This window comes from Paeniglutamicibacter quisquiliarum (genome assembly GCF_019084045.1).
In the GTDB taxonomy this organism is placed as follows: domain Bacteria; phylum Actinomycetota; class Actinomycetes; order Actinomycetales; family Micrococcaceae; genus Paeniglutamicibacter; species Paeniglutamicibacter quisquiliarum.
On record NZ_JAHRED010000002.1, the window covers coordinates 516,409 to 627,615 of the forward strand.

Annotated in this window: 124 protein-coding genes, 1 tRNA gene, 2 pseudogenes and 1 riboswitch (2 of these 128 cut by a window edge); of the genes and pseudogenes, 42 read left to right on the top strand and 85 right to left on the bottom strand. The window is 59.2% G+C overall.

Annotated elements, in window-relative coordinates:
- Positions 1-386, top strand: the 3' portion of a protein-coding gene (locus KRR55_RS05950) for an ABC transporter permease (protein ID WP_336245045.1). It extends 277 nt beyond the left edge of the window; only the last 386 of its 663 coding nucleotides appear in the window; its start codon lies off the left edge, out of view; it ends in the stop codon at positions 384-386.
- 24 nt (positions 387-410) lie between these two features.
- Here KRR55_RS05950 and KRR55_RS05955 read toward each other — a convergent pair whose 3' ends face one another.
- The gene (locus tag KRR55_RS05955) at positions 411-1,061 is read right to left on the bottom strand and encodes an ATP-binding protein (protein ID WP_254455858.1); all 651 of its coding nucleotides are present in this window, start codon (positions 1,059-1,061) and stop codon (positions 411-413) included.
- A gap of 21 nt (positions 1,062-1,082) precedes the next feature.
- Here KRR55_RS05955 and KRR55_RS05960 point away from each other — a divergent pair, with 21 nt between their 5' ends.
- Positions 1,083-2,540: a recombinase family protein gene (locus KRR55_RS05960; protein ID WP_217388112.1), complete on the top strand. Its 1,458-nt coding sequence runs from the start codon at positions 1,083-1,085 to the stop codon at positions 2,538-2,540.
- A 141-nt stretch (positions 2,541-2,681) separates the two neighbouring features.
- On the opposite strand, the gene KRR55_RS05965 is transcribed toward KRR55_RS05960, so the two are convergent.
- Complete coding sequence (locus KRR55_RS05965; protein WP_217388113.1) at positions 2,682-3,401, bottom strand: hypothetical protein; 720 nt, start codon at positions 3,399-3,401, stop codon at positions 2,682-2,684.
- A 267-nt stretch (positions 3,402-3,668) separates the two neighbouring features.
- On the opposite strand from KRR55_RS05965, the gene KRR55_RS05970 reads away from it, so the two are divergent.
- From KRR55_RS05970 to KRR55_RS05985, 4 genes are all read left to right on the top strand, one after another.
- Positions 3,669-3,950 carry a hypothetical protein gene (locus tag KRR55_RS05970; protein ID WP_217388114.1) on the top strand — a complete coding sequence of 94 codons (282 nt, stop codon included), beginning with the start codon at positions 3,669-3,671 and terminating at the stop codon, positions 3,948-3,950.
- A 2-nt stretch (positions 3,951-3,952) separates the two neighbouring features.
- Positions 3,953-4,138, top strand: a complete 186-nt coding sequence (locus KRR55_RS05975; RefSeq protein WP_217388115.1) for a hypothetical protein — start codon at positions 3,953-3,955, stop codon at positions 4,136-4,138.
- Positions 4,139-4,140: 2 nt separating this feature from the next.
- Positions 4,141-4,335, top strand: a complete 195-nt coding sequence (locus tag KRR55_RS05980) for a hypothetical protein (RefSeq protein WP_217388116.1) — start codon at positions 4,141-4,143, stop codon at positions 4,333-4,335.
- Positions 4,336-4,442: 107 nt separating this feature from the next.
- The gene (locus KRR55_RS05985) at positions 4,443-6,656 is read left to right on the top strand and encodes a type IV secretory system conjugative DNA transfer family protein (protein ID WP_217388117.1); all 2,214 of its coding nucleotides are present in this window, start codon (positions 4,443-4,445) and stop codon (positions 6,654-6,656) included.
- 66 nt (positions 6,657-6,722) lie between these two features.
- Here KRR55_RS05985 and KRR55_RS05990 read toward each other — a convergent pair whose 3' ends face one another.
- The 19 genes from KRR55_RS05990 to KRR55_RS06080 all read right to left on the bottom strand — a co-directional run bounded on the left by KRR55_RS05990 (position 6,723) and on the right by KRR55_RS06080 (position 21,360).
- Positions 6,723-7,046 (bottom strand): histone-like nucleoid-structuring protein Lsr2, encoded by a 324-nt coding sequence (locus tag KRR55_RS05990; protein ID WP_217388118.1) that lies wholly within the window; start codon positions 7,044-7,046, stop codon positions 6,723-6,725.
- A 138-nt stretch (positions 7,047-7,184) separates the two neighbouring features.
- Positions 7,185-7,349, bottom strand: coding sequence for a hypothetical protein (locus KRR55_RS05995; RefSeq protein WP_217388119.1), 165 nt, complete (start codon positions 7,347-7,349; stop codon positions 7,185-7,187).
- A gap of 3 nt (positions 7,350-7,352) precedes the next feature.
- Positions 7,353-7,565, bottom strand: a complete 213-nt coding sequence (locus KRR55_RS06000; protein ID WP_217388120.1) for a hypothetical protein — start codon at positions 7,563-7,565, stop codon at positions 7,353-7,355.
- 2 nt (positions 7,566-7,567) lie between these two features.
- Positions 7,568-8,593 (bottom strand): CHAP domain-containing protein, encoded by a 1,026-nt coding sequence (locus KRR55_RS06005; RefSeq protein ID WP_217388121.1) that lies wholly within the window; start codon positions 8,591-8,593, stop codon positions 7,568-7,570.
- 65 nt (positions 8,594-8,658) lie between these two features.
- Positions 8,659-8,868 (bottom strand): hypothetical protein, encoded by a 210-nt coding sequence (locus tag KRR55_RS06010; RefSeq protein WP_217388123.1) that lies wholly within the window; start codon positions 8,866-8,868, stop codon positions 8,659-8,661.
- Between the two features lie 535 nt (positions 8,869-9,403).
- Positions 9,404-10,348, bottom strand: coding sequence for a hypothetical protein (locus tag KRR55_RS06015; RefSeq protein ID WP_217388124.1), 945 nt, complete (start codon positions 10,346-10,348; stop codon positions 9,404-9,406).
- Positions 10,349-10,415: 67 nt separating this feature from the next.
- On the bottom strand, positions 10,416-11,330 hold the full coding sequence (locus KRR55_RS06020; protein ID WP_217388125.1) for a hypothetical protein: 915 nt from the start codon (positions 11,328-11,330) through the stop codon (positions 10,416-10,418).
- A 109-nt stretch (positions 11,331-11,439) separates the two neighbouring features.
- On the bottom strand, positions 11,440-11,850 hold the full coding sequence (locus tag KRR55_RS06025) for a hypothetical protein (protein ID WP_217388126.1): 411 nt from the start codon (positions 11,848-11,850) through the stop codon (positions 11,440-11,442).
- Positions 11,850-12,350: a hypothetical protein gene (locus tag KRR55_RS06030; protein ID WP_217388127.1), complete on the bottom strand. Its 501-nt coding sequence runs from the start codon at positions 12,348-12,350 to the stop codon at positions 11,850-11,852. Before KRR55_RS06030 ends, KRR55_RS06025 begins: the two co-directional genes overlap by 1 nt.
- The gene (locus KRR55_RS06035; RefSeq protein ID WP_217388128.1) at positions 12,350-12,874 is read right to left on the bottom strand and encodes a hypothetical protein; all 525 of its coding nucleotides are present in this window, start codon (positions 12,872-12,874) and stop codon (positions 12,350-12,352) included. The genes KRR55_RS06030 and KRR55_RS06035 overlap by 1 nt, the downstream gene beginning before the upstream one ends.
- A complete protein-coding gene (locus KRR55_RS06040) occupies positions 12,867-14,009 on the bottom strand; it encodes a hypothetical protein (RefSeq protein ID WP_217388129.1) in 1,143 nt (380 codons plus the stop codon). The genes KRR55_RS06035 and KRR55_RS06040 overlap by 8 nt, the downstream gene beginning before the upstream one ends.
- 2 nt (positions 14,010-14,011) lie before the next feature.
- The gene (locus KRR55_RS06045) at positions 14,012-14,911 is read right to left on the bottom strand and encodes a phage distal tail protein (RefSeq protein ID WP_217388130.1); all 900 of its coding nucleotides are present in this window, start codon (positions 14,909-14,911) and stop codon (positions 14,012-14,014) included.
- The gene (locus KRR55_RS06050) at positions 14,908-17,625 is read right to left on the bottom strand and encodes a hypothetical protein (RefSeq protein WP_217388131.1); all 2,718 of its coding nucleotides are present in this window, start codon (positions 17,623-17,625) and stop codon (positions 14,908-14,910) included. The genes KRR55_RS06045 and KRR55_RS06050 overlap by 4 nt, the downstream gene beginning before the upstream one ends.
- Before the next feature lie 276 nt (positions 17,626-17,901).
- The gene (locus tag KRR55_RS06055) at positions 17,902-18,234 is read right to left on the bottom strand and encodes a hypothetical protein (protein WP_217388132.1); all 333 of its coding nucleotides are present in this window, start codon (positions 18,232-18,234) and stop codon (positions 17,902-17,904) included.
- 61 nt (positions 18,235-18,295) lie between these two features.
- Positions 18,296-19,282, bottom strand: coding sequence for a phage tail tube protein (locus tag KRR55_RS06060; RefSeq protein ID WP_217388133.1), 987 nt, complete (start codon positions 19,280-19,282; stop codon positions 18,296-18,298).
- A complete protein-coding gene (locus KRR55_RS06065) occupies positions 19,266-19,448 on the bottom strand; it encodes a hypothetical protein (RefSeq protein ID WP_217388134.1) in 183 nt (60 codons plus the stop codon). The genes KRR55_RS06060 and KRR55_RS06065 overlap by 17 nt, the downstream gene beginning before the upstream one ends.
- Before the next feature lie 47 nt (positions 19,449-19,495).
- Positions 19,496-20,005 carry a hypothetical protein gene (locus KRR55_RS06070; protein ID WP_217388135.1) on the bottom strand — a complete coding sequence of 170 codons (510 nt, stop codon included), beginning with the start codon at positions 20,003-20,005 and terminating at the stop codon, positions 19,496-19,498.
- The gene (locus tag KRR55_RS06075; RefSeq protein WP_217388136.1) at positions 20,005-20,460 is read right to left on the bottom strand and encodes a hypothetical protein; all 456 of its coding nucleotides are present in this window, start codon (positions 20,458-20,460) and stop codon (positions 20,005-20,007) included. Before KRR55_RS06075 ends, KRR55_RS06070 begins: the two co-directional genes overlap by 1 nt.
- Positions 20,461-21,360: a phage protein Gp36 family protein gene (locus KRR55_RS06080; RefSeq protein WP_217388137.1), complete on the bottom strand. Its 900-nt coding sequence runs from the start codon at positions 21,358-21,360 to the stop codon at positions 20,461-20,463.
- 59 nt (positions 21,361-21,419) lie between these two features.
- Here KRR55_RS06080 and KRR55_RS06085 point away from each other — a divergent pair, with 59 nt between their 5' ends.
- The 3 genes from KRR55_RS06085 to KRR55_RS06095 all read left to right on the top strand — a co-directional run bounded on the left by KRR55_RS06085 (position 21,420) and on the right by KRR55_RS06095 (position 23,365).
- Positions 21,420-22,160, top strand: coding sequence for a TRADD-N-associated membrane domain-containing protein (locus KRR55_RS06085; protein WP_217388138.1), 741 nt, complete (start codon positions 21,420-21,422; stop codon positions 22,158-22,160).
- Positions 22,161-22,172: 12 nt separating this feature from the next.
- Positions 22,173-22,829, top strand: coding sequence for a hypothetical protein (locus KRR55_RS06090; protein ID WP_217388139.1), 657 nt, complete (start codon positions 22,173-22,175; stop codon positions 22,827-22,829).
- A 275-nt stretch (positions 22,830-23,104) separates the two neighbouring features.
- A complete protein-coding gene (locus KRR55_RS06095) occupies positions 23,105-23,365 on the top strand; it encodes a hypothetical protein (protein ID WP_217388140.1) in 261 nt (86 codons plus the stop codon).
- A gap of 86 nt (positions 23,366-23,451) precedes the next feature.
- Here KRR55_RS06095 and KRR55_RS06100 read toward each other — a convergent pair whose 3' ends face one another.
- The 10 genes from KRR55_RS06100 to KRR55_RS20630 form a co-directional block, all read right to left on the bottom strand.
- A complete protein-coding gene (locus KRR55_RS06100; RefSeq protein WP_217388141.1) occupies positions 23,452-23,928 on the bottom strand; it encodes a hypothetical protein in 477 nt (158 codons plus the stop codon).
- A 29-nt stretch (positions 23,929-23,957) separates the two neighbouring features.
- Entirely contained in the window at positions 23,958-24,224 is a 267-nt protein-coding gene (locus tag KRR55_RS06105) for a hypothetical protein (RefSeq protein ID WP_217388142.1), read from the bottom strand.
- Between the two features lie 4 nt (positions 24,225-24,228).
- Positions 24,229-25,167: a hypothetical protein gene (locus KRR55_RS06110; protein ID WP_217388143.1), complete on the bottom strand. Its 939-nt coding sequence runs from the start codon at positions 25,165-25,167 to the stop codon at positions 24,229-24,231.
- A gap of 14 nt (positions 25,168-25,181) precedes the next feature.
- Positions 25,182-25,556 (bottom strand): DUF2190 family protein, encoded by a 375-nt coding sequence (locus tag KRR55_RS06115; RefSeq protein WP_217388144.1) that lies wholly within the window; start codon positions 25,554-25,556, stop codon positions 25,182-25,184.
- Between the two features lies 1 nt (position 25,557).
- Positions 25,558-26,805 (bottom strand): phage protease, encoded by a 1,248-nt coding sequence (locus KRR55_RS06120; protein WP_217388146.1) that lies wholly within the window; start codon positions 26,803-26,805, stop codon positions 25,558-25,560.
- 47 nt (positions 26,806-26,852) lie between these two features.
- Positions 26,853-27,647, bottom strand: a complete 795-nt coding sequence (locus tag KRR55_RS06125) for a phage minor head protein (protein ID WP_217388147.1) — start codon at positions 27,645-27,647, stop codon at positions 26,853-26,855.
- Positions 27,622-29,559: a phage portal protein family protein gene (locus tag KRR55_RS06130; RefSeq protein WP_217388148.1), complete on the bottom strand. Its 1,938-nt coding sequence runs from the start codon at positions 29,557-29,559 to the stop codon at positions 27,622-27,624. Before KRR55_RS06130 ends, KRR55_RS06125 begins: the two co-directional genes overlap by 26 nt.
- Before the next feature lie 16 nt (positions 29,560-29,575).
- On the bottom strand, positions 29,576-30,889 hold the full coding sequence (locus KRR55_RS06135) for a PBSX family phage terminase large subunit (protein ID WP_217388149.1): 1,314 nt from the start codon (positions 30,887-30,889) through the stop codon (positions 29,576-29,578).
- Positions 30,861-31,403: a DNA-packaging protein gene (locus KRR55_RS06140; protein WP_217388150.1), complete on the bottom strand. Its 543-nt coding sequence runs from the start codon at positions 31,401-31,403 to the stop codon at positions 30,861-30,863. The genes KRR55_RS06135 and KRR55_RS06140 overlap by 29 nt, the downstream gene beginning before the upstream one ends.
- Positions 31,404-31,493: 90 nt before the next feature.
- Positions 31,494-34,619 carry an Eco57I restriction-modification methylase domain-containing protein gene (locus KRR55_RS20630; RefSeq protein ID WP_217388151.1) on the bottom strand — a complete coding sequence of 1,042 codons (3,126 nt, stop codon included), beginning with the start codon at positions 34,617-34,619 and terminating at the stop codon, positions 31,494-31,496.
- 381 nt (positions 34,620-35,000) lie between these two features.
- On the opposite strand from KRR55_RS20630, the gene KRR55_RS06150 reads away from it, so the two are divergent.
- Both KRR55_RS06150 and KRR55_RS06155 read left to right on the top strand, forming a co-directional pair.
- A complete protein-coding gene (locus KRR55_RS06150) occupies positions 35,001-36,725 on the top strand; it encodes a hypothetical protein (protein WP_217388152.1) in 1,725 nt (574 codons plus the stop codon).
- Positions 36,726-36,807: 82 nt separating this feature from the next.
- Positions 36,808-37,644 carry a hypothetical protein gene (locus tag KRR55_RS06155; protein ID WP_217388153.1) on the top strand — a complete coding sequence of 279 codons (837 nt, stop codon included), beginning with the start codon at positions 36,808-36,810 and terminating at the stop codon, positions 37,642-37,644.
- Between the two features lie 39 nt (positions 37,645-37,683).
- On the opposite strand, the gene KRR55_RS06160 is transcribed toward KRR55_RS06155, so the two are convergent.
- From KRR55_RS06160 to KRR55_RS06210, 11 genes are all read right to left on the bottom strand, one after another.
- Entirely contained in the window at positions 37,684-38,481 is a 798-nt protein-coding gene (locus tag KRR55_RS06160; protein ID WP_217388154.1) for an ArdC-like ssDNA-binding domain-containing protein, read from the bottom strand.
- Complete coding sequence (locus KRR55_RS06165) at positions 38,474-38,701, bottom strand: hypothetical protein (protein ID WP_217388155.1); 228 nt, start codon at positions 38,699-38,701, stop codon at positions 38,474-38,476. The genes KRR55_RS06160 and KRR55_RS06165 overlap by 8 nt, the downstream gene beginning before the upstream one ends.
- Before the next feature lie 9 nt (positions 38,702-38,710).
- Complete coding sequence (locus KRR55_RS06170; RefSeq protein WP_217388156.1) at positions 38,711-39,127, bottom strand: hypothetical protein; 417 nt, start codon at positions 39,125-39,127, stop codon at positions 38,711-38,713.
- A 124-nt stretch (positions 39,128-39,251) separates the two neighbouring features.
- The gene (locus KRR55_RS06175; protein ID WP_217388157.1) at positions 39,252-39,470 is read right to left on the bottom strand and encodes a hypothetical protein; all 219 of its coding nucleotides are present in this window, start codon (positions 39,468-39,470) and stop codon (positions 39,252-39,254) included.
- An 82-nt stretch (positions 39,471-39,552) separates the two neighbouring features.
- Positions 39,553-39,762 carry a hypothetical protein gene (locus KRR55_RS06180; RefSeq protein WP_217388158.1) on the bottom strand — a complete coding sequence of 70 codons (210 nt, stop codon included), beginning with the start codon at positions 39,760-39,762 and terminating at the stop codon, positions 39,553-39,555.
- A gap of 193 nt (positions 39,763-39,955) precedes the next feature.
- The gene (locus KRR55_RS06185; protein WP_217388159.1) at positions 39,956-40,489 is read right to left on the bottom strand and encodes a hypothetical protein; all 534 of its coding nucleotides are present in this window, start codon (positions 40,487-40,489) and stop codon (positions 39,956-39,958) included.
- Positions 40,476-40,706: a hypothetical protein gene (locus KRR55_RS06190; RefSeq protein ID WP_217388160.1), complete on the bottom strand. Its 231-nt coding sequence runs from the start codon at positions 40,704-40,706 to the stop codon at positions 40,476-40,478. Before KRR55_RS06190 ends, KRR55_RS06185 begins: the two co-directional genes overlap by 14 nt.
- 68 nt (positions 40,707-40,774) lie before the next feature.
- Complete coding sequence (locus KRR55_RS20635) at positions 40,775-41,083, bottom strand: transglycosylase SLT domain-containing protein (protein ID WP_217388162.1); 309 nt, start codon at positions 41,081-41,083, stop codon at positions 40,775-40,777.
- Positions 41,084-41,193: 110 nt separating this feature from the next.
- A complete protein-coding gene (locus KRR55_RS06200) occupies positions 41,194-41,400 on the bottom strand; it encodes a hypothetical protein (RefSeq protein WP_217388163.1) in 207 nt (68 codons plus the stop codon).
- A gap of 590 nt (positions 41,401-41,990) precedes the next feature.
- Positions 41,991-42,080: transfer RNA gene (locus tag KRR55_RS06205), tRNA-Val, on the bottom strand.
- A 496-nt stretch (positions 42,081-42,576) separates the two neighbouring features.
- On the bottom strand, positions 42,577-43,527 hold the full coding sequence (locus tag KRR55_RS06210) for a hypothetical protein (protein WP_217388165.1): 951 nt from the start codon (positions 43,525-43,527) through the stop codon (positions 42,577-42,579).
- Positions 43,528-43,667: 140 nt separating this feature from the next.
- Between KRR55_RS06210 and KRR55_RS06215 the strand changes: the two genes are divergently transcribed.
- A complete protein-coding gene (locus KRR55_RS06215; protein ID WP_217388167.1) occupies positions 43,668-44,627 on the top strand; it encodes a hypothetical protein in 960 nt (319 codons plus the stop codon).
- Positions 44,628-45,231: 604 nt separating this feature from the next.
- Here KRR55_RS06215 and KRR55_RS20740 read toward each other — a convergent pair.
- Positions 45,232-45,651 carry an HNH endonuclease signature motif containing protein gene (locus KRR55_RS20740; RefSeq protein ID WP_418888830.1) on the bottom strand — a complete coding sequence of 140 codons (420 nt, stop codon included), beginning with the start codon at positions 45,649-45,651 and terminating at the stop codon, positions 45,232-45,234.
- Positions 45,652-45,767: 116 nt separating this feature from the next.
- Between KRR55_RS20740 and KRR55_RS06220 the strand changes: the two genes are divergently transcribed.
- Positions 45,768-45,971, top strand: a complete 204-nt coding sequence (locus KRR55_RS06220; protein ID WP_217388169.1) for a hypothetical protein — start codon at positions 45,768-45,770, stop codon at positions 45,969-45,971.
- A 218-nt stretch (positions 45,972-46,189) separates the two neighbouring features.
- Here the strand turns inward: KRR55_RS06220 and KRR55_RS06225 are convergent, their stop codons facing one another.
- Entirely contained in the window at positions 46,190-46,642 is a 453-nt protein-coding gene (locus KRR55_RS06225; protein ID WP_217388171.1) for a hypothetical protein, read from the bottom strand.
- Positions 46,643-46,873: 231 nt separating this feature from the next.
- Positions 46,874-47,584, bottom strand: a complete 711-nt coding sequence (locus KRR55_RS06230) for a replication-relaxation family protein (RefSeq protein ID WP_217388173.1) — start codon at positions 47,582-47,584, stop codon at positions 46,874-46,876.
- A gap of 309 nt (positions 47,585-47,893) precedes the next feature.
- Here KRR55_RS06230 and KRR55_RS06235 point away from each other — a divergent pair, with 309 nt between their 5' ends.
- From KRR55_RS06235 to KRR55_RS06245, 3 genes are read left to right on the top strand one after another with little or no spacing between them, the layout of a single operon-like run.
- Positions 47,894-48,196 (top strand): hypothetical protein, encoded by a 303-nt coding sequence (locus KRR55_RS06235; RefSeq protein ID WP_217388174.1) that lies wholly within the window; start codon positions 47,894-47,896, stop codon positions 48,194-48,196.
- A gap of 25 nt (positions 48,197-48,221) precedes the next feature.
- The gene (locus tag KRR55_RS06240; protein WP_217388175.1) at positions 48,222-49,148 is read left to right on the top strand and encodes an ERF family protein; all 927 of its coding nucleotides are present in this window, start codon (positions 48,222-48,224) and stop codon (positions 49,146-49,148) included.
- On the top strand, positions 49,149-49,601 hold the full coding sequence (locus KRR55_RS06245; protein WP_217388176.1) for a hypothetical protein: 453 nt from the start codon (positions 49,149-49,151) through the stop codon (positions 49,599-49,601).
- Here KRR55_RS06245 and KRR55_RS06250 read toward each other — a convergent pair.
- Positions 49,598-49,927: a hypothetical protein gene (locus tag KRR55_RS06250; protein WP_217388177.1), complete on the bottom strand. Its 330-nt coding sequence runs from the start codon at positions 49,925-49,927 to the stop codon at positions 49,598-49,600. The genes KRR55_RS06245 and KRR55_RS06250 overlap by 4 nt on opposite strands.
- 592 nt (positions 49,928-50,519) lie before the next feature.
- Here KRR55_RS06250 and KRR55_RS06255 point away from each other — a divergent pair.
- The 9 genes from KRR55_RS06255 (at position 50,520) to KRR55_RS06295 (ending at position 55,717) form a co-directional block, all read left to right on the top strand.
- Positions 50,520-51,101, top strand: a complete 582-nt coding sequence (locus tag KRR55_RS06255; protein ID WP_217388178.1) for a J domain-containing protein — start codon at positions 50,520-50,522, stop codon at positions 51,099-51,101.
- Positions 51,101-51,502: a hypothetical protein gene (locus KRR55_RS06260; RefSeq protein ID WP_217388179.1), complete on the top strand. Its 402-nt coding sequence runs from the start codon at positions 51,101-51,103 to the stop codon at positions 51,500-51,502. The genes KRR55_RS06255 and KRR55_RS06260 overlap by 1 nt, the downstream gene beginning before the upstream one ends.
- Positions 51,499-51,873, top strand: a complete 375-nt coding sequence (locus KRR55_RS06265) for an HAD family hydrolase (protein WP_217388180.1) — start codon at positions 51,499-51,501, stop codon at positions 51,871-51,873. Before KRR55_RS06260 ends, KRR55_RS06265 begins: the two co-directional genes overlap by 4 nt.
- The gene (locus KRR55_RS06270) at positions 51,866-52,309 is read left to right on the top strand and encodes a hypothetical protein (protein WP_217388181.1); all 444 of its coding nucleotides are present in this window, start codon (positions 51,866-51,868) and stop codon (positions 52,307-52,309) included. The genes KRR55_RS06265 and KRR55_RS06270 overlap by 8 nt, the downstream gene beginning before the upstream one ends.
- 38 nt (positions 52,310-52,347) lie before the next feature.
- Entirely contained in the window at positions 52,348-52,908 is a 561-nt protein-coding gene (locus tag KRR55_RS06275) for a hypothetical protein (protein WP_217388182.1), read from the top strand.
- A gap of 43 nt (positions 52,909-52,951) precedes the next feature.
- Positions 52,952-53,110: a hypothetical protein gene (locus tag KRR55_RS06280; RefSeq protein WP_217388183.1), complete on the top strand. Its 159-nt coding sequence runs from the start codon at positions 52,952-52,954 to the stop codon at positions 53,108-53,110.
- Entirely contained in the window at positions 53,111-53,836 is a 726-nt protein-coding gene (locus tag KRR55_RS06285; protein ID WP_217388184.1) for an antirestriction protein ArdA, read from the top strand.
- A gap of 782 nt (positions 53,837-54,618) precedes the next feature.
- Entirely contained in the window at positions 54,619-55,158 is a 540-nt protein-coding gene (locus tag KRR55_RS06290; protein WP_217388185.1) for a putative PDDEXK endonuclease, read from the top strand.
- Positions 55,159-55,231: 73 nt separating this feature from the next.
- On the top strand, positions 55,232-55,717 hold the full coding sequence (locus KRR55_RS06295) for a DUF3846 domain-containing protein (protein ID WP_217388186.1): 486 nt from the start codon (positions 55,232-55,234) through the stop codon (positions 55,715-55,717).
- A 120-nt stretch (positions 55,718-55,837) separates the two neighbouring features.
- On the opposite strand, the gene KRR55_RS06300 is transcribed toward KRR55_RS06295, so the two are convergent.
- The 21 genes and pseudogenes from KRR55_RS06300 to rplS form a co-directional block, all read right to left on the bottom strand.
- Complete coding sequence (locus tag KRR55_RS06300) at positions 55,838-56,155, bottom strand: hypothetical protein (RefSeq protein WP_217388187.1); 318 nt, start codon at positions 56,153-56,155, stop codon at positions 55,838-55,840.
- Positions 56,156-56,237: 82 nt separating this feature from the next.
- Positions 56,238-57,191: a toll/interleukin-1 receptor domain-containing protein gene (locus KRR55_RS06305; protein ID WP_217388188.1), complete on the bottom strand. Its 954-nt coding sequence runs from the start codon at positions 57,189-57,191 to the stop codon at positions 56,238-56,240.
- A gap of 201 nt (positions 57,192-57,392) precedes the next feature.
- Positions 57,393-58,181 carry a hypothetical protein gene (locus KRR55_RS06310; protein WP_217388189.1) on the bottom strand — a complete coding sequence of 263 codons (789 nt, stop codon included), beginning with the start codon at positions 58,179-58,181 and terminating at the stop codon, positions 57,393-57,395.
- Positions 58,178-58,363, bottom strand: a complete 186-nt coding sequence (locus KRR55_RS06315) for a hypothetical protein (protein WP_217388190.1) — start codon at positions 58,361-58,363, stop codon at positions 58,178-58,180. Before KRR55_RS06315 ends, KRR55_RS06310 begins: the two co-directional genes overlap by 4 nt.
- 71 nt (positions 58,364-58,434) lie before the next feature.
- Positions 58,435-59,187: a DUF2971 domain-containing protein gene (locus tag KRR55_RS06320; protein WP_217388191.1), complete on the bottom strand. Its 753-nt coding sequence runs from the start codon at positions 59,185-59,187 to the stop codon at positions 58,435-58,437.
- Positions 59,188-59,254: 67 nt separating this feature from the next.
- A pseudogene (locus KRR55_RS06325) lies at positions 59,255-60,196 on the bottom strand (ATP-binding protein); the annotation flags it as partial.
- Positions 60,193-60,552 (bottom strand): YraN family protein, encoded by a 360-nt coding sequence (locus KRR55_RS06330; RefSeq protein WP_217388192.1) that lies wholly within the window; start codon positions 60,550-60,552, stop codon positions 60,193-60,195. The pseudogene KRR55_RS06325 and the gene KRR55_RS06330, both read right to left, overlap by 4 nt.
- Positions 60,553-60,874: 322 nt before the next feature.
- On the bottom strand, positions 60,875-61,531 hold the full coding sequence (locus KRR55_RS06335) for a hypothetical protein (protein WP_217388193.1): 657 nt from the start codon (positions 61,529-61,531) through the stop codon (positions 60,875-60,877).
- 2 nt (positions 61,532-61,533) lie between these two features.
- Complete coding sequence (locus tag KRR55_RS06340; RefSeq protein ID WP_217388194.1) at positions 61,534-62,757, bottom strand: SH3 domain-containing protein; 1,224 nt, start codon at positions 62,755-62,757, stop codon at positions 61,534-61,536.
- Positions 62,758-62,929: 172 nt separating this feature from the next.
- On the bottom strand, positions 62,930-63,586 hold the full coding sequence (locus KRR55_RS06345; protein WP_217388195.1) for a hypothetical protein: 657 nt from the start codon (positions 63,584-63,586) through the stop codon (positions 62,930-62,932).
- 2 nt (positions 63,587-63,588) lie between these two features.
- On the bottom strand, positions 63,589-64,566 hold the full coding sequence (locus KRR55_RS06350) for an SH3 domain-containing protein (RefSeq protein ID WP_336245053.1): 978 nt from the start codon (positions 64,564-64,566) through the stop codon (positions 63,589-63,591).
- A gap of 3 nt (positions 64,567-64,569) precedes the next feature.
- Positions 64,570-64,962: an SH3 domain-containing protein gene (locus KRR55_RS06355; protein WP_217388197.1), complete on the bottom strand. Its 393-nt coding sequence runs from the start codon at positions 64,960-64,962 to the stop codon at positions 64,570-64,572.
- A 339-nt stretch (positions 64,963-65,301) separates the two neighbouring features.
- Positions 65,302-66,255 carry a hypothetical protein gene (locus tag KRR55_RS06360; protein ID WP_217388198.1) on the bottom strand — a complete coding sequence of 318 codons (954 nt, stop codon included), beginning with the start codon at positions 66,253-66,255 and terminating at the stop codon, positions 65,302-65,304.
- Between the two features lie 182 nt (positions 66,256-66,437).
- A complete protein-coding gene (locus KRR55_RS06365; protein ID WP_217388199.1) occupies positions 66,438-66,758 on the bottom strand; it encodes a DUF2469 domain-containing protein in 321 nt (106 codons plus the stop codon).
- Positions 66,755-67,495 carry a ribonuclease HII gene (locus KRR55_RS06370; RefSeq protein WP_217388200.1) on the bottom strand — a complete coding sequence of 247 codons (741 nt, stop codon included), beginning with the start codon at positions 67,493-67,495 and terminating at the stop codon, positions 66,755-66,757. The genes KRR55_RS06365 and KRR55_RS06370 overlap by 4 nt, the downstream gene beginning before the upstream one ends.
- The gene (lepB, locus tag KRR55_RS06375) at positions 67,495-68,208 is read right to left on the bottom strand and encodes a signal peptidase I (RefSeq protein WP_217388201.1); all 714 of its coding nucleotides are present in this window, start codon (positions 68,206-68,208) and stop codon (positions 67,495-67,497) included. The genes KRR55_RS06370 and lepB (KRR55_RS06375) overlap by 1 nt, the downstream gene beginning before the upstream one ends.
- 193 nt (positions 68,209-68,401) lie before the next feature.
- Positions 68,402-68,959: a hypothetical protein gene (locus tag KRR55_RS06380; RefSeq protein WP_217388202.1), complete on the bottom strand. Its 558-nt coding sequence runs from the start codon at positions 68,957-68,959 to the stop codon at positions 68,402-68,404.
- A gap of 162 nt (positions 68,960-69,121) precedes the next feature.
- Positions 69,122-71,749, bottom strand: a complete 2,628-nt coding sequence (locus KRR55_RS20640) for a hypothetical protein (RefSeq protein WP_217388203.1) — start codon at positions 71,747-71,749, stop codon at positions 69,122-69,124.
- Positions 71,701-72,081, bottom strand: a complete 381-nt coding sequence (locus KRR55_RS06390) for a hypothetical protein (protein WP_217388204.1) — start codon at positions 72,079-72,081, stop codon at positions 71,701-71,703. Before KRR55_RS06390 ends, KRR55_RS20640 begins: the two co-directional genes overlap by 49 nt.
- Before the next feature lie 881 nt (positions 72,082-72,962).
- On the bottom strand, positions 72,963-73,652 hold the full coding sequence (lepB, locus tag KRR55_RS06395; RefSeq protein WP_217388205.1) for a signal peptidase I: 690 nt from the start codon (positions 73,650-73,652) through the stop codon (positions 72,963-72,965).
- 60 nt (positions 73,653-73,712) lie between these two features.
- Positions 73,713-74,072, bottom strand: coding sequence for a 50S ribosomal protein L19 (rplS, locus tag KRR55_RS06400; RefSeq protein ID WP_217388206.1), 360 nt, complete (start codon positions 74,070-74,072; stop codon positions 73,713-73,715).
- Positions 74,073-74,599: 527 nt separating this feature from the next.
- A riboswitch (TPP riboswitch) is annotated at positions 74,600-74,707 on the top strand.
- 12 nt (positions 74,708-74,719) lie between these two features.
- On the opposite strand from rplS, the gene thiC reads away from it, so the two are divergent.
- Positions 74,720-76,504, top strand: a complete 1,785-nt coding sequence (gene thiC / locus KRR55_RS06405) for a phosphomethylpyrimidine synthase ThiC (protein ID WP_254455938.1) — start codon at positions 74,720-74,722, stop codon at positions 76,502-76,504.
- A 106-nt stretch (positions 76,505-76,610) separates the two neighbouring features.
- Here the strand turns inward: thiC and trmD are convergent, their stop codons facing one another.
- The 4 genes from trmD to rpsP form a co-directional block, all read right to left on the bottom strand.
- Positions 76,611-77,423 (bottom strand): tRNA (guanosine(37)-N1)-methyltransferase TrmD, encoded by an 813-nt coding sequence (trmD, locus tag KRR55_RS06410; protein WP_217388208.1) that lies wholly within the window; start codon positions 77,421-77,423, stop codon positions 76,611-76,613.
- Positions 77,424-77,428: 5 nt separating this feature from the next.
- Positions 77,429-77,974: a ribosome maturation factor RimM gene (gene rimM, locus KRR55_RS06415; RefSeq protein ID WP_217388209.1), complete on the bottom strand. Its 546-nt coding sequence runs from the start codon at positions 77,972-77,974 to the stop codon at positions 77,429-77,431.
- 237 nt (positions 77,975-78,211) lie between these two features.
- Complete coding sequence (locus KRR55_RS06420; protein WP_217388210.1) at positions 78,212-78,451, bottom strand: RNA-binding protein; 240 nt, start codon at positions 78,449-78,451, stop codon at positions 78,212-78,214.
- Between the two features lie 3 nt (positions 78,452-78,454).
- Positions 78,455-78,868: a 30S ribosomal protein S16 gene (gene rpsP, locus KRR55_RS06425; protein WP_217388303.1), complete on the bottom strand. Its 414-nt coding sequence runs from the start codon at positions 78,866-78,868 to the stop codon at positions 78,455-78,457.
- Positions 78,869-79,235: 367 nt separating this feature from the next.
- Here rpsP and KRR55_RS06430 point away from each other — a divergent pair, with 367 nt between their 5' ends.
- Positions 79,236-79,865: a uracil-DNA glycosylase family protein gene (locus tag KRR55_RS06430; RefSeq protein WP_217388211.1), complete on the top strand. Its 630-nt coding sequence runs from the start codon at positions 79,236-79,238 to the stop codon at positions 79,863-79,865.
- 171 nt (positions 79,866-80,036) lie between these two features.
- Positions 80,037-80,921 carry a uracil-DNA glycosylase family protein gene (locus KRR55_RS06435; RefSeq protein WP_217388212.1) on the top strand — a complete coding sequence of 295 codons (885 nt, stop codon included), beginning with the start codon at positions 80,037-80,039 and terminating at the stop codon, positions 80,919-80,921.
- Between the two features lie 120 nt (positions 80,922-81,041).
- Here the strand turns inward: KRR55_RS06435 and KRR55_RS20480 are convergent, their stop codons facing one another.
- The gene (locus KRR55_RS20480) at positions 81,042-81,170 is read right to left on the bottom strand and encodes a hypothetical protein (RefSeq protein WP_256449130.1); all 129 of its coding nucleotides are present in this window, start codon (positions 81,168-81,170) and stop codon (positions 81,042-81,044) included.
- Positions 81,171-81,322: 152 nt separating this feature from the next.
- On the bottom strand, positions 81,323-82,540 hold the full coding sequence (locus KRR55_RS06440; protein WP_217388213.1) for an amidohydrolase: 1,218 nt from the start codon (positions 82,538-82,540) through the stop codon (positions 81,323-81,325).
- 288 nt (positions 82,541-82,828) lie between these two features.
- On the opposite strand from KRR55_RS06440, the pseudogene KRR55_RS06445 reads away from it, so the two are divergent.
- The 4 genes and pseudogenes from KRR55_RS06445 (at position 82,829) to KRR55_RS06460 (ending at position 87,397) form a co-directional block, all read left to right on the top strand.
- Positions 82,829-84,079, top strand: a pseudogene (locus KRR55_RS06445) (TrkH family potassium uptake protein).
- Between the two features lie 25 nt (positions 84,080-84,104).
- On the top strand, positions 84,105-84,770 hold the full coding sequence (locus KRR55_RS06450; protein WP_217388304.1) for a potassium channel family protein: 666 nt from the start codon (positions 84,105-84,107) through the stop codon (positions 84,768-84,770).
- Positions 84,771-85,019: 249 nt separating this feature from the next.
- Positions 85,020-86,360, top strand: coding sequence for a hemolysin family protein (locus tag KRR55_RS06455; protein ID WP_217388214.1), 1,341 nt, complete (start codon positions 85,020-85,022; stop codon positions 86,358-86,360).
- Complete coding sequence (locus tag KRR55_RS06460) at positions 86,357-87,397, top strand: hemolysin family protein (RefSeq protein WP_217388215.1); 1,041 nt, start codon at positions 86,357-86,359, stop codon at positions 87,395-87,397. The genes KRR55_RS06455 and KRR55_RS06460 overlap by 4 nt, the downstream gene beginning before the upstream one ends.
- 87 nt (positions 87,398-87,484) lie before the next feature.
- On the opposite strand, the gene pstS is transcribed toward KRR55_RS06460, so the two are convergent.
- The 5 genes from pstS to KRR55_RS06485 form a co-directional block, all read right to left on the bottom strand.
- Positions 87,485-88,615 (bottom strand): phosphate ABC transporter substrate-binding protein PstS, encoded by a 1,131-nt coding sequence (gene pstS / locus KRR55_RS06465; RefSeq protein ID WP_217388305.1) that lies wholly within the window; start codon positions 88,613-88,615, stop codon positions 87,485-87,487.
- Between the two features lie 252 nt (positions 88,616-88,867).
- The gene (locus tag KRR55_RS06470; protein WP_217388216.1) at positions 88,868-89,221 is read right to left on the bottom strand and encodes a hypothetical protein; all 354 of its coding nucleotides are present in this window, start codon (positions 89,219-89,221) and stop codon (positions 88,868-88,870) included.
- Entirely contained in the window at positions 89,185-89,661 is a 477-nt protein-coding gene (locus KRR55_RS06475) for a hypothetical protein (RefSeq protein WP_217388217.1), read from the bottom strand. The genes KRR55_RS06470 and KRR55_RS06475 overlap by 37 nt, the downstream gene beginning before the upstream one ends.
- On the bottom strand, positions 89,658-90,302 hold the full coding sequence (locus KRR55_RS06480) for a hypothetical protein (protein WP_217388218.1): 645 nt from the start codon (positions 90,300-90,302) through the stop codon (positions 89,658-89,660). The genes KRR55_RS06475 and KRR55_RS06480 overlap by 4 nt, the downstream gene beginning before the upstream one ends.
- A gap of 128 nt (positions 90,303-90,430) precedes the next feature.
- The gene (locus KRR55_RS06485; protein WP_217388219.1) at positions 90,431-91,876 is read right to left on the bottom strand and encodes an FAD-dependent oxidoreductase; all 1,446 of its coding nucleotides are present in this window, start codon (positions 91,874-91,876) and stop codon (positions 90,431-90,433) included.
- Between the two features lie 193 nt (positions 91,877-92,069).
- Between KRR55_RS06485 and KRR55_RS06490 the strand changes: the two genes are divergently transcribed.
- Together KRR55_RS06490 and KRR55_RS06495 are read left to right on the top strand one after the other, a co-directional pair.
- Positions 92,070-92,456: an ArsR/SmtB family transcription factor gene (locus tag KRR55_RS06490; protein WP_217388220.1), complete on the top strand. Its 387-nt coding sequence runs from the start codon at positions 92,070-92,072 to the stop codon at positions 92,454-92,456.
- A 2-nt stretch (positions 92,457-92,458) separates the two neighbouring features.
- Complete coding sequence (locus KRR55_RS06495) at positions 92,459-92,917, top strand: arsenate-mycothiol transferase ArsC (RefSeq protein ID WP_217388221.1); 459 nt, start codon at positions 92,459-92,461, stop codon at positions 92,915-92,917.
- Here the strand turns inward: KRR55_RS06495 and KRR55_RS06500 are convergent.
- A complete protein-coding gene (locus tag KRR55_RS06500; RefSeq protein WP_217388222.1) occupies positions 92,914-93,591 on the bottom strand; it encodes a TetR/AcrR family transcriptional regulator in 678 nt (225 codons plus the stop codon). The two genes, KRR55_RS06495 and KRR55_RS06500, sit on opposite strands and share 4 nt — an antisense overlap.
- A 96-nt stretch (positions 93,592-93,687) precedes the next feature.
- Here KRR55_RS06500 and KRR55_RS06505 point away from each other — a divergent pair, with 96 nt between their 5' ends.
- Together KRR55_RS06505 and KRR55_RS06510 are read left to right on the top strand one after the other, a co-directional pair.
- Entirely contained in the window at positions 93,688-94,719 is a 1,032-nt protein-coding gene (locus KRR55_RS06505) for an NAD(P)-dependent alcohol dehydrogenase (protein WP_254455860.1), read from the top strand.
- A 72-nt stretch (positions 94,720-94,791) separates the two neighbouring features.
- Complete coding sequence (locus KRR55_RS06510) at positions 94,792-95,706, top strand: DUF4389 domain-containing protein (protein WP_217388223.1); 915 nt, start codon at positions 94,792-94,794, stop codon at positions 95,704-95,706.
- A gap of 13 nt (positions 95,707-95,719) precedes the next feature.
- Here the strand turns inward: KRR55_RS06510 and KRR55_RS06515 are convergent, their stop codons facing one another.
- Entirely contained in the window at positions 95,720-98,026 is a 2,307-nt protein-coding gene (locus KRR55_RS06515; protein WP_217388307.1) for an FdhF/YdeP family oxidoreductase, read from the bottom strand.
- Positions 98,027-98,238: 212 nt separating this feature from the next.
- Between KRR55_RS06515 and KRR55_RS06520 the strand changes: the two genes are divergently transcribed.
- The 3 genes from KRR55_RS06520 (at position 98,239) to KRR55_RS06530 (ending at position 101,906) form a co-directional block, all read left to right on the top strand.
- Positions 98,239-99,468, top strand: coding sequence for an MFS transporter (locus KRR55_RS06520; protein WP_217388224.1), 1,230 nt, complete (start codon positions 98,239-98,241; stop codon positions 99,466-99,468).
- A gap of 171 nt (positions 99,469-99,639) precedes the next feature.
- Positions 99,640-101,004, top strand: coding sequence for an MFS transporter (locus KRR55_RS06525; protein WP_254455861.1), 1,365 nt, complete (start codon positions 99,640-99,642; stop codon positions 101,002-101,004).
- A gap of 281 nt (positions 101,005-101,285) precedes the next feature.
- Positions 101,286-101,906: a hypothetical protein gene (locus KRR55_RS06530; protein WP_217388226.1), complete on the top strand. Its 621-nt coding sequence runs from the start codon at positions 101,286-101,288 to the stop codon at positions 101,904-101,906.
- 112 nt (positions 101,907-102,018) lie between these two features.
- On the opposite strand, the gene KRR55_RS06535 is transcribed toward KRR55_RS06530, so the two are convergent.
- On the bottom strand, positions 102,019-102,600 hold the full coding sequence (locus tag KRR55_RS06535) for a dihydrofolate reductase family protein (protein WP_217388227.1): 582 nt from the start codon (positions 102,598-102,600) through the stop codon (positions 102,019-102,021).
- 372 nt (positions 102,601-102,972) lie between these two features.
- Between KRR55_RS06535 and KRR55_RS06540 the strand changes: the two genes are divergently transcribed.
- The 3 genes from KRR55_RS06540 to KRR55_RS06550 are packed head-to-tail and all read left to right on the top strand — an operon-like array spanning position 102,973 to position 105,916.
- The gene (locus tag KRR55_RS06540) at positions 102,973-104,097 is read left to right on the top strand and encodes a FecCD family ABC transporter permease (RefSeq protein WP_336245048.1); all 1,125 of its coding nucleotides are present in this window, start codon (positions 102,973-102,975) and stop codon (positions 104,095-104,097) included.
- Positions 104,094-104,924, top strand: coding sequence for an ABC transporter ATP-binding protein (locus KRR55_RS06545; RefSeq protein ID WP_217388228.1), 831 nt, complete (start codon positions 104,094-104,096; stop codon positions 104,922-104,924). The genes KRR55_RS06540 and KRR55_RS06545 overlap by 4 nt, the downstream gene beginning before the upstream one ends.
- On the top strand, positions 104,921-105,916 hold the full coding sequence (locus KRR55_RS06550; RefSeq protein WP_217388229.1) for an ABC transporter substrate-binding protein: 996 nt from the start codon (positions 104,921-104,923) through the stop codon (positions 105,914-105,916). The genes KRR55_RS06545 and KRR55_RS06550 overlap by 4 nt, the downstream gene beginning before the upstream one ends.
- Positions 105,917-106,062: 146 nt before the next feature.
- Here the strand turns inward: KRR55_RS06550 and KRR55_RS06555 are convergent, their stop codons facing one another.
- From KRR55_RS06555 to KRR55_RS06570, 4 genes are all read right to left on the bottom strand, one after another.
- Positions 106,063-106,563 carry a hypothetical protein gene (locus tag KRR55_RS06555; protein WP_217388309.1) on the bottom strand — a complete coding sequence of 167 codons (501 nt, stop codon included), beginning with the start codon at positions 106,561-106,563 and terminating at the stop codon, positions 106,063-106,065.
- 230 nt (positions 106,564-106,793) lie between these two features.
- Positions 106,794-108,500 carry an ATP-binding cassette domain-containing protein gene (locus KRR55_RS06560; RefSeq protein WP_217388230.1) on the bottom strand — a complete coding sequence of 569 codons (1,707 nt, stop codon included), beginning with the start codon at positions 108,498-108,500 and terminating at the stop codon, positions 106,794-106,796.
- On the bottom strand, positions 108,497-110,194 hold the full coding sequence (locus KRR55_RS06565; protein ID WP_217388231.1) for an ABC transporter ATP-binding protein/permease: 1,698 nt from the start codon (positions 110,192-110,194) through the stop codon (positions 108,497-108,499). Before KRR55_RS06565 ends, KRR55_RS06560 begins: the two co-directional genes overlap by 4 nt.
- On the bottom strand, positions 110,181-111,207 hold the 3' portion of the coding sequence (locus KRR55_RS06570) for a nitroreductase family protein (protein ID WP_217388232.1). The gene runs 248 nt beyond the window's last position; only the last 1,027 of its 1,275 coding nucleotides appear in the window; its start codon lies off the right edge, out of view; it ends in the stop codon at positions 110,181-110,183. The genes KRR55_RS06565 and KRR55_RS06570 overlap by 14 nt, the downstream gene beginning before the upstream one ends.

Consider the following 111,207-nt stretch of genomic DNA (forward strand, 5'->3'; position numbering starts at 1 on the left):
CCCTGGTGCTGATCGCGATCCCGCCGATCCTGGCCGGGGTGTATGCGGGCGTTGCCAATGTCGAGCCCTCGGTGGTGGATGCAGCCCGGGCGATCGGCATGAAGGACTCGCGCATCATCCTGCAGGTCGAGCTTCCGCTGGCGCTGCCGTTGATCCTGGGCGGGCTGCGCGGGGCAATCCTGCAGGTCGTGGCCACCGCGACGATTGCCGCCTACGTGAACCTGGGCGGGCTGGGGCGTTACATCTTCGACGGGCTTGCGCTCTACGACTACGGCGAGGTGCTGGTTGGCGCCGTCCTGGTCACTGCCCTTGCACTGGTGCTCGACGGCCTGCTGGCCCTGCTGGTCAAGGCGCTCTCCCCGGCCAGGCGTGCCATCGCGAGGTAGGCACCCACCCGTCGGCGAGCGCAATCAGCCCACGTCCCCCTTGCCGTGCTGGCGCAGCTGGATGGCCACGTCCAGGTCCTGCGCCGTGGGACAGGCATGGGAGTTCAGGTCGGCGATGGACCAGGCGATGCGCAGCACCCGGTCATAGCCGCGCGCACTGAGTCGCAGCGACTCCGTGGCCCGGTTCAGCCCGGCCAGGGTCGCCGAAAGCAGTCGCAGCTCGTTGCGCAGGATCGATCCCGGCACCTCCGCATTGGTGACGATCCCCCAGCGCTTGAGCCGGTCGCGTGCCGCGCCTCGGGCCTCGCGCACCCGCGCCGCAACCACGGCCGAGGACTCGCCGCCTCCGCGTCCGGCCAGCTCCTTGGGTGAGAGCTGCGGAACAAAGAGTTGCATGTCGATCCGGTCCAGCAACGGTCCCGAGAGCCTGGCCAGGTAGCGGCGGCGCTGCATCGGGGTGCAGGTGCACTCGGTGCCCTTCCCCAGGTTCCTTCCGCATGGACACGGATTCGCCGCCAGCAGCAGTTGGAAACGCGCCGGGTAACTTGCCGTTCCGGATGCCCGGTGCAGGGTGAGCACGCCGGATTCCAGCGGCTGGCGCAACGCATCGAGTGCCGGGGCGGAAAATTCCGGTGCCTCATCAAGAGTGTTGACAACACTCCCCGCTTCCCGCATAGTGATCGGCAGAGATTTCCCATGTCAGACCCTAAAACTACCCCCATACGATGTGCCATATACGCCAGAATCAGCGACGACAAGCGTGGCGAAGGTCTTGGCGTGGAGCGCCAGGAACAGGCATGTCGAGAGCTTGCCGAGAGGAACGGATGGGAAGTCGTTCTGGTCAAAGTCGACAACGGAATCAGCGCTTACTCGGGCAAACCTCGCCCGTCGTACATAGCAATGGTGGACGCAATAAAGCGCGGCGAAGTCGACGTTGTAATCGCGTGGCAGCTTGATCGCCTATACCGACGAATGCGAGAGCTCGAGGACTACATCGAGCTTGTGGAAGCATCTGGAATCCAGACTCAAACGGTCATGGCCGGCGCATTCGATCTGAACACGGCCATGGGACGAGCAATGGCACGGACAGCAGTTTCATTTGCCACACTCGAAGTCGACAACTCGAAAGACCGAGTTCTATCGGCCAAGCTTCAGGCGGCTAAGGCGGGGCTTCCAAGCGGCGGCAACCGCGCCTATGGCTACGAGCAGAACGGCATGGTCATCATTGAGAAAGAAGCTGCGGTAGCTCGGGAGATCATTGACCGCTACATACGTGGCGACTCTTGGAACTCAATTGCTCTCGACCTAAACGAACGCGGTCTTCGAACTGCTACAGGCAAATTCTGGGCGGCTATCAACGTACGAAACGTGGCCATACGCCCTCGCAACATTTCCATTCGTGTTCACAACGATGATGAGTACCCGGCTCAATGGCCACCGCTAATCAGCAGAGAGACGTGGGACGCGCTGCACGTGGCTATCAAGCGTGGGCACTCCCTCCATGGCAAGCGCACCTACGCACGCAAGCACCTGCTCACTGGATTCGTATACTGCGGACTTTGCGGAACGCGGATGCACATCGTTCCCGCTCGTAAGCGCGATGGATCGTATACCCCCGCATTCTGTTGCCGCACCAAAGACCACCGCGGCCAGAAATTAGGGTGCGGGAAGATCAAGCGTCGCAAGGATCCAATTGAAGCTTTAGTCATCGACTGCATCTTGTATCGGCTTGAATCGCCAGAAATGAGTTCATTGCTCGCAAACAAGGGGCAAGTATCAACTGAACTTAGGCAGGCGTTTCTACAACATGAAATCCAAGACCAGCGCCTGACCGAGATAATCGACCTGTATTCAACTGGAGAAATGACGTTCGCCGAGTACAAGGCATCTAAGATCATTGCCCAGACGCGACTAGAGCAGCTCAGACGCGAGATAGAGACAAAGACGAGCAAAGTTACCATTGCGAATATCCCAGCCGGCAAAACGATTCGTACGGCCTGGGATGAAGCTGGCCTGAAATGGCGTCGTCAACTAGCGGATTCGCTCATTGAAGAGATCCGAGTTCACGCAGCTCAGCCGGGTGACCAGAAAACCAATTACAAGGAGTTCCGTCAATTCAACCCGGAGCGGATAGAAATACTGTGGAGAGCGTAGAAGCCGAGACTGGATGGTTCAGCATTACCCTCACGCTCGGAAACTCACTAGTCATTGCGTTCGATCGTCTCGTCTTCGGCGGACTCATATTCTACTGATCGTTGCCCGATCCAGCGATCCCGTCTATTCCAAGAAATGCCGTCACGATCTATGCCGCCAGCCTGGGCCTTTGAACTGAGGGGGAATCGGCTTGCCTTCCGTGGGCATTTCTTCCTCGCTTGCCCCTTGGTTAGGCGTTGAAGAATCTTGAGATACATCGTAGTAGTCGCCAACAATCAGCTTCCTGATGCCGGTGAGATTATGGATGATGTCCCCATACCGCTGGAGCTGAACGCGCATCTCAAGCTTGTCCGTTCGCAACGAATCTAATCGAGAGTTAATCTTTCCAATTTCATCTCTCAGTTCATCATTCGAGGAAAGCACCAAATCGATTTTTCTGTAAAGATCACCCAGGGAAACTTGCTCCGTGCGCTCTCTGTACGCAGCAATTTCATCTTCGGCACTATGACGATTGAAGTAGTGGTAGGCAGCGTGCCCAAACTCCGGAAGCGATTCTCTTTGGTAACGCTGCAAGGTCCGGTGGGACACTGACATCATCTTCAGGGTGATCGCTATACGTTCAGAACGCGGTTTACCAAAGGTTTCATCACATAGCCCGGAACTCAGGATAAATGCTCTAAACCTTTGCTCACCACCGTTGCCATCCGCGAATCTGCGCAGCGATAGCAAAGGCCTTTCCGGCGAGTAGTTCAGCAAGAGATCAACGAGAGGCGCGTGGCCACTCAGCGAGCTGTCTGTTATACCAAAATTTGAGCCCTCTAAGTCTTCCAGCGACGCTATGACCTCGCTAACGCTGCCCACCAATTTCCCCGATTCTAAATATCTAAGACGGAACCTTTAGCTGAATCGTACTATCAAAACAAGGCTGTTCGTTGGCTTGTCGCTTTACTGTCGCCTTTATGACTTCTGGCGCATGAGTGACGCTTCACTGACCTGCTGTTGGCACGAAAACCGTCAGACGTCGTCGTCGCGCCACCGTCACGAAAGTCTATTCCCCACCTAGTGAAACCGGCTTTACCTTTGAACCAGTCGCCTTAGGGCGTTGGAACTAATTCAAGGAAGTAAGCCATGAGCAACAGCCTCGTCCGGTTCTTTACCGGTGAACCAGAACCCCGCAAAGCACCTACTAATGAAGTTGAGCTTGCGCAGCAATATCACCAGCGCATGCAGATGACGAGCTACCAATTGGAAATGGACCAGGCACTTACACGCGCTGCCATCCAGAGCGTCGTCAACGTCAATCGTCTCTGCAACGAAGTTGCCGGCGATGACCCCGACCTTAAATCACTTGTCCGTCCGATACAAGACGCCTACTCGCGGCGAATCGCTCGAAAACTGGAAGGCAGCTAACCATGGAAAATCTACCTGGCATTATTGGCGTCTTGTTCGTAGGCGTTTTCCCGTTCATCCTCATTTTCGGATTGATCGCTGCGCTCCGATTCGGTCGGAAGTTGCAGAAGGACCAGTACAAAGCCAACTACCGCCGCGAGAGCAGCTGGCAACGGGAAGTTGACGATGAGCGCAAAGGCGGGCGGTAACCATGTTGCTAGTACTCGCAACCACCGGATGGTTCAATCCCGACATGGATTCAGACACGTTCAATACGGGTCTCGGGGACATGATCGGTTCGTTGCTCGCTGGATTATTTTCACTGGCCCAGCCCCTGTTTTCGGCGGTTGGCTTCGTTGTCATCCTCTTCCTCATCATCCGCGCGATCTTTAGGAAGAGACGCTAGAAAAAGATGGTCGGATGGGCCAGAACATGTCAAAGTAGTGGCAGATGTTCTGGCCCATCCTTCTATCAACTCTCTTACCCCCGGCAATTATCTTGGGAGTTGTTGAAATGAAGATCAAGTCACAGCGCCAGTTCGATATTGAACGCAAGACTTACTCGCTGACTTTCCCCTCCGACCTTTCTGAAGATCGTATTGTCGCTCTTCTTCGGGTAATGGGCAGCAGCATCCACCCAGGTATCACTCGGATATTCGGAGTCGCTTCAATTGTCTTTGAAACCCACGCCAGTGGAACGGGCATAACGCACCGGGTAATTGTTCCTTGGCAGCTTGGCGATAGGATGGCCGCTCAAATTCGGCACCATATCCCGGGCGTCATCGTAGAAGAAGACAAGACGCGTGCCCGGCCGCAATGGAACGACGTCATTGAAGTCGGTATGACGGACGGAGCCCGGCAGCTCAGCTACGGAAATTCAACCGATATCTCAACCGGAATTCTTACCGCTGCGTCCCAGGCACTGAATCACGATGAGGCTCTCGTCCTGCAATGGGTAGTCACTCCTGACACCTTTGATCGGCTCCCTTCAAAGGAACACGAAGTCCAGTCGACAAAGTTCGGCCTATTCGCAGCTCTCATCAATCGGACAGCCAGCCGTGAAGAAGTCGAGGATCGCAGGACGAAGCTCAATGAGACGAACTTTCTTGCCATGGGTCGCATCGGATCGGTAGCCGGAACGGAAGCACGAGCTAAGTACCTGACTCAAGGTGTATTCGATGTGCTGCGCTCTGCTGATAGTCATGGGACGCGATTCAAGGGCTCACACCGCGATCCAGAAGAAGCCAGCAAGCGATTGAACGAAGCGACAACGCCTTGGCTTTTCCCTGGACAGCTGAACGTCCCTGAACTTGCTGCGTTGATTGGAATTCCGATTGGCAACCCCTTTATCCCAGGACTACCGAGAGCTTCGAGCCGACAGCTCTACGCCACCGAGGAGGTCCCGCGTGAAGGACGCATCATCGGCGTCAGCAACTACCCCGGCCACAAACGACCCGTTGCCCTCTCGTACGAGTACGCTCCCTTTCACAGTTACGTTTCTGGTGGCACGGGTTCCGGTAAATCGACCCTCATGGCGAACTGGGCAGCCCAAGACATGGCCAATGGCTATGGGGTCATCGTCATAGATGCAAGCAACAGCGAGTCACCCGAAACACTTTTCAATCGGACGCTTTCCTACATCCCGCATGAACGCCTGGGCGACGTCATCATCATGGACGTAAAGAACGGGAGCAATAGGCCAGTCGGTTTCAACATTCTGGATCAAGGGCATTCACACATGGTTGTCGACCAGATCAGCAACCTGATCCAGCAGCTCTACTCCGACAGCAAGGGAGTTTGGACGCGCGAGCTCATCCACCACGGCATGTACGCATTGATTGACCACGGGGGAACGACCTTCATGGATCTTCTGACCCTAATTCGTCCCGATACGGATCAAGAGCGCATCTGGGTGAAGGAGGTTGTGCGGTCGGTCAAGGATGCACGCATGCGCCGCTTCTGGGATGACTGGCTGCTTCTCAAGGAAGAAGAGCGCCGCACGAAGTCTCAGCCGCTCTACGACCGCCTATGGCAGTTCAGTAACCGTCCGGAGATTCACAACATCCTCGGGCAAACTGAATCGGCATTTCAAATGCGCACGGTGCTCGAGCGCAACCAGATCCTGCTGATCAACCTCGCGGGGCTTCCTGAAGAGACAGCCGGCCTACTGGGCACCTTGCTGTTCCAGTCGCTGTGGACGACCGCGCAGTCAATGACACCGGACAGAGCGAACTTCGTTTACCTCGATGAAGTTCAACAGATGACCCGCTCATCAGAAAATCTTGGCGACATCATGGCCCGCGGTCGCAAGCACAAGTTTGGTTTGACCGTCGCGACCCAATACCTGGACGGCTCCGAGGTGAGCGAAAAGAACAAGGCAGCCATCATCAACAACACAGGCACGAAGGTCATCTTTGCCATCAGCGCCAAGGAGTCCAAGATCTGGGGCGGTGAATTCGGCAAACAGATCACGGCGGATGACTTCGTCAACAACAAGCGCTTTGATGCCTACGCAAAGATCGCGAACAAAACGGACACTGGGGCACCTGTATCAGTGAGCGCGGCTCCGCCAATGAAGACCTTTGACCTTGGCGCCACAGCCAGGAATCTCTCAGATCTCAAGTACGGCGTCCCTATTGAGCGTCTTGAAGCTGAAATTGCCACACGCCGAAGTCCTGAGCCGGTTCCAGAGAATGAGCGGCCAAATCTAGGCCGCAAGAAAATATAGGCAAAAAGAAACCCACCCAACATCGGAACGGCGAGTTGGGTGGGCTCTCTATTGCCTAAGACTAACTTAGGACTGGTTGCTTTCAGCGTATGCATCCATAATGCTCTGCTTGACGCGTCCACGAGGTGCAACGTCATATCCATTGGCTGCGGCCCATTCACGGACCTTCTGCAGTTCCTCCGGGCTATTGCGAACTCCATTGCTGCTGCGGGGAACAGAAGCAACAACCTTTGCACCGGCCTTGATGAACGGTGCCAGGGCTTCCTGGAGTGCCTTGTAATTGTCTGCGCTTAGGTCAATGGTGTATTCATCATTGCCGAGACCAAAGCGGTAAGACTTTGCTTCTTTGCTGCCGTCGATATCATCGATCGTTATCGTGTGCTTAGCCATAAATATCACTCTACCCGCATTAGAGGCATGAACAAAGCGGCCTAATGCGATATTAGACGGCTTGAGGTTTCAGGTGGAGAGATTGTCGTCTTTTCGCATGTAGAGCGTCAGACAGTGTGTGGCGCACCAATTACGGTGCTATTCATCGTCGGCGTCTTTTTGGGTTGAATCTTGTATTGCCAATTCGCCCAGTTTGCGCACGACGCCATAGTTGTACAGGTAATACTCGGGTGGAGTCATGTACTTGATCTCTTCACCTACGTAGACCGGAACCAATCGCTCGTTTGGAGGGATTGGCTCCATCGATCAATTCTCGCCTATGTTCTTAGTGCCTGTAGCGAAGAACGTCTGCTTGACGAATACCAGCAGCAAGTTGATCAATGCGGTCAAAGGACCAAATAGCTCAGCATCACCTGCGGTTGCGCTGATTAGGTAACCGATTATTGCTGACGCACCGACGTACAGTCCTGCCTTCAGGGTTTTACCGACGTTTGTTTGTAGGAACTTAGTTTTACTCATGGCTACTCCTTACTCTTGATAAATCTGTTCTTGGCCCACGCCGCCAGCACCTCGATGACATCGCGCAGGTCTGGTGACTGAGGGACACTCGACTTTGCTTCTTCTGGCACGGGTGCGACAGGTGGCTTGACTGATTCAAGCTTGACGATGCGATCGAGGGCCGTCTCAAGCTGTCCTTTCACCGTCGCAGCTTCGTCCTGCGCCTTCTGGGTAGCTTTGATTTGCTCATCCAAGTTCTTGACCAGACCGACACTCTTCGCCTCTTCGGCATCTAGCTTCTTGGCCGCTTCATCCGCCTTCGATAACCGAGCATTGACTCCCTGGATGGAGTTGGAGTCATTCGTATCCCGCCACTGACGACCTTCTCCAGAGAGAAACAGCTCTTGAACGTATTCGTTGGTTAGCTCGCGCCCGACGTGATTAGTTTTCAGATCTTTGTCTTTTGAGCCATCTAGCGAGTTCCCGCGTCCAGATACCCCGTTACGAGCCAACACTCCGTGAGTCAGAATTCTCGCGGTGTCTAGGTTGATCTTTACTGGCATGTCATCACCTCCTTTTGGCGGATTAGTTACTGGTTGCTTGGCGTTCTCTTTGTAGGACTTGAGTCGGTAATAAGTGGCCGGACCTTTGCGCCATGAGGCAACGAGCGGATCAATACGGGATGCGTAGACCTTGTTCCCCTCAAAAACCGCAGATGCTGTGCCAGCGATACCAACGTTTCCTTCGAATACTCGGTTGCCACTCAAAACGACGCCGATATGTCCGTAGTTGCCGGCGTCCTGCTTCCATACAGCAAGGTCGCCTCGCTTAGGCGTAGAGACGACAGTGGCATGGCCTTGCCTGACCAGAGTGTCACCGAAATCTTTGGCGTGGCCACGCGCTGCTTGCCAATCTTTAATGCCGCACATCTCACCGATGAACCATTTGGCCAGGGCTACACACTGTCCGGTTAGATGCGAGGGATGTCCAGGAAAATAAATCCCAATACGCTCGTTGGCGTATGCATCCGCGTTAGCCGCGATACTCAAGCTTCTACTCCGACTGCAATTGCAGGTACTGCTACCTCTGTTTCCATATCACCTCCGTTCTTCACTTACTTAGGCCCATCGAACAACCTGTACGCGCCGATGATGTTGATGATTGCTGACGCGACAAGACCGACCCAGAGCAGCGTTGTTTTGATGCCGTTGCGACGTTCGAGGTTCTTTATGCGGGTGTCTAGTGCCGCGAGTTCTACCTTCGTTGCAAATAGCGCGGGGAAGCCCTTGATGAGCTCCTTCATTTCTGAGATGTCATCGCGCATGTACCCAACGTGAATACCAACTTCTTTTATAGTTGTTGGCGGTTCGTTGTGGGCATCCATATGTCTACAACTTAACAGAACGCTTAAGTTAGATAAACCCAATAATCTCTTAATCGCACAAGATAGATTGGACGACGTTCTTAATCGGCAAGAGTGACGAGCAATCAGATACGAACCGAAGCCTAACTACCACCCCTCAGCAGATACCAGGGACTCTCGATACCGTCACCTTCAGCACTGCGGTGAAAGTCCGGTTCACAATCAAGGGTCACCTTCGAGTCGACACAGCAGGCGCAGACGTCAAGGTATTCCTGCGAATCGGAACTGTGAGCTACAACGAACGATGGCGCATCCTGTGGATGAGGCCGGCAAGCGGCGGGGTCAATTTAGTCCCTGCCTCGAATAATTTTGACCTTGAACTGCCTGCGGGTACTTATGATATTTCTCTGTACGGCAACAATGGCGGTGTTGGCACAACGGGGGTGTACGCAGCCGGCTGGAGTGGAGTAGTTACGTCACTCTAATGTGACGTCGATTAGTCAGTTATTAAAGCCATCGGCGTGTACCCGCTAGAAGCAGCCGTCACATTATAGGTAATGCTATCTTCGCCCCATGAAGTTATGGTTCCGGCAATAGTAATAGCTCCTGTAGAGGACACAGCTTCGACAAATCTAGAGGCAGTAGAGGCTTGGACGGTCGCAGGCGCAGTGGTAGCAACAGCCGAGGAGCAACCTTGTGTATTACCGCTACGAACACCGAACCCGTCCATACTTTGCATCGAGCTTAGGTTCACTCCACCTGCCCTCCAGTGAGAAGTCTTTATTGATTGCGGTCGAAATCCTAGACCAGAAATTGTTTTCGTGCCAGTGGTCTCGAAGTTAAGAAATACTATCTTCTTATGGGTATCAAACGTCGCAGAGTCTATCTTGTCGGACGTAACCAACGCCTTCTTCCGAACGTCAGTGATCTTATTAGCCGCAATAAGCGCCACCCCAGGATCTACCCTTACCTGCGCTGATACGGTGTAGCTATTACCCGCACCCACAGATGCTTGGATTGCAACGGATGTAGGCGCGACAGGTGTAGCTGCTGGAGTACCTGAGACAATCTTGGCCTTTACAACACCAGGACCATCCAAGTTTGCTGATGTAGGCGGATTAGAACCATTTACGACCGGGAGATTCACGGCGTTGTCTACGTAAATGACTACAACGTCAATACGCGGGTTAGAAGCATCAGGCGTAGGGATTGCGAGATTGAAGTCTGCGACCAAACTGACAATACGAGCTGAGGCGACTGCGGCAGATCCATATCGCAGAAGAGCGTTGCCCGGCTGGAGCGTTACTTGAAGACCAGTACCAGGTATGACAGTCAAGCCATCTATTACATCGCCGCTAAAGAGCCTAGATAAAGGCTTGGCATAAAATTCTGGTGATACGAGTGCGTTGTTATAGTTGGCTATTTTGAAGTTGTCATACATATTTACTTCAAAATAACATCAATGACAGAAATGCTCAATGTAGGACCAAGATTCAATATTGTTTAGGCTATTTTACCCTCCCGAATGATGTGCTCTCATAAGCAAGCCAGAGACCTTGCTTGTCGCCGCTTGGTGTTTCGTAGGTGTGGTAAACGTACTTTTCCGAGAATTTGACGTGACCGCCTTTAGGGAACGCAACGCCAACATCTTCTTTGAAGTCAAGATAGTAGACAACCGTAGCGCCAGGATGCTTTTTTCCGTCTTCGTCAGTGATGGCTTCCAAAGACGACAGTCTCTCGTCAATAGACGCGATTTCTTGCGGGTATTCCGCTCGAAACTCTCCAACAGTCGCGATGTTCCGGACTAGCCCTTGGTACTGAACTGAATCAGCAATGGTGTCGTTAGCCTTACTATTGGGGAATTCTGAAGATATGGACAGACCAGAAAGAGTTTTGGCAGCAGTGTCGGGATCGAAAGTTCCGGACATGGCCATATCTTCAGTTTGGGTTAGAGCCAACTGATTCATGTAGAGGTTCTGCATGACTATTTCCTCTAAAGAATTGTCCGGTGACGCGACATCCAACGGGCTGTACTTGTACAGATCCGTCATCTTCGCTTTTTCCCAGTGCTCACCAAACTCACCGCTCTGCCATTCCTTGGCATAACGCAGCATGTCATCTACAAGTACCAGTCGGTCATCAAGTGGCAGCTCGTTGAACTGTTCCAGCGACAACGCCTTTAGATCAGCGGCTGAATATTCTGAAGTGCTACCGCCCCCTTGTGTACTTGGCTCAGTTGACTCGGGTGGTATCGGTGTTGACTTAGGGCTGCTGGTTGGAAGATCACTAGGTGATGATGCCGCTGACGACGCCGTCGATTCAGACACCTCAGCTTGTGCCACTGGCGGTTCCCCTGCACCACAGCCAGTCAGCCCAATTGCCAATGCCACACCAACAGGCAGAATTTTGGTCCAGTTCTTCATCTATTCCCCCAGATACGTTTTGCGAGTGTTCTCTCGTTATATCGGTAGAGGCATCGTTCCGCAACGCACTCCAGGTAATAAGGCAGTCTGTGTCACCGATTATGGGTATCTACAGCTTCTTCACGGTAAATGTTCCAGAGCCTTGTGCGAAGAAGAAGAACTTGAATTGAGTCGGGACTGAAACCACGTAAGGTACGAGCCAGCGCTGCTCGTCGCCAACATTCGGTTTGCGTTTAATTTCATACTGGTTAAGGTCTCGCGAATCGTACTGATCCGCCGACTTCCCATACACGCGATAACAAAAGGCACCGCCGAACTGCATGTTATCCGGTGTGAAAAGTATTTCTACGACACCAGAACCAGATACCGTGATGTCCCACGCATCGTCACTTTGAAGCCTCGACATGAGGATACTGCTCGATCCACGCTGCTGTGCCGTCTTTATCTCATGACTGATTTGTCGGGCTTCCCTCAACAACGCGAGAGGCCGATTGCTCGGAAGTGAATCGAGAACAGACACTACATTGTCCTCACGATAGACATGGAAATCTCATCCGTTGAGAATGCTTGTGCCTTGAATGCGAGCCATGTTTCAGGCGCAGCTGCCAATATGAGAATCCACGATAAAACGTTTGGAGGCGTACCTGTACTCTGCATCTCTTCGACACTGTAGGTAATGAGGGGATCGTTAGGATCTGAAAAATTCGGTTGATGTGGCGCTTCAAGCCACGAAACTCCGTTGCTAGACGTGAAAACCTCAATTGCGACGTCGGCCAGTTGAAATTCCTGAGTTGTAGAAGCGAGCGTTATTTGAAATATGAGACCAACAGCCGGACCTGTACCGGAGGGCAGTTTTCCACTCCAGGCAAACGGGGCGGGGCTCTCTACTGTGTGATATCGAAGGTTATTGCCAGAAGTCCTCTGCATCGATCCTTTCTGCTCCCTAGCAATCTGCTGAGCATCGCGTAATCGGCTTGTGACGATGTTCTGGGGCAAGTTGTCGAAGTTGGTAACCCCCACTACGAATCCCTCACGATAGTAAGCGTGCCAGGACAACTTGCGATGGCTCGAAGTTTTATCCGGACTGTTGGGCCAAGGTTGTACATAATGCGGATTTTCCATTGCATCGTGAAAAGCCCATTGAACGAAGACGTAACAGGCTTGTTTAGCTCAAACACCCAGACACTTGGAGGATCGCCGTAGATCCAGGCGCTGTAATTCCACCCGTAGACAATTTTGTTTGCTTCCCCAGTGCCGTTGATCCTTATATCCGTCTGCGGTATTGCGTATGGATGCTCGTGGCTGCCATCTCCAGTAAAGGTGATCGTGTAAGTAGCTTCGCGGTTATATGGCGGGTTGAACGGATCGGTATAGGTCAGTGCGTCAGTTCTATCCCAGTCAACCGCGTTTTCCACTGAATATCCCAGCTGTCCACTCGCTCCGCTCGTCACTTGTGGTGACTTGAACTCGCGGGTAATACGGTCGGCTTCGCGAATGCGAGACTCAAATACGTTTGATATCAGTCCATCGGTCGACTTATCCAACGTACTCCCCCGTCTTCTCGAAGTAGAGCGTCACCGCCTGCTGGAAGTGGTTCTCATCGACGTGTACCTCTTTACGCTCAACCCGGTAGAGGCCAGTCAGGTCTTCAAGCAATCGGAGCCCGGTCATCTTCACCGGAATGATGTCGCCAATCTCAATGCGGTTCTTCGGCATGTTGGCTCCAGACAGAGTTATCTGCGGCATCCTAAGTAGCTGTTTGACGCGTTCTAAGCGCGCCTGAGCGTTCTCAATGAGTGTTGCCGACTTGGATACCTCATTGAATTGCACAGGCAACTCACGCAGCCCAAACTCAAGCTGAGACTCTAGGTCTCCTTGTATGGTTATTAGCTGGTCGGCGCCGAAGCCAGAGCCCAAGCCAATGACCGAGTTGAACAGATTGTTCGCGCCCCTATTGAGTACGGCACTATCCAGGGTTGAGCGGAAGTTCTTGCGGTCGAACTCAATCTTGAAGTCGGATCGAGGTGAGCCGACTTGCGGGTAGGTCATGAGCTTCTTGTCGTGGAGAATTTTGAAGTCGAAGTTTCCATCTACAAGGTTGGTCATGCGCTGCATGTTGAGCTTTGTGGAGCTGGTGTATTGCTCGAACGTCTTGTCGCGGAGCTTGCCAGTCACGTAGTAGTCGCCTTCAGGAATGATGATGCCGTAATCGCCATGGGTTACTAGCTGAGCCTTGCGAACCATGTCGAAGAAGATTTCAACGGCTTCGGTATTGACGTAGCTGGTTGACGGATCTGGATATCGAGCATTGAAGAAATTCAGGTAGCCGGTCGCTGTCACGCTAATGGTGATGCTGCCGTCGTTGTTCAAGTTGAGAGGCGCGTAGTAAAGCTGTGTACCAAACAGATACTCGCCGTTCTCTTTGATCTTGATTTCCGTTTGGCCCTCGCGGAAGTTTGATACTGGATCGGAACCAGCCTCATTGATCATGAAGGCTTCGAAGGCGTCCGCGTCCATGCTGAACTGCAGACTCTCTGCTTCGTTGCGCTCCTCAGTCCAGAAGAGGTTTCGGACAAGGTGCGTGATCTCCTGAATGCGAGTACCGTTCTTGCTCCACAGCTCTACCTCGTACCTGGTCGAGGAAGATGACTTGATGGCTTTTAGTTGCTCTGGTGTCATACCTAGATACCCATGACCCCTGGCCGCCAGACCATTAGAGCGCTCGATACATCCGCACCGCTGCCGCTGTCGAACTTGATCTGGTTGATGCCAGGTACGAGACTCCAGAATTCGGACGCCAGTGGAGCATAGCCAAAGACGTTGCCGCCACGGCCTTCATAGAACAGACCTGTTTCAGGGTCGATATCCGCAGCTGTTCCCAGCTTGACCGTGTGCTGCTGCATATCGATGAGCGTCACGCTGTCGCTGGCCGTGGCGTAGTTGTCCAGCTGAAAGACTTGGCCAGTCGTTACATTGGTCAGTATCGGGTTAGTAGTCGCCCCAGTAATCTTGATGACTGGATTGACCGCAACGTTGCTCGAGTTATCGACAGAGCTATTGGGCTGGCCGGCCGAGAAGTAGAAGCTCCAGCCAAAGACCGGGCTCGTGCTGTTGAATACAAATCCACCAGGCACTGCCTTGTTAATAGGCGCTGAGAGCGCGCTGCCGGCCGTGTCGTCGTAGATAGTAGGGTCTGCGGCCTCCAACTCAAGTTTGAACAGAGACTTCATCCTGGCGCGTTTGATGGGCATCTTGAAGCTCATGACTTGGGCGTAGAGGATGTAGGCATAGCCGTCATCGTCAAGGATGCGGACGGTTAGTCTGTCTGGATAGAGAGGTAGTGCAGCTTGGATTTCTTTTCGTCGCTGCAGCGCTTCGGCTACTGAGCCACTGAAGATGGACCCTTGAATGGTGATGTAGCGAGCGTCAAAGATCTGCGCTCCAAAGTAGCTACCTGCTTGGCCGGCCCGTTGCCCTCTACTGGTGCGGATATCGGGAAGATCCAAACCCTCGATGTCCTCGTTCATGTAGACCCGCTTGGCCGGGTTGTTTAGTTCAAAGTCGTTTAGCCAGATCCTCACGATGCAGTCTCCAGTGCGAATCCAATGTCGCTTAGTAGTCGGTGTCTATCACCTCCGTTGTTGATGTTCATGTTCTCGATATGTATCGTGTGGCCGCTTGATTGACCGCCGCCAGATTCAGAGCGCGTTCGGTATGCAGGGGTTACTGTCGCACCTCGCGGCATATCGACAATCTCCGGACCGTGCTCACCGACGAGTGTGCGCCCGCCAGGTGAAGCGTTCGTACCCGATGCATTGCTCATGACTTGGTCGACTACCTTTTGCCAACGGGCCTTAGTTGCTGGTGAACTTATGCCGTCGTTGATGACCGTGTAAGCCTTCTTGAGAATCTTCTCTTCCTCCCTAAGCAAGTCCTGACGAGCCTGCTTCGCACCCTCAACAGCTGTCTTCATGTTGTTGTAGGCGTTCCAAACAGACGCGATTGCACCAAGTGCTGCTGCCACTGCAATTGCTGGCATCACTATTGGAGTAGCTACCAAAGCGCCAAGGGCCACAACGGCTGAGCTCGAAGTTGCAGCGGAAGCTACCCAGGCAGCTGTGGCGATTGCGGCATTGGCGATTGCTGCCCCAGACGTAGCCACGAAGGCAGCAATGATTTTAGGTAGTGAAGTAACCACCCAGGCGACCGCACTCTTTGAAGCTGATCCAACCCACGCGGCGGAAGATACGGCAGCTTGTGCGACAGCTGAGCCAGAGGTCACGACAAAGGCTGCAACAATCTTCGGAAGTTCTGTCACTACCCAAATGGCGGCTGACCGGGCGGCGTTACTGGCCCAAGCGGCGGAAGCGACAGCGGCTTGAGTCGTGGCTGATGCCGCCGTGACGACAAAAGCGGCCACGATTTTCGGTAGCTCTTTGACTACCCAGGCAGCGGAAGCGACTGCGGCATTCTTGACCCAGACAGCTGAGGCGATAGCTGATTGAACACCGGCCTTAATCGCAGTTCCAGCCATTGAAACAGCGACCTTAGTCATGTGCGTCGCCCACACGATAGACACGCGCATCGCGTTGAAAGTCCATGCCCATGCCGCGTCCGCTGCCTTGAGGGACGCGACTATGGCAGTTTTCGTCATGGATAGAGAGGTCTTAGCCATATGGAGTGCCCATGAACCCGAAGCAATAGCGGCGTTCTTTACCCACGCGGCTCCCGAAACAATGGCATCTTTGATCAGCATGGTGCGGATCGCGATGCTTAGCGCTGTCATCTTGGCCTTGTGGACTACCCAAGAAGCTGAAGCAATGGCTGCACCTTTTACCCAACCTGCACCGCTCGCAATGCCGGATGCCGCGACCTTTACACCTGTAGCTACAGCTAGAGCTCCAATGCCAATGAGCGCAGGCCCGAAGACCACACCCAATGTGGTGGACACAATCTTGATGGCGGTGTCGTTCTCTTCGAGCCAACCCTTGAACGTTTCGAACGCTTTGCTCGCGTCGTCGACTCTGTCGTTGAGCCATTTCACCGAGTCCTTGCCAGCGTCCACAGCCGAGGTGAACGTGTCCCTAAAGAAGTTACCGACAGGAACCAGAAAGTCGTTGTACAGAAACTCACCTGTCTTCTTCACGGCTTCCATGCTCTTGCCGAAAATGTCGAACTTCAGCTGTAGGAAGGCAATTCCACCGGCCAGGATGGCAGCAGCCGCGGCGATAGCGGTTAGAGGGCTCGTGGCAATAGCGAAGACGACAGCCGCACCCTTGGCAGCGAGGAACGCCGTTGCAAGTCCTGCGATCCCTGCTGCGACTGTGTCCGAGTTATTGACGAACCAACTCAGTACGTCCTGCACCATTGGAAGCGCGGCTTTAGTGAAGTCAGCGGCGCCCGATCCCATCTTGGCGAAGCCATCCTTCATTTCTGGTGTCTTGAGGAACGCGACTAACGAATCAAGCCCAGTCATGAGAGCTGCACCAAGGCCGTCCTTGGCAAACTTGCTCGTCTTGGCGTCTACATCGAGGAACTGATTACCGAGCCCGCGGAAGCCCGATTGAAGCGTGACCAGCTTTCCCTTGAGCGTGTCAGCCTGGCCGGCCATCGCATTGGCGGGGATTCCTTTATCCAGCAGTGCGAAAAGGCTCTCGAATGTTTGAGTTGTGCCACCCAGCGTGCTGTCTAGCCTGAAGCCTGCGTTCTGTAGGAACTGGAGATCATCGGCATAGAGCTTGCCGGTTGAGCCCACGCGTTGAATGACGTTGCCCAGACCTTCGAAAGTTGAGAGTCCAAGCCCGACCGAACGCGACATGATCTTGACGTGATCTACAAGGTTATCGGTGTTGTCACCCATGATCTTGAGACCCTGGGCAGCGGCGAAGAGATCTTGGCGCTGGAAGAGGACACCCATCGGGCTTTGTGCGTACTTAACGAGATCTGCAAGAGTGTTGGTTACTTTGGCGGCGTTCGGTTCATAGGCCTTGAGAGCGACTGTGGCTTGCTCAACGGCTGATACCTGGTCGAGAGCCGCCTTGGCCATCGCACCGATACCAAATGAACCAGCGGCAGCGACTGCTGTTCCTTTGCTGAGTAATCCACCCAGACTGTCGGCAACACTGCCGAATGATGACGAGAGTTCAGCTGCACTAATCCTTGATCGCGCGGCAGCTGCCTTAGCGCTATCGCCTACAGCCTTATTCGCTTTAACCGCTGAACCAGCGACAGCATCAACAACGCGAGATGCGTCGTCTTTGGCCGAGATGGTGATATTTATGCGGTTATTTGCCACTCATGTGCATAAGCCAGCTGTTTAGTTATTCTGTAGCAGAGCTTCCTGAATTAAACTTAACACGCTCACTATCGACTGACCAGATGAATACGGCACGCTCAATTGCCTCTTTGGGCTCGGCATCCATTTGAGCGGATGAGAGATGAAAACGCTCCTGGTAGCGGAAGGCATTTATGTCTTCGATGACACCGTCTGGAACATCAAGAGTGACGCCATGAATTATGACGTCACGTATATATTCCTGATATTGGGCGGCCTCTAGTTGCAGAAGGCCTGTTAGGCGTTTGGGTTTGAGTACACGTTGCCGTTGATATTATTCCAAGCTTCGATGACGACACCCTTAGGAAGGTCATCAATGTCATCGGCTTCTGCATCTGCTAACTCATCTTGCAGCTGCACTTTACCGTCAATGAATGCTGACTTTAACGCTTCGCGGAAGATTTCGGTGACTTTCACTTCATCCTCAGCATGCGGTCGAAGCTTTTTGGCGAAGGACTCGGACTCTTCTGTCGTCAATACGTTGAAGCGTACGAATGTATCATCGCCCCAACCATCGCTGATGCCATTTAGTGAAATAGTTTTTACAAGTTTAAATCGTCCCATGGCCATTGTGTCTCCAATTAAATATGCCCCTATTTATACATAGGGGCATACTCTTAGTCAATAGGGGTTAGACAGTGACAGATTCAAGAGTATTCGTAACGGTACTTACGATGTCCTTGCCACCGTTCTCATGATCGGCTTCAAAGTGGAAGCTGATTGTCTGAGTAACTGTGTCATTGATTCCATCTGACGGGGTGACTTCACGGAAGCGAACCTTCGTGCCAACGTACTCGATTGACGATGTGCCGTTCACGATTAGGATCTTCAACGCGTGGATCTTGTTAGCGAAGTAGGCTTCGTCAAAGTCGGTCTTGGTGTACTTGACGACCATCGTGCCCTTGGCCTCTTGTGGGTCGAAGTCGAACTCTGGATCGTCATTGACTTCACCAACAGAGTGATCCACATTGGCGGTCTCTTCAAGCGCTAGGCTGATGCTGCGGGCTCGTACGCGGGCAGTTGGGTTCACGAAGTCAGCCGGTGTATCGCCCAGTAAGACTGTGACGTGACGACTGGTGAACTCCTTTTCGGATGTGTCCAGCACTGGAGTAATGGGAGCTACATCCTTTTGTTTCCAGCCTTTGAATGACGTTTCGGCTTCGAGCCATGCACCAGAATCACCAACATCTACCTGGAGGTTCAGGTTGTCCATGTACATGGACTGGTAGAGGTGCGTGCCGGCTGGCGTTATGTCCCAGATTGAGAAGGATTTTCGAGCCACAGATTGGTCGCGCTCGAAGGAGTGCGTGTAAGTGCCGTCCAGATTGTCCACTGTGGTCACTTTGTTGAACATGCCATGGTTCAAGATGGCGATGCCGTTCTCAGTAACCTTGCCGCCTAACGGACCTTCAGAGTGCCAGACGTCGATTGCACTGTCATTCACGCGGATATCTGAACCAACTGCGCTCTCATTCTCCAGGATGCCAGGAATGCTATTGAAGCCCTTGTTGAGCCAGCGGTACATATACTGCTTTGTTGCTACGACTCCAGGACTTGCTTCAATTCCTAGGACCGCAATCTCGCGTCGTTTCTTATAAGCGCTAAATGCTACCATCACCTACCTCTGTATCTTTCATAGTTTTAGTTACTAATTTAGCCGCTTCTACAGCGTCCTTAGCTTCGACGGTCTCTCCACTCAAAGGCGCAAAGAATCGTCGTGTTGAGGCTACTGGAACTGGTTCAGCGGCTTTATCTTCTATATCAAGTCTATTTTTCTTGGCCATGTTCGTAACATACAACAGCGGTTGCTTTTATTAAATAGCAAGTAGGCCTAATAGGTGTCGACGGAGAACTGAACGCCAAAGGTAACATGACCTTCAGCGGTTAGATTCGCATACTGAGTTTCGCTGTCTTCACCAACTGCGCGGGGATTGATTCCATATTCCACGTTCATAGTTGGGGCTACAGCTTCAACATCTTCCAGGAGATCTTTACGAAGCGCACCCTTTACGGTCCGTGGCTCATAGTTGCCGGTCTTTTCATCTCGCTTGCCGATGTAGTCCCGAATCTTGCGCTCGGTCATGTTCAGCGGATCTACTTTGTCGCCGTTCCAGTCATCCTTCTTATTCAGAACCACCTTTACCGTAATGGTGTCTTCGATGTCGTCTTGACCCATTGCTGCTTCAGCCGTCGTGTCACTCGTCTGCGTGACGATGATGCAGGGCAAGTTGAACAGCGGGATGACCTCGGGCTCGCCGTCGTAGTAGGTCGTGAACTCACTCCCGAACGTCGACTTCATCAGGTTCAGGACGCGCTGCACGTTATCTTGGTAGTCAGCCATCAGATGAGCCCCGCTTTATCCATTTGAGTGGTTAGGTCGGAGACGATGAACTTGACTACCCTCAGCTCGCGCTGTTGGTCGATGAGCATCATGACGCGCTCCGGAACGCCCCAACCTTCATTGTGATTGTCGAAGTATTCGGCTTCATTCCAAAGCGAGGTAGTCAGGCTTGTGGACTTGTGCTTAAACGACCTCTGCATGAGACCGGTACGGATGAGCGGAGGCCGGCCAGGGAACTCTCGAGCTTTGAATGCTGCATAGTTCGGGTTGAGCGCCGGCCACGGCTTGCCGAACACCTGGCCACGAGACGCAAACACCTCACCGCTAAAGAACTTGGTTAGATCCGTGCCAATGTCTTCCATTGAGTTGGTGAGATCCATGGACGATCCAGCAAACGAACGAAGCTTGGAAGCTAGCTCTTTGTCGCCGTCGATCGTCACTTGAATCGTTGTCATCTAGAAGCGATCCTTCATGTGGAAGAAGCGCGGTGCTTCAGGGCTTGGATCACCTGGCCATCCGGTCACCGTGTCTGAACTCGTCATGGCAATGCCGTTGTCATCGGTAAGGACTGACTCGCGGTTCTTATAGGCTTCGATGTCTTTCCTGGCGGAGTCTCGCTTTTGACGATTGGTTGAAGTCTCGCCATAGGCAGCGATCAATAGGAACGCCGACGCCAGTTGGATGGTCAGGGTATTGATGATGGCCGGCACGGGATTGAAGGGAACGGTATAGGCGCCGCTGAGGGATGCATTGATCTCCGACTCTGCCATGCGTCGCTGCAGCTCTATGTCACTGTCCGGAAGGTTGTAGGCCTTTTCGAAGCCGGCTGCTTTTCGGATCTCAGTAATAGATGCATAGTGTTCGAAGTCGTCACCGCGGAATGGTGTGGAGCGTTCAGTCTCTTCGTTTGTCACTGGATTGAAGTAGGCATACGAATACCAGAAGTCGCTGGAGCCGTTTGAATCCCGGTAATAAGTGGACAGCTGGTCTGGATCGATAGTTCGGGTAGTTAGGACCGTGAACTGGTCGTCAGCTGGAACGTTGTCCGTCGTGTTAGGCGCGCGGTAGATATGAATCGAGTCGCCAAGTACTGCTGTGACGGGTTCATAGCGCGCGTGAGGCAGTTTGAGCGCTTCAACCAGGTTGATGGTCGTCTCATCAACGACGGAGGCAATAACGGCGCTCTCACAGCCTTCGCGAGATAGTTGGCCGACGTAGATCGTCTGGCCGTCAGAGTAACCTTCGGTGCTACGTACCTTTAGCGTCAGCGACTCAGGGATATAGTCAAAGCTGAGCTCGCTGCGCTCTTCTAGGTTTGCTTCGCTAAACGAATCGATCCTAAGTGTTACTGCCATATATCTTGAGTATGTAACAAAATTAAACTTATATCAACCAATTAATGGACGAAGGAATAATGTCGGAGAAACAAGATGTGAGGGCGCGTATCAAGGCCGCACTCCAAACGTTCAATAAATTCCTCGCTCCGGCAGTATTGATACTTATGGCAGTCTATATCTTCGGCCCAACGGTCAGTGGGAGTTTATCCACGAGCATCCTAGATCCTGAAGCAATGAGCGCACTAGTCACTACGTTTACGGCACTAGTTGCAACGATCGTAGCGCTTTTTACGTATTCAAGTTTCAAGGCCAAAAAAGATGATAGTCAGAATAATAGAATTCTTGAAAATCTCCAGACGGAAGAGAGCACGCTTTCTGAGTCAATGGATAAAAATACCGATTTTGGATCACTATGGGCGGTCACTCAGAAGCGAATAGATTACTATCACACGATCGCTACAACACAGGCACGCCGAAGTTTCATTAACACCCAGATCGCGACTGGTGCTGGCTTCGTCTTGGTTGTAGTAATGGGGTTCGTGGCGGCAAGTGCGAATACCACTACCGCGGCTGTTGCTGCCGGTTCAGTTGGAATCGTCGGTGGTGGGCTCAGTGCGTATATAGGGTCCACATTCATGAGGTCTCAGTCTGAAGCCACAAATCTACTGGGAAGTTTCTTCGTGCAGCCTGTGGCGTTTTCCCAATTGCTCGGGGCTGAAAGATTGTTGGAGCATCTTGAGCCAGAACAAAAATTTGAAGCGATCAAGACCATCATCACTTCCTCGATGCAGCCACCAACACCTCCAGAATCCAAGTAGGCGGAACTGCCCATGTTTTCGATGCTCCCACTCCCCTCACCAATGCCAACCCCTCCACAAGTAATCGTCAATATGCCCGATACTGGAGCGCCTTGGTGGGGTGTTCCACTTCTCGCTGGATTCTTCTTGCTCGTCGGCTCAATGATTACCTTCCTGTCGCTCCGTGCGAGTGACAAGAGGAAAGCCGAACGCGACAAGGCTGAGCGCATCATGATGGACACTCGATCAGTGGGCTTGGAATATCTCGCCGCGGTAGAAGCTCTTGTAGATACACTCCGAGGCCGTCAAGATCCAAGTAGGGCTCTGGTAGGAACTGACTATCTTCGGGCGATGAAAGCCAATTTCAATACTGTGAAGGTGCAATGGGGCAAGTTCGAGTTGTTCGCACATGACAACGTCCTGGAGAAAGGCAAGGCACTGGATACAGCCTGCGTCGTGCTCTTCATGACAGCATTCGAGAGCGACCCTCCAAGCGAAGAACTCAGAAAATTTGAGATAGCGAAGTATTCCTTCATTAACACGCTGCGAAAAGCCAGCGGAGTAGATGAGATCCCCTACGTCTTCCCGGACGCCACCACTCAAGAAAAACTTGAAGCTGATATGGCGCGACTGCGGGATCAGTTTAGTGAAAGCCTAGTCAAGAACTTTGCCACACCACGAGAAAAATGAGTATCTCACCAAACAAAGCACGTAATTTCTTACCATTGGTAGATACTAGTCAAAGTCCGGTTTATAGCATTCTGCATATGAGGTAGCGAGAAGTATTCAACCCTTTCAGTTCGGAAGTTCCAGCTGTATCGTTTAGCTACTGCGCATCGATCCATCGATGCCTTCACTTTCGGGGGTTGATTTCCTTGTTAGATGGACTACGTGATTTCCTTTCGGTCCCGCAAAAGAACCGGGAGCGGCGAGGGATAGTAACGGAACCGCAGCAAGCACTTTTCTTGACGCCAGAGAACCTGACCTTTCCTGGTGTCGCTGTCGTTGCTGGATCGCTCATGAATTTTTTTGCCGACAACTTAGGCGGTAGTCGTCTATGGATCTCGTTGGTGATTGCCGTCGTATTCGGCGCTTTTGTCACGATGCTTGCGTTCACAGCCAAGAATCGTGTCAGTTCTACGGGGAAAAATATTACTGACATCTTCGTCGGACTCGTGAATACCCTCTTACTTTGGATCACCACTTTCGGCGTATCGAGTCTCTAACGATCAATACAACTCGCCGGTGAGCTTGCAACAACAAAAGAGCGCCCGATTTGGGCGCTCTCGTTAGCTGTGTTGCGTTCCAGCTTCTACTTTGATGCAGTAGCTGTCTTGTTAGTCGGAGTCGCTCTAGCGGCTTCCTGAGCGTCTTTGACGATCTTGGCTGCTTCCGCTTTCGCCTCAGCAACGATTCGATCAGCCTCTGCGGCTGCTTCAGAAGCAACCGTCTTCGCCTTTTCGTCAGCTTCTGCCGCGGCCGTCTCAGCGATTTCCTTATCTTTAGCCTGGGCAGCTTCGGTAGAGGCAACGATCAAAGCAGTTGCCTGATCTAGACTCACCTTGGCTTCTTCCACCATCTCGGCTGCTTTGGCCTTAGCCTCATCGATGATCGCCTGAGCTTTTGCTTCAGCTGCGGCAGTTCCGGCGTTCGCTTCTTTATCAGCTGCTGCCTTTACTGCTGGATCTTGAACCACACCGACGCGGATCAATCGAGCAATCGTTTCCTCCGGAGCTTCCAGGCATGCGCCCTTCGCGTAGAGCACGCCGTTGTACTTGACCTCGCTCACTACTGTTCCTGTTGCTGTATCGGACATGGCTATACCTCCAGAACCGTTACGTTGAAAGTGTTTTCAGCTGTAGCCGCTGCTGCGAGGGTGACGGTAATTGTTCCGTCAGCTTCAACAACGTTGTCTACGAACTGATCCTGGTTGCCAGCTGGCAGGATGCCCAGGATGTGAGCCCCGGCCTTCACCGTGGCAGTTCCAATCAGTGCAGCTGCTGCTACCGTGACTGTCACTGTCTTGAGGTTGGTGGGAGCTATTGCCCCCACCACGTTCTTGATCTTGCTAATACCACTGCGCATCAGACTAGGCTCCAGTCGCGAACGCGTCCTTGAGTAGGTACCAAGCGTCATTCATTAGCATTTCGTAGTTGTATCGATCTTTAACCACGATTTTCGTATGGTCGGGATCGCTCAATTGTTCCTTAGTAGCTTTTCGGCCATCGGTAAGTACGAACTTGTAACCGCCGTTGAGCTGCTTGCGACCTGGCTTTGGTGTCACGAAGCCGAATAGCACGTCGTTGCCCCAGATGTTCTGGATATCTTCATCGAGACCTTCAGGGGCAAGGTTTGCACGTGCCTGGCCGATGTAGATGTTCGTGATGCCGAACGGTCCAAATAGCTGCTTGAGCTGTTCTAGGCTGACAGCACCGCCTTGTGCCCATTTGAGGCGATCCAGGATGTCTGGGTGGCTGATAAGTGACAGATAACCATCTCGGCTCAATGCCATCGTGTTGTACTTGATGAACTTGCTTGAAGTCACCGCAGTCTTGATGTCGTTGAACGGATCAGAGTTCGCGTAGTCAGACCAGCGATCCGTACCAAGCAATGTGCGGTTGTTCGTGACGACGAGTGGATCAGTTAGCTTGTCTGCAAGAGCCTTCTCATCGACAAGAGCCATAACCGACAGGATGTTCTCCGTCTCGTCTGATTCTGGTTCAAATGGATCGTCGGTGAGTTCGTAATCATCTTCAGTCACGACGCCCGATAGCGCATGCTCAACAAGCGGCTGAGCCTGTTTGTATGAGCGAGTCTGTGAAACGCTCAGAGCCTTAGATAGACCAGTGCGAACGGTGCTCGCAGGTAGGTTCAGGTTCTCTTTGCCGTATTCAGGGATCTTGAATGTTGGCTTCTTGACTGTGACAACTGGGAATAGCTTGTCCGCAATGAAGTCTTCTTGTGTGTTCTCCCAAGCGTTCGCGACGTTAGTCAATGCTTGGTCGAGGTAAATTGGTTGTTTGGCCATCTGAAGGTGCCTTCCTAAAATTTCTCGTTAAGTTTGATGTACTCGGCGATTTCACCTGCCTGTCCTGCACGCACCAGGCGTCCGAACACGCGGTCACCGGCATTTGTTGTGGCTACGGCTTTACCGTCAGCGTCTGTGGTCAGGTACGCGTCTTTGGCAGTGTTAGCTGCGAGGCGGACTTTGAATGTGCCCTGGCCGTTGATTAGAACGACGTCAGCGGTGAGACCAGCAACTGGAGCGTTGTCTAGTACGCCCAGGATCGCGTCAGTTGCTGCCGTCGCTAGGACCAGCTTGCCCTCGGCATCGGTTTTTACGAGTTGAAACTGCTTTGTCGACAGATCAACTGCTGCGGTTACGCTCGTGCGGTCACCTTCTCGATATGCAGTCATGTTATTGCTCCTCCTTGAGCTGTTCTTTTAGGTTGGCATCAGCGGCCAGGACTTGCTTGCGCGCTTCCGCGTAAGAGAGATCCTTGCCTTCTTTACGAGCATCAGCCCGTACTGTTTTGACGCGAGTGTCGACTTCCTTCATCGCATCAGCGTGGACATTGGCACCAGCGTCGCCGATCTCCTGGTCGAGTTCCTTGTTCACTGGTAGACCCTTGAGCAGACTTTCAAGCTGTGCGCGACCTGCACCACTTGATGCAAGTAGTTGGTCTGTCCACTTTCCGGCGTCACCGCTCTTGATCTGGCCGGCTTTCACACTGGCGGATACGACTGCAGCGGCTTCTGCCTTTGCAAGTTTCTGCTGTGCTTCACGGCCTGCAGCTGCGTCGGCTTCAAGCTTTGCCAGGCGATCTGCTGTGATGCTGACTGGCTTAGCGCTTGCTTCAACGCCTTCGGCAGCAACGCGTGCGGCTTCGGCAGCTTCTGCATCCGCAGTAGCCTTTGCAGCTTCGTCGGCTGCGGCTTTATCCGCTGCTTCCTTGTCAGCGGCAGCCTGTGCTGCAGCATCATCTGTCTCTTCAAGTCCGAACGTCTTCAGCTCTTCAGCTGTTAGGTCGGCTTTGTTATCTGCCAAGAACGCTTTCTCTTCAGCGGTCAGGTCAGCAACTTGTTTCGCACGAATTTCTTCTAGCGTCATATGGTCTCCTTCATTATGATGTTCACTGTCACCAGTGGCAGCGGCCTTCACTGTCTTGCTAGGAAGGCGCGATGCCGTGACTGGTTTCAGCTTCTTGAATAGTGGAATGTTCGTGAGGGCAGCGCCCGTCAATACGTTTGGTACGAATTCGTACTCTTGCTCAGGGTTTTCCCACGGATAATTGCGTGGGTTGAATTCTGGTGAGATGTACTTCCACTCACCGTCTTTGATGGCCTGGACAGCAGCGGGCGTCCAATTTGGATCAGTAAGTAGAGCAGTGCCTGATTCATCGGCATAGAGCTTCGGCATCCAGCCGGAAGCTTTGTCAGCGGCTTTGTGGCCATAGTTGATTGGCGCTTGCTTGTCGCCTTCTACTAGGCCGACACCCTGCTCGAAGTGGCGAATATACTCCTGGATATCCTGCGGAGTAATTTCAAACTCACCATGCCATGGTGTTTCCCATGAACCCGTCTTGAGCAATTCAATGGTCTTGGGTGCGTTACCCTCGGCATCAGCCTTGATTTTTACTAGTGTTCGGAAAGCTTTTATAGACATACTTGTCTATAACATCTATCAGGCGTATATAAATGTCAAGAGAATTGCTAGTAAATGTAAATCAGAGAACAACGGCATCTAGGATGCGCAGCCGGTCGATCTATTTCCCTGCCGGTGGCTAGAACGAATGACTCATCAATATCTATGGTCTTGCCAATAAGTGGTGAGCACAGCTGACACGCACCCTTCAACCCATCCCAAGTCTTTTGCTTGGCTCCGGTTTCCTTTGCGAAGTGCTTCAGTCCCGTTTGATAGGCATTCACCGGCTCCGTCTGCGATATGAGTTCAGCGCGGATCGGGTTATCAATCACGTCCATCAGTCGGATAGTCGCTTCGTGTGCGTTCTCCCCCAGGGCAATACTCTTGGCCACGGATTCACGGATCAGCTTGCGGGTAGTCTCTGTGACTCCTTTGACGAACTCTGCCGTGTGAAGCCTGGCCGCTTGCATGATCGCTTCATCTAGCGTGTTGAAACCCATCGGGATGCCGTACAGGTACTCCCCCGCTATGGCTCCAGTAGCAATGAGTTCGGTAATGAGCTCGATGACCGCAGCGGTTAGAAGCGTCTCCTCATATGCCCATACAGGATCATCGTTGTTAAGGACCGGGCCGGCGTCGGCTTTGACCTGCGTAGGTAGGCGGGACCAGTCCACGTATTTTATTGCTCGGGTAGACAGCTCATGCAGATATTCACCTGTGGCTGTTTCTAAGGCCGCTTCCAGCTCCAGTAGCCGGCGAAATGTAGATGGACTCGCTTTGTAGCTTTCCTGCCATTCCTCGGCTGCGTGGATAGCCACATGCAGCTCTTCGCGTGCTTTAAGAAGCTCTTGTCGAGTTGCCATAGAGCAGCCTTGTAATTGATGCTGATGCTTTCTTAGCCACACGTACCAGCGCGTTAGCCTTCTTGGTCTCGTTGCCTTCAGGTAGATCGCCGTAGTTGATGGCAGTCGTCTTGATCGTCTTGCCGCTGAATGCTGCACCAAGTTGTTCTACCCAGGCATCAATATCCGCATCCTTTGTAACGTAGGCAAGCGTGACGTGTGGTCGGTACTCGCTAAAGGTTTGGATGTGTGGGAGCAGCGTGAGGCGCTCGTGGCCATCGATGAGCTCTGGAGTCTTCTCGATATGGGCAATGACAGCGAAGCTCTCACCCACATCGAAGTAGTCGACGTCTTCAATCTTCAGTGAATCCAGGGACCAGTCTTTGAGGACAGCGTCCACCTTCTCTTTCCAGACGTTGCCATTCTCCAGTAAGCCGTAGAGCAGCGTTACGTGCGCTTCGGTCTCTGCAACGGCACCCATTGCATGGTCACTGGCTTTGGTCGCCTCAACCAGGTCGTCTGCGTACTCAGCGGGCAGATGCTTCATTACATCGAGAGTCTCAGTGTCCATCATGATGCAGCCAAGGTCGCTTGGATCGATGTCTAGATCGTCGTAGAGGCCGGGCAGGTCTTTGGCGCTGACCTGTGCAGTGACCATCCGCTGGCGGCGTGAAGCCTTGATCTCGTCCGCAGACTCTTTGTCCTTAGGATCAGCCTTCGGCTTCTTCGGCTCACGTGGACCGTCTGCACTCATCTCAGGGAAGCCAAGTAGGTTTCGAACGTGCGCTTCATCTTCGTCGCTCGGTGTGATCATTCCAGCGTCATTGAACTTAGCCAGGGCATCTGCCAATGACGTGATGTTCTTTTGGTCAATCTCACCGGACCCAATAGACGGATAGACATCGACGTTGAAGTTCAGGTCTACAAGCGTCTTGACGACGTAGCCCATGGTGTCTTTCACATAGTCCAGGACGGCTTGAACCGATTGATTGAAGAGCTCGCGGTGGTCTTCGCTGGTTGAGCGTGTGCCTGAGCTTCCAGACGAACCGATCTCTAGGAACTGTGCCAATACGTTCTTCGTAATCTGGCGATCATGGCGGTTGATAGACGGCTGGATGTCTTTGAGGCTGTTCCCCTGCATGTCCATGAAGTTGATGTCCCAGCCGGTGGGCTCTTCGATGTACGCCTCTTCGCTGGCACGGAGATTGCGGGCTGCAGCTTTGGCAGCATCTCGTTGAGTATCTGTTGCACTCGTTGGGTACTTGATCTTGACGACGCCCAGTGAATGACGCTCATGACCGACTGCATCAATCTGGTAGTACTTGTCTACATAGAACCAGTGCTTATAGGCAGATCGCAGGATACTGCGTCCCTCGAAGTTGTCTCCTTCTTGCTCGTTGGTGAAGACCACGATCTTCTCTAGTGGGATAGGAACAATAGTCCCGTCTGCCTTGCGGAACTTGATGCCTGGAAGATTCGGACCGGCTTCCCATGCATCGAGGCCAGTCTGTTTACGGAAAGCCAGCTTCTTCAGGACCACGCGTTCAACGCCATCGACGACTTCAACGCCAAATACCATCTCATGTACAGAGAAACCGAACTCGAGGTGGGTGAGGATCTCCCCCAACACTTGCTTCCATTTGAGTTTCTTGAACAAGTTCCAATGAACAAAGTCACTGATTTGAACGTCTGAGCCGTCCTCTGTGGCCGGTACGGCAAAGAACTTGGTGGACTTGATAGGAAGCTTCACCGCGCGCAGTGCAGCGCTTACAGTGGCGTCAGAGCGACGCATTTCATCCCAAATGACAAGACCGCGGCGGCCAGTTAGATTCCGGTTGTATTCTTCGCCAGTAATGACACCGTTGAAGAATTGAACCCCGGTATCACCGATTTCAGAAGAACTTAGAACTTTCTTGTTTGACTGACCTGCCATCTGTCTTCAATTTAAACTAGAACTGTCGACTTAACAAGCCCGATGTGATGGGTCCAGACGAGCCAGACTCACTGCTCCCACCTGTATATGTGAAGTCGCCAGGCATGACGTTATAGAAGCAAAGAATGAGCGCATCTGCCTTATCTGGTGACCTAAACCCACGCTTCTTGTAGTCGCCCTTACCCTCGACCGCCCGGCGCCCTTTGGAGTCCATCTTCCATTGCCGGGTAGTGAGCTCCATCAGTAGATCTTCATCAAGGTCTAGCTGCATTTGGTCCATCAGCTCAGCTAGCTGGAACCATCCCTCGCTAATCATGTTCGGGTACTTGTCGGGGTCATTGGCTTTGTCGTTGAAGTTCAGAGCGACAACTCGATAGCCGCGTCGCAGCAGTTGGTCAGTGACTCCCCCACCTACTCCAGTGTCGTCAACCTTGATGATGATCGTCTTGTCGAAGTTGACGAAGGCTTCCAATTGGTCCGCCACTTCATCGGTGCGCAGCTTGCTATACGTTTGCTCGGCGATCTTCTTGTGGCCACGACGCATCATGAACACGGTTCGGTCATTACCCATCCTGGCAACGTCGACACCGACTTCAACGGCACCTTCTTCGTCCAGTTGCCGTTCCATGGCCAGTAGCACCGCTTCTCGTCCAATAATGGAGTTGTCAGCCTGTGAACGCGGTTCACCCAGCCACACGTGCGCATAGAGGCTTCTAGACTTAGCTTTGTCCGCTTCCATCTCTTCACGCAGCACTTCGGGGAAAAGGCCGGCTCGATCCAGGACGTCGTAGTTCACCCGGGCAACAAACGTTCGTGCTCGTTCAGTGCGTACGTAGCGGACGTAGACAGGGTCCAAGTCGTTCATGCGGTTGAACGTATAGATCAGCTGGCTACCAGGCTTACGGATAGTAGGAACAAGCACGTCGAGGCTCTGCTCGCTAATGCTCTGTGCTTCCTCTACCCAAACAATGTCGATGCCTTCCATCGACTTGATCTCGGTTGAGTTGTGGCGCAATCCCTTGAAAATGAACTCAGTGCCGGTCAGCCGGTTACGGATCGTCTTGTCCGTGATCTCGTAGTCCGTGAAGCCGTTGTTGTTGATGATGTCCGATAAGAGCTTGTGCACTGAATCAGCAATGGTGTTCTGCAGCTCGCGAGTACAAAGAATGCGGAGACGCTTCTGCCGGCCTCGAAGTATCAATGCCAGAGCAACGTGCTGAGATTTACCTGAACCGCGTCCACCGTAGAAGACGATGTTGCGCCAGGCCTCATTGAAGAGCTCTCGATACTCTTCGAGAAACTTAATCCGTACTTGGTTTGGTACCGCCACCAATGAACTCCACGAGCGCGGTCATCGGCTCGCCACCAGAGGTGTGGTCAATCTGTTGCTGGTCTTTCCACTTGGCGTTGTTCTTCAACCAGAAAATGGAAGGCGTTGAGGGTGCTTCACCAGAGAGCATCCGCTCTTCGACCTGCATGTTGATACGGGCTTTGGCCAGCTTTATAGCGTCGGAAAACCGTTCGCCGGTTTCGTCGAAGTCATCGGCCTTCTCATCGTGCATACCTGACTCGTAGTCGAGCAACGTATCTCGGCTAGTTTTCAGATGATAGGCGAGGCCCATGATGGTGTACGGACGCTGGTCAGTCATGACTTCACGAGTAGTCCAGTTGGTTGATCCGTCACCCTTGACACCGGCTTCAACCCGGCGCATTTCCGAGTGAGGATCTTGCTTGTTGAAGTAGGACTCAATCTGCGCGTTGAGTTCGGCAACAGACTCAAACTTGAGCGGTCGTCCGCCTTTGTTCTTTTCTTCTGGATTTTCAGGTGTTTGAGTGTCTGCCATATGTGCACCTATTTATGCACAAACCTCAGAATATTGAAAGGGCCAGCATCGTCGGTGACGACCTGGCCCTTTCACGAGTTCAACTAGACATCACCGTTTACGGCTCGCATCAACATGATCGACTTCAGGCAGCGTCAACGCATGAATTTCGTAGAAATGACTATCGATCTCCATATCCATTGCATCGATCTCGCTGACAACGCCTGCTACACGCACACAGTAGTCATCGAAGTACTCCTGAAGGCTTTCTTTTTGCCTCAGTGAACCCTTGTACTTGAGCAGTTTCACGAACTCGAAGAAATCAGTTTCCCACCACCGTGCTAGCTTTTGAGGCCAGCGCTCAAGCCCTACCTCGTGAAGCACGAAGTTCTTGAACTTGTCCTCAATACCACGCAACTCCTGTCGCTTGACAGCCACCTTCTCTGCAACGGCAGCTATTGCTGTCTGCTCCTCAAGCGGCGTTTTAGGAACGGGGGTGTTTCTCAGGTTAGGTGCCGAATAGAGCATGTAGCCTCCGCTCATCCTCAGACCGTCAAAGAGACATTCGAAAACGTATGAGTACAGGGTTGAGCCGAGCCAAGCCTGAACGTACCACGGGTTGTAGTCGTCGCTGAATGTGTGCAGGCAATTGGTGTTGATCGATGCATACTCGCCATTCTCGTCATAGAAGGCCTCACACCTGAGCCCAATCTTCGCAATGATTATCTTTGGCGACTGGTACAAATTCCGCCGGTTCGACGAGACAATGGGATCGGTTACATCAAGGTAGGGCTCCATGTAGTCCGTGCCCTGGTTCTTGAAGCGATGTAATCCCCACAAAGCGAGATCGGGATCAATCGTCCCCGTGTTGATGATCTTGAGACCACGGCCTTCTTCGTTGACGAGCTGCGAGTAGTCGTCTGCTTCACCTGCTGTGCTGGTCGCATTGATCTTTGCGGCCCTCTCCAGCGGCGCATCTTGCCCGAATACCTTTAGCGTTACGTCGATTCGGTCATTGAGCAGAAAGCCCATGATGTTATCGTCCAGCTTCGTCAGCATGGATGAATCGAAGGCCCTGGTGACAGCCTGCGATGATTCCTCATCAATGCGACCGGCCATAACTTCGTAGGTCTCGCCATCGACAGGCTTCAACTTATCCAGAAGCGTTATTACGGGGTAGGTACTCGCGTCTTCAAATACATTCTTATCTGAATAATCGATCAGCGTCCGAAGGTGGCTCTCTGCCACTATGTACTCGCGAAGGGCTCGACCGTAGCTCGCCGACAAGTATCGATTGGGGCTAATGTATCCGAGTTTTCCGCCCGTTCTCAGGAGTTTAAGACCAAGCTCGAAGAAGTAGATGTACAAATCAACGGCGCCGCGTGAAACCTTGTAGTTCTTCTTTAGATACTTTCGCTGTGCGTCCGGTAGGTATCGAGACAAATCCATGGCGCTGACATACGGAGGATTACCCACCACCACATGGAAGCCGTCACCCTCGAACGAGTGCTTGAATGCAGTGCTGTAGTCGAATGCTTTTTGCGGGTCGACCAAATCATCGGAGATAAGGCTGTTGCCACACCGAATATTGTTGTCGAGCGCTGTGAGCTTGTGGCCGGGGCGCGCAGTTTTCAACCACAGACTGAGCTTTGTGATTTCAACGGATTCTTCATTGATATCGACACCAAAAATGTTGGTACGAAGTATCTTGTCGATCATGTCGTCGACAGAGAACAATGCCTGCATCGTCTCATCGACGTACAGATTCGCGTCAAGGATTGCGGCAACTCGACGGTTCTCTGCCATCAAGTAGTCGAGCACATGTACAAGGAATGCACCGCTACCGCACGCTGGGTCAATGACCTGGATCTGCTGGAGCTCGATCTGATACTCACGGTAGACAGCGGCTTCGGCTTCGTCATAGGTGTGATCTGTGCGCTTTGCCGAAAGCTTATTCTTCGCCATCAGCTTTAGTTCGACTTGCCGCAGATGTTCGCCGACGGTGTTTGCCACGATGTAGCGCACGATGTAGTCAGGCGTGTAGAAGATCCCGTCAGCCTTGCGCTTGCTGATGGCGTGGAGCTCATCTAAAGCTTCACCAGCCTGTTTGTCCTCTACGCTGCGACGAATCTCTTCAAGGTCGGTGATGGACTGCTCGAAGATGTGCCCGAGGATGTTAACACTCAGGTCTTCGTTGAAGTCGTACTTGCTTAGCGACAGGACTTTCCGCAGTGCCGAGTCGCTGATCTTGAGAGAATTTAGTTCGGGGTCGTGTGCGAACAGACCACCGTTGTACCCGATCGGAATCCCGAGGCGGTCACTGCCGCTATCGACGGCAGCAAAGAAGGACTTGAGAATGTCCCACAGGGAGAGTAGCGAAGCGTTCGCGGCATCCTGAGTCACGCCATGGAGAATGTTGTCCGGTAATAGACCCTTATCTTCCGCGAAGCAGGCGAAGATGACACGGTCGACGATCTTCTGCCCTTTTTGAATCGCCAGGTCGAAGTTGGATCTCGTGTCTTCATTGAGTGAATAGATGTCGCGCAGAAGCTCAAGTCGCGCTACACGGTAGGTCTGATAGAAGTCGCGACCAATCGACTCCTGCTCTTCCCTGAAAGCGCTGAGGAGTTTCTCTGTTGCAGATTTACCCCTGGGCGCGGTGAAAGCTTCAGCCCTCAGGAGTCCGTAGAAGGTCTTGAATTGATAGAAATCATTGGCCGGGTTGATTAGATCATCGAGGGTCCAGGATTCGTAGTCGAGTTGGTGTTCCTGGTAGATCCGCAGTTCGTAGAAGTTGCTGACGATCACAAACGGGCACGTGCGATACTGGCTCTTGTACTTGAACCCCTGCTGAACAGGGCTCATGTTTCCGTCGCGTCGTTGCGGCTTATCCAGATCCACTGCAGCGCCTTTGAGCTCCACGACTGCCGAAATATTGGCGACATCCTCAACCGCATCGGTATAACCAAGCACAGCGTCGGGAAGTTGCTTCTTCTCCGTGGTTGCCTTTGGTTCAAACGTAAACGGAGTGGACGGCTTTTCAGCGTACCCAAGGATTCGCATAAAGAAGTCAGAGTTATACGCCTGCTCACGGCTCGTCTCTTTGTCGGCCTTGAGCGAACCACGATGATAGTCATCGTGCCATCGACGGACGATCTCCAGTTTGTCCTGGATTTCTTCCGTGCTTACTTCGCTTGCGAGAGCATCGAGTTTCTTTTTACCAAATAGACTAGCCACAGGATGGAGTCTAGGTGATGCCTTTATGTTTACCCGAGAGGGCCACGCTTGAATCCGACTTCTAAAGTCTTGATCCATCACCACTGAAGCCTTTTCCTAGGAACGAGGCATCCGCTCTTGAGTGGACGCCTTGAGGTGGGCGAAAACCTTCGCCGACGATGCCTCAACGATTGACTATGCCTGGTCAATTTTACCGTCTGAGTCAGACCAGCCGCTGCCTGTCAGTGCGTTTCCCACTGAAGGCAAAATTACTCTCCGATACAGAGAGTACAAGCGAGGTCTTGTGAGACTCCCTGCGAACTGCCGAAACTTGGCGAATCGGTAGCAAACTCATATTGTCCAGAGAGCGAACAAAATACTTCCGAGAGAGTTGAACAGCGCGTGGCCGAAGTAGAAGGACTGCAATCCGGTGGAGACGACTCAAGCGAGCCGTCGAAATCGACGGGCGAGCAGGAATCGACGCAAAGACAAGCAACAGTCGATACTCAAGCGATTCATGACAAAGTCAAACGCATACACGAGCTCGTCCCTTCGATTGGGACTCGATGGCGTTGGTACGACATCCCTTATAGGGCGCTCTGGTGGCTCATAACGTCGTGGCCCCGACGATTGATACCGTGGCAAATTCGTCGTTCCTTCAATCGAGCCCTAAATTTCTTCATCCCTTTCAATCATTTCGAGCGCCTAAAAGTTGCACCGTTGGACGACCCTATGGACAACCTGCTGATCCCTGAGGGTGAATCCGTCAAGCAAGGCGGGATCTGGATCGTTGAATTTTTTCCTCCCAGTTACTACCCCCAGTTACTCAACGCGTTGAAAAAGAACGGATGGGATAAGGAAAGGAATTTTCTCAGGCAAGACGGCAAGAACGCGGAGCTAGTGACTAGCGCTCGTCGAGGCGGTGGGTTTTCTTGGTCCAGAATCGGCACTGTTGCGAGGCCGGACAGGGGTTTCATGCCCTACGACGCAATACGCGAAATGCTGCCGGAAGAGTTCGAGGAAGTTGAGTTGACTGCGACGCAACTCGGTCAAGGCCTAACTGTAGTCACGGCGTTTGTGAGTCTAAGCGAGATCGGTCAATCCAGCCTTAACGACGTTTGGACTGCTCAACATGAGCCCACTTTTGAGTGGCGCGGATTCCGAAGAGCCGGTGTACAAGATCGACGTTCGTCCGCGATCCGTGCGACACAGGCGGAACGCATACGCCTGCATGGTGTTGCCAGGAAATGGCTAGGACGCCGTTGCGGCGGTTTCTTTTCAGGCACACAAGCAGGCCAACCGATAATTGATTTCAGCGTATTCGCTAGCTATGACCCCGCTTCTGATCCTATTACTCCGGACTACCGCGACCCGATAGAGGCCTTAGCTATGGGCGGCGACCATTTGTACGACTACGTTTCTCCCCATATTCCTGGAGCTGTATTAGTTCCCGCCAGTTATACGGGCAGTATTGAAAAGCGGCTAGAAAATTGCTGGGGCGTCATCGGCGCATACGACCGCCTATCAAACGAGAATGAGCACAGCGGTTACGGCGAAAAACCGTATGCCGTTACGACTCTTGCTGCGATGCTCGACGATGCGATTCGAAGCTTCTTAGTTCGCCATGCAATCTTGCAGTACACCCGGCAAGTAGCAACTGGCTACTCGGTCGCTCGTGATATGGCTCGCGTCAACCATCGAAAATTCGGAACACGCCAAATTGAAGCCCTTCGTCGACAACTTCTGACTACCAGTCTCGACTTGCCCGTTATGGCACGTGATTCGGCAGAGGTCTGGAATAAACCCTGGGTAAGCTCCGATAGCATCCAAGTCGACGCTGTAGGTCGCAAGGGCGACCCTCGTCCGCTTGAAGGATTCGATCTAATCGCAAGGTTCGGTGAGAATCGTGAGGAGCAGTTCCGGCAGCTCATCGAGCAAGATTCAGACTATCGAGATGTGCTTTCTACCGTAGCTTCGCTTGGTGCAAGCGCAGAAGACACACGACTTGGCCGCCGCGCACTCTTAGTAGCTGGAGTATCTCTGGTTGTCTCTTTGGTTACTCTTTTGGTGACAGGACCGGGCGACGATTCACTATGGTCCCAACTATTGGAGTATGTGCAACGGTAGTTGTTCGTCGGTTAGCCACTAAACGACCGAACGTGCCGAACGATAAGCTCTTTGCAAGACAACGTGACATATGGGGGATAGATTGCTCGCACAGATATTGCCAGGCTTCAGGGACTTCAGGACGCCGTTAGTGACCGGAGCTCTATGGTTAATTCTCATCTGGCTACTCTTCGGCATGCCGGTGCCCTCAAAAGAGATATCTACCGGACCAATGGGACTCATGAATTCACTGGGTGACTATCTGACCCCCACAGCTCTGCTCGGAGTCGTGAGTTTCACTGCTTACGTTATAGGAATCGTACTGGCTCTCGATTCGAATCAAGCAACAGCAATAGTTGGCCGATTCATGCATCGAAGAACTCTCGTGTCTCTAGAAGCTCTCCTAGATGATTCAATTCGAAGCGCTAAGCAGAACAACAAGGATTGGCGAAGGATCTATTGGACATTCCTAGAAAAGATTCCCGAAGAATACATCCCCCTGACCAACGTTGTAGGTGATCAAGAAAATATTCGAGTACAGGACGAAATGATTACGACCGCCCTAAAGGAGATACTTCCTAGAATCGAGCGTGGCATTGAGCGAGAGATACCTAACCTAGGGAATAAGCTTCTTCACACCAACAAGGAACTCTACGATGTGTTCGATCGCGCTCGAAGCGAAGCAGACTTCCGCTTGGGTATCGCGCCACCGATTCTAGCAATCGCTGTATATCAGTCAATCGTTACGTTTTCTAGTGGCGCGGGACTAACTGGTTTCGCAGTACTTCTTGGCGGAATTCTCATTTCAACGGTTCTTCTGGTTAAGGGCTGGAACAAGGTAGAAGAGTCCACAGCAACTGTGCTGAGCATGGTACAAATAGGCGTCATCAAATCTGACACCCTCGAACAACTCGACAGGATTGATTCAATGTCGATTTAGCCTGTCAGATCCAGCATTGGGCACTGTTGAGAACTTGGGCTACGGGTGCTGCCATCCAGCCTTCAGAATCTTGTCGGTAGCGGAAAATACTTGCCGTATGGATACATCATCAGGCCGCTCATTGCGTAGCCACCCTTGGATATAGCCGCGGCTCTCAGCAGCGTCGAACTGATCCGTAGCCTGGAGCTCGTTCATTGTCAGGTAGGCAGTGGACTCAGCTTGAAACTCTTTGATTCCACGATGGGTGCGATACTCTTCCAGGCCGGCCTCAGCCGTATGTCCGAGAACAACATGGGCAAGTTCGTGTTGCAGTGTCTTGAACGGATACTTAGCCACTGGGCTGACCGCTACGTTGCGTTCATAGCTGTAGCCGGCCACATTGCCATTTATCTGCTCGAAGTCCACCTGGACTATCGCAAGCGCGCCCAGAGCACGTTCTTTGCTCCAGGTAGGTGGTTCGTATTCGGGTAGCTCCTCCCCCTCAGTCTCTGAGACCGTGAACAAGCAGTTGACCATCTTGAAGCCTTTGACCTTCTGCTCTTCTTCGCCCTGGTCGTTCGTGCCCTTGTAAAAGATCGGACGGAGGATTGCTTTGGCTTTGCTGCCTTTTTGGACTTGGCGGCCTAGCTCTTGCCACTTTGCATAGGTAGCCACCGGTTCTCGCACGCCCTGGCTATGCAATAGGAGCTGGTTCAGCATGGAGTAGTTGTAAAACCTGTTGTAAGACGTCATCTCGCCGGGCTCTAATGTGAGCGCTTCTTCTAATAGCTTTTGCCATTCGATGTTGACGGGTTCTTGTTCAGCGCGTGCGCGTGGCTTCGTAGCTCTTTCACTCACGATCACCTCCTTCGGTTGGCAGCTCATACAGCTCCACATGCGGATGATAGAAATCGCCCGCCCAGCGCCAGGCTTTGCCTCCAAGCACTCGTAGACGTCGATTCAGTTCATAGGCTTCGTCGTCATATCCAAATTCCGGAGCATCCTCGATACGGCGAATAAGCTGCGCATCGCTGACCTTCTCAAACTTGGCTTGCATTTGGTTTTCTAGTTTGCTCACATCACCTCCTTAATTTATTTCTCGTTGTTCCGTAGCCGGCCAAGTTTCTGGATCGCCAGACACTTCTACACCATCCTTATCGCAATAGAACGGTGTCGCACCCTCCAGATAGTGCTTTTCGCATGGTATCCAACATGATGTGGCCTGCGGCGGGTCGGTAATCTCACCCAGTCCTTGATAGCGACTAAGTTCACGGCTAGATATAGTCACCGCGAAGCAATTCGTTGCCGGGCACAGCAAGGCAATCGCATCACCCTTTGTCAGCCCTTCTAGAGCGTCCATTTGGGATCGGATGAGATCGATAGTCTTACTGACGGCTTCGTCCTCTGATAGGTACCCTAATGAGCTGCTGGGGCTTCGACGAGTCGATGCGATAATTGCTATCACCTGGTTTTGGAGCTCTTTTTCAGTTATTAGCTGGGTCATGGTTTTCTTCCCTTCCGTTTATTCTGTCGCTGTAGCTTGTTGCGCTTACGCGACTTGATGGTTGACGTGGTGAGTGAGCTGAAGGTTGTGGGCCTACCCAGGAACAGTCGAATTCCACTAGCCATCATTTAGTTGCTCCACGCCTTTTTAGTTCATCACGCTCAGCTTGGATAGCCTTATCGATAGTGCCTTTGTACATGGCCTCCAGGAATGAGCGGTTGTAACTATCCATATCGCTGTAGTCCGGTTTTGAGGCTTCCAACCTGTCCAGCATCTGCTCTACTTGTTGTTGGGTGTAGAGAGACGAAACGAGCTGGTTCAACTCCTGCTCCGCTGAATTCACGTGCTGAAGGTACACAGGAGCATCTCGGAGTGCGCGTGTACGAATCTGATGAAGAGCGCTCGATATATCTGGCCCCAATTCTTTACTCATCACCCTGCCTCCGAAGCTGCTCTGCAATCACCTTCTCTCCAAAGTTGGCAATGTCAGTAAGGAGATCTGCTGCGAGCTCGTGCGCGTCTAGAAGCTCGGTGTTCGTTAGGGCGCCAAGCTCGGGTAATGAGGTGAGCGCAGCGATGAAGGCTTCTCGTGATTTGGTTACTGGGCGCTCAGGTAGTGGGAGTCGTTCGTTCATGAACGAGACTCCACGATTTCAGCAGCGATGGCGAACAAGGCTCCCAGTATTAGGCAGGCAAACATGGCTTGCGAGTCTTGCAGAAGAGCGATTGAAGCCAGACCGAGTACGGATGAGACAACCGACGTCAGCTTGTACCAAATAGCACTCGACTTATTAGAGCCGATAGTTCGAGCTTTGCGAGCAACCATAGCTAAAAGTTCCCCCGAGTCACGTAGCTATCGTGCGCAGCACTCCATGAGCCGCCGTAGGTGACTTGTACGTAGTGGTTTACCTGCTGAAGCTGTTCGGTGAGAGTCCCCCGCGTTTGCTGGGCAAGTCGCCAGGTTGGTTTGTCGGAAGATCGCTGGAATAGACGCCATCCGTTTTGATCCAAGGTCATTGTCGTGACGATTCCAAAGTCAGTTTCTGAAATGCCGGCTGCTGCCATCTCGGCTGCGAACGCATAGGTCTGTGGCTGTTCTGCAGGCGCTGGTTGCTCTTCAACGGTTGGAGATGGGTTCGTAACCGTTTCTTCAACTACGGGCGCTTCTGCGGCTTCTAAAACAGGTTCATTTGGTGCTGTTGTGTCGGCCGGATCAACTGCTCCGCTTGTTACTCGGATGGCCAGTTGTTCTTCACGTGGTTCTTGTTGTTGGACCATGTAGGTTGTTGCTCCCGCGCCCATGCCGATAATGGTGGCGCTGATTAGGATTAGTTTGGTTGGGAAGCGTTTAGAGATTTTCATACGGCTCCTTGGCTTGGCTAACGTTGTTGTACTCGACAGTCTTCGTTTTGATGACGGTGTGTTTCTGCCATGTCACGCCTCGAAGTATGTCGCCAAACATTCCCCATGCCATTAGGTAGAAAGCGAACCCCTGGATCAATCCGCTATGTATCCAGTTGCCGATAAAGAAAAGTAGGACGCCCGCTGCTCCGATACCGATAAATTTGTATTTACTCATATTCAGTTGTTCCCATTTACGTTTATTGATCGGATCGATGACTCTCGCATAGTCATCGATCCATTTTTCTAGCTACATTCCCAGAGGTAGCTCAGTCCCTGGCTCCACATCGCTGCCGTTGTATTGGCATTGCTGTAGGCGTCAAAGACGTCTGTGCTGTAGCCGGCCTTTGCAGCTCTCGCGGGGTAATAGCCGCTTAGGTGCTGGAATAGACCGCTGGGATGACCGTTCTCGTAGTAGCCGTAGTTGATCGCGGATGGATTCATCGTTGACTCACACATGGCAATGCTGAGGAAGTGTTCTTCATTGAGTCCGTACTTCCTGGCAGCTTGGCGAACGATCTGCTCGATGTCGGTTGCCTGTGGTTCCTGGATCACTGCGACTTCTTGTATAGGTACGACCTGGAGCAATGGCTCGACAGGTTGATGTGTTAGCGACACTGATGTCGGTAAGTCCGTCTTGATTTCCTGCTCACTAATGACGGGGGTTAGCGGCTCTGAACTTTTGACTCCAGAGCTATGGCAGTTTGCTGTTCTGTGACTGCGTAGCTGCGCATGAACCATCCAGTGATGATGCCAGCGATTGCAAAGGTCATGATGGCTACGAGGAGCCATGGGAGAGCTTCGCGTACGAGGATCGTCTTCGGATCTTTAGTTACTTGTAATGGTGCTTGGTTGTTAGAAGTTGCCTTCATGATGTTGATGTTCCTTGCCCACTCGCGGGGGCGTTATTTGTTTTTTGGTGCTTCTGACCTTTCTAAGGCCAGTACCGGCAACGTGGGAAATGCCATTACCGGTACTGGAGCTAGAAGTTCTTGGACCTGGCCGGAAATGGTGGTGGAACCGGCCAGGCTTTGTACCCACGTTCCACAGCCCCTATAGCTATGAACAACGGATGTCGGCTCATAGAGCCGCAGATGGCAGTAGGAGGGAGATCAATAATCTAGGAGGACTTTTGATTGGGTCTACTGCCATGTGCGGATCTATGAATGATTGAAGGTACGCGCCCCATACACAGTGACGTTCGAACGTTATGTATGGGCGTCTACCTTCAATCTTGGTGTTATACGCAAACACGGTGCTGCTAGCGTGCGACCGGGCTGGATACCGGCTGTGATTCCCGATTTTGATTTCTCAGCGGGGGTACTGGCAAGGCCAGGTTACCTCGGGCGTGTCTTTCCACGATGTCAGACTTATAGCTAGCTGGTCTATGTAAGCGTCCGCCTCCCCGTGAACACCACGAGAGCTTCCGCAGAGTGGTGACCACTTACATAGCCATGAAGTGCATACAAGCCAGGAGTCGAACCTGGGAGCCGACACTAGAAGTCCCTACCCCGTTCGTACGACAGGTGCGTTTCCGTTCCGCCACTTGTATGCCCATGTTGACCGCACGATGGGGTAGTTTAAATAAAAAGAAACCTTTCGTAAGATTAATTTTTCCCTTCTTGCGGCCATGTTTGCGTATAACTAAATTTTCAATGTTCGTTTGAACTGCCAGTATTTAAGCACGGCGTACATATTTTGTAAAGACACAATATTGCGGCTTCAACGACCTACCTCTGTAAGCCGTCTACTTTTCTACAACAAAAATGTCGTCGCGGGCCAAGAGTTCAAACGTCAGTCGTCCCAGAATCTTTTGAACATCTTTCTTAGCTCTGGGGCTAGTCTCGCTCGACTGCTCCAGCTGCGTGAAGTAGAGAGCGCGCTCAAATAGCACGTCGTCATCTAGTTCCCTATATTCAGGTGTTGATTGTAGTTCTCCGTAAATAGATCGTGATCCTTCCATATGCCCACTAATATGCGCCTACCAACCGATCAGGTCAATAGGCGCATATTTTATAGCTGGATATTAGGCGTTAGATTCAGAAAAACTAACCTCCAATTGCGGCGATGGCACCATTCGCAACCTGCTCGAATGCATTGACCATTCCTGTAGCCGTCCCGAGAACGGCTAAATCACGGGCTTTAGCCATCAGCTCAACGAGGACGTTCTTTTTTGGATTAGGCGTTGCTGCTTCAGCTTCTACCTCATCAATAACCTCAAGGACTTGCGATTGAACGTCTGGAGACAGCTTCAGAAGGTGAGCCAGTTCCCTAGCACTTTCAACGAACTTTTGAGCTTCCTGAACCTGCTTGACGGTTGCAGTGGCTGTTTGGGTAACGTTGCTACCTCCAACGTTGACGTTGCTTCCGTGAGACCCGTTCACGTTCACGTTCGTAATGCTCGAATATGCTGACGAAGCGATGTCTGCCAAGGATCCTGGACCTTCAATGATGTCGCTGCCTGCCGTAGTGATCTTTGGGTATGTGTAATATCCAGCGGCCATCAAATTGCCAGTCATGTATTTTTTCGCGATGAGCCAAGATGCAGCTTTCCCGATTTCCTGATCCGTGAACTCGACTCCGAGGTAACTGCCATGCCTACTCGACCTGAAGTCTTCGTAACGCAGCCCGGTATCGCCGTTCATGTCGCAATCGTAAAGCCAGCGAAGATAGTTGTCCCTTGCGACCTTGACCCGTGCGGCTATATCTTCACGGGCGGTTTTGAAGGCTCGCACGGCTTCTGAACCTGCAGCCTCGACAACCACTCCGGAGATACCGCTCCCGTCCGCCTCGAACCAGACCCAACCTTGATTCTCGAACCACCGAAGATCGTCCAAGAACACATGGTAATTTTCGTGGTAGTCAACATGTGATTGCTCGAACGGCTTCATTGAAACTTCGAATCCAGCTCGATCCACATTCTCGTTGATCGCCGTGATCAAGTTCAGCCGGCGCGCACCGATCGGAGTGCTTGCAAGTTTAATGAGCTCTGACGTCATGCTTTGAATCCCCAGATTCTGTATCCACATACGCTTCTCGTACGATACGGCTCATCCTAGCTTGGTGTAGCGACGAAATGATTCTTGAGCGTTCTAGGGACTAAGGACAATGTGTAGGCGTTCTGATCTACGCTGATTGTATGAGTGATGCACTGGGGAAGCTTGGGGAAGAATCAAGGAAACCTACTTCGAGCGTTTGGGAAGTCTCGCCGATGATCCGTGATCAAGTGAAGGTGTCCAAGACTGTTATGGACATGGTTCGGACCGCTGGAGCATTCGAGTCTTTGAAATCGACATACGAGTCTCCGCTGCGTAATAGCGCCTGGCAGACTGCAATCAGCAGGAACAACGTGAGCTGGATGAAAAACGTGGCAACTCCGGTCTCGCCGTTCAAGGGCATGCGGGACATTATGGGAGTCAGTGCGCTGCGGTCATTCAACGCTTCAGCGACCAAACCTGCCATTACCGCACTATCTAAAATGATGGACACATCCTCGATCATTGAGTCGAGCTTCAAGAATATGGCCGGCCCCCGCAATGCTTTCGCAGAAATGGCAGCCGCCAACGTTGGTGCAACAAGCATCGTGAAGACGTTGAGCTACAAACCAGCGCTTGGCTTGGTGAAGTATCCAGGCTTCAAAGACATGATGTCTTCGGTTCAGTGGTCAACAGTCTTGGCAGATCCGCTCCAGGATTATCTGGAAAGCGATCCATTTCCCGAGCTCCAGCATCTTGCCGATGAGCTGGGCATCGACATGCTCGATGAAGAACAAGAAGAATTCGCAGCAGAATTTCTTGAGGCACAACCTGATGTCGCGACGGCAATCAAGAAAGCGCCAGGTTACTGGGATGCCAGCCCGGCGTACCGGAAGCTCTTCGTCAGCATAATCGCAGTCGCAATGGGAGCCTGGGTGGCCTTCGGCGTACTGATGATTGAAAAGGATCACCCAATATTTGGGCCGCTACTTAGCGATTTGGGCATCGACCCTTTCATAGCCGGCACTCTTACTAGTGGTGGAATCTATACGCTCGGCGCAAAACTCGAGTCAGCAAGGTCAAAGGGCCAGACGAAGGACGTTGAAGAGTTGCCAGACAATTAGCTCCTCTCTCCCCTGCTAGGGAGCCCTGCGGCTGATGCACTTCTTAGTATCTCGCTTCAAACGTGGGCCCCATGCTTGCACGGCTCGATTGGTTACGGTGCCCGGCATTAGTATCGCCACTCGTCACATTGTGTACACGTTCACTATCCAGGATTCAGCAGGTCGCCGTTGTCAGGATGGACAGAGCGGCAATTCTAGGAATCCTTGATAGCACCAAACAGTTTTTGGCTTGATAGCAGCTGAGGGGCTACACGTCGTCAGGTTGGCTCATTGGGGAAATACAAACGAAAAACCATTGAGCGCCATCGTACGTTCGGCGTCTTACACGAGGAATGGCATTGCGTCCATAACCCCTGAGCTACTATCAAGCCTTTATAGGCTGCGAACTATTGTACTAAAAAGTATTTGCATAAGTAAACAGAGCTGCTATACTAGACGCAGTTATTTGAGGCATTTAGAGACATCGTTTGCGCGGTGTCTCTTACTTTTTTGCCCTTATACCCACTAAGCCCGTTATTTGAGGCGTTAGCTTGTGGACCATTATGAAGCAGTGGAAACTTAAGTCAATAAATGGGTGTGGAAAAGTCTCATAAAACTGTGGAAACTATGCGGACAACTTTATCGCTGGTGGGTTCACTAACAGAGGTGTATGGCGATAAATTCCTTCATCAACTTTTTGCACGCTCAATATCTTCGCCTGGAGCTTTTCGGGTAGGTCAGCTAGTTTCATCTCGCCGCGAGCCAGGTTACATCTGCTATGTACTAGCCTAAAATTGCGATGGTCGAACTCTAGTTGCGGCAAGTTATAGGCGTTACAGATATTGAGCGGGATAATGTGGTCAATAGTCACCTCGTTCCTTTTCATCTTCTGATGACAGATGGCACAACGATTGGTGTAGTGGGCGCGCTTATAGTCCGACTTCGCCCTTCGATAGCGCACATTGCGAAATTGTCCCCATTGCTGGCGTCGAATTCGGCAATACAAGACGGTAATGCGGTCAATGTCGGTCTTCCTACTGATCATAGTTGTCGCTCATTATGAAGAAGCGGCGGAAAACTAGCAAGCAATTCTCACTGGTTGTGGATAAGTTCCAAACATCTAGGCTATGAAAAATAAGCATGATGACCCATAATGCGAGTATGAAATTGGGCGACCTTCTAAACAAAACAATCACGGTACCGACGCTAGACGTCCCGTACTACGGGCCAACGCTTGCAGAGCGCAGGAAGAACTTCAATAACGACTTCGGCTTCAACCTACGCGATACGCACAAGCAGAAACCTCTAAAGACGGTTCAAGCGATATTGGACCGAGAAGCAAAAGAAGCACCGACTGATAAATAGTCGGTGCTTTTGGTTTCTGGTTGCTTCGGTTTAGCTCATGAGCGCCAGGCCAACGATAAGGCCGGCCACAACGAGCGTGGTGAGCGTTGCGTCATCAAGATGGGCGCCTGGTCGTGTTTTGGATTGCTGACGTCCTGGGCGGCTTGTGCGCGCCCGCGGGTCTTTGTTTGATTCGAGGACTATCTCGCCTGTTTTGCTATCCAGGGTGTGAAAACGGCTCATCGTCCTGCCTCATCAGAATTCGCTTCACCATCGGCCGCAGCGGGTTTATCGTTCCCCCATCCCTCTTCCAACTGGTAACTGTCACCGCTTAATAGTTCTTCGCGTATCCAGCCATTCAATCCGCAATGGTCACAGAGAACGGCAACTACGCGTTCGCGCTCAGATTCCGACAAGGTTTTGCCCCATGTGTAATCGTCATGTTGGCACATCGACAATTGAACTCGAAGCCCATCTTCTGTATAGAGTTCTTCGTCTGATTCATCCCATTCAGTCCACTCCGTGTAGTAGAACTCATCTGAATCGTCGGTAGCTAATTCGCTCCATTCCGCCTCTGTATAGTCCACCCTCAGGCAGACATCGGAACAATAGTATTCACCGTCAGCCAGGTAGCCCTCTTGCATACCCTTGCCACACTCTGAACATCTTCGCGCAAAAAGTCCGTAAATCATTACGCTATCTCTAGCTTTGAAACGTCACCGCCCGCAATCAATGCGGTGTCGTCGGTTACATTCATCATTATTAGAGTGCCGCCGATTAGCTCAGCAACCTTATCGGCATCTGCACCGTTTAGATGGATTATGTTCATAGTAGTAATTCCCCGTTTATGTTACTACTTTAATTATACTAAAATCATCACATTGTGTACATACACAATCGGCTAAAAGTGTTGTGAAATAGTGCTATGTAACAGAGGTGACAAAGTCACTCGCAAGCTTCACGCTTATGATGCCCTGGTACTTCTCCGCTTCGCGCCGTATGACACCCTGAATATTCCTCTGTCGACGTTCATCAGGTACAAGAAATAGAACGGCGGGAACTGTCTCTATATCGCGTCTGGTGGCGTTCTCCATAGCGTGCGCATATCTGCCGACCATTGACCCAATAACAGCGAGCGACTCAAAGCCACGGTCTACTTCAATCCAGAGACTTTGTATCTCTCCCCTGCCAATGAGTTCGTACTCTATAAACAGGTCAGGCCTTAGCTTCGCCCCAGCAATATCTAGATGGGCATCGGGCTCAGTCAGGTAGTTCAATATGCGGATGCTGCCAGCCTGCTCCGCCTCTATGAAATGCACGTAAGCGTCAACAATCTCTAACATGTGGTGCTTTACCGTTCGGTGAGCTGGCGTGAACTTACCGCGCTTACCTAGGAAGTCGTGACCCATAGAGCCGAGTTGATACACGTACTGGCCAGAGCCACCACCGTTACCGCCGACAAGACGTCTCTCAATGCGTTGTAAGAGCTTCTGAGCAGTCAGTCGCTTCAGTACACGATCCATTGAATTCTTGTTGGTGTTGTCAAAATGTATGTCCCATATATGACCAGATCCAAGCTGACCGAAGCGGTTTACGGTCTCGATTATGGATGCATCGCGGGTGGTCAGGCGCATGATGACAGTATACAACGAAGCAGTATAAGCGGCCTGGCTTGTATTCACCCATGTCAGATGTCTTTTAGGTGTGGGTCCATACATACTGTGCCCCCATAGCGAGACCCACGCGCGAATTTCTCCAATTTTATCCACAGTTTACGTTGTGCATATTACTGCAAATGTGTCTTTACAAAATAAGGTCGATGTCTCATAGTGCTTAGCAGGACGAAAGCGCGACAAATATATACATAGGTCGCATGCAAATAGTCTTCAATCAATCACAACCGACAAAGGAGAACGTACTTATCCACGAAAGGACACTACTAAATGGCAGAGAGCCCTTATCCGACGTTCAAACAGACGTTCGGCATCATGAAAGAGAAATATAACGATCGATACGATCCGAGGCTTATAGAGGCCATAAACAAGTACAAGGAGTGGCACAAGGCGACGTTTGGTTCAGAACCTTCTCGATCAGACATCCTGAGCACCGCTGTACTGCAACACAACAGCAGAATCAGAGACTATTACAACGACATAGTCAGAAAGGAGAAACATAGTGGGCGCAAGCACCTCGACGGAATCAAGCAAAACCACCCAATCTGGAAAGAGGACTTCAGCGACATATAGTGCCGAAGACGCGTCAGAAGGCGTGGTGACAACACAACCGGCTGCCCAGGGCGATATACCGGTAGAGATTGCTCAGGCAATCATCGCAATCCAAAGGAAGCTATTGCCGCTCGTACGTTCATCTGAGAATGATGAATACGGGAGCAAGTACACACCACTGCACATCGTGATGACACAGGCACTCAAGCTGCTCAACAAGCACAAGGTTGGAGTCATGCAGCCGCCGACAGTCATTGATGGCCAGGCAGGGCTCCTAACGATCCTGGTGCACGAATCAGGCGTCTCCTATCAGTCAGCAACCAAGCTTGCACTGACGAAGGTAGACCCACAATCGCACGGATCGGCGATCACATACTTACGTCGTTATTCGCTAATGGCAACACTAGGCCTCACATCTGAAGAAGATGACGATGACGGCAACAAAGCCAGTGGCGTTCAGCTAAAGCCAACAGAGGAACAGCTCGACGAAATCAAGTCACTTTGCATGGCGATGAAATACCCGTCAAAGCAGATTGCAGCAGAGGTATGGAAGATCAAGACCCGGGACCACGCTTTCCTTACTATAAGGAACCTCAACAAAATGGTTTCAGAGCGTGCCCGTGATATCGAAGCAAGTGACCGGGCGCTGGAGATCGAAGAGGGCGTTCCAAATGAGGATGGCGTACATATCCAGGTATCAACGGATGATCCACCCAAAGGTATCGAGGCGCGTCTAAAAGCGCTTGGAATGACGGAGAAGCGAGTCATAAACAAGTTCGTGCTCACATTCACCGACAAGCCATTCCTCAAGAACTGCAACAGCGAGGATATAGCCCTGCTCGAGAAGTTTGTAGGCCAGCTAGAGACAGGGGAGCTAAAACTCCCGGATGACTGGATTCAGGTAATGGATCGAGCCACAGTCAAAGAAGAACAACAACAACCTAAGGAGGCTCAAGCCTCGGAGAACAAATAGATGGCACACGGTAAGAACATCACTAAGGCACAATTCCGCGTAATCATGCGCGACATCAAAGACAACTTCGGTAGCACTCAGCAGATTGCTGACCGAAACCAAATCAGCCCAGAATCAGTACGAGCTATTCGCCGTGCTAAGACATGGCCAGGCTTTCAGGCAGCTAAAGAATCTCGACGAAAGAAGCTAGCCCAGGCTCCTAAGAAGATAGCAACGCCGCCCAAAGACGACCAACTGCAGCAAGAGCTCGAAATGGTTCCAAGCCTTCCTCTAACGCCCGACTACGTGAAGGAGCTCCTGGACTCACAGATAAAGGTGATTCAGAGCAACGAACGTACTGCGGCACTGCTTAAAGAGGGGAACGAATCATCCCTGGTTATCCGGCGACAATTGGTACGCGTAGAGCAAGCCTTAGAGGGCCTAAAGAACCGCCGACGTTGGTGGAGGCGCTAGCGATCCCCTGGACCGGAACAATGGCGACAGACAAAGACTAGCGATCCAATCTGATCGTCCCGTTGCAGCTGATGAATAAATAGCGGTTCAATAGACCTCCGTTGACAAGACGAACAGTAGTACCTAGACAATCCACCTGCTTCCATGGCCGCGACAATGCGGTCACGGAAGATGTCGTGATGACGAATAGCTTGGCGCGACGGACGCCGGCCCAGGTTTTGATTGATCACTTCCTGGATGCGCCGAACCGAACGCTCAACGCCAAGTTCTTCTTTGATCATCCACGCTGGCTTCTTGGGCACCTGGGATGCCAGCTCGATGATCATTTGGTCTTCTTCGTACATATACAACTAATTAAGCAAACTTTGCCGGTCGCGTAAATGCCGCAGGTCGCACTTGGTAGCTTGTGCGTCGCATAAATCCAGCCGTCTAACAGAGGTCAGACGGTCGAAAAGAATACTTCACGATATTTTGCGGCGCTTCGCTACTTGACGCCAACGAACAAAAGTAGCGCAGTAGCTATATAAGACAGATAAAGTCACCGATTCGTCAAGCAGACGCATGCGCGTCGCTTCGTCGAGTTATCCACAGCCTTTTTGAGGACGTGCTCAAAAAGTCGAATCGTTGCTCACTTCCCCATCGTTGAACTAACAAATCTATGCAGACATGCAGAAAGTACGTTAGCGCTTTACAAGCGATTGGGGAGTGGTCAAGGACCGCACAACAAATCTAATCGGAGAACACATGAATGAAGATATTTAGACAGAGCGCTGCTTTTCCGTTCGTGATCGTCGGCGTTCTCTTCGTCCTGCTCGGCATACTCGGACTTGTTATCGCTAGCCGAGTCGAAGGCCTGGACCGTGTCCGCGTCTTATTTCGGACGATTGCCGAGATCTATGAGGAACATGAGGTGATCTCATGAACGACGCGTATCCGCTTCAATGGCCAGCACATTGGCCACGAACCGAGAAACCCCAGCGCTCCAGCTTCAAAACTCCTCTCGCAGCAGCAAGGGAAGAACTAAAGACCGAGCTCAGACGCTTGAAGGCAACCAACGTCGTCATCTCGACAAACATCATCGTCAATCAGGATGGCACCTATAGAAGCAAGCAACGAATACCTGATGACCGCGGAGTCGCTGTCTATTTCAATCTCGCTGGTGAAGCACAGTGCTTTCCGTGTGATCGATGGCTTCAGGTTGAAGACAACTTGCATGCCGTTGCCCTATCCATACACGCCATTCGCGGTTTGGAACGCTGGGGTGCCCAGGAGATGGTGAACGCTGCATTCCGTGGCTTCAAGGCTCTGCCTGCCCAGACGATCGTCACTCCATATCAAGCCCGGCTTTGGTACGACGTCCTGGAAGTGTCACCCACAGCGAGCCCACAAATCATCAAAGCGGCCTATCGACAACAGCTACTAAAGCATCATCCTGATCAGGGCGGTGAACTAGCGGCATTCAATGAGGTGCAGAAGGCGTATAGGGAGGCCACGTCGTAATGGACCAAGAACTATTCGAGCTCTGCATAGAAGTACATAAGCGATTCCCTGGGTGGAACGACACCCTTGCTTGCTGGGAACGTACGGCTGGAATACCAGAGGGTGAACCCTACATTGCATACCCAGAGCTAGAGCGTCTTTATGGTTTATGGGGTACGCAGGAATTGAAGACACGAACCCCTCTTTACACCACCGACTACCTACTAGAGAAGTTGCCGCAAGACCTAGTGAACGATAATGAGGTGCATCCGTTCACACTTTACAGAGGAAAATATTCCAAGCAGTGGCTTGCTGGGTACGAGGGTTATTTTGGTGGCCAGAATGACCCAAGCGACACCCCTCTCAAAGCCCTCTTAAAGCTAGTAATCGCATTAGTTGATGCCGGGGAGCTATCCAGATGATCGTCGGCTTCGATTATTGGCAAGTCATCAGCCACTACCCTGAGTACTTCAGTCGCCTGGCGATGATGCATCAGGAAGCTGGGGACAAGGTCGTCGTCATCTCTGCTGTTGGACCGAAACGCCAAGGAACAGTAGAGGCCGAAGTTCGTCAGGCAGGCATTCCAAACAGCGTGCTCGTGCATGAAGTCCTGTTTGATCATCCTGGAGAGTCCCCTGCCCTCAAGTTGGCCGCGTGTAGGGGTTTGGGCGTTAGCATCTTCTACGACGACCGAGACGACGTCTGCCGGCTGCTGAATGAGCACGGCATCCTGGCATTGCGAGTTCCTCGTAAAGACGGCTCCACCTACGACCTGGGAGCTGAACGTGGATAAGTACGTCGTCAGTTTCGAACAGGCCAAGCAATTGAAGAAGGCTGGGTTCCCTCAGGACACCGTTTACAAGTACTACCAAGTAATCGTGACGGGTGAGGTGAAGCTGATAGCCGGGGACTTTGAGGATCTGACTGTCGGCGGCAAGCACACGCGAACATTTGCGGCACCGATGACGGATGAACTCCGCGCTCAGCTACCGGACAGGATCAATGACCGATACGCGAAGCTAGAGATTCGTACGTTGGGCAGATACACCAACATGCCCATCTTGGTTGAGGAATCCCTACAGCCAGTGACGCGAGACCAAGAGTTTCATCCCAACTACAACGACCTTGCGTTCGAGGACGACGGACGACTGGAAACGCTTGTCAACGCGCTGTCGGTGTTGTGGCTCTGGTGCAATGAAAATAACTACCTTGAAAGAAGTCAATCATGACCAGAAGCGGGTGACGTTGCCTTGGTAGTGTTCAGCCTATGGCTGGGGAAATAACACAAGAAGCAATAGCGCTCGCTCTGGGCGGCGCTGGTATCGGTGCAGGGGGTGCGATCATCGCTCAAATCATAGGCGGCATTCTCACTGCGAAGCGTGAGAAGCGAAAAGCCGCCTCTGACCGCGAATTGTGGGAATTCGAAGCCGAGGCGAAGCGTAGGGATCGAAGCATCGATGAAAAGATCGAGGTATTCGCTGCCATCCTCTCCGTGTCGGAAAGTCTGATAACAGTCATTCACCTCGAGCCCATCTTTGGCGAACAACCCTTGTCGACGCTAAGAACAAAGCTGAGCGAGCTCCAGTCGCATGTACAGAAACTCAGCATCCTTGTCCCTGAACTGTTCGAGCACGCTGACGGCGTTTTTCAGCGGTGCAATGTAATGGTGATGATTACCAGCCGGTCGCATTTTTTGTCGGATCGGGAGAACCTGCATACCGAAATCAATCCAGCACATCACGAGGCCGATGAGAGTATAAAGATCGCCCGAGCTGCATTCCAAGCCTACGTTTCACACAAACCGATTCCCCCTGCCACAAATAATTAAATACGTTTACGACATAAAAAAGCTACCTTGAAGGAGGTGATAGATGAACGAGGAAAACAAGAAACTCGCCGTTGAGAAGATACAGCTAATCGGTGAGCTCAGCCAGAACAATGAAATCAAAGCACTGTGCAGGACCCTGGTCCAACTGCATGAACCTGAAAAATCAGAAGTCCTTGGTTTTGACGGTGGGAGCAAGAAATAGATGGAACGTCTCCCCCAACAAGAACCAGAGTTCAAGCTAAACGATGACCATCTCGTTGCCCTGGCAATCATCGAAGCCATAGCTGAAGAACGAGAGATCACAGACGCTGCAGCTCGGGTCATGGCATCCCAGCTACATGGTGGCCAATGGAGCGCACTGTATGAACTGGCTTCAACTGGAAGTATCGACGAAGAGCGACTCCCCCACGAATTTGTACAGCTTTACAACGAGGAAACGGCCACGCTTCAGGTAAAGGACATGGTCAACATGCTCGGCACGTACTGCATAAACCGCGAGGATAAAGGCAGTCAATCAGGTTGGAGCCTGCAGTGGCTTGAGGCGCCGGACATCCCCGAAGGTTTAGGACTCGAAGATATAGATGATCCTGAGATCGTTGCAGAGCTCGTACACGCCGTGAACACCCATGGTGAGGCAATGACTCATTATTTGGATTACATCGGCTACAGGACGGCTCACGACGTGCGAGAAGTAGTGCGTCAGTTCCCAGAGCACTTCCACGGCAAGTACGAAGCGATGGAAGATTACGTGATCTACATTCTGGGAGAACTCGGCCAGGTTGCGCAGCTCGATGATTTCAAGCGGACTGTTCCTGAGGATTTAATGGGTTACCTGAACTGGGACACCAAAGGCATCGCTGAAGACTGGTCGATAAACAAGTATGAAGTCGTCTCAACAGATGACGCCGTGTTCGTCTATGACAAGTAGCCGGCCAAATCTGATTGACAAGAATGCCCTCCTGGTTCAAAATCTGGGGCAGGAGGAAACCGATGAGTAAGCTCGATTCCACCAAACTGTCTTTTGAAAACCTTGCATCCGACGAACCATACAGGCAACGTTCTGAGGCGAATCGGAGACAAGCCAGACAAGAGGTCAAGAAACTGAAACACCAAATCGGCAGCCTATACGCTGTCGTCGCCGCGGCTAATCCGTAGCGCACCGAGTGAACCGTTGCCCGTAAATTCAAAGGCCGTGTGGAGTAGAGGTGCCAAACCACTCCGCGGCAACACACTCGCATTGAACTTTGACATCTAGAATCCAGATCCGGCCATGGTGTTGTGACGTGGCTGGATCTGGGCATACAAGTGGCGGAAGTAGGTAGCTCCTATATGAAACCAAGGGGAAATCTCATCAGATTCAACATGAATCGTCCCTGCCTTGTGTGCACCTTCCGGACTATGTAGGAGGGCAGCCAAAAGAGTGATCTGTGGCAGCGTGCGGCTTTCGAGCCAATCCCCGTCGAACGCCAGGCTTACATGGACCAGTTGATCGCATCACCTCAACCTGGTGCGGTCAACTGGGTAGATGAGTTTTCTTTCCCGTTTACTCGTCTGCTCTGACTCAGCAGTGCTGCACAGAGGTTTTATGTCGTAGTTTTTCCTCTATGCAGCGCCTTGTCCTCTCGGCAACTTGTCGGTCTTTGTGATTGAACCATTTAAGTTGCCGGTGGGACTAGGCATCCATTTATCAATTAACACCAAGGAGGTGATGTGAGTGTCAGCAGCGAAAAAGGCAAGAAGCTAGAGAACGAAGTAGCCAAGCTACTACAGAAGAAATTAGGTGCTCGCGTTAGTCGTGACAAGCGCAGCGGGGCCGGCAGTCATCAGAAGAACGACATTTCCGACTACTATCAAGACACTCCCCTCGATATTGAGTGCAAGGACCACAAAGTCATCAAGATCAAAGAATGGTGGCGTCAGGTTGTCGGTGGAGCAAGCTTTAACCGCATTCCAACCATTGTCTTCCGCGCGGATGATGAAGTACTGGCTACACTCCGCTTCAGTGACCTTGTAGACCTTATTGCAGAGACCCAACAGCACCGCGTCGAGATCAAGAAGCTACGTGCACCCATCGTCAAGATTGGCAGCGGTGAGGTAGTGGATCCAGAACATATCAAGCCAAGTGAAAGCCGCTCATCTTGGAGCGAGTGCCGTGGCGGTAACATCATCAGCCCAGGAGAAAAGAAGTGCCTGGTAAAGGACTGCCAGTATTGCTCGAACAAGAAGGTCAAGAAAGAGAAGAAGAAGTAGTCACCCGATCGCGGATTGGAATCTGTGCCTAACCGGGCACGGAAACAATCCACGATCGAAAAGAGTGATCATCATGGTCAAGGGAATCTTCATTCCAGCGGATCAAGAGCAGGACATTGAACTCCGCGAGTACAACTCGCTGGACGACTACCAGCTTGCAGTCCAGGGCAATATCGAAGCGATGGACATCAACCGCCCCGATGCAACCATCTTCATCAACGAAGAAGGCAAGTTGATCGACCTGGATACGAACGGACGAGCAACGCTTATTATGTGGGTTCATTTGTCCCGTTACAGGGGCATGGATATCATCCAGGGAGACGTTGTGATCATTGGTCGACCAGACCCCAAAGGCAACACCCAAGATGTGCCCCAGGAGCTCGTAGATCTCTTGTTCAACACCGAGTCTTACAAGATCGAATTCACCACCATCCAGGGCAGCGTGAAGTGGATCGGAAAAGATTCCCACATCGATAATTGGACCGTCGCCTACATGATCGGCATCAGAACTGCTGAAGGATGGGCAGGCGTCGACGAAATACGAGTATTACCAGTTTGATCGTGGAAACCCCTACCTAATCGTAGGGGTTTCTTCATGCCCCGAAATTGAAAAGACCCCAGTCCTACGTGAGTAAACTCGAACGTAAGACTGGGGTCGTATGTTGTGGGCTGCTGCCGGTTAGACAGCTGCACCTGGGCGAAAGTTCTTGCGTCGGCCTTTGAGGCCGTCGGCATTGTCCAGCACTTCCTGAATCTTGGGTGAGAGCTTGTTGAACTCTTCCAAGGTCACGACGAGCTCGATAACTTCAGTCCCGTGGCGAAGCTCCAGTTGAACCAGATCTGCGAGGGGCTTCAAGCCCTTGAGCTCATCCGGCAATGCGTCGAATTGGACGGACTCCTCGAGGTTTGGGTGGGTACGGACAACCACATTCGTGAACGCGTCGTCCTTACCTTCCTTGCCCGACAGATCAGATACCTTGCGACTTACCCATGCCATCTGACTCACCTACTTTCATGTGCGTAGCAATCACTGGTTGCGATCACTTCTGCGCATGATTATGAGACTTCGTCATTTAATGTCAATACGTATATATGCTTCCATCCACAGCTTTTTCGCCAAAAGAGTCTGACTTGAACTTGATCTTCATGTCCGGTAAATGAGATTTTAATTCAATAGCAATTTGATTCATTGCTGTATCACTGAGGTTATCTTCGCTTTTGATCCAAATGGCTCCATCTGATAAGCCCAAGGAAAAATCAGCAATATATGGTGAATCTTCTAGCATTTGCCCTACAATACTCAAAAAACTCTTGTCGAGGCGCGGGTTAGATCCTAAGTTAACCGCTGAATCGCTGCCGACGTTATATGACGTGGTTCGAACTGGCCTGGTTCTCTTGACGACATCATTGCGCAGCAAGGCGTTTGTTCTCGTGAGCTCCCGAACGGAAGCAAGGATTTCGGCCATTGCATCCCCAGCATCGGCAACGATGGGCGAGGGATGAGGTGCCTTCGTCGGATCTACCTCTTCCGGGAATTCGACATTGATTTCAGCAAGCTTGGCCTCAAATGATGGCCAGCAAATCCTAAAGGCCTCTTCAAGTAAATTGTGTGGACGCTTGTCGTCGCCGAGCGCTTCATTGATCGAGACCAGGAGACTCTTCATGCTCTCCTGTTCGGGAAGGGTCGCTTGGTAGCTCGCCATAGGACCAACAAGATCAGTTGGCTTCTTGAAATCTATGAGCAAAGGCGCAACACGGGAATCCGAACCTTTTACGCGCTTGGACAGTGCACCGGCCTCAAAATTCAACCACTGCGAACCTTGGTTCCAAGGAGTAACAACAATGATGCCGAATGATGTGTCGTCCAGTTCTCGTTCAAGTTGTTGGTTCCACTTGAGACCGGCCCTCAGTCCTTCAGTACTGATCCAAGGCTCAATGGCATTGACCACAGTCGGCAACCAAGCATGAAGAGCTTTTGCGACCGCCAGACTTTTCGTCTCTGAACCTGACCAACTGATAAAAACCTTCAACATGCTCCCCCTGCTTGCGATGAATACTCGCACCAGCTTATCAACAGAGCATTGAGAGAATCCCCTTCATGCGCGCAGGCTGCGGGCATGTACCATTTTACACTTTACCTAACTGTATAAATTGATATAATTAAGGGTAAATGAACGCAGGATTCAATCTACAGAAATACGTAAAGAAATCGACAGCGGCTAGCGGTGTTCCTGTTAAGGTTGATCTGGATCTGTCTCAGGAGTTGGCAACTCTTCTTGTAGGCCGCGGTTAGACGTGAATTCTAGCGTGCGCTTCAACTCCTCACGCTGAGCTTCGTTGATCGCGCGGAACCGGCGTGCTTCTTCTCTGCGTCTCGCATCCTTTTCGTCGCCAGACCGGATCCAGACTTGGAGCCCGCGAGGAGATTCACTCCATTTCTTTTGGAGGGTACTCATGTCCTTCACTGCTTTAGCCAGATCATGAACGCCGAGAGTATCCATGAATCGTTTCGTTTTCAGCGGTGCCCAATCCAAGATCGCCCGACTCCTTAGCTCGACGTCATCCAGCCCCTTGAACGTCACTTCGACTTCGTGTCGGTCTGCCAATTTTTCGTTCTTCGACCGCTCATGGCTCACATCCCAAATAGTTCTCCACTCCTGGCCAGGAGCCAAAAACGGAATCACAGCGGGAATATCTACATTATCGACGTCTGCACGATTCGTATCTCCAGTTCTTTGTATTGGTGGATCACTAATGAACCTGACGTCATAGGCCGGCGTGGGACCAAAGTTCTTGATTACAATCTCTTGAATAAACGGCGAAGCAGCTGGTTCCATATATGCCACTACGGCTGGTTCCGACTTCTTCCTTTCGATGTCATCGAGTTGACGTCGTGCCTTCTTCGATTCACTTACCTGACCCCGCGCATAGAACAACGCCCATACCGCAACTCCTAATGTCAGAACCGTGGCCGCAGCAGATATCCAGTCCGTAATTGACGGTGGCCCCTGTACAACGATCATCCTTTTCCCCCATTTTCTCTAACTCGATCGTGCCCGTCAGCGGCCTTGTTGACTGCCTCGATCAATCCCTCATAAATGGCACGATCATCTGGGCTCATCTTCTCATCACCATGAGACGCATAGAACTCAGCAGCCTCCATCGCCAGTGCGTTCCAGGCCTTCCGTTCGGGACTCTCGCTCATTTGGCAAACCTAGCAATCCTTTCTACCCACAACCACGTACGTTCCAGGGATTCAATCCACGAGCGACAAAACTATGCGATAGGGTCTGAGGCCAGATCGGATTGCCTTATTTCGAAGTCATGCCCATATCGCTTGGCAAGCTTCTTAATTAGTTCGGTTATCCAAGGCGGAGAATCAGGGGCAACATAGACGCTACGTACGAGCTTTCTAACGTCTACGGAAACCGGTTCAACCACGCTTCCCGGGCTAGAAGGCATGAATGGCAATCCCTTATCAGGGTCAAGGCCGCCCGTGGCTACGAGTGTTATTAGTCGGACCTCGCGTTCATGCGCGTAGCTCAAACGCTTGTGCATGTAGGCGTCGAAAGCATTTTCCTCTGGAATCACCTCGGTGTGATAGTCAGCGTACTTGATCCTGCCTCCGAAAATTCTCCTGCTTGAAGAGAGGCTACCCGTGAGGCTCTCCCAGTTAGTCTGGATAGCCACTCCGCGACCCTCTCTTTGGTAGAGATCCCACATCGCAGCAGATTCTACCGGCGATTCGTGCCAGCAACTCATGAACATCGATTTGAGAGTGAATGCTCGACGAACTGACGCGCTATCTCTCATCATTTCAAAGTGCTCGCCATGCATTTGAGGCCGCATCTCTATGTTGGCTGGCCCATACGACCCTTCCCATTTATCAGCCATCTGATCCGCCCGGGCAAAGAAGATGGCCTCATCTTCCAACAACGAGATGAATCGAGCAATGTCCATGTATCGCCACAGGACATCCTGGCCCTCGGGTTGATTCTCAAAGCTTTCGTGTCGCGTAATTTCAAACATACGCATAATCCTAGTTCGACTAGGTCTTTTCCACCGTAGAGACATTGAAGGGTGTTTGGCGTATCCTTGCCTCGTCCAGGAACAGGACGCCCCGATGGGCACGGGAGGCGGCACCGGGCCGCGGGACGCCGCTGCCGCCGCCAATCAGCGCCACCATGGACGCACTGTGGTGCGGGGATTCGAAGGGCGGCCTGCGCAACAGCGAGGTGATGGGACGCCCTCCGGCCGCCAGCGAGTGAACGGCAGTGGTCTCCAGCGCCTGGGCGTCGTCAAGGTCGGGCAGCAGCCCCGGCAGGCGCTGCGCGAGCATGGTCTTCCCTGCCCCGGGCGGCCCGGTGAACAGCAGGTGGTGGCCGCCGACGGCCGCGACCTCCAACGCATACCGCCCCTGGGTCTGGCCGACCACCTCGGAGAGATCCAATGCCGGTGACCTGGTCGCGGACCACCCCGCCGTGGTGCGTGCGGGCGAGTCGTGCCGCGCCCTGTACTGCAGCTCCAGCGGGTTTGCGCCGCAATCGGCAAGCACCTGTGACAGGTGGGCGTAGGAACGCACCGAAGCGCCTGCAACCAGTTCCGCCTCCGACTGGTTCTGGGCTGCCACCACGACGTTTGGGTAGCCATCGCGCACAGCGGCCATGACCGCAGGCAGCACCCCGGAGATGGGGCGCAGCGATCCGTCAAGCCCCAGCTCGGCGACATAGACGACTCCGGGAGCAGGCGTGATGGATCGGTCAGCGGCCAGCGCCGCCAGCAGGATGGCCAGGTCGAATCCCGACCCGCGCTTGTGCAGCGTCGCGGGTGTCAGGTTCACCGTCAGGCGACGGTTGGGCAGCGGAATGCCGGAGTTTCGTGCGGCTGAGCGAATGCGCTCGCGAGATTCGTTAAGTGCCGCGTCGGGCAGCCCCAGCAGGATGAAGGCGGGGATGCCGTTGCCCACGTCGGCTTCCACCTCGATGAGCTGGCCGTTGAGTCCGGTCAGGCCAATGCCGAGGGTGCGGGCCAGGCTCATGAGTCCACCCCGATCAGGTGTTCGATGCTTGGTTCTCGCCCCGGGGCCATGAGGATTGCCAGCACGTCCACCCGAACGGTGTGCGGATTCCGGCGGTGGGTCACGCACCATTGACGTACCAGGCGCGAGAGCCTGCGCAGCTTCTGCGGGTTCACCGCCTCGGCCGGATGGCCGAAGCCCAGGGAGCTGCGAGTCTTGACCTCAACGCCAACGACCTGGCCGTCCGTCTCGGCAACTATGTCCAGTTCCCCGATGTTGCAGCGCCAATTGCGTTCCAGCACCGTGTATCCGGCACCGGTGAGATAGACCGCGGCAAGTTCCTCCCCCGCGGCGCCGAGTTCCTGGTTGTGGTTCATACGCGCACTCCTCTCCGTTGAGACCCGCAGGCGCTCATCGGGAGACAGTTGAGCGGGAGCGGTCTGATTTCAAGCGTGCACGGCGTGGCGCAGCAACGGATCCGGATCGAACAGAGGTGTGGATAAGCGGAAATCGGATACCGGCGAGCGCGGCATCAAGGCTGGTCGGATTTGTGGCGCCCCCTGGGAACCGTCTGCACCCTTCACGGCAAATGCATAAGCGCCTTGCTGCCTGAATGGGAAGCGGGCCGTTGCCTCATCCCGATTCGGGGAGCGGCAACGGCCCGTTCGTGGCGCGGTCGGTGGTACCAGCGGGGCCGGATCATCCTCCGTAGGGCCAGGACCAGCCGCCGTTGTCTTCGGGGTCGTAGGCGACCTGGCCCTTGAGGGCATCCACGTCGAGCACGACCTTGCCCTTCACGGTTTGGCCCGGGTTGACCACCGGCGGCAGCAACACCGAGTCGTCGAAGCAGCCCCAGGCCGTCTCCGAGGTCACGTTGCGGTCCGGGGACCCGGCCGAGGTCGTGACGGAGAAGGCCTCCGCGACCAATGGCATGAACAGCTCCTTGGATCCTCCCGCCGCCTTGTCGGAGACCGAGGCGGCCAGGGTCGCCTCGACGTCAAGGACCAGGAACTTGGTGCGCATCGGGCTGAGCGACTGGTTTCCCACGCGCGCATCGCACCGGGACAGGAGCTGGCTGTTGGTGACCTCAATGGTGAAGTAGCTCTTGTTGGTTTTTTCGTCGACCAGGCCGGCCTTTTCGCCGGCCTTCTTCTGGACGTTGTCGAATTTGTCGATCTTCACCTCGGTACCGGTGGACGGATCGACTTCGGCGGCTGCGGGGCCCGCAACAAGGTCGCCGGGGAGTTCCCATTCCGTGCTGCTTGCGGCACCGGCCATGCCGATGCCCCATGCCGCGAGGCCGAGGACCGCAACGCCCGAAACGGCGCCGGTGATGATCTTGCCCTGCTTTTTCATGGTCAGAACCTCTTTAGGTAGTCGCCGGAAGTCACTCGGATTCCGTGTTTGGTCAGGTACTCGCCGATCTTCTTCGATCCAAGGTAGGCCCAGGACTTCTTGCCGTCCTTGTCGGTGACCAGCACCCGGTTGTAGTTCTGGTCAGCCAGCGGCTTGTTGGGGTTGAAGCGTTCCCACTTGTCCATGTTGGCCACGGTTGCGCGGTAGCTGCCCGGCTTGATGTCCATTCGCTCGACAACCACCTTGTCGGAGGCCTTCCCGCTGGGGATCACATAGGACAGCCAGGTCTTGTTGGGCTGGAGGTACATGCTGTGGGAGGAGATCGACGTCTTGGTTTCCCTCGAGGTCTTTCCCCGCAGGATGTAGTAGGCCGACTGCCCCTTGCGAAGCGTTCCATAGACCGCAAAGGAGTACTGGCCCGTCTTGTCCAGGTACTTGTTTGAAATCCAGCCCGTGCCCTTCGAGGACTTGACCTTTGACCAGCCGTTGGCTGTCGTCAGGTAGGAGACGCGCTCGTTGGCCGGAACCGTTCCCAGTCTTGGGTGCGAGGTGCCGGCCCCCTTGCGGATGTTTACCTTCGCAGTTGTCCAGCGATGGGCGGTTTTGGGTGCCGCGGGCTTGGGCGCGGGCTTCTGGGCGGCCGGGGCGTTCTTGAGGTACCTGGAGGCCACCCAGCCGGCTTTGTTCTTGTACGTGGTCTTGCTCCAGGTGCCGCTGGTCTGGGTGACGGTGACCGTGGTGTTCTTCGGGATCACCACCAGCACCTTGTTCGTGGTGCTCTTGGCCGCACGCAAATTCAGGTTGTACGTGGTGGTCTTCCGCGTGGAGGACTCGACCTGGGTCTTGGGCGCCGGCTTCTTGGCGGCAGGGGCGTTCTTGAGATATCGCGAGGCCACCCAGCCGGTCTTGTTCTTGTACGTGGTCTTGCTCCAGGTGCCGCTGGTCTCGGTGATGGCCACGGCGGAGTTTTTCGGAATGGTCAGCAGCACCTTGTTCTTGGTGCTTTTGCCCGCGCGCAGGTTGAGGTTGTGGGTGGTGGCCTTCTTCAGGTTCACCTTCTTCAAGGCAATCGCGCTACCCGCGGGTTCCAGCACCATCGACGCCGATGCCGTGGTTTCCGCGGCCGGGGCGAGTCCGTGGGTGGCCGGCGGCGACGCAAAGCCCGAGCTGCTTCCGGTCACCACTACTGCCAGTGCCAGGGCTGTGGCGATTCTCTTCTTCTGCAATTGGATCCCCCATTGATGCTGGTCTTCTCGGCGCCGGGCTCGGCCATGGCGGCGGCCCGGACGAAGGCATTTAAACCACCATACGTGCGCCGAATGGACAATTGTCGTTTCCACTCGATGATTACGCTTTCTTCTCCGGATTTCGGGTTCATGAAGGCGGGTTCCGGCCGGACTATCCTCCATAGGGCCAGGACCATCCGCCGTTGTCCTCGGGGTCGTACGCGACCCTTCCCCGGGGGACGCCTACGTCCAACCCGACCTTGCCGGAGACGCTCTGCCCCGGATTGACGACGGGAGGCAGAAGTTGCGCATCGTCAAAGCAGCCCCAGGCCGTCTCGGAGGTGACATTGCGGTCAACTTCCCCGCCGGGGTTGCTCACCGAGAATGCCTCGGCTACCAACGGCATGAACAGGTCTTCCGGGCCTCCTCCGGCCTTCTCGGCGACGGAGTCCGCCAGGGACGCACTGACTTCAAGCACCAGGAATGCGGTGCGGATTGGACGGAGCTTGTCGGTGCCGACGCGCGGTGTGCAGTCATCCACCACTTCGCTGTCGGTGACCTCGATGGTGAAGTAGCTCGTCTTGGTCTGTTCGTCGAAGAGTCCGGCCTGCTGGCCCGGGCCCTTTTCGACGTTGTCCAAGGCATCGGCCTTCACCTTGCGGCCGGTGGATGGGTTGGTTTCCGCGATTGCCGGTCCGGCACCCAGGTCCGCCGTGGGCGTCGGACCGGGCTTGGGGGCCGACGCGGCGTAGCCGATTCCCCAGGCCGCGAAGCCGGCCACGACCACCGCCGAGGTGGTGCCGGCGATGATTTTCCTGTGCGTCCGCATTTTCAGTACCGCCTCAGATAGTCGCCGGAGGTCACGCGGATGCCGTTCTTGACTAGGTAGTTGCTGATCTTCGAAGCCCCCACGTAGGCCCAGGAACGCTTGCCGTCCTTGTCGGTGACGAGCTTGCGGTTGTAGTTCTGGTCGGCCAGCGGCTTGCGCGGATCGAAGCGTTCCCACTTGTCCAAGTCGGCCAACGTTGCGCGGTAGCTGGCAGGCCGGATGTCCATGCGTTCGACCACGACGCTTCGGGCGGAGGACGAGCTTGGAATGATGAACGACCACCATGTCTGGTCAGGCTTGAGATACATGTTGAAGTTGGCAATCCGGGTCCGTGTTTCACTGGTGGTTCGCCCCCGCAGCAGGTGGTAGGCGGACTGCCCCTTGCGCAGCGTCCCGTAGACGGCGACCGGGTGCTGGCCATGGGCGTCCAGGTAGCGGTTGGAAATCCAGCCCGTGCCCTTTGACGTCTTCACGTTTGACCAACCGCTGGCCGTCCTGAGGTAGGTGACGCGCTCGTCGGCCCGCACCACTCCCAGGCTCGCGTACGAGGTGCCTGCACCCTTACGGACATTCACGTTTGCCGTGGTCCAGCGGTAGGCGATCTTGGCGGCCGACGCGTTCTTCAGGTAGCGCGAGGCCACCCAGCCGGTTTTGCCCCGGTAGGTCGTCTTGCTCCACGTTCCGCTGGTTTGCGAGATAGTCACCGTGGTGTTTTTCGGGATCGTCACCAGCACCTTGGTGCCGGTGCTCCTGCCCTGGCGCAGGTTCAGGTTGTAGGTGGTGACCTTGCGGTTCGTTGCCTTGGCAGGTGGCTTGGCGGCCGACGCGCTCTTGAGGTAGCGCGAGGCCACCCAGCCGGTCTTGCCCCGGTACGTCGTCTTGCTCCATGTTCCGCTGGTTTGCGAGATCGTCACCGTGGTGTTTTTCGGGATCGTCACCAGCACCTTGGTGCCGGTGCTCCTGCCCTGGCGCAGGTTCAGGTTTTAGGTGGTGGTCTTGCGGGTGGCGGCAGCGTTCTCCAGGTAGCGCGAGGCCACCCAGCCGGTCTTGCCCCGGTAACTCGTCTTGCTCCACGAACCACTGGTCTCGGTGACGGTCACCGCGGTGTTCTTCGGGATCATCACCAGCACCTTCGTGGCGGTGCTCCTGCCCTGTCGCAGGTTCAGGTTGTAGGCGGTGACCTTCTTCAGGTTCACCGTCCCCATCGCGATGCCCGGTGTCGCGGCCCCGGCCGGCTGAAGGGTCGTGGCCGGACTCCACGTCGCTCGGGCGACCGGGTCCAGTTCGTGGTTGGCCCCCGGCGCAGCGAACCCCGTACTGCTTCCGGTGACGGCAACGGCGATGGCAAGTGCCGTGGCTAGTTTTGTGCTCTGCAATCGAATCACCCCGTAGGTTTTTGTCCTTCTCGATTCGGCCGCGGACCGGAGGCAGAGAGCCGCTCCGCGACGCCGTGATGTGCTTTGACGTTGACGCCGTTGCCCGGTCGCAGTGGTTCAACGTTCCGGATTTTGCCGTCATACATGCAGTGTCCACAGGGGCGGGAAAGGTGACGCGGATTACGCCACTTTCTTTTCTTAAGTTTCGAAGGTGGCGGTTGGCGCCCGGGAAACGGGCGGGGCAGGATGGCTCCGGAAGCCGGGCCGGGATCAACGCTCCGGTCGGATTTTCCCGGGGCTGTGGGGCTTTTGCCGGCGTCGCGGGCACTGTTCCGTGGCTTACTGCCCTTTGCTGCCCGGGGTACGAATGCGGGTTGTCGCCTCGCGCAGCAGCGCGCAGTCGATCTCCAGCGCAACGGCCAGCGGTTCCATGGTGCCGTCCGCGGCGAGGGCGTCCTGGACCGTGACGGTTCCGGTGAGCGCCTCGGCATCCAGGGCCCGGTCGATCCAGAAACGGTGGACCAGCCGGTAGCAGTTGCGCTCGATGTTTCCCTCGCCACCGTGCATCCCTGCCGGGTAGGAGGTCCCGGTGGCGGCGTCGACCAGCTCGACGCCGAGTTCGACGTTTCCGAGGTGTTCATGGCTGCGCCGGTGCCAGGTCGCGGCGTCTTCCTGGGAGCCGCGCAGGTTCAGGTAGTCGAAGACCAGCAGCACCCCGGTGCTGTGGACCGTGGCGGTTGCCAGGTGCAGCACCTCGCGATCGCCGTGGTGGAGCATTTTGTCCAGGACCACCGTGGCGCCCAGTTCATCGAGCCGTGGCCCGAATGCGGCTTCCTGCTCCCGGTCCCGGGCGAGCTCCTCGGCCTCCAGCATCGCTGCCAGTTGTTCCGGGTCCACCGGCTCGAGGCGGTGCAGGGGACTTTCCCGGAACGGGTGGCCGGTGTACGCCCTGTGCGCCATTCCCAGGGATTCCAGTGCATCGTGCACGCGGTCCGAGGCGGCCAGCAGTTCGGCATCGCCGGTTGCGGGGGCGAAGGCCTGTCCGAAGTCCGCCGCGCGTGATGCCAGCTTTAGCCGGTAGTCAAGCAGCGCGTCGTTCAGCCCGGTGATGGCAGCGGCCAGGGCGCTCTCGCCCTCTTCCGGGTCCGGGGTCCCGTCATCGAAGTCGAAAGTCAGTGAGCTGAGGTACGGCAGCCCGTTCTGCGTGCCTCCCGAGACGCGGAAGAAGGAGACGGTCCCAAGGTCCGCCTCATCGTCGCCTGCGGGGTTGTCGTTGCCTGGCTGCTCATTCATCTGCCGGTGCGCTCCTGGGTGGGTAGTTGCCTGCTGCCTGGCCCGAGCCTAGCAGCGGGCCGGCCGACATTGCCGCGCAGCGAATCTCGTCCGGAGACAGGGCTGCCCCCGAAGCCGCGCCCCTGGTGCGGGGCGGCTTCGGGGGCAGTGCCGGCACGGCGTGCCGGAAGCGGCGATCGCGGCTAGTTCAGTCCCTCCTTGGGGATGGACAGGTCATCGACGCGGTTCAGTTCCTCGATGTTCACGTCCTTGAACGTCACGATGCGCACCGATTGGACGAAGCGCCCGGTGCGGTAGACATCCCAGACCCAGGCGTCGGTGAGCGTGAGGTCGAAGAAGACCTCCCCGTCGGCCGATCGCGTCTTCAGGTCCACGTTGTTGGCCAGGTAAAAACGCCGCTCGGTTTCCACGACGTAATTGAAGAGGTTTGCCACGTCCTTGTATTCGCGGTAGAGCTGCAGCTCGAGTTCCGCTTCGTAGTTCTCCAGGTCTTCGGCACTCATGGTGTTTTCCCCTCGCCCCCTGACTCGATGTTCACTCCCGGCGACTTGGGTGTCAGTTGCCAGGTCTTCCGATGGTATTCGCACGCCCCGTGCTCGGCGATGCCGGCGCGGTGGGCGGCTGTGCCATACCCCTTGTTTCGTATCCAACCGTACGCCGGGTAGGTCCGATCGTACCCATCCATGAGGTCGTCGCGCTCGACTTTGGCCAAAATGGATGCAGCTGCGATGGACAGGGCCAGCAAATCGCCCTTGATCAGTGTGTGGACCGGAATCAGCAGCCCGTCGATGTCTTCCGGGTCGCCGAATCCCGGCACCAGGGAATCAAGCAGCGTGGGCTGGGAGGTGGCCGAGAGCCAGTCCAGGTTCCCGTCCAGCAGCACCGCGTCGGCCTCCTGCCCGCGGTGCGCGGCGGTGGCGGCGCGCAGCCCGGCCAACCGCAGGGCCGGAACGAGGCCCAGGGCGTCGATCTCGGCGGCGCTGGCATGGCCCACGCCCCAGGCGGCGGCCCAGTCCTTGATCGCCGGGACCAGTTCGTGGCGCAGCGCGTCGGGGACCAGCTTGGAGTCCCGCACCCCGGGCAGTTCGGTGGCGGTTGCGGGGTCGATGACGACGTAGCCCACGGACACCGGCCCGGCCAGCGACCCGCGGCCCACCTCGTCGGCGGCCCCGATGAACCGGTGCCCGCCGGCCGCGGCAAGGGCCAGCTCGTGTTGCAGGGTCGGCGGCGTCGATGCCATCAGTTGGCCGGGGCCGGGACCTGGGCGAAGACCCCGTCCCCGCCCGGGATGCCGCCGAGTCGGTCCAGCGGCCAGGAAATGACCGCGGCCCTGCCCTCGACCGCTGCCAGGTCGACGAAGCCGCCCTGCAGGTCCTCGTGGAAGCGGGAGTCGGCGGAGGCGCCGCGGTGGTCGCCCATGACCCAGACCTTGCCCTCGGGGACGGTCGCGGTGAATTCGGTGTCCGAGGGGTTGTCTCCCGGGTAGATGTACGGCTCGGTGATTTCCACGCCGTTGACCGTCAGCTTGCCGTTGTCGGAGCAGCATTCCACGGTGTCCCCGGGCATGCCGATGATCCGCTTGATCAGGTGCTGGTTGGAGGGGTCGGGGACCAGGCCGACGAAGGTGAAGAATTCGGTCACGGGATTGGTCGCCGTGGGGGCGATCGGCGGCAGCCAGCCCTCCTCGTCGCGGAAGACCACCACGTCACCCCGGGAGAGGTCGAACGGGCCCGGGGCCAGGAGGTTGGCAAAGATGCGGTCGTTGACCTGCAATGTTTGCTCCATGGAGCCGGAGGGGATGTAGAACGCCCGGAAGAAGAACGTCTTGACGACCAGCGAGATCACCAAGGCGACCACGACGATGATGAGGACCTCGCGGATGGCGGCCCACACGGGGTTTCGTTTTTTCCCCGGTCGGTCCGGTGTTGCTGCTGCGTCGCTGGCGTGGCTCACGTGGGTGCAGGCCCTTTCAAGATTCTGGTGTTGCTGTCGGCGCGGGGAGACAACCGTTCCCGCCGTCCCGAAAACGGACGCGGGTGCCCGTGCCTTCCCTCGGGTACCAGCCTACGTCGCGCCGGGGCCTTGCCCGGTCGTGGCGCGCCTGGGGAAGATCCAAGGCGCGCCACGACCGGGCAAAAAAGACTGGTCAGCCGGAGGATGCGGGACTGGCAGGTCCCGCCGATTCGACGAACTTCAGCGTGATGCCTCCGGTGACGTCGTCGGCCGCCAGGCCCTCCCTGATTTCCCCGAGGTGCGCGGCATCCACCGCGAGGGTGATGGAGCCGTCGCGTCCGGAGGGAACGTAGCGGTGGATGGCCGTGGCGATGTCCCCGCCCTGCTCCCGTTGCCAGGCCATGATCCTGCCGACGGCGGCCTCGAGCTCGGCGGCGGAATGTTCGGCCAGGTGGGCCACTGCGCCGGCCGCGGTGACGATTGCCTCGGAGGCCTTGTCGGTGACCGCGACGTGCAGCTTGTTTTCCGCGATCCAGGCCTCGGAGTACTTCTCGCCCAGCGTTTCCTTGAGAGTTTCATTGAGTTGGAGCAAATCCGGGTCCTGGGTCTCGTGGGGGGCGGCACTGAGCGACGCCGAGGGGGTTGGACTGGAGGATGCAGGCGCTCCGGCCTCGCTGCCGCAGGCGGACAGCAAGAGCACCGCCGCCAGGGCGGCACCGCCCAGCGCCGGGCGTGGCATGTGCTTGCTCATTTGTGTGTGACCACCTTCTGATTTGGGACGAGTCTAGGCGGTAAGCCGGGGTGTTGGCTGTGGACGGCATGGGAATGGCGCGGGGGCCTCCCCCGGAATTGCTGACAATTCCGCGAAAGGCCCCCCGCGCCCGCGAGTCGCGGCTAACCGGTGATGAGGCGATTAGGCACTGTAGTGCCCGGCGCCCCTGCGGCGCAGCAGCATGAACAGGCAACCGAGCACCATGAGAGCGCCACCTGTCGCAATGACCGGCAGGGCGGCGTTTGCGCCCGTGTTGGCCAGGCCGCCGCTGCCGCCGTCATCGCCGTTGATGTCGCCCTGCGGAACAACCGGTGCCTTGGAAGGCTCGGGATCCTGCGTGGGCTCCGGCGAAGCGGTCGGGGCCTCGGTTGGCTCGTCGGTCGGTCCTTCCGTCGGTTCCGGCTTCGGCTCCGCGGCGATGGTGAAGGTGCTGGACGTGGCGGCCGAGGAAACCCCGTCGATAACCTGTACGGCGGTGACCTTGTGCTCCCCTGCCTCCAGGTTCTCGGGTGCCAACACCGTCCATGCCCCGTTGACCACCACGGCGGCCAACTCGTTCTCGTTGCCGGCAGCGGCCGTGGCGACCCCCGTTTCGCTGCTGGCCGGGACAGCGGTGAGCTCGGAGCCATCGAGGGTCACCTTGATGGTGGACCCGTTGATGCCGAAGCCGCTGATGGTCTTCGGGGCCTTGTCGAAGGCGAATTCCTGGCCGTCGGTCGGCGAATCGATGGACGGCGCCACCGGGACGACCTTGAAGTCACTCGTCACCGGGGAAGATGTGGTCTCGCCGATGCTCTGCACGGCGGTGACGCTGTGCGGGCCATAGGTAAGGACCGCATCGTCTTCCAGCGTGACGCTCCAGTTGCCGTTGTCCCCAACGGTGGCTTCCCGCGTGACCGCCCCGGTCAGCCTGACCGTGGCGCCGGCCACGCCGGTACCCGAGATCACGGCCTGGTCCTCGGTGTAGGTCTTGCCGTTTGCCGGTCCGGTGATGGCAGGCGCGGCGAGCCGGATGGCAAAGCTGCTGGTGGCGACCTTCGAGGTATCGCCGTCCTTGGCCTGGGTGGCGGAAACGGAGTGCTCGCCGTAGGACAGGGCGGTGGGGAGCTTGACGCTCCACGTGCCGTCGGCGGCGACCTTGGCGGTGCCTGCGGCATCGCCGGTCAGCGTCACGGTGGCTCCGGCAACGCCGGTGCCCGAGATGACCGACACCGCTGCCTCGAGGGTGGCGCCGTTCTTCGGGCTGGTGATGGCAGGGGTGCCGATGACGACGTTGACCGAGCCCGCGGTGGTCGCCGACTTGTTGAAGCCGTTGACCGTCTGGATGGTGAAGTCGTATTTGCCGTAGGACGTCGGCGCCTTGAAGCTGAACTTGCCCGCGGAGACCGTGGCGCTGATGGGCTTCTGGCCGGCGGAGCGAATCACCACCTTGGAGCCGGACGGGGCGCCGGCCACCGTGCCGGAAATCGTTGAGCCTGCCGCGATGTCCGCGCCGTTGGACGGCGAGCTGACCACCGGGGCATTGAGGAACATGGCGATGGAGTAGCCCTTGGCGTGCTTCAGGCCGTCCTTGATGTCCGTGAAGTAGGCCCGGCCGCCATCGGAGGTGGATACGGCGCTTGTCACGCCGACCGCGGTGCCCCCGGCAACAGCGGATCCACCGGAGTCGCCCTCGTTGGCCTTCAACAGGTCGGCGTTCACCATGCCGAATCCGCGGACACCTCGAACGTCGCCTTCCCCGTTGTACCCGCCGACAAGGAGGATCCCGACCTCGTCGACGGTGCCGCAGGTCCAGCCCGTGGTGCGTCCGGATTTGCAGACTTCGGCGCCGATGACCGCGCTTGCCACGCCTGTCACCTTGGTGCCGGAATCGCGCTCGTCGGCGCCCTTCCAGTTGGTGACCATGGACTTGAGATCCAGGTCCGGGTTGATTTCGTCGATGACGGAAATGTCCGTTCCGACATTTCCGATGTCTTCAGGTTTCGTCGCGGTTTCGTACCCGGTCACGGAGGTGTTGCCGGGGCCGCCGAACTGGGAGAAACCAAAGACGCCCAGGGGGGCTCCGATTTTTTCGAACTCGTTCGGTGCGGTGTGCTCCATGATGTTGACGTCGTTGATGTCGCCGTCGCGCTCGCAGTGCCCGGCCGAGATCGCCGCGTCCTGGCCCGCGGAATTGAATCCGTTGAAGCCAATCGAGCACAACGCCACAGTGGTCGGGCTGGTCCGTGCGCCGTAGCCCATGCCGCCGAGCACGTCGCCCGCGGCCGCCGGCTTGGCGGGCCCCTCGGCTTTCTCGATGGTGACCTTGGTGTACTGCTGCGCGAATTCCTCGGGGGTGAGCTTGCCGCCGAATCGCAGGGCGGTTGCCTTGGGGGTTTCCGTCGCTCCCTTGCCTTCGACCGTGGCCGTTCCGCCGGTGCGAATGACGAAGCTGTTGGCGCCGGTCTTCATGACGGCCTGAAGCTGGGACACGGCCTTGGGCTCGACGTTTTCGACGTATGCCTTGAGCAGCGAATCCGCATTCTTTGGCGCTGACTTGGCAACGGTCTTCGGCACGGCCGTAGCCTCGGTCTTCGGGCTTTCGGCGACCGGGAGCTTCGACGGAACGGCCGCGGGCTCCTTGCCCTCGGGAGTCTTCACGGTCTCAACGCTCTTCGGCTCCGCCGAGGCGACGACCTCGGGCTCCGCCACGATGTTCAGCTCGACGTCTGTGCCCTCGGTCAGTTCGTCGAGCTTTTCGGTGACGGTTTTGAGGGAAGATGCAGCCACAGTGACAGTGATCTTGTTCTCGTGATTGCAAAGTCGGCGACCAGCTTCGACTGCTGCAATTCCTTGGTGAGCGAATCGACAACGGAACTGAGCTCGCCGTTCTTGTAGAACTCTTCGATGGTGATGCCAAGGTCGCGCTCCACTGCCTCCTTGAGCCCGCTAGGCAGTGCCGCCTGGCTCTGGTCTTTCGAGGCCTCCGTGCTCGAGGCGGCCGCGGACCCGGCAGATGTCGGCTCCGGGTTGATCGACGTGGTGGCGAGGGCCGGCACCGTGGCGAAACTGCTGCCAAGCACCAATGCCGTGGTGGCGGCGGCAATAGTGCCGCGCTTCATTAGCGCACGTGAGGATTCGTGCATATGGAGATCTCCCAATTCAAGGTGTGGTGCCTCGCTTTTGTGTGCGCCGCGTCTGTCGTGGGACATCAGTTTGGGCATACGGCGAGCAATGACTGTTACCGAAATGAAACCCTAACTTGTGTAGTTATCCACGAACAAACCACTTCGGCGGCAATATCCACCCGATGGACTATTTGACGCATCAAACACTTTGGGAAAAAACGCACAATCGCGGGGCTACATCGCCCGGAGACGCTCATCACTCCCACCGACACGCCCGGGCACAATTTCCTCATGTCACCCACGTAATTATTACGTAATTCGCAGACTTCGCTCAGTTTTCCCTGACGCGCCCGCGCTTGCATTCAGGGCCGCGGTCCGGTCATGCGCATTTTAAATAACCTCTGGACATACTTTAATATCCAAGCAAATTGACGAGTGCAAAATGCAACGCATGACCATCCGACAACCTCCGCATGAACAGTCGAGGTACGCCTGCGGAAGGTTTCATGTGCCACCTCGCCGGGTCGATAGCGTACGCGCAGCACCGGGAGGGTTATGGGGAGCCTGTCGCAGGTGGACCGGCGCGTGTCGTGCGTATGGCGGGCAGTCGAGGGTATCGACGAATCGAGGGCTCGCGCGGCGAAAGTGCGATGTGCGGGGTGCTGGACGGAGTGCACCTACGGGCGACCGGTGCCGCCTAGCACTCCAGGTAGGTGCGCAGCGATACGTCGACGAGGGCCGTGGAGGCCGGCGGCGTCATGTGAAAACGGGGCGAAATCATGTTGCATCCGGGCAACGGAGAACGGAACAGGTCCGCCGTGGGCAGGTGTGCTCCGAGCCGGGCAATGACGTGGCGGATGCCCGGGATAGTTTGGTTAGTTGGCGCCGGGCATGAGGCCCTGGGCGGCTGCCCCGTCGACAGCGCGGCCGCTGCCAAGTGGCCAAATCACGTCGGTGACCTTGCCGATGACACGATCCGAGACGATCATGCCGCCACCGGGCGCTCCCAGCAGCGCGCGCGAGTCCTCGGACACCGAGCGGTGGTCCCCCATGACCCACAGCCGCCCTGCGGGAATCCGAACGTCGAACTCCATATTGCTCGGCTTGTCCCCGGCGAAGACATAGGGCTCGTCAAGCGGGACGCCATTGACGCTCAAGCGCCCGTCGGCACCGCAGCAGCTGACGGTGTCGCCGCCGACGCCGATGACGCGCTTGACGTACACCGAGTCGCTGCCGGCCAGGCGCAGCGCCCAGGCCAGGGAGTCCAGGGCGTTGGGACGCTGGTAGGGCAGGAAAGAGCCGCGTCCGTCGAAGATGACCACGTCCCCGCGTTCGATTTCGGCGTCCTTGTAGGCAAGCCGGTTCACGAGCAATCCCTCACCCGGGTTCAAGGTGGATTCCATGGAAGTGGAACCGATGTAGAAGAAGTCAACGACGGTGGCGCGAACGCCAAGGGTGATCACCGCAGCAGCAGCAAGCGCGCCAACGGCAAAGCGCCAGCCCCTCGAAGGGGACCGGCGCTTTGTCGAAGCGGAAAAACGTTCCGATTCAGTAGATCGATCCACGATGGATCCCCATCCATGCCGCCCGCTGGGAGGCAGAGATGAAGGCTCTCGCTTTTCTGGCTACTTGGCGGTCCGGAAGTCGCGCTTTTCGCGGATCTTCGCGGCCTTGCCGTGGCGATCGCGCATGTAGAACAGCTTGGCGCGGCGAACGTCGCCGCGGGTCAGCAGTTCGATCTTGTCCAGAACCGGGGAGTGCACCGGGAAGGTACGCTCTACGCCGACACCGAAGGAGACCTTGCGAACGGTGAAGGTTTCGCGAACGCCGTCACCCTGGCGGCCAAGGACGAAGCCCTGGAATACCTGGACACGGGAGTTCTTGCCTTCGATGATGTTGACGTGAACCTTGACGGTGTCACCGGCGCGGAAGTCCGGGACATCGCTGCGCAGCGAGGCTGCGTCGACAGAGTCGAGAATACGCATGATTGCATCTCCTAGGCAGACGCCGCAGGTCACCTACCTTAGACACGGACCGTCATTGTTCCTCAAGACACACGTGGGCGTCGAGGGAAAGATGTGGCGGTCCGAAGCTTAGTACCACGATCCGTTTGCGGATCGGCGGTAGGTCCTACTGTTGATTCGTTCCCCCTGCGGCAGGAGCAGAACCCAGTAGACCCAAGAATCTATTTTGCCACACTCCGGGGCAAGGCGCGAAGTCCCGGACACGCACGCGGAAAAGCGCATCGTGGATCCTGCCCCGGCCCGCCGGGCCTCGGTCCGCCACGTTGGTACCTCCTCCCCGCTGCCACCGCTTCATGACGGGCCGATCTCCGCCGCCAACCGGGCCTTGCGGGCCCAAAGGACCGGGAATCTGACGGCGACAACGCCCGACCAGAAGGCGGTCGATCGCCATGCTTGGACAGCACGGACTCCGGGCCGCGTAACCTCATACAACGCGCCGGTGCGCAAGGTCACAAACACTGGCGCGTTGAATGTTGTGATAGTTTCGCTTACGACCACACGGGGGCCCTTGCAAGGGCTGAGATCGAGCTGACGCAGCGAGAGACCGTTGAACCTGTCCGGGTAATGCCGGCGAAGGAAGTGAGTACTCCTTGAGCAACACCATTTCAATGCACAGCCCTGTCCAAGACGCCGTGGAACCCTCCGAGACGCAGTCCCTGAAGTCCCACTCGCTGGCCTACATCGAAGACAACGAGTCGGGGATCAGGGTCCCTGTCACACAGATCGCGCTGGAGCCCTCCCCCGGGGGAAAAGAGAACACACCCCTGCAGGTCTACCGCACAGCCGGCCCGGGAAGCGACCCGGTGGTTGGCCTGCCCGCGTTCCGCAGCACCTGGATCGAGGATCGCGCCGACACCGAGGCGTATGCCGGACGTAAAAGGAACCTGCTGGACGACGGGAAGTCAGCGGTCCGCCGGGGCAAGGCGTCGGCCGAGTGGAAGGGAAGGCGGCCGGTTCCCCGACGCGCACATGCCGGAAAGCGCGTCACCCAGATGCACTACGCCCGGGCCGGCGTCATCACCCCGGAGATGCGCTTTGTCGCCCTGCGCGAGAACTGCGACGTGGAGTTGGTGCGCAGCGAGGTCGCCGCGGGCCGGGCAATCATCCCGGTGAACATCAACCACCCAGAGTCAGAGCCAATGATCATTGGCAAGGCGTTCCTGGTGAAGATCAATGCGAATATCGGCAACTCGGCGGTCACCAGCTCCATTGCCGAGGAGGTGGACAAGCTGCAGTGGGCCACCCAGTGGGGTGCCGACACCGTGATGGACCTGTCCACCGGCGATGACATCCACACCACCCGCGAATGGCTGATCCGCAACGCCCCGGTCCCCATCGGCACCGTGCCGATCTACCAGTCCCTGGAAAAGGTCAACGGCGAGGCCAACGCCCTGACCTGGGAAATCTTCCGCGACACCGTGATCGAGCAGTGCGAGCAGGGCGTTGACTACATGACCATCCATGCCGGGGTGCTGCTGCGCTACGTGCCCCTCTCGGCCAACCGCGTGACGGGAATCGTCTCGCGCGGCGGGGCCATCATGGCCGGCTGGTGCCTGGCCCACCACCAGGAGAACTTCCTCTACACGCACTTCGACGAGTTGTGCGAGATCTTCGCGCAATACGACGTGGCGTTCTCCCTGGGCGACGGGCTGCGCCCCGGCTCCATCGCCGACGCGAACGACGCCGCCCAGTTCGCCGAGCTTGACACCCTGGCCGAGCTCACCGCGCGGGCCTGGGAGTACGACGTCCAGGTCATGGTCGAGGGACCCGGACACATCCCCTTCCACCTGGTGCGCGAGAACGTCGAGCGCCAGCAGGAGCTGTGCCAGGGCGCGCCCTTCTACACGCTGGGCCCGCTGGTGACCGACATTGCCCCGGGATATGACCACATCACCAGCGCCATCGGCGCCACCGAGATCGCCCGCTACGGCACCGCGATGCTCTGCTACGTCACCCCCAAGGAACACCTGGGGCTGCCGAACAAGGACGACGTGAAGACCGGGGTGATCACCTACAAGATCGCCGCCCACGCTGCGGATTTGGCCAAGGGCCACCCGGGCGCCTCCGAGCGCGACGACGCGCTGTCAAAGGCCAGGTTCGAGTTCCGCTGGCGCGACCAGTTCGCCCTGTCGCTGGACCCGGTCACCGCCGAGTCCTTCCACGACGAGACGCTGCCGGCCGAACCGGCAAAGACCGCGCACTTCTGTTCCATGTGCGGGCCGAAGTTCTGCTCCATGCGGATCAGCCAGGACATCCGGGATGAATACGGCTCGGCCGACTCGCAGGCGGCAATCGCCGAGATGGTGGGCGGAATGCGCGAAAAGAGCCAGGAATTCCTGGCCTCCGGGGGCAAGGTCTATCTGCCCGAGCCCGGGATGCCCGCCAGGGCGTAGCGCCGCCGGCTGTCGCCAACCCGCTCCGGGCCAGATGAAAAGGGGGCTGCCCCGCCTTCCCGCATCCGTGGGTAGGCGGGGCAGCCCCAACATTTTCCGGGCGGCCCTACTCGGGCGCGATCTCGTCCTTGGGCACGATGCGCCCCTCGACGATGGCGAAGCCGTTGTGCCAGAGGGTGTCCCGGTCGTGGCGGTTCAGCGTGGCCGGATCCAGCTGCACGATCAAGTCCGGGCGGCGGGCCGCGGTGCGCTCCAGCTGCTTGTTGCGGCGGAAGCGTGCGATCTTGCCGTGGTTGCCCGAGAGCAGCACCTCGGGAACCTCCCGGCCCTCCCAGGTTCCGGGCTTGGTGTACACGGGGTACTCCAACAGACCGTCGGAGTGCGACTCTTCCACCAGGGAGTCCGGGTTTCCGATGACCCCGGGGATCAGGCGGCCGATGGCCTCGACCATGGCCAGGACCGCCACCTCTCCCCCGTTGAGGACGTAGTCGCCGATGGAGACCGGGCGGACGTCGAATGCCTCGGCCGCGTGTTCCAGGACCCGCTCGTCGATGCCCTCGTACCTGCCGCAGGCGAAGGCCAGGTGCTCGGCCTCCGCCAGCTCGTAGGCCATGTCCTGGTTGAAGACGGCCCCGGCGGGCGAGGGGACGATGAGGATCGGCTTGTTGCCGCCGGCGCGGGAAACCGGGGACTCGGTGGCGATCCGGTCCAGGACCGCGCCCCAGGGCTCCGGTTTCATGACCATGCCCGCGCCGCCGCCGTACGGGGTGTCGTCCACGGTGCGGTGGCGGTCGTGGGTGTGGTCGCGCAGGTCGTGCACGTTCAAGTCCAGCAGCTTTTCCCGCCGGGCCTTGCCGATCAGCGAGAGGTCCAGGGCCGCGAGGTACTCCGGGAAAATGGAGACAACGTCAATGCGCATCGGGCCTAGGCTTCCTCTGCAGGCGCGTCGGTGCCCGCGGCGTCCTCGCGGTTGATCTCGAACAGGCCCTCCGGCGGGGTCATCAGGATGTAGCCGCCCTCGATGTTGACCTCGGGCACGATGCTCTCCACGAACGGCACGTAGATCTCGTCGCCCTCGGTGGATTCAACTACCAGCAGGTCCTGGACGTTGCCGGTGCGCAGTGCGGTGACCTTGCCGACGACCTTGTCGCCCACGCGTGCCTCGAGGTCCACGAGCTCGTGCTCGTACCAGCCCTCGCCGTCGTCCTCGACCTCTTCGGTGTCGATGAACAGCTTGGCGCCGCGCACCGTCTCCGCGGCGTTGCGGTCAAGCAGCTCCTCGAAGGCCAGCAGCAGGATTTCCTTGTTCCAGCGAGCGCCCTCGACGGTGAGCTGCTTGAAGGCAGGGTGCTCGACCTCGAACACGGCACCCGGGACAAAACGGTCTTGGGGTGCGTCGGTGAGGACCTGCACCGTCACCTCTCCGCGGATACCGTGCGGCTTGCCAATGCGGGCGACCTGGAGGCGCATGCGTTTTCTCCTTGAGTACAAATCGGTGGGTTGCCGGCCTTCGCCGGCAGGGGTGTGCGTTCAAGGGATTCGCGTCCCTGGGCACTTTTCTAGCTTCAATCTTACGTGCGACTTGGTGGTTGCAGGCCCGGCGCCGTTGGTGGCCGCATGGCGCGCCGAGCCTTAAAGCACTTTGGTCCCGCGATCCGTCATGGATCGTGGGACCAAAGCTACACAAAAAATGTGTGGTGAGGCTGGCTACCGACGACGGTCCGTGTCAACTACGTCAACACGAATCGGTTCCTCCGCCAGTGCGGCAATCACGGTGCGCAACGCCTTGGCGGTGCGACCCTGACGGCCAATGACCCGACCGAGATCCTCGGGGTGCACTCGCACCTCAAGGATGCCACCGCGACGATTCCCCTTCAACGCAACCTGCACGTCTTCAGGGGTGTCTACGATGCCACGTACCAGGTGATCCAGCGCATCAACGAGCACTGGCTACTCAGCCTCGGTTGCTTCTGCCTCGACCTCGGCCTCGGCAGCCGGCTTCTCGGCCTTCTTGGTGATGGCCTCGGGCAGGATGACCGAACCCTTCTCCGGAACAACGAATGCCGGCTTGGCTTCCTTGACGCGCAAGGTGCCTTCCTGGCCTTCGATGCCCTTGAACTTCTGCCAGTCACCGGTGATCTTCAAGATCGCGGCAACCTGCTCGGTCGGCTGGGCGCCGACGGAGAGCCAGTACTGCGCGCGGTCGGACTTGACCTCGATGAACGAAGGCTCTTCGGTCGGGTGGTACTTGCCGATTTCTTCAATCGCACGGCCATCGCGCTTGGAGCGCGCATCCATGACGACGATACGGTAGTAAGGGGCGCGGATCTTGCCGAAACGCTTCAGACGAATTTTAACGGCCACGGTAGTGGTCACTCCTGTTTTCTCAACATGTGCGAAGTCCTGTTTCTGCACCCGTGGGGCGGGCCATACCGCAGATCTTCAAAAGGACAGGATTCAACGCGGAGAGAGGGGCCACATCAAATCGAGTACCTGTCTATTATGCCAGAAAGTTTTGGCCGGATCGGACATGTCACCACAATTCCCTGAACCCGTGTCCGATTGCACATCAACCACGGCCCGGACCTGCGGAAACATGCGCCCGCAATTTCCGCTGACAAAGGGGATGATCGCCGTGCCCGCACCGTTCGGCGAGGCACCGACGTGAGATATTCTGTGTCCTTCCGGGACCGTTCAATTCCCGGGGAAACATGGCGAGGCAGGGAAATCGATGGCACTGGCAGACAACTGGAAACGCGCCCGGCCCGGGGACCCGTTTTGGGACGAGCAGGCCGCAGGTCTCGGAGCCTCCCACGTGGCTCCGCTCAACGAGTTGATCGGACGTCTGGGCGATGCCGGCGGAGTCCGGCTCCCGCTGGCCGCACCCTGGCACGGCGGGATCCATGCCCCTGCCCTGATCGTCCTGAACGACGCGGGCGAGCCGAGCGACGAGCCCACGTACTTGTGCGTCAGGAACCCGGACCGGGCAGCGGAGCGCCAGCGCCACCTGATGACGGAGTTCGGCATCGACCCGGCGGACTTCTGCCCCTGGAACGGATATCCGTGGCCGCGCATCGACCCCAAGCGGGATCTGACACCGGAGCAGTCGCTCGAAGGCGGAAGGGCGCTCCTGGAGGTCATGGCCCTGATGACGGACCTGAAGATGCTGCTGCTCCTGGGACGAAAGGCCCAGGACGCCGCCGACGCCGTGTTGCCGGACCTGGAGTCCGCATTCCCCGACTTGCACATCGTGCGTTCGCTTCATCCCCTGGGTGCCAAGCGGACCGTTGACAGGGTGGAGCAGAAGCGAGTCTGGGCAGGAATTGCCGATCGCCTACGGGAAGGCAAGCAGGGCTCATGACGTTCCCCGGCTGCTCCGCCGGCCGGCATCCCGGCTTCCACGAATCCATGGGCTGGCCACAAACAATCCAGTGACGCCCGCTACGTCGGGCCACCGGGGGTATGGGATCGACTCCCGCCCGTGCCATGCTTATGGCTCGACCCCCTCGAAAGATTCATGAGAGAACCCTTCATGCCCCGCAAAATGAACGACCCCGAATTCAGGAACTCGCAGGAATCGGGGTTGTGGGCCGAACACGTGGCACCCCTGAACTCCCTGGTCCAGGACCTCCGCGCCGATGCGCCAGGAGGCACCGGGACCCTTCCGTTCTTCGCGCCCCTTCATGGCGGCACCGACGCCACCATCTTGTGCCTGATGCCGGCTCCCGAGCTCGCCAACCGGGCCGAGGCCGGGGAGGACATCGTCTGCGCCGAGGATGACAATGCCGCCGCCGAGGCACTGGCCACGTTGCTGGAAGAGGCCGGGATCGACGCCAAGGAAGTCGTGCTGTGGCACGCCTACCCTTGGTACCGGGCCGAGGGCGCCTCCGGGCGCCTGACGGGTGCCGAGCAGAACGCCGGAGTCGATCCCATGGGCAAGCTGCTGCGCCTGGTTCCCAATCTCCGGGCGGTCATCCTGATGGGCAAGGGCCCGGAGGAATTCTGGGCCAAGGTCGCCAAGAAATCCCCGCAGGCGGTCTCACGCATCACTGCCATCCCCAGCTTCTCCCCCGCCCCGCTCTCACTGAGCGGCACCACGGCCCAGCGGGCCGAACGCATTGCCCGGCGTTCGGAGGCCATGCGCGAGGCCCGCAAGATCGTCCAGGCTCCCCGCGGCCCGGCCGGTCCCCGCCGCGAGACCATGGTCCGGGCCGAGGATCTTGGGCCGGAGCACCTGCGCCGGGTGATCGAGGTCAGTGACGGCAACCAGACCCTGCATGGCCCGCTGCTCAAGGCCTTCCAGCCGAGCCCCGAATGGCGGGTGACGCTGACGGTGGACGTGGCCGGCCAGCGCCGGGCACTTGGGGTCACGGCCGACACCTGGGTCCGGGTCTACCGCGGTGCCGGCATCCGCTAGCGCCCCGCGGGCCGTACCCGCGCACGAAAATGCCTGTCCGTCGAAGAGTGTTCTTCCGACGGACAGGCATTTTCACGTGTTCCCGAGGTGGCCAATTCGATCAGCCACGCCGCATGGCGGTTATTTCGAGACCTTGCGTACGGGATCAAGGATCGTTTCGCCCGCCGACTTCGTGCGCTTTTCGGCGCGCTTCTCCTTGATGGACTTGGAAGGTTTCTTGGCCTCGGCCTTGCGTGGTGACTTCGACATTCTGTGCCGTCCTAGCTGGGAATGCTCGGCAATCCCAAAAGTTAGGGGAAAGTACCCCTACCGCCACACCATACGCTGTATTGCTGCGAACTTGGCCGGCCTCGCCGGATTCCTCTCACGGCACCATGGGAATCCCGGGCCGGGGCCAAGGATCACTCGGCAAGCCATACCCGCGCTGCCGCCACCAGGGCCTCGATGCCCACGTCGAGGGTCGGCTGAATGAGCGGGGCAAAATGCGGCGAATGGTTCGACGGAATATCCTCGGGCATCCTGCCGGTGCTATCGAAGTTCTTGAACAGGCCCGGGTCCGCCCCGCCCAACAGCCAGTACACCAGGGGCACGCCGGCCGCCGTGGCGAGAACACCGACATCCTCGCTGCCTGCCACCGGACCCGGGTCAATGACCTTCCCCGCACCGAATCGCTCGACGAGCGCCGCGGTCACCCGCGCGGAAGCATCGAGGTCATTGACGGTCAGCGGGAAATGTTCCTCCAGCGTAATCACCGGTTCCCTGGGTGACCCCGAGGCCATGGCCTCCCCGCGCACGACCCGTTCGATGGAACTGAGCATCTTGGCGCGCACACTCTCGTCAAAGGTCCGCACGCTCAGGCCCAGGGTGGCCTGGGCAGCGATGATGTTGTTCTTGGTGCCGGCATGGATCTGCCCGACGGTGAGCACCGCCTGATCGCTGGCGGCAATTTCCCGCGAGACGATGCCCTGCAGGCGCATGGTGGCGGCGGCCGCCAAAAGCACCGGGTCCACGGTGGTTTCGGGGCGCGAACCGTGCCCGCCGGATCCGTGCAGGGTGATGTTCAGCGAATCGGCCGAGGCCATGGCAACGCCGGGGCGCAGCCCGAGCCATCCGGCGGGGAACGGCGCCACATGTTGTCCGAGCACCACGTCCGGCGCGGGCACCTTGTCGAAGAGTCCGGCATCGACCATCGCCTGGGCCCCGCCGCCGGCTTCCTCTGCCGGCTGGAAGAGCGCCACTAGGGTCCCCGACCACAAGCCGCGCTCGGCGGCCAGCCGTTCCACGGCACCCAGCAGGCAGGTGACGTGCACGTCGTGGCCGCAGGCATGCATCACGGGTACCGGACGTCCGTCGGAGTCTTTGCCCGTGGCGGTGCTGGCATATTCAAGGCCGGTCGCCTCCAGGACCGGCAAGCCGTCCATGTCCGCGCGCAGCATGACCGTGGGCCCGGGCCCGTTCGTCAGGACCCCGACCACCCCGGTGCCTCCGATGCCCTCCTGGACGTCCAGTCCCAATTCACGCAGGTGTCCGGCAACAATCCCGGCCGTGCGGTGTTCCTGGAAGGAAAGTTCGGGGTTGGCGTGCAGGTCGCGGTACAGGTTCTCGACGTCGATGCTCATGGGCACGAGTCTATGACCCCAATCCCCGACAGTGAATGGCAATGCCGTGTCGCCGCGCGTGGGCGTGTCGGCCACCGGATTCCCCGCAACACCGCGGCCGCACGCCACGGATTCGGGAGCACCAGCGGTCCGATCCGGGGATTCGGGCGTGCAGCGCATATTCTGGGTTCCATGCCCCTCACCGTCAGCAAGTCCCGGGCCCTGGCCCGGGCACTGCTCCCCCGGCATCCGGCCCAGGGCATCGCGCTCGGGTTCGGAACGGCGATTGCCCTGGGCACCGCCGTCCTGATGCTCCCGATCGCCAAGGTCGGAACCGGCGGCGCCGCATTCCTCGAGGCCCTGTTCACCGCCACCTCCGCCGTGTGCGTGACCGGTCTGGCGGTCGTCGACACCGCGACCTACTGGACCCCCTTCGGGCAGGTGGCGATCCTCGTGCTGATCCAGCTCGGCGGCTTTGGCATTATGTCCTTCGCCTCGCTGCTCGGGGTGCTGATGGCCAGGCGGCTGGGGCTCAAGTCGCGCATCCAGGCCGCGGCGGAAACCAAGAGCACGGGCTTCGGCGACGTGCGCTCGGTGCTGCTGGGCGTCCTGCGCATCACCGTGGCAACCGAACTGGTCGTGGCCCTGGCGCTGACCGTCCGCTTCGCCGCGGGGCTGGGCAACCCGTGGGGCCATTCCCTGTAGCTGGGCGTTTTCCACTCCGTCTCGGCATTCAACAATGCCGGGTTCGCACTCTTCAGCGACAGCCTGATGGGTTTCGTGGGCGACCCGTGGATCTGCCTGCCAATCGCCGCCGCCATCATCGTCGGCGGCCTGGGGTTCCCGGTGCTCTTCGAGCTCGGGCGGCACTACCGCAGGCCGCTGCACTGGACCATGAACACCAAGCTGGTTGTCGTTGGAACGGCCGTCCTGCTGGCCGCGGGCACCGTGTTCATCTGCGCCCTCGAGTGGTCGAACCCCAGGACCCTGGGCGTGCTGTCCACGGCTGACAAGCTGCTGGCGGGGTTCTTCCAGTCTGTCATGACCCGCACTGCCGGATTCAACTCCCTGGACTTCGGCCAGATGGATCCGGCCACCTGGCTGGGCGTCGACATCCTGATGTTCATTGGCGGCGGCCCGGCCGGCACCGCGGGCGGCCTGAAGATCACTACGTTCGCCGTGTTGTTCTTCATCCTGGTCACCGAGGTCCAGGGCGGCACCGCGGTGAACATCTTCGGCAAGCGCCTCTCGCGTTCGGTCCACCGCCAGGCGATCACCATCGTGCTGCTGGCCGTGGCGCTGGTCATCGGCTCCACCATGGCGCTGATGCTGATGACCGACTTCGGCCTGGACCGGCTGCTCTTTGAAACGATCTCCGCCTTCGCCACCGTGGGCCTGTCCACCGGCATCACCGCCTCCCTGCCCCCTGCGGGCCAGCTGCTGCTGGTGTTCCTGATGTTCATCGGGCGCCTGGGTCCGGTGACGCTGGCCTCCGCGCTCGCGTTGCGCGCCCGTCCCGTGATGTACGAATTCCCGAAAGAGAGGCCACTCATTGGCTAAGCACCATCTGTTCACCCCCAAGTCGATGGAACGCATCGCCGAGGCCAACTCGGTGGTTGTCATCGGGCTCGGGCGCTTCGGCGGGGCCCTGGCCCTGGAGCTGGCCGCGGCCGGCACCGAGGTGCTGGGCATCGACAACGACGAGGACATCGTCCAGTCGTTCAACGGGCGGCTCACCCACGTGGTGCGCGCCGACTCCACCAAGGAGGAGGTGCTGCGCCAGCTCTCGGTGCACGATTTCGACCGGGCGGTGGTCGGCATCGGCAGCGACCTGGAGGCCAGCATCCTAACCACCTCGGCCCTGCTGCGCTTCAAGAAGCCCACGATCTGGGCCAAGGCGGTCAGTGCGGCCCACGGCCAGATCCTCGAGCAGCTCGGCGTGGAGCACGTGATCCGCCCCGAGCAAGACATGGGGCGCCGCGTGGCGCACCTGGTCCGCGGCGCCATGCTCGACTACGTCGAATTCGAGGACGGTTTCGCGATGGTCAAGACCCGCCCGCCGAAGGAAGCGGTGGGCAAGGCCCTGGGAGACACCGGGATCAGGGCCAGGCACCATGTCACCGTCGTGGCCGTGAAGCGGCAGGACAGCGACTGGGACTACACCACCACCCAAACCGTGCTGCTCGAGGACGACGAGATCATCGTGGCCGGGGCGACTGCTGCCGCCGAACGCTTCGCCGCGCTGCTTTAACTGTGAATTGCCTTGGAAGATTCTCCGCGGACCGGGCTCGGGAAACGGGGCGCCAAAGGCGCAATGGCGCGCAGCTGGCCGCCCAGGCAGGCAAACGGGGTTCGGGCGGCGGACCCGGAGGCGAATAACCGGCGCCCCCGGATCCGCTAGAGTCTATAGGTACTATGGATGACCCCCCTTCCCACATGCCCTTGCCCCTCCGCCGCTGCGCCGGATTGAATCCGACAACCACCGGAGAGGGGCGCCTCCATGTATGAGTGGATCATGATCGGCATCGGCCTGGTCCTCACGGTTGGCACCGGATTGTTCGTTGCCTCCGAATTCGCCTTGGTCAACCTCGACCGGCACGAACTCGAGGCCCGCGCCGAGCGCGGCGAAAAGCGCCTGGGCACCACCATCAAGGCCCTGAAGATCACCTCGACACATCTCTCCAGCGCCCAACTCGGGATCACCCTGACCACGCTGCTGACCGGTTACACCTTCGAGCCAGCGATCAGCTCGCTGCTGCGCGGCCCCCTGCTGGGCGCCGGCGTCCCCTCGTCCGTGGTCCCTGGCATTGGCGCCGTCATCGGCATCTTCCTGGCCACCGTGTTCTCCATGGTGATCGGCGAACTGGTGCCCAAGAACTTCGCCCTGGCACTCCCGCTGGCCACCGCCAAGGTGGTGGTGCCCTTCCAGGCGGCCTTCACCGCGGTGTTCAAGCCGGTGATCCTGCTGTTCAACAACACCGCCAACTCCATCATCCGCTCCTTCGGCATCGAGCCGAAGGAGGAGCTCTCCGGGGCGCGGACAGCCGAGGAGCTCAGCTCCCTGGTCCGCCGCTCCGCGCTGGAGGGCATGCTGGATACCGACCACGCGACGCTGCTGCACCGCACGCTGCGCTTCTCCGACCACACCGCGGCCGACGTGATGACCCCGCGCGTGCGCATGATCGCCGTCGAGGCGACGGCCAGCGCGCAGGACATCGTCAAGACCGCCACGCTCACCGGGTTCTCCCGCTTCCCCGTCATCGGGCGGGACCGCGACGAGATCCTGGGCGTCGTGCACCTCAAGCAGGCGTTCGCCATCCCCTTGGAGGCCCGCGGCACCGTGGCCGCCACCGCACTGATGAGCGCGCCGCTGATGGTGCCCGAATCCATGGGCGTCGACTCGCTGCTGGGGCGCCTGCGCAAGCACGGCCTGCAGGTAGCCATCGTCTCGGACGAGCACGGCGGAACCGCCGGCATCGTCACCCTCGAGGACCTCGTGGAGGAACTCGTCGGCGAGCTCGAGGACGAGCACGACCGTGCCCGTGTCGGCGTGCTGACGACCGGGCGCTCGGTCACCTTCGATGCGTCGCTGCGCCCGGACGAGCTGCTGGACCGCACCGGCATCTCCGTGCCCGACGGCGAGGACTACGACACCGTGGCCGGCTTCGTCGCCGACGAGCTGGACAGGATTCCGGAGCCCGGGGACGAGGTCCAGCTTGACGGCGGCACGCTGCGCGTCGAACGGGTCGTGGGCACCCACGTCCAGCGCCTGAAATTCACCCCCGACCCGACGCCCGGGAACCCGGCCGCGGACGAGACCACCCTGGAGCAGAGTCGATGAGCGAGTACCTACCCGGAATCATCTGGCTGGTGGTGCTGCTGGTCATCAACGCGTTCTTCGTCGGCGCCGAGTTCGCCGTGATCTCCGCCCGCCGCTCGCAGATCGAGCCCAAGGCGGAGGCCGGCTCCAAGGCGGCCAAGACCACGCTGTGGGCCATGGAGCACGCGACGCTGATGCTTGCCACCAGCCAGCTGGGCATCACCGTGTGCTCGCTGGTCATCCTGAACGTCTCCGAGCCGGCGATCCACCACCTGCTGGAAATCCCGCTGGGGTTCACCACGCTCTCGGCCGAGGCCATCGGCGTGATCGCCTTCATCACCGCTCTGCTGCTGGTCACCTTCCTGCACGTGGTCATCGGCGAGATGGTCCCGAAGAACATCTCCTTCTCGGTGCCCACGCGCGCCGCCCTGCTGCTGGCTCCCCCGCTGGTGCTGGTGGCCCGCATCTTCAAGCCGGTGATCTGGACGCTGAACGGCATCGCGAACTCCGTGCTGCGGCTCTTCAAGGTCGAGCCCAAGGACGAGGCCACCAGCGCCTTCACCCTCGACGAGGTGGCGGGCATCGTCGAGCAGTCAACGCGCGACGGGGTGCTCTCCGACGCCAGCGGCACCCTGGGCAAGGCGTTCGAGTTCACCTCCAAGAAGGTCTCCGACGTCGAGGTGCCGATCGGGGCCATCGTGTTGCTTCCCCAGGAATCCTCCCCGGCCGACATCCAGCGAACGGTGGCCAGGCACGGCTATTCCCGTTACATCCTGGTGAATCCGGAAGGCGAACCGTCCGGCTACCTGCACCTGAAGGACGTCATGGACCTCACCACCCCGCAGGCCTTCGCCGCCGCGGTCCCGGCCAAGCGCATCAGGACCCTGGCCTCCGTCTTCGGCGGAAGCGAGCTGGAGGATGCGCTGGCGGCCATGCGCCGCAGCGGATCCCACGTGGCCCGCGTGTTTGACGCCGAGGGCGCCACCACCGGCGTGCTCTTCCTGGAGGACATCATCGAGGAACTGGTCGGCGAGGTGCAGGACGCCACCAGCGCCTAGGCAACCCCACCGCCGCTGCGGCAGCGAGAACGGCCCATCTCCCGATCGGGGATGGGCCGTTTTCGTTCGTTCCGGTGCCGGGGGGATTTACCGGCGCAGCGTGATCGAATCGATCGCCGCGGCTGCCTCGGTGGCAAGTTCCTTGGGCATCGGCGCGCTCTTGGCCGAATCGGCGGCGACCTGCTGGCCCTCGTCGCTGACGACGTAGTGGCCGAAGGCCTTGACCAACTCCACCGTGTTCGGATCGGTGTAGCCGCTGCAGACGATGAAGTAGGAGACCAGGACCAGCGGGTAGGCTCCGGGCTTGGTGGTGCCACGGTCAAGTTCCAGGGCAATGTCGTTGGCGCCGCGGCCGGGGACCCGGTGCGAGGCGGTGACGGCAATTGCCGCCGACTCGCCGCTGACCGCCACGAAGGAATCGCCCACGCGCAGTTTTCCCTTGCCCAGGGTCTTGTCAACGAGCGAGTCATCGGCGTAGGTCACCGCACCCTCGGTGCGGGCCACCGTGGTCACGACGCCGGAGTTTCCCTGCGCCTGCTCGCTGCCCAGCCCGCCGGGCCAGGAGCCGGAGGGGTCATGCGTCCAGTTATCGGGGGCGGCGGCGTGCAGGTAGTCGGTGAAGTTCTCGGTGGTGCCCGAGTCGTCCGAGCGGGCGACGGCCGTCAGCGGGACATCGGGGATGGAAACGCCGGGGTTCAGTTCCTCGATGGCGGGGTCCTGCCACGAGGTGATCTTGCCGCTGAAGATCTTCGCGATGGTCGCGGCATCGAAGTTCAGTTCCTTGATGCCCGGCAGGTTGAACGCGACGGAAATCGGCGAGATGTAGGTGGGGATGTTGATGGCGCCTTCCGGCCCGCATATCTCCTGGGAGCGGGCCACTTCCGATTCCTTCAGGTAGGCGTCGGAGCCGGCGAAGTTGGTGGCGCCGGCCAACAGGCCCGCGCGTCCCGCACCGGAGCCCACCGAGGCGTATTGCACCTGCACCTTGGGGTGCATCGTGGCGAATCCGCCGATCCAGGCGTTCATGGCGGAGTTCTGTGCGCTGGAGCCGCCGCCGGTGACGGTGCCCGAGAGGTTGGAGGTGTTGTTCTCCGCCGCCTGGCGTTGTGCCTCGCCCAGCGGGTAGTCGGCGCCGCAGCCGGTGAGCACCAGGCCGAGGCCAAGAACCGCCGCAATCCGCCGCTTTGGCAGGGCATGGAATACGGGCACGGCGGCCATCGGGTTTTCAGCCTGGTGCGGCAAGGAGTCCTCCTGGTTAACAACAAATGATCAGAACCTAGTCGACCATAACTCGCCCGCTGTCCGCCAACTGAACTTGCAGGCGGTGAGTTCTATTAAGCAGGAACTATCCAGGGCGACGAAAATACCAAAGACACCACGTCAACTAGGTAATACCCAGCGGTCAACGGTTATGCCCAGAACGCTGGCCCAACGCGGCGACCAAAGTCGATGCGACAGTCCTGACGCCGCCTACTGCCGCCGACGGGGTGGCGGCGCGGATACCGGATGCACCCGGTAGTAGTCGGTGCCGGGCATCCGCGGTGCAGTGGAGGTGTGGACGTGGCGGCTGGAGGTGGTGACCCGCAGCGTATGCCTGTCCCCGGGGATCGGGGATTCCTCCCAACCGGGTGCCTCCTTGGTCGCATTGCACCAGGCGCACCGTGAACTGGCATTCTCCGCCCGGGTCGCCCCGCCGCGGGCGGATTGGACGACGTGGTCAAGGTGTTGGATCCGGCCGCCGCAGTACGGGGTGCGGCAGAACTGGTCGCGCACGTTGATGAACTGTTTCAGCCCGCCGGAAAACAGGCGGGTCTTCTGGTCCATGGCGACCAGGTCTCCGGTGCCCGGAGCGGTATAGAGGCGCGGACCAAGGAATCGAGCGGGTTGGCCGGATTCCCGGCGAACAGCTCACGTGCCTTTTGGGCGGATATGATGCCGTAGCCCTGCAAGTACGCCGGTTCGGGATGCCCCTGGAATAGCGTCCGGTCGGTCATCACCACGCCCAATTGCACGGGAAAGCTGGCGGGATCGCTGACGCCGGTCAGCGCTTCCAGCACGGTGTCGGCGGCGACTTGGGCACAGTTGCGCCCGTCGCCTGCGGCCTGTGCGCGGCCGGTTTCCCGGGCGAGGACCTGGGCAATCGCCACTCCGTATTCGGTGGGCAGTATTCCGACGAGCTTCATCCGGTGCGCGTCGAGCGGATAGATGTTGACGTAGCGATCCTTCATCGCCTTGGCTGCCAGGTCCGTCTCTTTGTCGCTCACGTAGGCCAGGGCCCAGTGCCGGACCATCGAGGCAAGTTTCGTCCCGCCAAGCCCGAAGCAGGTGTGCACGTCGGTGAACAGACGGGCGTCGATCTCCCCCTGGCCGCCGGGTCCAGGTGCCGCGTTTCGCGGTAGATGATCTGCGCCTCGGCCGCATTGACCACCCCGTATTTCAGTCCCTGCAGGGTGAAGGGCAGCCCGGAGACGAGCAGCCGGCAGAAGTTCACGTACTCAACCCCGGAACGCGGGGACTCGTGCCGCGCCATGGCTACATCGGCACCGATGCCCCACTCCGGGTGCTTCTGGCGCACCCCGCGCTCGGCGCGGTCCGAGGTGACGGCATCCACGTGGGCACAGGTGATTTCGGCCTGCACGGCGCCGGCGCAGGATTTCAGGGACTCCAGCGCGCCGATCCCCTCGACCATCTCGAATGGCTCGACCTCAATGGGGGTCCGGCCCAGCGCCAGTGTCACCGTGCGGATCCCGTCCACCCCGGTCAGGGCGAGGTACTCGGCAAGGAACGCGTCCATGTCCAGGCCGCGGCCCACCAACGCACCGTAGGACAGCTCATCCGGCAGCACATCGGTACGAACAGCATCTGTGATGCTGCCGGAACCCGGGCCCGATGACGACGTTGCCATGAACCCAGTCTAGAAAAGCGCACCGACAGTTTGGACTCCGAAAGTCGGCAGCCCGATGAAAACCTCGATTGACTTCGGTGCAGGCAAATTGAACCAGGACCTCGGCAAGCCGGCTCCGGAAACCCTGGCTACTTGCCCTGGTCGCCCACCAGTTCGGCGTGGCCGTGCAGCGTTCCGGTGGCGAATCCGATGGACACCGGTTGCGGCCCGCAGCATGATTCCGCCTCGGCCTCGGGCGTCGGCGCAGTACATCCGGCGGCCTGTTCCCCGGTCGCCGGGGAGTCGCAGGAACCGCCCAGGTCGGTGGAGCAGACGCCGGTTTCGGGTAGCTGCAGTTCGAGATTGTCGGCGGCGTCCCGGTCCCCGGCCAGCGAGGCGGCGATCGAGCGCACCTGCTCGTATCCGGTGGCCATGAGGAAGGTCGGGGCACGCCCGTAGCTCTTCATGCCCGCAATGTAGAAGTCGGGTTCGGGATGGGCCAGGATGCGTTCCCCGTGGGCGGAGACCGTGCCACAGCTGTGGAACTCCGGATCGATGAGCGGGCCGAGCTTGCGCGGGGCCTCCACGATTTCATCCAGATCCAGGCGAAGTTCCGAAAGCATGGAAAGCTCGGGGCGGAACCCTGTGGAGGGCACCACCAGGTCGACCTCCAGCATCCGTCCGTCGGCGAGGCCGACTTCGAGTCTGTCGCCGCGCCCAAGGCTGGAGATTGAAACGTTTTCAAGAATCGAGATGTCGCCGTTTTCGACAAAGCGGCGCAGGGAAGTGCCCAGCTGGCCGCGGGCGGGCAGTTCGTCCGCCGCCCCGCCGCCGTAGAGGCGGATGGGGTTGGCAACCCCGCGCAGGCCCCACAGGATTCGGGTGTCGGGGTGCCGCTGGCGCAGCCGGCCCAGGCTGATCAATGTGTTGGCAGCGGAGTGGCCGGAACCCAGCACCAGGACGGTCTTGCCGGCGAAATGCTCTCGGCCCGCCCCCAGCGGATCGGGAAGCGGGGAGGTGACGAAGCCCGTTGCCCGGGCTTCGGCCTCGCCGTTCGCCTCGATGCCGGAGCGGCCCACGGGGTTGGGGTTCCCCCAGGTTCCCGAGGCGTCGATGACGGCCCGGGCCAGCAGGTCCTCGGGGCCCCATGCGGTGGCGGTGCGCACCAGGAAGAGGGAGCCGTCGCGGCCGTGGGTGCGCGCCTTGTCAATCCCCCCACCGTCGGGCTGGATCCGGGTGATGGCGGTGACGCGGTGCCCATAACTGATCGTGGGCGCGATCCTCGGGTGGGCCGCCAACGGCTCGAGGTATTCCTCAACCAATTCCGCGCCGGTGGGGAGCCGGGTTTCGCGCGGTGCTTGCCAATCCCCGGCGTAGCCGTCCACGGGGGTTTCCAGCAGCCGACGGGACGCCGCATCAATGTTCCAGCGCCAGGTGGAGAAGAGCCTGATGTGCCCCCACTGCCGGATGGCCGCACCGGGGCCGCGCCCTGCCTCGAGCACGCGGACCTCCTGCCCGCGTTCGAGCAGGTGTGCCGCGGCGGCCAGCCCGATGGGTCCGGCGCCGATGACAATCACCGGGTAGGTCTCGTTCATGGGGTTCTCCTTCATTGGGGAGTCGACGGCTTGGCGGTGATGTGGTCCGCGTCGGCGGGCGTGGAGGTGGACTTCGGGGCCGTCCCTCTCCGGAAATAATATATCGACGAACGTCGATATATTGAGTATCCTTGCCTATATCGACGATTGTCAATCTCCGCTGCGGAGTCGAAAAGAAAGCGACGGATGCCACATGTCCACAACGGTTGCCATCAATGCCCGCGAGGAAACCGCCTTGGTCTCCGCCGGCGACACGAACTCCCCTTGTTGCGTTCCCGCCCACGGGCAGGAAGCCCTCGAAGCCGCCGCGGCCGAGGCCCTCGCGGCGCGTTTCAAGGCGCTCGCCGACCCCAACCGGCTGCGCATCCTGTCGATTGTCTCCTCGTCTCCCGAGGCCGAGACCTGCGTCTGCGACCTGTCCGAGCCCTTGGGACTGGGCCAGCCCACCGTCTCCCACCACCTGAAGATCATGGTCGAGGCCGGGCTGTTGAACCGCGAGAAGCGCGGCGTCTGGGCGTACTACTCGTTGGTTCCCGGCGCCCTGGACTCCCTGGCCGCAACACTCGCACCGAAGGCATGAACATGGAAGAGAGCGCACGCACACCCAGGAATCCGGCGGTCCTGTTCGTCTGCGTCAAGAACGGCGGCAAGTCACAGATGGCGGCCGGGCTCATGAGGCTGGAGGCCGGCAACGACGTAACCGTCAGCTCGGCGGGCACCAGGCCGGGGGCGGCAATCAATGCGCTTTCGGCGGAGGTGCTGGCGGACCTGGGCGTCGACATCAGTGCCGAGCGGTCAAAGGCGCTGACCGAGGAGCACATGCGCGAGGCCGGCCTGGTGGTGGTCCTGGGCGCCGAGGCCAAGGTTCCGGCACTCGACGGGGTCCGTGTGGAAACGTGGGAAACCGATGAACCGAGCGCCCGCGGCATCGAGGGCCGGGAGCGCATGGAATTGGTGCGCGATGACATCCACGCCCGCGTGAAGGACCTGGCGGCCCGGCTGCTGGGCAGCACGGGCCGCGAGGCGGGCCGGGGAGCCTAGTCCCGGCCGATCCAGCGCGACAGGGATTCGAGAATCAACTCGAGGCCGATCGCGAATTCGTCGCCAAAGTCGTATCCCGGCTGCAGCACGTGTTCCGTGGCGATTTCCATCAGGTGCGGATACTGCCCGGTGGCAAACAACTGCACGATCGGATCGGTAATGCTCGCGGCGGTGTCGGGGCCGTTGAAGGGAAGCGCGGCCTCCTGCATGGCAAAACCGTAGGTGTAGCTGTCCAGCAGGGCATAGGCATGGGCAGCGGCCTTCACCGAGAACCCGGCGCCGCGCAAGACGCCAAGGGTCGCATCGTGGTGGCGCAGCGTCGCCGGACCCGGCGCGGTGCGCGACTCCAGCAACCCGATGGCCCAGGGGTGGCGGCCCAGCGCGTCGCGCACCGAGGCCGCGCGGCGGCGCATTTCATCGTCCCAGTCCCCGTCGGCCGAGGGGACGTCGATCTCCGCATAGACCATGTCGACGATAGCGTCCAGGATCTCGCCCTTGTTCGCAACGTAGTAGTAGAGGGACATGGGCTTCACCTCCAGCGCCGCCGCCAGCGAGCGCATGGTCAGTGCCCCGATGCCGTCCCGGTCGGCAATCGAAACGGCGCAGGTGAGCACCCGTTCCCGGCTGAGCGGGATCCGCGCCGGTAATTTATCCTCTTTTTCCCTGGATTTCATGGCCCGATCCTATCGCATTTTCGTACTTTGTAAGTTAAGCTCTCGTACTAAGTAAGGTATCGACTGGCGAGGCCTTGCATACCGGAAGGAAACGCCATGAACGGCGCCGAGCGACATCCAGCACGAGATCCCGAAACGGTTGCCGGCATGCGGCCCGAGGGGTCGATGCGTGCCATCGCGCAGGAACGCTATGGGAATGCCGAGGTGCTCCACGAGGCACGCCTCTCCGTCCCGCTTCCCCGCGACCACGAGGTCCTCGTGCGGGTGCACGCCGCCGGCCTGGACCGGGGCACCTGGCACGTCATGACGGGCACGCCGCTGCTCGTGCGCCTGGCACTGGGCATCCGCGCGCCCCGCAACCCGGTGCCCGGCCTCGACCTGGCCGGAACCGTGGCGGCGATCGGATCCGCCGTTACCCGTTTTGCCGTGGGCGATGCGGTCTACGGCTTCGGGAGGGGAACCTTCGCCCAGTACGCGGTGGCCAGGGAGGACCGGCTGGCCCCGAAACCCGCAAGCCTCGACTTCGCCCGGGCGGCGGTGATGCCGGTGTCGGGCGCGACCGCACTCCAGGCACTGCGCATGGGGCGCCTTGCCGCGGGCCAGCGGGTCCTGGTCACCGGGGCCTCGGGCGGGGTCGGAAGCTACGCCGTGCAGCTGGCCAAGGCGCTGGGAGCCGAGGTCACGGGCGTCGCGGGGCCCGCCAAGCAGGACCTGGTCCTTGAACTGGGTGCCGATCACGCCATCGACCACAGCCGGGAGGACTTTGCCGACGGAACCCGGCGCTACGACCTGATCGTGGACATTGCCGGGAACCCGAGCCTGGGCCGGTTGCGCCGCGCACTGACGCCCGGGGGCACCGCGGTGATCGTGGGCGGCGAGGGTACCGGAAGGTGGCTGGGCATGGGCAGGCAGTTCCGGGCCGTGGCGATTTCGCCGTTCATTGGCCAGCGCCTGGCGATGCTGGGTTCCGCACAGCGTGCCACCGACCTTCAGGAACTGGCGACGTTCGTGGAGTCCGGCGCCGTGAACCCGCACATCGACAGGTCCTTCCCGCTGGCGCAGGCGCCCGAGGCCATGGAACACCTGGTGGCGGGCAGGGCGCGCGGCAAGATCGCCATCATCATCTAGCTTTCGCCCGCCCCTTCCCAGCCACCCCCGGACACCCGCCCCATCCACTTCGCATCGTGAAAGCCGAACGCCATGACCGCCCAACCAGCACCCACCGCTCCTTCCCCTTCCGCCGGGCACATGTCCGGGATCCACCTGGCCCTGCTCCTGATGGGGGCGTTGCTGGTTCTCGCTTCCCTCGGATCCCTGGCCATTGGTGCCCTCCCCGACCTTGAACTGGCCCTCGCGGCCGTCCTGGCCGGGACGGGCCTGGGCATCGCGGCCATCCTCGTCGGCGCCGCGGGGCTGGGCCGCGGCATCGCGGACGGCGCCCCGCGGGAGAGCGGCGAACCGGGGCCGGGCCAGGTAAGTCCCGTGCGGCTGTCCGGGCACCTCGACCCGGGTCTTTCGCGCTGGAAGTGGCTGGTTAAGTGGTTCCTGGCCATCCCGCACGTGCTGGTGCTTTTCCTGCTGTGGATCGCCTTCCCGGTGGTGAGCATCGCGGCCGGCCTGGTGATCCTGGCGACCGGGCGCTATCCCGCCGCGTGGTTCCAGTACTGCGTCGGGGTGCTGCGCTGGCAATGGCGGGTGTCCTTCTACGCCTTCGGGGTGCTGGGCACCGACAGCTATCCGCCGTTCACCCTCGCGCGTGCGCCCTATGCCGCCCAATTCGATGTCGCCTATCCGGCACGGCTTTCGCGCTGGAAGGTGCTGGTGAAGTCCTGGCTGCTCGCGCTGCCGCACCTGTTGGTCATCGCCGCGCTGTCCGGGGGAACGTGGTCCACCGATTCGTCTGACGCCTCCGGCATCTCCCTGCTCGGCGTGCTGGTGCTGGTCGCCGGCGCCATCCTGCTTTTCACCGGCACATACCGCCAGGGTCTGTTCGACCTGCTGCTGGGGCTGAACCGCTGGATCCAGCGGACCGTGGCCTACACGGCCTTGCTGACCGATGCCTATCCGCCGTTCCGCCTGGACCAGGGACCCGAGGAGCCGGCGCCTTTCCGGTAGGGGCGCCCGCCCCCTAGCCGAAGTCCGGCGCCGCCGCGGGTTCCAGGCGCACGATGATTGCCTTGGACACCGGGGTGTTCGATCCCTGGGCCGTCGCGGCCAGCGGAACGAGCACGTTGGCCTCGGGGAAATAGGTCGCCGCGCAGCCGCGGGCGCTGGGGTAGGAAATGATCCGCAATCCGCGCAGCACCCGATCCACCCCGTCGCCGGCTTCCGAGTGCACGTCCACGTAGCCGCCGTCGGCCAGGTGCAGCGCGGCGAGGTCCTCGGGGTTCACGAAGATGACGTTGCGTCCCTTATGCACCCCGCGGTACCTGTCGTTCAGCGAGTAGGTGGTGGTGTTGAACTGGTCGTGCGAGCGCAGGGACTGCAGGATCAGCCGATCCTTGGGCAGCTGGATGGTCGCCAGCTCGTTGACGGTGATCACCGCCTTGCCGCTGGGGGTCGGGAAGCGCCGCTCGTCCCGCGGCGGGTGGGGAAGGACGAAGCCGCCGGGGCGGCGCGCCTTCGCGTTGAAGTCCTCGAAGCCGTCCACTACGTTCGAAATGTGCTCGCGGATCGTGTCGTAGTCTTCCTCGAATTCCTCCCAGCCGAAGGGGTGCTCGGGCCCCAGCACCCGGCGGGCCAGGCGCGAAATGATGGCAACCTCCGAGAGCATCTTGTCGGAGACGGGCATGACCCGGCCCTGGGAGGCGTGCACCGCGCAGACGGTGTCCTCCACGGTGACGAACTGGACCCCGGATTTCTGCACGTCGACGTCGCTGCGCCCCAGGGTGGGCAGGATCAGGGCGGCGGCCCCGGTGTAGGCGTGGGAGCGGTTGAGCTTGGTGGAAATCTGCACCGAGAGCCGCGTGGAGGCGATGGCCTCCTGGGCCGCGTTGGTGTCGGAAATGGCGTGGACCAGATTCCCGCCCAGGGCGATGAGCACCTTGATCCGCCCCTCGGCCATGCCCTGGATGCTCTGCACCGCGTCGCACCCGTGTTCCCGCGGCGGGTCGAAGTGGAACTCGGCGGCCAGCTTGTCCATGAAGGGGCGCGGCATCTGCTCCCAGATGCCCATGGTCCTGTCCCCCTGGACGTTGGAGTGCCCGCGGATGGGGCAGGGTCCGGCGCCGGGGCGCCCGATGTTTCCGCGCAGCAGCAGCACGTTCATGATCTCCTTGATCGTGTCCACCGCCTTGGTGTGCTGGGTCAGGCCCATGGCCCAGGTGATGATGACGCGGTCGGCCAGCAGGTAGCGCCGGGCCAGGTCGTCGATCTGCGCGCTCTCCAGGCCGGTGGCGGCCAGCACGTCGGCCTCTTCCAGGGTGGACAGGTGGTCCCGGTAGGCCTGAAGCCCGATGCAGTGCTCCGCCAGGAAGTCGTGGGCCAGCACCGAGCCGGGAGCGGCGTCCTCGGCCTCGAAGACCCGCTTGGCCAGCGCCTGCATCAGCGCCATGTCCCCGGCCAGGCGGATCTGCAGGTAGGCGTCGGCCAGGTCCGTGCCCCGCCCGACCAGGCCGCGCGGGCGTTGCGGGTTCCTGAAGTTGATCAGCCCGGCCTCCGGCAGCGGGTTGATCGCCACGATGGAGGCCCCGGCCGCCTTGGCCTCCTCCAGCGCGGTGAGCATGCGCGGGTGGTTGGTGCCGGGGTTCTGCCCCATGATGATGATCAGGTCGGCCTTGGCGAAGTCCCCGTACGCAATCGCGCTCTTGCCCACCCCGATGCTTTCGGCCATGGCCACGCCCGTGGACTCGTGGCACATGTTCGAGCAGTCGGGCAGGTTGTTGGTGCCAAACGCCCGCACGAAGAGCTGGTAGGTGAAGGCAGCCTCGTTGCTGGCCCGGCCCGAGGTGTAGAAGGTCGCCTCGTCGGGGGAAGCCAGCGAGTGCAGTTCCCTGGCGATCAGGCCGAACGCGTTTTCCCAGGAGATCGGGCGGTAGTGTTCGCTGTCGGCGGGCTTGTAGACCGGTTCGACCAGGCGGCCCTGTTGCCCGAGCCAATATTCGCTGCGTTCCCTGAGCTCGGAGACCGGGTGCCCCGCCCAGAACGCGGTGGGCACCTTCAGCGGGTCGGCCTCCCAGGCCACCGCCTTGGCCCCGTTCTCGCAGAACTCGGCGACCTTGCGGTGCGGCGGATCGGGCCAGGCGCAGCTCATGCAGTCAAAGCCGTCCTTTTGGTTCATGTGAAGCAGCGTGCCGGCCGCCCGCCGCGGGCCCATCTCCCCCAGGGCCAGCGGAATGGACGCCAGCAGGCCCGGCAGTCCCCCCGCGCTGCGCTTGGGCGGGCCCACCACCAGCCCCTCGTCGGTGACGTCGTCCTTCAGCGGCTTGCCTGCCATGAGAACCAGGTCCCCCTTCGTCGGACCGCCTGCGGCCCGGTTGGAATCCGCGCCGGCGCCGGGGCCGGTGCCATGTGCCTTCAGGTCTAGCACCGGGCAGGGAGGCATTCAAGGTCTCTGAGACGGAACCGGCCACCGGCCGCCGATGTGAAACACTGGAGCCCGGTGACCGGGATCCCCCGGAATGCCATACTGACTTGAGGAGAGCCTGGATGAAGGAACCCGCCGGGCGGCCCGGATACTCCCTGCTGGCGATCCTGCTGGTCGCCGTCGGCATCGGCCCCCTGCTGACCTACGGGCTGAGCGCCGTCAGCGCGCTGGTCATCACCGAGCTGGGAATCAGCGAGGCGCAATTCGGCCTGCTCGCCACCGTCTGCTTCGGCGCGGGGGCCATCGGCAATGCTGCTTTTGGCCGCTTCACCGACCGGCAGCCCGATTCCCGCCTGTTGGCGCTGGTCTTCGCGCTGGCCACGCTGTCCCTGCTGCTCGCCGCGATCCCCGGCGGCTACGCGCTGCTGCTGGTGGCCTCGGGCCTTGCCGGCCTTGCCCAGTCCTTCCCCAACGGCGTCACCAACCGCATCCTGGCCGAACGCGTCCCGGAAAAACAGCGCATCGGCTGGATCGGCATCAAGCAATCCGGCGTGCAGGTCAGCCAGCTGGTGGCAAGCCTCGGCTTCCCTGCCCTGGCCGCCTGGATCGGCTGGCACGGGGCCAGCGGCGCGGGTGCCGCGGCCGCGGTGCTGCTGGGCGTGGTGTCGCTGCGCGTGCTCAAGGCCGTCCCGCTGCTGCCAAGGGTCCCGATACCCGTGGGCGACTTGCCCGCCGGCGGCCCGGCCCCGGCAGCGCCGAGCACCAGGTTCCTGATCTGGGCGCTCGCCGCCTTCGGCTTCGTCAACGGCATGGGCGTGCAGGCCACCAACGTCTACCTCTCGCTCTATGCGGTGCGCGAACTCGACTTCTCCCTGGTGCTCGGCGGCGTGGCAGCCGCTGCGGCCGGGGCGATCGGCGTGGCCGCGCGCGTGGGGTGGGGACGGATGATGTCCCGCGGCATGGCAGCCCCGCCGCTCCTGCTGCTGTTGGCGGGCCTGGCGCTCGCCGGGGCCGGGGTGTTCCTGGCCGCCGGCGCCACCGGGTCGGCGCCGCTGCTGTGGCTGGCCGTGGCCCTGCACGGGGCCTCTGCGCTGGGGGTCTCGGTGGTGCTGATGGCCGCGGTGGTGCGCAGCGTCCCGTCCTCCTCGATGGGCATGGCCACCGGGATGGTCACCGCAGGGCAGTTTGGCGGCTTCACGGTTGGCCCGCTGGTCATGGGGACCCTTGTCGGCTCGGCCGGCGGCTTTGCGCTGGGGTGGACGGCCGTCGCCGGGATCTACCTGCTCTGCGTGGGACTCGGGCTGTACCTGGTCCTGCGCCGGCGCCGGCGCAACCGGCGGGCCTCGGCCTGAGGCCACCCGGGAGCCGAAAGCCGGTGCGGGGAACCCCATTTCATGGGCGCTTTTCCCGGGCTTCGGCAACCCTCGCCCCAGGGTGGGGGAAGTCCTACAATGTGAGCATTAGGCGAGTGGCACCGCGGCCCACCGGACCCGGGACCCTCATCCCCGGACAAAGGAATGCTCATGGGCACCACACCGACGGCCTCCCAGCGGATGACCCCCGAACAGCGCCGGGTGGCGGGGGCCACCATGATCGGCACCACGGTCGAGTGGTACGACTACTTCATCTACGCCAACGCCGCCGCCCTGGTCCTGGCCCCGCTGTTCTTCTCGCGGCTGGAGGGCACGCTCGCCTCGATCGTCTCGTTCGCCACCGTGGGCATCAGCTTCCTCTTCCGCCCCTTCGGCGCGGTGGTGATGGGCAGGATCGGGGACCGCTACGGGCGCCGGGTCGTGCTGATCATCACGTTGATCCTGATGGGTGCCGGCACCACCCTGATCGGCGTGCTGCCCACCTACGCCACCATCGGGGTGTGGGCTCCGATCCTGCTGGTGTTCCTGCGCATCGTCCAGGGATTCTCCGCCGGCGGCGAGTGGGGCGGGGCGGCGCTGATGGCCGTCGAGCATGCCCCGGCCCAAAGCCGCGGCAAGTTCGGGGCCTTCCCGCAGCTGGGTGTTCCCGCCGGCATGCTGCTGGCTGCCGGGGTCACGGCGATCTTCGCCGCGGCGCTGACCGAGGAGCAGTTCCTGGCCTGGGGCTGGCGGGTGCCCTTCCTGCTGAGCTTCGTGCTGATCCTGATCGGGCATTACATCCGCACCCGGGTCGAGGAGTCTCCGGTCTTCCACCAGATGGAGGCCACGAAGCAGACCGAGACTGCGCCGCTGGCCACCCTCTTCCGCCACCACCCCGGCAAGGTCGTCCAGGCCACGCTGGTCTTCATGGGCAACAACGCCGCCGGCTACATGCTCACCGGCGGCTTCATTCTCGGCTACGCCACCAAGCGCCTGGGACTGGACGCCGGCACCATCCTGAACATCATCACTATCGGCTCGGTGGCCTGGCTGGTCTCCACCTGGGTCTCCGGGGTGGCCTCGGACCGCATCGGCCGGCGCAAGATGTACATCATCGGCTGGGTCGCCATGCTCGTCTGGCTCTACCCGCTCTTCCTGCTCATCGACACCGGGGACATCGCCATGGTTGCCCTGGCGCTGATCGTCTTCGGCGCGGTGATGGGCCTGTCCTACGGGCCGCTGCCGGCCCTCTATGCCGAGCTGTTCCCCGCCCGCATCCGGCTCAGCGGTTCCTCCATCAGCTACGCCCTGGGCGCGGTGCTCGGCGGGGCGTTTGCCCCCACCATCGCCACCGCCCTCGTGGGCTCGTTCAACACCACGGTCGCGGTGTCGACCTACCTGTTCCTGCTCGTCGCGGTTTCGCTGGTCGCCACGATCACTCTCAAGGACCGCACCGGCACCAACCTCTACCTCGGGGACGAGGAACTCAAGCCGCTGGAAAGCGACGAAACTCCCGGTCCCATGTACGACCCCTAGGCGCTTGACGCGCCACCGACCCCGGCGGACCGTGCCTGACGGCATGGCTCCCGGCGGATTCCGTGAACCACGCCCCGTGCCCCCAATCAGATCCCCCGCCGACCCGCGCAGGTTCCCAATGGGGGCAACGTCTCCAGCCCCGCGGCGGCCCTTAATCGGTCTTCGGGAAATCTTGCCAGCCCATGGGCTGGAACTGTATGGTCGGCGCAACGGACGCTGCCAGCCGATGGCTCGCAGCGTACGGTTCGGATTCCGACAATGACGTCGAGAGGTACCGTTCCATGTCATCTGAGAAGCTGCTCCGGTTAGCCGGTTTGGCCGCTATCGCGGCAGGGGTTCTTTCCGTCATCGGGGATGTGATGAGCCTGGTGGTCGACCTGGAGGCCGCCGAAGCGGCCGGCGGCGCCTCACAGAGAATCGTGTTTGGCTTCTACCTGCTCGGCACCGTGTTGCTGCTGCTCGGGTTGACCGGGCTGTACGCCAGTGAGTCCCGGGCCGCGGGGATTCTTGGCTTTGCCGGATTCCTGCTCGCCTTCGCCGGGACCGCGCTGAGCGTGGGGGCGCTCTGGTTCGAGTTCTTCGTGGTCCCCGACCTGGCGGTCCAGGCCCCCGATTTGGCGACCGGAGAGCTGGGATTCACGGGATTCGCACTCTCCTTCCTGCTCGCCGCCGTCGGCTGGGTTCTCTTCGCCATTGCGACACTCCGTGCCCCCGTCTATCCGCGATACGCCGCGGGACTTCTCCTCGCGGGCGCACTGGTCTCGTTCGTCCCGCTCTTCGTGCAGGTGCCGGCCACGGGACTGCTTCTCTCGGTTGCCATCGTCGTGCTCGGATTCTTCCTCTGGCGGCGCCACGGGGCCCCGGCGCAGACGCCACTGCAGGTCGCGAATCCCGCCGATTGACGGCCTGGGGCTCTCCCCTCAACGGGCTCTTCAACGGTGGGGGTGCAATCGCCTGCCGGATATCGGCCGTCGCCCCTGTCCCGGGGCTGCTTCGCGCACCTGCCCGCATCGGTCAACGGCGCACCACATAGTGCAGGTGCAGCACCCGGTTGCCCTGGATCACCACGTCGGGATCCCCCAACAGCTGCTGTGCATGGACCGACCCGAAGAAGCGCTTGCCCGACCCGAACACGACGGGTACGACATCCATGCGCACCTCGTCGACCAGGCCCGCGGCAAGCACCTGGCCCCCGACATCGCCAACGGAGACCTCGACGATGCGTTCACCCGCGAGCTCCTGGGCCTTGGCCACGGCCGCCTCGACGCCGTCGACGAAGTGAAACGGCGCCTCCGGGTCCCAGCCCTCGGGCGCCGGGCGGTGCGTCACGACGACCACGTGGGCCACCCCGCCCGGAGGGATCCCGTCCCAGCCGTCCGTCATGTCAAAGACGTGTCGGCCGACAATGGTCGCCCCGATCCGGTCCCAGTACGCACGGGTGTAGTCGTAGGAGGCCTGCGACACCTTCAACACGCCGCCCTCGTCCAGCGGGACGTCGCCGCCGGTCAGCCAGTCGAACAGCGGTCCGGGCTGGTCGTTCCCGTCCGCGACGAAGCCGTCCACCGACACCGAGCCGTACATGACCACGTTGCCCACGGGTCTCTCCTTTGCCTTGGGGTGCCCCAGCTTAAGCGCAGGGCACTCGCCTTTCAAGTGGTCCCGTGGCCTGTCGTGACGGCCGGGAATACCCGGGGTGGTCGCGGTGGCCGCTGGCACGATCCCCGTTCGGCCCGGACTCCGTTGACGGTGCGGTCCACCGCCCGCCGGCGTACGCGAGTACAAGGAACGGGATCCCGGCGTTGGGCTCGCAGCGCACCCTGGCTACTTCGGTTGGGCGGTAGCGGAAAACCGAGAATCCCGATATCGGCGGATTTTCGACGTAGTGCCCGGTGACCCACAGCGGCAAACCGTGTCCGGCAAGGCGTAACACTAAAGCGAATGATTCTCATATGCGATAACGTGTCGTGAGTGAATGCTTCCCCGATAACCACCCTGGACCCCCCGCGCCCCGCGGCCCCTTCCTTACAGCCCCCGCCGCACAGGCCCTCCGCCTGGCGGCGGCACGGCACCACCTCGCTGCTGGCCACCGGCATCGTGCTGGTCATCCTGCTCTCCGCCGGCACCGGCCCGCTGGCCACCAGCCTGCCCGAGGCCGCGAAGATCATCACCGGCCACCTCATTCCGGGCATGGCATGGATGAGCGACGGGTCCATCACCGTTTCGCAGGACCAGGCCGTCTGGAACTTCCGCCTGCCGCGCACCCTGCTGGCGGGCATCGCCGGGGCCTCCCTGGCCCTGGCCGGTGCGCTGCTGCAGACCAACGTCCGCAACCCGCTGGCCGAGCCCTACATCCTGGGCGTCTCCGCCGGCGCCGGGGTCGGCGCGGTGCTGGCCATCGTCGCCGGCTCCACCGCCATGGCGGGCATCGGCCTAAATGCGGCAGCCTTCCTCGGCGCCGCCGGGGCCACCGTGCTGGTGTACCTGCTGGCCAAGCAGGGCGGGATCATCGCGCCCTCCCGGCTGATCCTCGCCGGCGTCGCCCTGGGCTCGCTGCTGGCGGCCATCACCAACTTCCTGACCATCACCACCGAGGCGCAGAACGTCTACTCCGTGCTCTTCTTCCTGCTCGGTTCCGTCTCCGCCGCCAGCTACGGCCAGCTGGTGCTGCCCGGGCTCGCGCTGGCGGTGGTGGGAATCTACGCGATGGCCCGCTCCCGCGCGCTGAACGCGATGCTGGCCGGGGACGAGACGGCCATCGCACTGGGCGTGAACGTCACCTCCATGCGCCGCACGCTGCTGCTCGCCACCGCGCTGCTGACCGCCACCACCGTCGCGGTGTGCGGCGGCATCGGCTTCGTGGGCCTGGTCGTGCCGCACGCGGTGCGCATGATCGTCGGCTCGGACCACCGGCGGATGCTGCCGCTGGTGGTGCTGGGCGGCGCGCTCTTCCTGATGCTCACCGACCTGCTGGCCCGCTCCGTGGCCCAGCCAGCGGAGATACCGCTGGGCATCCTCACCGCGGCGGTCGGCGCACCCTTCTTCCTCTGGCTCATGCGCACCTCCGGTGCCCGCGCGGCGGGGGTGGGACAGTGAACGTCTCCTTCGAAAACGTGTCCGTCGAGATCGGCGGCCGGCGGATCGTTGACAACGTGTCCCTGGCGGTGCCCTCCGGCACGGTGCTGGGAATCCTGGGACCCAACGGCTGCGGCAAGTCGACGCTGCTGCGCACCCTGTACCGCGCGCAAAAGCCCTCCGCGGGCGTCGTGCGGGTTGACGGGGAGGACATCAGGACACTGAACGGGCGCGAGGTGGCCCGGCGGATCGCCGTGATGGCCCAGGAATCCACCCAGGAATTCCCGATCACCGTCCGCGAGATGGCGATGCTGGGGCGGGTGCCGCACCAGCGCGGCTTCGGCGCCGACTCGGCCGCCGACCACGAACTGATCGACGCCGCGCTGCGCGAGGTCGGCGCCGCGCACCTGGCCTCGCGCTACTTCGCCGGGCTCTCCGGCGGGGAAAAGCAGCGCGTGCTGCTGGCCCGGACCCTGGTGCAGCAGACCCCGGTGCTGGTGCTCGACGAGCCCACCAACCACCTGGACATCGCCTTCCAGCTCGAGCTCATGACCCTGGCCACCTCCCGCGGCCTCACGGTCCTCACGGCCCTGCACGACATGAACCTCGCGAGCGAATTCTGCGAGAACGTGGCCCTGCTGCGGGCCGGTCGGCTGCAGGGCATCGGCCGCCCGCACGAGGTGCTCGACGAGGAGACCATTCGCGCCGGCTTCGGCGTGGACTCTGCCCGGCTCGAGCACCCGCTCACCGGCCGCCCGCTGATCGCCGTCGCGAAGCTTCGCGCCGAGGCGCCCGGCGCGCAACCACAAGCCAACCACCACACCGAACCACTCAAGGAACACGCATGAACAACAAGACCCTGCCCCTGATTTCCGGCCTGCTGCTCGGCGGCACGCTGCTGGCCGGCTGCGGCCAGGCCGTCTCCGCCACCGTGCCCGCAGCCTCGGCCGGTGCCGCGACAACCATCGAGAACTGCGGCCGCACCCTGGACTTTGCCGGGGTTCCGCAGCGTGCTGTGGCCATGACCCCGGGCCAGTCCGAGATGCTGGTGCGCCTGGGCCAGGCGGACAAGGTGGTGGCCGAGGCACAAAGCAAGGGCCGGGAACTGATGCCCGAACTCGCGGACCTTGGCACCGCCACGCAGCTGAGCGAGCAGGGCCCGCCCTCCCGCGAGGTGCTGCTGGGCGTCGCCCCGGACCTGGTCTATTCCCCCACCAGCTACGAATTCACCGCCGAGCAGGGATTCGCCGGCATCGACCAGCTGGCGGCCGCCGGCGCGCAGGCCTACATTGCCACCGCCGGCTGCTCCGAGCGCCGCGGCAGCGCCGAGGTGAGCGACCTGCTCACCGACATCGAGAACATGGGGGCTGTCTTCGCGGCGCCGGATGCCGCCGCCAGGCTTGCGGCCGAGGCGAAGGGCGCGCTCGACGGCGTCGGCCAGCGTGTGGCCGGGCTGGCCAGGCCGACCGTGGCGGAACTCTTCGTGGAGGGCAACACGGTCTCGGCCATCGGGGCAGGCATCGAATACAACATGATCGAGGTCGCCGGCGGCGAGAACGTCTTCAGCCCCGACGACAAGGCCTTCGCCCAGTTCTTCTCCTCGGTCATCTCCCCCGAGACGCTCGTGGCGAAGAACCCGGACGTCATCGTCTTCACCACGCTCAACAAGGCCCACGAGAAGGCGACGCTCGACTTCCTGAAGGCCAAGTTCCCGCAGCTGGATGCGGTGAAGAACAACCGCCTGGTGCCAATCGACTCCGATGACGTCATGCCGGGAACCTGGGGCAACATCCGGGCCGTGGAGCAGATCGCCAAGGGGCTTCACCCCGACGCGTTCTAGGCAGATCGACCCGGCTGCGGCCGTGCAGGCAGGGCCCGTCCCCTCGACGGGCCCTGCCGTCGTTTCCGGGAGCCGGCCTCCCGGGGATTCCGGGGACCTTGGTCCCACCGTAAGGAGCGCGGGGCAGCCGGAATCGATTGGGGAGCCTAGGCGCGGGCCTGCACCAGGTTGGCGAACGGCAGCCTGCCGTGCGCTTGGCGGAATCGCGCATGGCAGTCGGCCTGGGCCGCGTTGAGCTCCTCGACCGGAAGTTCCTTCCAGGCCACCAGAAGGCTCCCGGCCTCCGCCAGCTGCCAGACCAACCGGCCGTCCCAGTGACCCGGCGGCTTTCCCTTGCCGAAGTCCACAAATTCCTGGATCTGGCGTCGAAGCCCGCGGTTTCCCTTGCTGCCCGGTCCTGCCTTGCCGATGAAGAGGACCTCGGCGTCGTCCACCCATTCGGCGGCAAGCCCGGCCGCCGGAAGGGTGGGATTCTTCTTCTTGAAGATTCCGGCGGTGCTCCTGGCCAGGTACCGCGGCTCAAACCCCTCGGGCCGCAACACGGCGAACAGTCCCTGGTGTTGCGGAATCCGGTTGATCTCGAGGCCCGTGATGGGCCGGAATCCGGTGAACCCTTCGTCTTTGAGCGTTTTCTTGTTCAACTGGATCGGATTCCTTGGATCGGCGCGGCGGGAAGGTTGCTGCACATTCACCCGCGGGCGCGGCGAATTGCACCCTCCGATGCTACCCGCCCGGGCCCGGCAGCCGTGTGCCAGGCTCCCTCGGTGGGTGGCGGGGGCCGCCTGTCCACCCGGCGGGCCCGCCCGCCCACGCCGGCCGCCCGCACGGGGTACACCGCCAAGGCCCCCGGCCGGTCGAACCCGGAATCCGGGCCCCGCTATGCGGGCTGCGCCAGGGGCGCGGACTGAAGCCCGGCGAGCGCAACCCTGCGGTCGCAGCGCGCCAGCGTGGATTCGCGGTGCGAAATGGTGATGACGGTGGTGTCCCCGGCCAGCGCCGCCACCGCGTCGAGCAGGAGGGCCTCGGTTGCCGCATCCAGGGAGGCGGTGGTTTCGTCCAGCACCAGCACCCGGGGCCGCAGCAGCAGCGCCCGGGCCAGGGCGATGCGGGCGCGTTCCCCGCCCGACACCCCGGAGCCGGTCTCACCCACCATGCTGTGCACGCCGGCGGGCCAGCGGCCCGGCTCGAGGTGGAGTCCGGCGCGGCGCAGGGCTTCCCCGGCCTCGGCGGCCGTGGCGCCGGGAACCGCGAGGCGCATGTTCTCCAACAGGGAACCGTGGAAGATGGTGGCGTCCTGCTCCACCAGGGTGACCAGCGAGCGGAAGTCGTGCTCCTCGATGGACGCCACATCCACGGGCACACCAGTGCGCGGAACCAGGGCGATGCTTCCGGCATCCGGGGACCAGAGTCTCACCAGCAGCCGGGCCAGGGTGGTCTTTCCGGACCCCGAGCTGCCCGAGATGCCCAGGTGCTCCCCCGGGGCCACCGAGAGCCAGGTCGGTTCCAGCGCCGGCGCACCGTCGCGATAGGAGAAACTTGCGCCGTCGACCTCGAGCCCCAGCGGTCCGTCCGCGGCGAACGCGACGGGGGCAGTGGCCCGGGCCCCCTCCGCCGGCATGGAGATTCCCTCCAGCACGCGGGCCGCGCCGGCACGGTGCGGCTGCAATTGGGTGAGCACGGCAACGGCCTCCATCAGCGGGGAGAGCAGGGTGAGGGTGCCGGCGACCACCGCCGGGATCCACAGGCGGTCAAGCCCGGGCTGGTTCCAGGCCGCGAGGAACACCACGACCAGGATGCCCAGGGAGCACAGTTCGCGCACGCTGGCCGCGGCGCTTTCCCGTGCCTTCAGCCGCCGCTCCGCCCGGGCGACGGTGCGGGTTGCCGCGGCGAGCTGGCGTTGGACCTGTTCCTGCAATCCGAAGCCGAGGATCTCGCGGGACCCGGCGAGCAGGTCGACGGCGAGGGCGGACTGGTCGGACTTGGCGCGCTGGACCTCCTGGCCCAGGCGGGCGTTGGAGCGCAGCCACGGCAGGGTGAGCAGCACCAGGGCGGCCAGGCCCAGCAGCCATCCGGCGGCCAGTGTGCCGCCGATCCGGTAGAGCGTCGCGGTGCCGCCGGCCAGCAGCACCAAGGCGCCGGCCAGCTGGGTGAGCGTGTGGGCGTAGAAGAACTCGAGCTTCTCGGTGTCCCCCATGGCGGTGGCCGCCAGCCGTCCGGTGTGCTGGCCGGGCGTGCGGGAGGGCACGCCGCGGGAGAACCCGTCAAAGAGGCCCATGCGCAGCGCCGCGAGCACGCGGTAGGCAATCGAGTGCGACAGGTCCATCTCGTGCCAGGTCAGCACCGCGCGCAGCAGCACCGCGGCGGCCCCGGCAATCCACCAGCCGCCCGGCGCCAGCCGCCCCTCGACCAAGGCGAGCGTCACAGCGTATGAGCCCGCCACGGCCAGGAAGACCAGGGCCAGGTTGTTTGCAATGCCCACCACTCCGGTCCAGGCCAGGGCGAGGCGGTGTTCGGCCAGGTGCGGGAGCAGCCCCCACAGCGGGTCGTGCCGGCGCGTGGACGTGTCGGTGTTCTGCGGACTCATGGTGCCTCCGGGGACGTGGTCGGGATGGTTTCGCGCAGGCTGCCCTCGTGCAGCCGCAGCACGGTGTCGGCAGCGTCCAGGGCCTCGGCGCGGTGGGCGATCATCACCACGATGCGGTGCCGGGCCTCGGCGCGCAAGGACTCCATGAGCTCGGCGGCCAGTTCCGGGTTCAGGGCAGAGGTGGGTTCGTCCAGCAGCAGCACCGGACGGTCGGCCAGGATGGCGCGGGCGACGGCCAGGCGCTGCAGCTGCCCGCCGGAGACCGAGTGCCCGGCCTCGGCGAGGACGGTGTCCAGGCCGGCCGGCCACGCGTCGAGCTCGCGCGCCAGCCCGGCCTTCGCCAGCGCGCCGCGCATGTCCGCCTCGGTGGCCCCGGGGCGCACGGCCGCCAGGTTCGCCCGGATGGTGCCGGGGAACATGTAGCTGTGTTGGGAGACGACGCTCACGTCCGCCGCTTGCAGCGGACGGCCGTCCAGCAGGCAGTGCCCGCCGGCGGGAAGGAAGCCGAGCAGGATGTCAAAGAGTGTGCTTTTCCCGGTGCCCGAGGGACCTGCAAGTGCCGTGATCCCGCCGCGTTGGATGCGCGCGGTGGCCCCGCGCAGCACCCAAGGCGCATCGGGGCCGTAGCGGAAGGACAGGTTTTCCAGCCCGAGCGTGTGCCCGCCGGCCCGCCGGTCGCCGGCGGTGTGGCCACCTGCCGCGGCCACCCCGGCCGGGGAGGCATCGTTCTCGCCGATGGCAGCGTCGATGCTTCCCAGGGCGGAGATGCCGAGGTAGCCGGCGTGCCATTGGCGGGCCAGGTCGCGGACGGGCCGGAAGACCTCCGAGGCCAGGATGAGCGTGAAGAAGGTGAGGGCAGGTGAGCCGCCGAGCCCCGACGGCAGGGCCCCGAGGACATCGAGCGCGGTCAGCGCCGCGGCGGCCAGCAGCCCGGCCTGGATGCCGAGGTCCGCCAGGGCGGTGTCGGCCAGCGACACCCTCATGGTCGCGACGGTGGCGCGGTGCAGGGCGTCGGAGCGCGTCTGCAGCCTGGCCCGGAAGCGCGGGACCGCGTCAAGGACCTTCAGCGTGCGCATGCCCTGCAGTGCCTCGAGGAAGTCGGCGCCCAGGGCCTCGTAGGAGTCCCAGTGCGTGGATCCGCGCCGGGCCAGCAGCCTGCCCCACAGCCGCGGCGCGCCCACGGCGAGCACGACGGCGGCCAGGAGTGCCGCCGCCAGCACCGGATTCAGCGCCGCCACCGCGGCAAGCAGCACCGGGCACAGGATCTGCAGCTGCAGCGCATGCGGGATGTACGCGGTGACGTAGGGTTCCACGCCGTCCGCGCCCTCGCTCAGGGCAAGCCGGCGCGCCCCGCCGCGTTCGGAGTTGTCGCGCAACCGCTGGGGGCTCAGCAGCGCCGCGGCCAGGGCGGCACGCAATTCCAGGCGCACCGCGGTGCCCAGTCCGCTGGCCAGCCGGGCCTGGACCTGCTGCAGTGCCGCCCGCAGCAGCCCGCAGCCGAGCACGGCCAGCAGGTTGTGCAGCACCTGCACACCGGTGTTGCCCTGGCCGGGCAGCAGCCCGGCGAGCGCGCCGGCGAGGAACCATCCCTGCGCCCAGTAGCTGGCCGTGCCCAGGCAGAGCACGGCGGTGAGCGCGTTTAGCCTCCGGCGGTGGCCGCGTGTCAGGGCCATCAGGCGCCTATTGACCAACATGGGTTTGTCCTTCCGATTCCTGCGCCCGGAAACCGAGCGCATGCAGCGTGGTGAGCCCGTCCAGGGTCCCGGTCCATCCGGCCACGGGGCGGAAGGCAAGCTCCCGGACGGTGGACAGGCAGGTGTAGAGCAAGTGGGCGGCGGCCCCGGCGGCCCACCTCATGGCGGCTTCGTCCGGTTCGGCCTGGGTGCGAAAGAGCAGCATCCCGTCCAGCGACAGGATCCATTCCTGTCGCGCGCAGTGCAGGTGCAGCTTCCGGTCGATGATTTCTTCCCGGTCCAGGACCACGTACCCGCACCCCGGCGGGGCGGGCAGCGGGTAACCGTCCAGCAGCCGCTCCCACACCGCCGGGTGTGGGAGGCGAACCGGGTGCGCGGCGCCGGAAACCGGCGGGATAAGTGGCAGGCTGCGCCGGCGCGAGAGTTCCACCGCCCCGGGCGCGGGACCCTGCGTCATTTCGCGTTCAGGCCCGGGGTGGAGAAGCCCTGGTCCGGCGGCCCAGCGTTGAATCCAGGCCAAGGTGCGCGGTTGCCGCTGGGGGCATGGTTGCGGACGGCCGGCGGGCGCGGCAGCGCCGCCCCACCGGGCCAGGTCCGGCAGGTCACCGCCGGTGCCCACGGCCAGTGCGGCCAGGGGCAGTTCCGGTCCGGTGTCCGGCCAGTGCCGTTGCCACTGCCCATAGCCAGGGAGCCTGGCCGCGGCGGCCAGCGTGGCGGGATCCGCCGTGAGCCACCGGCTCTCCAGTCCGCGGGCTGCCGCATGGCGGGCCGCTCCCACCAGCGCGTAGGCGGTGTCGGCGAGCAGCAGCGGCAGCGCACGGTGGTGGTACTTCGCCGCGGTGCGCTGCGGCAGCACGGTGAACACGAGGATGGCGCCGGCCGCGGCCGGCGCAGATTCGGCGCGGAGGTGCACGGTGGAGTCCCCGGCGTTGTAGGCGTGGATGCCCGGCGGCACATCGCAGTCGGTGCCGCAGAGCAGGTGCACCTGCACCGGATAGCAGGCCCCGGCGGAG

What these genes read in the sequence shown, in the direction of transcription:
- KRR55_RS05955 (WP_254455858.1), bottom strand. Translation starts at nt 1,061, where the DNA reads ATGCGGGAAGCGGGGAGTGTTGTCAACACTCTTGATGAGGCACCGGAA.
- KRR55_RS05960 (WP_217388112.1), top strand. Translation starts at nt 1,083, where the DNA reads ATGTCAGACCCTAAAACTACCCCCATACGATGTGCCATATACGCCAGA.
- KRR55_RS05970 (WP_217388114.1), top strand. Translation starts at nt 3,669, where the DNA reads ATGAGCAACAGCCTCGTCCGGTTCTTTACCGGTGAACCAGAACCCCGC.
- KRR55_RS05975 (WP_217388115.1), top strand. Translation starts at nt 3,953, where the DNA reads ATGGAAAATCTACCTGGCATTATTGGCGTCTTGTTCGTAGGCGTTTTC.
- KRR55_RS05980 (WP_217388116.1), top strand. Translation starts at nt 4,141, where the DNA reads ATGTTGCTAGTACTCGCAACCACCGGATGGTTCAATCCCGACATGGAT.
- KRR55_RS05985 (WP_217388117.1), top strand. Translation starts at nt 4,443, where the DNA reads ATGAAGATCAAGTCACAGCGCCAGTTCGATATTGAACGCAAGACTTAC.
- KRR55_RS05990 (WP_217388118.1), bottom strand. Translation starts at nt 7,046, where the DNA reads ATGGCTAAGCACACGATAACGATCGATGATATCGACGGCAGCAAAGAA.
- KRR55_RS05995 (WP_217388119.1), bottom strand. Translation starts at nt 7,349, where the DNA reads ATGGAGCCAATCCCTCCAAACGAGCGATTGGTTCCGGTCTACGTAGGT.
- KRR55_RS06000 (WP_217388120.1), bottom strand. Translation starts at nt 7,565, where the DNA reads ATGAGTAAAACTAAGTTCCTACAAACAAACGTCGGTAAAACCCTGAAG.
- KRR55_RS06010 (WP_217388123.1), bottom strand. Translation starts at nt 8,868, where the DNA reads ATGCGCGATGACATCTCAGAAATGAAGGAGCTCATCAAGGGCTTCCCC.
- KRR55_RS06015 (WP_217388124.1), bottom strand. Translation starts at nt 10,348, where the DNA reads ATGTATGACAACTTCAAAATAGCCAACTATAACAACGCACTCGTATCA.
- KRR55_RS06020 (WP_217388125.1), bottom strand. Translation starts at nt 11,330, where the DNA reads ATGAAGAACTGGACCAAAATTCTGCCTGTTGGTGTGGCATTGGCAATT.
- KRR55_RS06040 (WP_217388129.1), bottom strand. Translation starts at nt 14,009, where the DNA reads ATGACACCAGAGCAACTAAAAGCCATCAAGTCATCTTCCTCGACCAGG.
- KRR55_RS06055 (WP_217388132.1), bottom strand. Translation starts at nt 18,234, where the DNA reads ATGGCCATGGGACGATTTAAACTTGTAAAAACTATTTCACTAAATGGC.
- KRR55_RS06065 (WP_217388134.1), bottom strand. Translation starts at nt 19,448, where the DNA reads ATGGCCAAGAAAAATAGACTTGATATAGAAGATAAAGCCGCTGAACCA.
- KRR55_RS06070 (WP_217388135.1), bottom strand. Translation starts at nt 20,005, where the DNA reads ATGGCTGACTACCAAGATAACGTGCAGCGCGTCCTGAACCTGATGAAG.
- KRR55_RS06075 (WP_217388136.1), bottom strand. Translation starts at nt 20,460, where the DNA reads ATGACAACGATTCAAGTGACGATCGACGGCGACAAAGAGCTAGCTTCC.
- KRR55_RS06080 (WP_217388137.1), bottom strand. Translation starts at nt 21,360, where the DNA reads ATGGCAGTAACACTTAGGATCGATTCGTTTAGCGAAGCAAACCTAGAA.
- KRR55_RS06085 (WP_217388138.1), top strand. Translation starts at nt 21,420, where the DNA reads ATGTCGGAGAAACAAGATGTGAGGGCGCGTATCAAGGCCGCACTCCAA.
- KRR55_RS06090 (WP_217388139.1), top strand. Translation starts at nt 22,173, where the DNA reads ATGTTTTCGATGCTCCCACTCCCCTCACCAATGCCAACCCCTCCACAA.
- KRR55_RS06105 (WP_217388142.1), bottom strand. Translation starts at nt 24,224, where the DNA reads ATGCGCAGTGGTATTAGCAAGATCAAGAACGTGGTGGGGGCAATAGCT.
- KRR55_RS06110 (WP_217388143.1), bottom strand. Translation starts at nt 25,167, where the DNA reads ATGGCCAAACAACCAATTTACCTCGACCAAGCATTGACTAACGTCGCG.
- KRR55_RS06115 (WP_217388144.1), bottom strand. Translation starts at nt 25,556, where the DNA reads ATGACTGCATATCGAGAAGGTGACCGCACGAGCGTAACCGCAGCAGTT.
- KRR55_RS06120 (WP_217388146.1), bottom strand. Translation starts at nt 26,805, where the DNA reads ATGTCTATAAAAGCTTTCCGAACACTAGTAAAAATCAAGGCTGATGCC.
- KRR55_RS06125 (WP_217388147.1), bottom strand. Translation starts at nt 27,647, where the DNA reads ATGGCAACTCGACAAGAGCTTCTTAAAGCACGCGAAGAGCTGCATGTG.
- KRR55_RS06130 (WP_217388148.1), bottom strand. Translation starts at nt 29,559, where the DNA reads ATGGCAGGTCAGTCAAACAAGAAAGTTCTAAGTTCTTCTGAAATCGGT.
- KRR55_RS06140 (WP_217388150.1), bottom strand. Translation starts at nt 31,403, where the DNA reads ATGGCAGACACTCAAACACCTGAAAATCCAGAAGAAAAGAACAAAGGC.
- KRR55_RS06170 (WP_217388156.1), bottom strand. Translation starts at nt 39,127, where the DNA reads ATGACCCAGCTAATAACTGAAAAAGAGCTCCAAAACCAGGTGATAGCA.
- KRR55_RS06180 (WP_217388158.1), bottom strand. Translation starts at nt 39,762, where the DNA reads ATGAACGAACGACTCCCACTACCTGAGCGCCCAGTAACCAAATCACGA.
- KRR55_RS06185 (WP_217388159.1), bottom strand. Translation starts at nt 40,489, where the DNA reads ATGAAAATCTCTAAACGCTTCCCAACCAAACTAATCCTAATCAGCGCC.
- KRR55_RS06190 (WP_217388160.1), bottom strand. Translation starts at nt 40,706, where the DNA reads ATGAGTAAATACAAATTTATCGGTATCGGAGCAGCGGGCGTCCTACTT.
- KRR55_RS06200 (WP_217388163.1), bottom strand. Translation starts at nt 41,400, where the DNA reads ATGAAGGCAACTTCTAACAACCAAGCACCATTACAAGTAACTAAAGAT.
- KRR55_RS06210 (WP_217388165.1), bottom strand. Translation starts at nt 43,527, where the DNA reads ATGACGTCAGAGCTCATTAAACTTGCAAGCACTCCGATCGGTGCGCGC.
- KRR55_RS06215 (WP_217388167.1), top strand. Translation starts at nt 43,668, where the DNA reads ATGAGTGATGCACTGGGGAAGCTTGGGGAAGAATCAAGGAAACCTACT.
- KRR55_RS20740 (WP_418888830.1), bottom strand. Translation starts at nt 45,651, where the DNA reads ATGATCAGTAGGAAGACCGACATTGACCGCATTACCGTCTTGTATTGC.
- KRR55_RS06220 (WP_217388169.1), top strand. Translation starts at nt 45,768, where the DNA reads ATGAAATTGGGCGACCTTCTAAACAAAACAATCACGGTACCGACGCTA.
- KRR55_RS06225 (WP_217388171.1), bottom strand. Translation starts at nt 46,642, where the DNA reads ATGATTTACGGACTTTTTGCGCGAAGATGTTCAGAGTGTGGCAAGGGT.
- KRR55_RS06230 (WP_217388173.1), bottom strand. Translation starts at nt 47,584, where the DNA reads ATGCGCCTGACCACCCGCGATGCATCCATAATCGAGACCGTAAACCGC.
- KRR55_RS06235 (WP_217388174.1), top strand. Translation starts at nt 47,894, where the DNA reads ATGGCAGAGAGCCCTTATCCGACGTTCAAACAGACGTTCGGCATCATG.
- KRR55_RS06245 (WP_217388176.1), top strand. Translation starts at nt 49,149, where the DNA reads ATGGCACACGGTAAGAACATCACTAAGGCACAATTCCGCGTAATCATG.
- KRR55_RS06250 (WP_217388177.1), bottom strand. Translation starts at nt 49,927, where the DNA reads ATGATCATCGAGCTGGCATCCCAGGTGCCCAAGAAGCCAGCGTGGATG.
- KRR55_RS06255 (WP_217388178.1), top strand. Translation starts at nt 50,520, where the DNA reads ATGAACGACGCGTATCCGCTTCAATGGCCAGCACATTGGCCACGAACC.
- KRR55_RS06260 (WP_217388179.1), top strand. Translation starts at nt 51,101, where the DNA reads ATGGACCAAGAACTATTCGAGCTCTGCATAGAAGTACATAAGCGATTC.
- KRR55_RS06265 (WP_217388180.1), top strand. Translation starts at nt 51,499, where the DNA reads ATGATCGTCGGCTTCGATTATTGGCAAGTCATCAGCCACTACCCTGAG.
- KRR55_RS06275 (WP_217388182.1), top strand. Translation starts at nt 52,348, where the DNA reads ATGGCTGGGGAAATAACACAAGAAGCAATAGCGCTCGCTCTGGGCGGC.
- KRR55_RS06280 (WP_217388183.1), top strand. Translation starts at nt 52,952, where the DNA reads ATGAACGAGGAAAACAAGAAACTCGCCGTTGAGAAGATACAGCTAATC.
- KRR55_RS06285 (WP_217388184.1), top strand. Translation starts at nt 53,111, where the DNA reads ATGGAACGTCTCCCCCAACAAGAACCAGAGTTCAAGCTAAACGATGAC.
- KRR55_RS06295 (WP_217388186.1), top strand. Translation starts at nt 55,232, where the DNA reads ATGGTCAAGGGAATCTTCATTCCAGCGGATCAAGAGCAGGACATTGAA.
- KRR55_RS06300 (WP_217388187.1), bottom strand. Translation starts at nt 56,155, where the DNA reads ATGGCATGGGTAAGTCGCAAGGTATCTGATCTGTCGGGCAAGGAAGGT.
- KRR55_RS06305 (WP_217388188.1), bottom strand. Translation starts at nt 57,191, where the DNA reads ATGTTGAAGGTTTTTATCAGTTGGTCAGGTTCAGAGACGAAAAGTCTG.
- KRR55_RS06310 (WP_217388189.1), bottom strand. Translation starts at nt 58,181, where the DNA reads ATGATCGTTGTACAGGGGCCACCGTCAATTACGGACTGGATATCTGCT.
- KRR55_RS06315 (WP_217388190.1), bottom strand. Translation starts at nt 58,363, where the DNA reads ATGAGCGAGAGTCCCGAACGGAAGGCCTGGAACGCACTGGCGATGGAG.
- KRR55_RS06320 (WP_217388191.1), bottom strand. Translation starts at nt 59,187, where the DNA reads ATGTTTGAAATTACGCGACACGAAAGCTTTGAGAATCAACCCGAGGGC.
- KRR55_RS06330 (WP_217388192.1), bottom strand. Translation starts at nt 60,552, where the DNA reads ATGAACCACAACCAGGAACTCGGCGCCGCGGGGGAGGAACTTGCCGCG.
- KRR55_RS06335 (WP_217388193.1), bottom strand. Translation starts at nt 61,531, where the DNA reads ATGAAAAAGCAGGGCAAGATCATCACCGGCGCCGTTTCGGGCGTTGCG.
- KRR55_RS06345 (WP_217388195.1), bottom strand. Translation starts at nt 63,586, where the DNA reads ATGCGGACGCACAGGAAAATCATCGCCGGCACCACCTCGGCGGTGGTC.
- KRR55_RS06360 (WP_217388198.1), bottom strand. Translation starts at nt 66,255, where the DNA reads ATGAATGAGCAGCCAGGCAACGACAACCCCGCAGGCGACGATGAGGCG.
- KRR55_RS06365 (WP_217388199.1), bottom strand. Translation starts at nt 66,758, where the DNA reads ATGAGTGCCGAAGACCTGGAGAACTACGAAGCGGAACTCGAGCTGCAG.
- KRR55_RS06370 (WP_217388200.1), bottom strand. Translation starts at nt 67,495, where the DNA reads ATGGCATCGACGCCGCCGACCCTGCAACACGAGCTGGCCCTTGCCGCG.
- KRR55_RS06380 (WP_217388202.1), bottom strand. Translation starts at nt 68,959, where the DNA reads ATGAGCAAGCACATGCCACGCCCGGCGCTGGGCGGTGCCGCCCTGGCG.
- KRR55_RS06390 (WP_217388204.1), bottom strand. Translation starts at nt 72,081, where the DNA reads ATGAAGCGCGGCACTATTGCCGCCGCCACCACGGCATTGGTGCTTGGC.
- rplS (WP_217388206.1), bottom strand. Translation starts at nt 74,072, where the DNA reads ATGCGTATTCTCGACTCTGTCGACGCAGCCTCGCTGCGCAGCGATGTC.
- thiC (WP_254455938.1), top strand. Translation starts at nt 74,720, where the DNA reads ATGCACAGCCCTGTCCAAGACGCCGTGGAACCCTCCGAGACGCAGTCC.
- trmD (WP_217388208.1), bottom strand. Translation starts at nt 77,423, where the DNA reads ATGCGCATTGACGTTGTCTCCATTTTCCCGGAGTACCTCGCGGCCCTG.
- rimM (WP_217388209.1), bottom strand. Translation starts at nt 77,974, where the DNA reads ATGCGCCTCCAGGTCGCCCGCATTGGCAAGCCGCACGGTATCCGCGGA.
- KRR55_RS06430 (WP_217388211.1), top strand. Translation starts at nt 79,236, where the DNA reads ATGGCACTGGCAGACAACTGGAAACGCGCCCGGCCCGGGGACCCGTTT.
- KRR55_RS06435 (WP_217388212.1), top strand. Translation starts at nt 80,037, where the DNA reads ATGCCCCGCAAAATGAACGACCCCGAATTCAGGAACTCGCAGGAATCG.
- KRR55_RS20480 (WP_256449130.1), bottom strand. Translation starts at nt 81,170, where the DNA reads ATGTCGAAGTCACCACGCAAGGCCGAGGCCAAGAAACCTTCCAAGTCC.
- KRR55_RS06440 (WP_217388213.1), bottom strand. Translation starts at nt 82,540, where the DNA reads ATGAGCATCGACGTCGAGAACCTGTACCGCGACCTGCACGCCAACCCC.
- KRR55_RS06450 (WP_217388304.1), top strand. Translation starts at nt 84,105, where the DNA reads ATGGAACGCATCGCCGAGGCCAACTCGGTGGTTGTCATCGGGCTCGGG.
- KRR55_RS06455 (WP_217388214.1), top strand. Translation starts at nt 85,020, where the DNA reads ATGTATGAGTGGATCATGATCGGCATCGGCCTGGTCCTCACGGTTGGC.
- KRR55_RS06460 (WP_217388215.1), top strand. Translation starts at nt 86,357, where the DNA reads ATGAGCGAGTACCTACCCGGAATCATCTGGCTGGTGGTGCTGCTGGTC.
- pstS (WP_217388305.1), bottom strand. Translation starts at nt 88,615, where the DNA reads ATGGCCGCCGTGCCCGTATTCCATGCCCTGCCAAAGCGGCGGATTGCG.
- KRR55_RS06470 (WP_217388216.1), bottom strand. Translation starts at nt 89,221, where the DNA reads ATGGACCAGAAGACCCGCCTGTTTTCCGGCGGGCTGAAACAGTTCATC.
- KRR55_RS06480 (WP_217388218.1), bottom strand. Translation starts at nt 90,302, where the DNA reads ATGGCAACGTCGTCATCGGGCCCGGGTTCCGGCAGCATCACAGATGCT.
- KRR55_RS06485 (WP_217388219.1), bottom strand. Translation starts at nt 91,876, where the DNA reads ATGAACGAGACCTACCCGGTGATTGTCATCGGCGCCGGACCCATCGGG.
- KRR55_RS06490 (WP_217388220.1), top strand. Translation starts at nt 92,070, where the DNA reads ATGTCCACAACGGTTGCCATCAATGCCCGCGAGGAAACCGCCTTGGTC.
- KRR55_RS06495 (WP_217388221.1), top strand. Translation starts at nt 92,459, where the DNA reads ATGGAAGAGAGCGCACGCACACCCAGGAATCCGGCGGTCCTGTTCGTC.
- KRR55_RS06500 (WP_217388222.1), bottom strand. Translation starts at nt 93,591, where the DNA reads ATGAAATCCAGGGAAAAAGAGGATAAATTACCGGCGCGGATCCCGCTC.
- KRR55_RS06505 (WP_254455860.1), top strand. Translation starts at nt 93,688, where the DNA reads ATGAACGGCGCCGAGCGACATCCAGCACGAGATCCCGAAACGGTTGCC.
- KRR55_RS06510 (WP_217388223.1), top strand. Translation starts at nt 94,792, where the DNA reads ATGACCGCCCAACCAGCACCCACCGCTCCTTCCCCTTCCGCCGGGCAC.
- KRR55_RS06515 (WP_217388307.1), bottom strand. Translation starts at nt 98,026, where the DNA reads ATGGCAGGCAAGCCGCTGAAGGACGACGTCACCGACGAGGGGCTGGTG.
- KRR55_RS06520 (WP_217388224.1), top strand. Translation starts at nt 98,239, where the DNA reads ATGAAGGAACCCGCCGGGCGGCCCGGATACTCCCTGCTGGCGATCCTG.
- KRR55_RS06525 (WP_254455861.1), top strand. Translation starts at nt 99,640, where the DNA reads ATGGGCACCACACCGACGGCCTCCCAGCGGATGACCCCCGAACAGCGC.
- KRR55_RS06530 (WP_217388226.1), top strand. Translation starts at nt 101,286, where the DNA reads ATGTCATCTGAGAAGCTGCTCCGGTTAGCCGGTTTGGCCGCTATCGCG.
- KRR55_RS06550 (WP_217388229.1), top strand. Translation starts at nt 104,921, where the DNA reads ATGAACAACAAGACCCTGCCCCTGATTTCCGGCCTGCTGCTCGGCGGC.
- KRR55_RS06560 (WP_217388230.1), bottom strand. Translation starts at nt 108,500, where the DNA reads ATGAGTCCGCAGAACACCGACACGTCCACGCGCCGGCACGACCCGCTG.
- KRR55_RS06565 (WP_217388231.1), bottom strand. Translation starts at nt 110,194, where the DNA reads ATGTTGGTCAATAGGCGCCTGATGGCCCTGACACGCGGCCACCGCCGG.